Below are 115343 nucleotides of genomic sequence, written 5' to 3' on the forward strand. Positions count from 1 at the left end.
AAGTCGGGGACCGCCCTGGGCCGCTTCTTCTGCGCGAACAACAACGCCTTCGAGAACGGCGCGCGCCCGTGCCTGCAAGCGATGCATACCGACCAGCGCCTGGTCTACGTCATCTGCGCGCACCAGCACGACTACCCCGAAGCAGGTCCCAAGACCGACGCCGAGCTATTGGCCTGGTTCCGGACCAACTTCCAATAATCCTGTCTCGTTTACACCCCGAGCGCGCCGCTCGATATCTCCGACGATGGGGCCGACGGCAGCGAGGCGGACTGTGCGCGTGGTTCCAAAACCTTCACGCGGCCAGGTGGAAAGCAGGGATTCCGTGACCAGTCAGCCTCGATCCATCACCGTCGGCGCCCGATTCGGCCCGTATCGCCTGGACCGGTTGATCGGCCGCGGCGGCATGGGTGAGGTGTACCGCGCCTACGACACCGTCAAGGATCGCGTGGTCGCGCTCAAGGTGCTGCCCGAACGCCTGGCCCACGATCCGGTGTACCGGCAGCGCTTCCAGCGGGAATCGCATGCGGCGGCGCGACTTCGGGAAGCGCACGTGATCCCCATCCACGACTACGGGGAGATCGACGGCCACCTGTACATCGATATGCGGCTGGTCGAGGGCGAGGACTTGCGCGCGCTCCTCGAACGCGCCGGGCCCGCCGCCCCGGATCGCGCGGTCGGTCTGGTCGAGCAGCTGGCATCCGCCCTGGACGCCGCGCACGCCGAGGGCCTGTTGCACCGGGATGTGAAGCCGGACAATATCCTCATCGCCCGCGACGGTTTCGCCTACCTGGTGGATTTCGGTCTCGCGCAGTCGAGTACGGACGATCAGCTGACCAGCGACGGCACCGCGGTCGGATCCTTCCGCTATATGGCGCCCGAACGATTCAGCGCCCGCGACTTCAGCCCCGCCGCCGATGTGTACGCGCTGACCTGCGTGCTGTTCCAATGCCTCACCGGCGCACCGCCGTTCCACGGCGACAGCAATGTGCAGCTGATGCGCGCCCACCTGTTCGATCCGGTGCCGCGGCCCAGCGGTCTGCGCCCCGGCGTGCCCGAGGCGTTCGATGCCGTCGTCGCGCGCGGCCTGGCCAAGAATCCGCACGATCGGTATCAGAGCGCGGGAGAACTGGCGGCGGCCGCGCGAGCCGCGCTGGGCGGGCAATCGAATCCGGGTGTGCGGAACCACCATTCGGGTTCGTGGCCGACCGGCGCGACCGAACGGCTGGAACCGCCCGCGACCGCGCCGCCGGCTCCCCCGCGCCGGAGTCGCCGCCGGCTCGCCGCACTGCTCGGCGTGATCGTCCTGCTCGCGGCCTCGACCGGATTCGCGGGCTGGGCGTTCTGGCAGGGCACCGGATCCGGTAACGCGGTGGCCGATGCGACCGCGCTGCGCGGCGCGGATATCGAACTGCTGTCGATGATCAACAACATCGGTTACAAGCGCGCCAATTGCGCTCACCTCGACCCCGATTCGACCACCGTGGCGGGCTTCTCCTGTGCGCCGAACGGCGCGGTGGACACCCCGCTCGCCCAGTTCATCCGATTCAAATCCGCTACCGCGCTGCACAACTACTACGACCAGACGGTCGATTCCCTCAAGGGCACGAACTGCCCGGGCGAGGCGGCGGGCAAGGACGGGCCGTCACTGATCGGCGGCAAGGAGGTCGGCCGGCAGAGCTGCTATTCCGACACCACGGTGTATCCCGATGCGCCGCAACCCAGTCTGATCATCACCAATGAGGAGAAGCTGGTCATGGCGATGTACTTCTGGGCCGGGCCCGGCAATATCGCCGACCGTGACTTCTGGGCGAAGTACGGCATCGCGCAGATCGGCGGCAACAGCGCGGATCCGGACGCTTTCACCGCCACCGAGCGGGACATGATCACGCGATCCGGCGGCGGTTTCACCACCAGCGTCTGCCGCCACTTCGAACCCGGCATCGGATTCCAGGGCTCGGCGGTGCGGTGCAGCGGTCCGCGGGGCACGCCGACCGCATCGCTGTTCGGCTATTCGGACGCCGCCACGGCCACCAGCAACTATCAGGCCGATCTGAGCCGATCGGCCGGACGCGCCTGCAGCGGCAGCAGCTCCGACAGCGAGTGGAAGAAGGGCAGCAGCACCGTCGGCCGGTACTTCTGCTTCACCTACACCGACAACAGCAATGCCAAGGCGCCCGTCTCGATCTCCTGTCTGATGGCTGTGCGGACCGAGGCGCGGATGGAGATCCAGGTGTGCGGTTCCAGCGCCGACGATCCCACCAAGGCCCCGGTCGGCGACGCGCAGCTGCTGGCCTGGTTCCACAACAGGTTCGGATAGCGATAAGTGGAGCCGGGTTCCCTCCGCAGCTGGGAACCCGGCTCCGGTCGGCCACCGGTGTGGGCGGCGGCCGACGTCTATGGGCGCGAACGCCGAGTCTGTTTGTGACTCAGTAGTTTTCGCGCACGGTCTCCACGGCCTGGGTGAGTACGCCCAGGCCGTGCGTGATCTCGTCCTCGCGGATGGTCAGCGGCGGCATCAGTTTCACGACTTCGTCCCGGGTGCCGGCGGTTTCGACCAGCAGCCCGTTGTCGAAGGCCACCCGGCAGACCTTGGCGGCCTGCGAGGCGTCGGCGAAGACCAAGCCGTTCACCAGGCCGCGGCCGCGCACACTGAGACCGTCGAAGGTTTCGGTGAGGGCGGTCAGATGGGCGCGGATGCGTTCGCCCTTGACCAGGGTGGCGGCTTCCAGTTCGCCGTCGGACCAGTAGTGCCGCAGCGCCGCTTCGGCGGTCACGAAGGCGGCGTTGTTGCCGCGGAAGGTGCCGTTGTGCTCGCCCGGGGCCCACTGGTCCAGTTCCGGGCGCATGAGCACCAGGGCCATCGGAAGACCGTAGCCGCCGATGGATTTGGACAGCACCACGATATCGGGGGTGATGCCGGCGACCTCGAAGGAGAAGAACGGGCCGGTGCGCCCGCAACCCATCTGGACGTCGTCGACGATGAGCAGGATGCCACGGGTGGAGCACATTTCGGCGAGCTGCCGCAGCCATTCCGCCCGCGCCACATTGACCCCGCCCTCACCCTGCACGGTCTCCACGATGACCGCGGCGGGCTTGTCCACACCGGAGGACGAATCGTCCAGGGCCGCGCGCATCCAGGACAGATCGTCGCCCGCGGCGTGATAGCCGTCGTAGGGCATCGGGGTGGCGTGCACCAGCGGCACGCCCGCGCCGGCGCGCTTGGCGGCATTGCCGGTGACCGACAGCGCGCCGAGGCTCATACCGTGGAAGGCATTGGTGAAGTTCAGGATGGTGGTGCGCCCGGTCACCTTGCGCGCCAGTTTGAGTGCCGCCTCCACGGCATTGGCTCCGGTCGGTCCCGGGAACTGCACCTTGTAGTCGAACCCGCGCGGCGCCAGCAGCACCTCGCGGATGGTTTCCAGCAGTCGCGCTTTGGCGACGGTGGACATGTCGAGCCCGTGCGTGATGCCGTCGCTCGCGATGTAGTCGATGAGCGCGCGCTTGAGCACCGGATTGTTGTGGCCGTAGTTGAGCGCCCCCGCGCCCGCGAAGAAGTCGAGGTAGTCCTTGCCGTGCTCGTTGGTGAGCCACGCGCCGCGGGCGGTGTCGAAGATGGTGGGCCAGGAACGGCAGTAGCCACGCACATTGGATTCGAGCGTCTCGAAAACGGTCGTCTCTGCGATGGTCATCGGTGGTCCTAGCGGTCAGCAAGTGAAACGCTGACGTTTCTATCACTGGCAGACCGGAGCGCGGACCGTTTTCGGCGAATCCGAGCTTACCGATTGCCGCGAACGAGCCGCACCCGTAATGTCAATCTCTTGTGCGCAGTGCGGTGGGGGTCTACTGGCAGCTGGTCAAGGCGGGCTTCCGCCGGCAATCGACATATCGGCTGGCCATGTTCGCCGGGCTGGTCACCAACCTGGTCTTCGGCTGCGTGCGCGCCGCCGTGCTGACCGCGGCGGTACACACCGGCAACGGCTTCGGCGGCTACGACAGCGGCACCATCGGGGCCTACATCTGGCTCTCACAGGGACTGCTCGGCGCCATCGCCTTCTGGGTGGTGCCCGATATCGTGGAACGCATCCGCACCGGCGACGTCGCCATCGACTTCCTGCGGCCCATCGACATCCAGATGGCCGGGCTCGCGGACTATCTCGGCCGCGCGGGGGCCACCCTCATCCCGCGCGCACTGCCCAGCGTCGCGCTCGGCGCGCTCACCTTCGGCCTCGCCTTCCCCGCCACGCCCGGCCCCTATCTGCTGGGCGCGATCAGCATGGCGCTGGCCATGGCGCTGTCCTACCTGTCCATGTTCACCGTCTGCCTGGGCGGTTTCTGGCTGGTCGAGACGCGCGGCCTGCGCGCGCTGCACATGATCCTCGGCACCTTCCTGGCCGGGCTGTTCGCGCCGGTGCACCTGTTCCCGGACTGGTTGCGCACGCTGGCCAACGCCACTCCGTTCCCGTCCATGCTGCAATGGCCCATCGATGTGCTGTCCGGTCGCACGACCGGTCTTGCGGCCGTGGAACTGCTTGCCGTGCAGTGCTGCTGGATGGTCGTGCTGGTCGCCGCCGGTCAATTGCTGCTGCGCGCCGGCCGCCGCAAACTGGAGGTGCAGGGTGGCTGACGCCCGCCCCTCCGCGTTCGCGCCCTACCGCGCCGTCATCGGCTCCCGGCTGCGCGCCCAGCGCGCCTATCCGGTGTCCTTCGCCGCCGACGTCTTCAGCGCCTTTCTCATCGGGCTGGTGGAATTCGGCGAAATGTGGGTGATCTTCAATAACGTGCCCCAGCTCGGCGGCCTCGAATTGCCCGGCATGCTCCTGCTTTTCGGCCTCAGCAATACCAGTTTCGCGATCGCCGACATGCTCGTCGGGCACGCCGACACGCTGCCCGTCTATATTCGCGAAGGCCGTCTGGACGCCTTCTACCTGCGGCCGCAACCGCTGCTGCTGCAACTGATGACCAGCGATCTGGCGCTGCGCCGGATCGCGCGCATCGCGGTGGCCGCCACCGTGCTCGGATTCGGCGTGGCCCGCAACGACATCGATTGGACGCCCGCGCATCTGGCGCTCTTCGGACTCACCCTGCTGTCCGGAATCGCCATCTTCGCCGGGCTTTTCGTCACCGCCGCCGGAGTGCAGTTCTTCCTCATCGACGGATCGGAATTGACCAATTCCTTCACCTACGGCGGCTCCTACGCGTCCATGCAGCCCACCTCGGTCTTTCCCGGCCCGATGAAACTCGTGTTCGGCTTTCTCGTTCCGGTGGCCTTCACCTCCTACCTGCCGGCGATCGCCTTGCTCGGGCTGCCCGGACCGCCCGGACTGCCGGCCTGGCTGGCCTGGGCCGCGCCGCTCGCGGCGGTGTGGGTGTGGGCGGTCGCGCTGTGCATGTGGCGGCTGGGCACCAGGCACTATCAAGGAGGCGGCGGGTGAGCATACCGATCATCGAGATCGAAGAGCTGACAAGGACTTTCGTACTGCACCGCAGGAGCGGGCGCTGGCGGCGGCGACGCGAGGAGATCACCGCGGTGGACGCCATGAGCTTCCGGGTGGAGCGCGGGGCGGCGGTGGGGTACATCGGCGCGAACGGCGCCGGCAAGTCCACCACCATCAAGATGATCACCGGGATCCTGGTGCCGACCACCGGACGGCTGCGCACCTGCGGCTTGGACCCGGTGCGGCAGCGGCGCGAACTGGCCGGGCGGATCGGGGTGGTGTTCGGGCAGCGCTCGCAACTGTGGTGGGATCTGCCACTGCGCGAATCGTTTTCGATCCTGGCCGCCATCCACCGCCTCGAACCGGCCGCCGCCCGCACCCGCACCGGGGAGCTGGTGGAGCAGCTGGAAATGAGCGGCACCCTCGATACGCCCGTGCGGCAGTTGTCGCTGGGACAGCGCATGCGCGCGGAAGTGGCTGCGGCGCTGCTGCATTCGCCGGAACTGGTGATCCTGGACGAACCCACCATCGGGCTGGACGTGTTGTCCAAACAGCGATTACGCGAGTTCCTGCGTTACGAGCGCGCCGAACGCGGCACCACCCTGCTGCTCACCACGCACGATATGGGCGATATCGAGCGGCTGTGCGAACGGGTGCTGGTGGTCGATCACGGGCGCCTCGCCTACGACGGTTCGCTCGCCGGGCTGGCCGCCACCGTCGGCGCGCACCGGGTGCTGACCGTCGACCTGGCCGAGCCCACACCGGATCTCACCGATCTGCCCGGATCCAAATTGCTCGGCAGCGAGGGCGCGGGCATGCGACAGCGGCTGGCCTTCGACACCGAGATCACCACCGCCGCGCAATTGCTCGCCGCGGTGTCGGCCCGGGCGGAGGTGCGCGACCTGTCCATCGAGGAACCCGATATCGAGGATGTGGTGCGGCGGATCTACGAGGCGGCCGGGCCGGTATTCCACCGGGCGGAATGAACCGCGGTGAAATCGAACGAAGTTCGCGAATAAGTCACTTCACGGCCGCTCGCGCGAGCGGCGTGAGCCGTTGTTCACTCCATTGTTTCCCCCACGATGCGGAGACCACATCTGCTTCTCACATATTTGTGAGCAGATTTGTCATAGCGCATACGGCCCGGAGTTCCGCGCACCACAAGTGCCATCGCTCGAATTGCGGCGCCCGGCCGGCTGTGCGACGTTGCTGATGATTCTCCGCACGCCCGTGCAGCCGGGCACGCGGCGGCCGATTTTCAGGAGTGAGTGTGGGTCTGCGTCCGGCCAAATCGTTGCCGCGAGGTAACAGAAGGCTCACTCCGGCAACCGAATTCGTCCGGCCGCGCACCATTCGCTCCCGGCTGCGGCGAATTCTGATCGTGTCGGTGACATTGGTGCTGGCCCTGCTCGGGCTGATCATCGCCGGCGAGGTGCAGAAGTATCGCGATACCGGCGCCACCGCGCGCTCGGTCGACCTGGCGCTGGCGGCGCAGGATCTGGTGCACGAGGTGCAGCGCGAACGCGGTCTCACCAACGGCCTGCTCGGCGGCGACAATTCGCTGCGCGACAGCGTGACCGCGCAGCGCGCCGCCGTGGACGCCGCACTGCAGCAGCTCAATCGGGCGCTCGCCGAGGAAGCGCCCGGGTCCGATCAGGTGCGGACGGCGCTGTCGCGACTGTCCGGGGTGACCGCCAATCGCGCCGACGTGGACGCGCGGCGCAGCGACCGCAGCACCTCGTTCTCGTTCTACACCAATGCGATTCTGGCGCTGAACCAGGCGCGGCCGGGCGCGCAGCAGGCCGACGACGATTCGCTCTGGCGCGGTCTGCAGACGCTGTACGCGCTCGGTGAGGTGAAGGAGTTCACCGCGCAGGAACGCGGCTTCCTCAACGGCGTCTTCGCGGCGGGCGAGTTCGGCGGCGGCGAATACGTGCAGTTCCTGGACATCCGGGCCGGGAAGCAGGCGGCGATCAGCGCTTTCGAACGCGACGCCACACCGGGGCAGCGGTCCCAGCTGTATTCGGCCATGCGCAGCGATGATTCGGTGCGGGCGGCGGAATCGGAGGCGGTGGCCATCGGATCGGTGCGCGGGCCGCTGCTGGAACCGGTCGATCCGCGCGCTTGGTGGAAGCAGATGACCTCCGTCATCGATGCCGAACGCGGCGTGCAGCAGTCGGTGGGCAGCCAGATCCGCGACCGCGCCGCCGAGCTGCGCGGCGACGCGGCCATGGTGCTGACGCTGTACGTGCTGGCCGCGCTGTTCGCGGTGGCCGCGCAGGTGGGGCTGGTGGTGGCGACCGTGCGCGCCATCGTGCGGCCGCTGGCCGCGCTCGCCGAGGAGGCCGACGCGGTCGCCGAACAGCGGCTGCCGCAGCTCATCGCCGCCTGGCACGCCGATTCCGGAACCGAGCCGCCCGCACCGGAACCCGTGCGCGCGGCCGAGACCGCGGGCGAGGAGATCGTCTCGGTGGCGCACGCACTGGACCGCGTGCAGACCACCGCCTACGAACTGGCCTCGGCGCAGGCGCGCCTGCGCCGCAACACCACCGAGTCCATGGCCAACCTGGCGCGCCGCAATCAGAACCTGGTGCGCCGCCAGCTCGGCTTGATCAGCGACTTCGAACGCGAGGAACTCGACCCCAACGCGCTGTCCAACCTGTTCGAGCTCGACCACTTGGCCACCCGCATGCGGCGCAATGCCGAAAGCCTGCTGGTGCTGGTCGGCGAATCCGCCCCGCGCCGCTGGGCCAAACCGATCCCGCTCACCGATGTGATCCGGGCCGGCCTGTCCGAGGTCGACGACTACCGCCGGGTGGTGCTGCGCCGGGTGGACGAGATCTCCATCGCCGGGGCGTCGGTCAGCGAACTCGCCCATATGCTGGCCGAACTCATCGAGAACGGCCTGTCGTTCTCCCCGCCCGATCTCGAGGTCGAGATCTACGGCCGGCGCATCGGCCCCCGCTACATGCTCGCCGTCGTCGATCACGGCGTGGGCATGCCGGCGGACCAGCTCGCCACCGCCAATGCCCGCCTGCGCGGCGAAGCCGACTTCCTGGTCGCCCCCACCCGCTTCCTCGGCCACTTCGTGGTCGGCCGCCTCGCCCGCCGCCTGGGCATCGAAGTGGAACTCACCGTCTCCCCCACCAGCGGCGTGGTCGCCCGCATGACCCTCCCCGCCGACCTGCTGGCCGACCCCAACGCCCCCGCGCCTTCCTTCCCGGTGGACGCCAAACACGCTGCCGCCCCGCCGGTCCAGGACGCGCTCACCGCACCCGACCCCACCGGCCGCCACCGCTCGGCGCCCGTCGCTCCCGGCCCCGCCGACCCCTTCGCCCTGGCCGACCCCTTCGACACCGCCGTCTCCGCCGACCAGACTCCGGCCGGCATCACCAACGGCGCGCTCGTCGAACCCGCCACCGCCACCCGCTCCGACTACGTCACCGGCTCCTACCCGATCCCGGTGAGCGACAACCCGATCAAGCTGGTCGCCCTCCCCGAACCGATCGACACCGGCTCCACCGCCCGCCCGGGTCTCACGGACCACACCGCGGGCTCCACGAACGGCCGTGTCCGGCCACCCGGCGCGACAAGCAGCCCCCAGTCGATCGGATCCGCACCCGACGAACGCGCGCATTCGTCCGGTGCAGCGGGTGGCTCCCTGCCCACCACCGCAACCGGCTCGTCCGCCGCCTCCGCCGGCTTCCCGCCGTCCGGCGAAAATCGTTCGGCCCACACCGCTTTCGACAACGCCGAGGACCGGCCGCAGCCTCGGGTGATCCGGTCCGGTGGGGTGGACGCGGCCGGAGCATCCGGCGGCCCGAACGGCGCGGCCGGACGGTACGAGCGCGACGACTCGTCCACGCGCGGGGTGGGATCGGGCGGCAGCGGGGTGCGGACCGCCGGTGACGGTGAGATTTCGGTGGGCGCGAACGGGGTGTCGGCCGGTGTTGCGAAATCCGTTCCGGGCGTGCAACGCACGCGAAACGGTCTCGTCAAGCGGGAGCGCAAGACTCGCGAGAATTCGGGCGCCACTCCGGGTGGCGCCCAGCCCGAAACGGGCGCCCGGCCCGTCGCGCCGATCGCCGAACGCTCTCCGGAGGCGGTGCGCGGCATGCTGGCCGGGTTCCGGGCCGGGCATCAGCGCGGTGAGCGGGACGTGCCGCCAGTACCCGGATCGATTCCACAGGAGGACCGCAGGTGACCACCCACTACACCGACACCGACCCGCACACCTTCAACTGGCTGCTGGCCGACTTCGTGCGCACCACCTCCGGCGTGCGCGACACCGTCGCGGTGTCCTCCGACGGGCTGCTCATGGCCATGTCCGACGGGCTGGACCGGACGGGGGCCGACCGGCTCGCGGCCATCGTGTCGGGCCTGACCAGCCTGGGCCGAAGCGCTTCGCGCAGTTACGCTTTCGACGGCCTGCGCCTCATCATGATCGAAATGGGCCGCGGCTTCCTGCTGGTGTCGGCCATGGCCAACGGCAGCTGTATCGGCGTCATCGCAGACAGCGACGCCGATGTCGGACTGGTCGGCTACCAGATGGCGGTGCTGGCCGATCGCGCCGGAGCGCTGCTCACCCCGGCGTTGATCACCGAATTACGAGAGTCGCTGGCCCGATGAACGATTCGCACCGGTTACCGGATCCGCGCATGATCGCGCCGCACCACACCACCGGCTGGACCGGCGCTTTCCCGGTGGTGCGCGGCGACGCGGTGCGCGACGAGAAGCCCTCCGCCGCAGACGAAGTGGACGAGCAGGTGGTCCGCCCGTTCATGATGACCTCCGGCCGCACCACCCCCCTGGTGGACGGCCTGCGCCTGGAAACCCTGGTGCGCGCCACCCCGGCCGCCCTGTCCGCGCCCCTGCACTTCGAACTGGAGCGGGTGGTGCGCCTGTGCCAGCGCCCGCACTCCATCGCCGAAATCGGTGCCGCCCTGCGGGTTCCGGTCGGCGTGGCGCGGGTGCTGGTCAGCGACCTGGTCTCGGCGGGCCATGCCGCGGTGAACGAACCGAACCAGCTGTCGGTCGCCGCTCTGGAAAGGATTAGAGACCTTGTTCGGGCCCTCTGAAGATATCGCGCCGGCGCCGCTGGCCTCCTCGGTCAAGATCGTGATCAGTGGCGGCTTCGGCGTCGGCAAAACCACTCTCATCGGCGCCATCTCCGAAATCGAGCCGCTGGCCACCGAAGCCGCCATGACCACCGTCTCGATGGGCGTGGACGATCCCGGCCTGGCGACCGGCAAGACCACCACCACGGTGGCGCTGGACTTCGGCCGCATCACCCTCGATACCAGCCTGGTGCTCTACCTCTTCGGCACCCCCGGTCAGGAACGCTTCGAATTCCTCTGGGACGACCTGCTCGACGGCGCGCTGGGCGGGGTCATCATGGTCGACACCGAACGGGTCGAGGACTGCTATCCGGTGCTGGACTTCTTCGAGCAGCGGCGCACGCCGTTCGTGGTGGCGGTCAACCGGTTCGCCACCGCGCGCGACTTCGAACTGGACGAGGTGCGCGAGGCGCTGGACCTGGCGCCCACCGTGCACCTGATGAATTGCGATGCCCGCGACCGGGAATCGGTCAAGCTGGTGCTGGTGGCACTGCTGGAGCAGATCCTGCGCGCCCGCCGCGCCCCCGCGCTGGCCGGCTGAGCCCGGATCTCCGCAGCCGATCCGGGCACGACCGGTTCGGGTACGAAAAACCGCCCCGGATGGAATCCCACCCGGGGCGGTTCGCCCGAAAACCCTTCGCAAGAATGCGATTAACGACCGAACGAGCCGGTCCACAAGGTGTTGAGAATGCCGCTCAGCGCCGCCGAACCGGTGCTGAACAGGCCGTCGAGGGCAGCGCTACCAGTATTGATGATGACCGGAATCATTTTTCAACCTCTCTGTTGGTTTCGCCGCCCGCCGGGATCTCCGGTTGGCGACTGGACCCACCCTGCCGAGGGAGCCTTAAGGAGCCCTTGCCAGTAGCTGAGAGGTAACTAAGAGGCGGTGTGTGCTGCGACACACCGGCGGAAGCTAGTGCGCCGCAGGCCCGTCCGCCGAGTACAGACTCACCTCACCGTCTTCCCCCAGGAACGCGTTGACCAGCATCGTTCCGCTGGAACGCAATTCGTCAGGATCCGGCGCGGCGGTGGTGACGGCGATCTGCGGGAGCGCCGCCCAGTTCACGACGTAGCGTTCGGGCGGTCCGTTGTCGTCGGACAGATGCGCCAGACGGAACACCGACACCGTCCGGCGAACGATCAGATTGCGCACGACTTCGGCGATTCGCTCCGGGTCTTCCAGTGCGAACATGAAACCGAAACGCAGCTCGGGTGATGACGCATAGGCTGGCACGAATATCGAGGCTAACGGACTACGGCGCGTCACGCGTCCGGCACGCCGGACGGATAGCTATTCATAAGCCTCAGTAACTTACTGGCGCGTAGACCCGGCGGTCTCCATCCCGGCGCCGAGTCCCACCAGCCCCATCCACCCCGGTCAGAGGTGTCGATCCGCCACCAAACGCAGCACCCGTGTAACCGAGTCGTAATGCTGTATAACGATTTTCAGGCAGGTTCGCCGATCACGCGCCGGATGGTTGCGCCCGTTCGACTATCGCGCTTTCCTGAATATGTCCCGCATTATCGGACAGTCTTCCCCATCGCATCGTCGCGGATTTCCCGGTTTCTTCACCGTGTCGTTTGGTTGGTGGGCTGTGCGTTCCGGAATGCGGTACTGCGCCGGAGCCGAGGGGAGCCCCTCCCCGAAACCCCCTCGGCCCTGGCGCATCCACTTCAGCACAGCCAAAGGGTGGGAATACATGGCAACCGACTACACCGGAGCTGGTTTCGGGGCCGAACTTCCCTCGCCATCGACGCTGCTGCGCGCCTTCCGGGAACCCGTAACCGCCGACCGTCGCGACCGCGACGTGCTCGAAGCCGCCCACGAACTGGTGCAATGCCACGAACGCAGGGCCAATGCCCTGCAGGCCGCGCACGCCGCCGGCGCCACGCCCACCCGCGTGGCGACCTGCAGCCAACTCGTAGAGGACATCGACGAACGGCGAGGCGAGTTGGTGGCGCGCATCGACGATTGGGTGGCGGTGAACATCCCGCATCGCGCGGGGGCCTCATTGCATACCGAGACACTCGGGGCGGTCATCGATCGAATGGCCGCGAAATGGGTTGCGGCGCAACAGGCTTTGGGCGCCACGCCCGGGGCCGGGACGCGCCCGCCGAAAAACACCGGGGACGGGCGGTCACGACGACCCACCCGTCCCCATCGCGTCAGCGAGGACAAGCCGCACCGCAGCGTGGACAGTGAAGCCCACCTGCAGTGGTACCGGCTCGCCGAACTCGCCGACGGCTACAAGGATCTGATCACCGAGGTGGCTCAGCACCGCCGGCGCCTGCCGGTCTGGTAGTCAGAACTTGCGCGGGTCGACGACTTCGGCGTCGATGACCTCGCCCGGCTCCGCGGGACGCGCCCGCGGGGCCGAGAAGTCCTGTGCCACAGGGGCTTCCGACTCGTCATCGAGATCGTCGCCGGAGTCCGCGGCGCGCTGCGCCCGGGCGTCCTGCGCCGCGGCGGCCGCGGCCTCGCGCATCTCGATGGCGTCGGTGATCCAGTCGCCGATCTCGCGCGTCACCTCGGCGACGGTGCCGGTGATGATGTTCGCGATATTGCCGACGTGCTTCGCGCCCGACGACGTCAGTTCCTGGATCAGATCCTTGTTGCTTTCGAATTTTCCGATCATTTACACGCCCACTTCGGTAGCCATCCCCCGACGCATCACGATAACAGCTGGTGCGGGCGAATTCTTCACGAGTGCGGGCGGCAGCGCGAGCTTGAACAGCTTGCCCCAGACCGAGCCGATCTGCTTCGAGAAACGGCCGGTGTTGTAGGGCAGGCCGTGCTTCTTGCACAGCGCCTCGACCTCGGGCGCGATCTCCGGGTAGCGGTTGGCCGGCAGGTCGGGGAACAGGTGGTGCTCGATCTGGTGCGAGAGGTTCCCGGACATGATGTGGAACAGCTGGCTACCGGTGATATTGGCCGAGCCCAGCATCTGGCGCACGTACCACTCGCCCTGCGTCTCGTTCGCCGTCTCCTCTTGGGTGAACGTCTGTACGCCGGTCGGGAAGTGCCCGCAGAAGATGATGGAGAACGTCCAGATATTGCGGACGATATTGGCCGTGAAGTTGGCGGCCAGCGTGGACAGGAACAGCGGCCCGGTCAGCGCCGGGAACACCACGTAATCCTTGAGGACCTGCTTGGACGCCTTCTTCCACTGCCCGGTGACCAGCGCCTTGATATCGGACCAGCTGCGCTTGCCGCGCACGATGTTCTCGACCTCGAGGTCGTGGCCCATCACGCCCCACTCGAACGCCATCATGAGCATGAAGGCGTACGCCGGGTTGCCCAGCCGCAGGATGTTCCACTTCTGCGCCTCGTCCACCCGCAAGATGCCGTAACCGATGTCGCGGTCCATATCGAGGATATTGGTGTAGGTGTGGTGCATGTAGTTGTGCGAGTGCCGCCACTGGTCGCCCGGGCAGACCGTATCCCATTCGAACGCACGGGAATTCAGCGTCGGCTCGCGCATCCAGTCCCACTGGCCGTGCATGACGTTGTGGCCGATCTCCATATTGTCGAGGATCTTCGACACGCTCAGCGCGGCCACGCCGGCCAGCCAGAACGGCGGCAGGAACCCCAGGTAGAGCAGACCGCGCCCGGCGATCTCCAGCCCGCGCTGGGTCTTGATGATCTTGTAGATGTATTCGCGGTCGCGATCGCCCAGGTCGGCGGTGACGCGGGCGCGCAGGGCATCGAGTTCGCGGCCGATCTCCTCGACCTGCTCGACGCTGAGGACCAACGGCCCCTCTTTGGTTTCGGTGAGAATCGCCATGTCGAAGCTCCGTTCAGAGGGCGATGTCGACGTCCCCGACGGGGGCGCTGACACAGATTTGAATGGACGTGTCCGGGTCGCTGTCCAGCTCGCCGGTCTTGAGATTGCGGGTGCAGCCGCTGCGCTTGACCGCGGTGCAGGTGAAGCAGATACCCATGCGGCAGCCGTATTCCGGTGTGAGACCGGCGTTTTCGGCCTGCTCCAGCAGGGTCGAGCCGGTGTTCTCGGCGATCACGCCGCTACCGGAGAAGGTCACCTTGCCCTCGGCGTCGGCCGGATCGGACACGGCCGTGGTGAGGGTGAACTCCTCGCTGTGCAGCCGCTCGCCCAGCTGCTCGGCCTCGTAGACGGTACGCACGGCGGCCATCAGGCCGGGCGGGCCGCACAGGTAGGTCTGCGCGCTGGAGAACCAGGGCGCCAGGCTTTCCAGTTCGTCGTAGCCGAACGGGGCGTGCTGCTGGGTCTCCGGGTAGCGGAATTCCACCCGGATGTTGTTGTGCTGCATGGCGATCGCCTCGAGTTCCGCGCGGTGCGGGACCCATTCGGGAGAACGGTTGTAATGCAGGAACAGCACCCGGCCCCGATAGTTCTCGTTGGCGAGCGTGCGCAGCATGGACAGCACCGGGGTGATGCCGCTGCCGCCGCTGATCAGCACCAGCTGCTCGGGCCGGGGCTCGGGCAGGTGGAACACGCCCGCGGCCGGCTCGAGATCCACCACCATGCCCGGGATGGCGTGCTCGTGCAGGTAGTTGGAGACCAGGCCGTGCGGATGCGCCTTGATCGTCAGTTCGATGTGCCGGTCGCGGCGGCCCTGGGCATTGACCGGGGAATAGCAGCGGACGTGGCGGACACCGTCGATCACCACGCCGAGCTGCACGTATTGGCCGGCGGCGTGCCCCGTCCACTGCCGGGTGGGCTTGAGGGTCAAGGTGACCGACCCGACCGCGCTGCGCCGCACGTGGGTGATCTCCGCCCGCATGTCGCGCAGGGTCAGGGTGGGGCGCACCAGTTCCAGGTAGCGGTCCAGCGGATGCGGGGTGGTCAGTGTCTTCTGCACCAGGTCGATGAGTCCGACCATGCGAGCCTCCTGTCGCGTCGCCGGGCTGTGCGACGCCTCTTCGCTGTTCGATATGCCCCCGAAGTCGATTCCGAATCATTTCGGTGCACATCTGTACACTGAGATAGTCTGCCGGGTGAAGGCACTCCAGTTCAACCGGCAGTTCGTGTGACCCACACGACATATCGCGAATGGAACGAATGTGAACGCATGTATGCTCATCGACGTGAGCGAGCAGGCAGCTACCCGAGTCGAGCGCAAGGAACGCACCCGCGCGGCGCTGCTGGAAGGCACCCTCGCACTGGCCGCCGACCGGGGTTTCGCGGCGCTGTCGCTGCGGGAGATCGCCCGTTCCGCGGGCATCGTGCCGACCGCGTTCTACCGGCACTTCGCCTCGCTCGACGAACTCGGCACCAGCCTGGTCGAGGAGGGCGTGCGCCAATTGCGGCTGGCGCTGCGCGAGATGCGGCGCAATCCGAACGCGAAACTCGGCGATACGGTGCGGTTCGTCTTCGACCAGGTGGCCGGCAAACGCGACCTCTACGGGTTCCTGCTGCGCGAACGGCACGGCGGGTCGGGGGCGCTGCGCAGCGCCATCGCGGTCGAAATGCAGCTCATCGTGCGGGAATTGGTGGTCGACCTGTCCCGGGTGCGGGCGCTGGACGCCTGGTCACCCGATGATCTGGAGCTGGCGGCGGACCTGATCGTGTCCACCGTGGCGGACCGGATCGCCGACTACGTGATCGCCGAACCGCGCGAACGCGGGCGCATCGTGGAGCGCGCCGTACTGCAGGTGCGGTTGATCGCGCTCGGCATGGGGGCGTGGCGGCCCTGAGCCGTTATCGCGCCGAAACCATTGCGGCTCAGGCGATTCGATCCGGCGAACGCACCGGCAGCAGCGCCGCCAGCCCGATGGCCAGCACCAGCACGATACCGACGATGCCGACCCGATCGGATCCGGAAACCCAGACGAAGAACCCGAAAAGCGCTGGGGCCAGGAACGATACGGCGCGGCCGGTGGTCGTGTAGAGCCCGAACAGCTGCCCCTCGCGTCCCGGCGGAGCCAGCCGCGCCAGGAACGAGCGCGCCGAAGCCTGTGCGGGACCGACGAATACGGTCAGCAGCAGACCGAAGATCCAGAACATGAGCGCGCCCGACACCACCAGCAGCACCAGCCCGCAGGCGATCATCGCCGCCAGCGACACCACGATGACGATCTTCGGCCCGGCCCCGTCGTCGAACCGGCCGGCCAGCAATGCGCCCAGCGCCGCAACCACATTCGCGGCGATGCCGAACAGCAGCACATCGGAATCGGCGATGCCGTACACCCGCACCGCCAGCACCGCGCCGAAGGTGAACACGCCCGCCAGCCCGTCCCGGAAGACGGCGCTCGCCAGCAGGAAGCCCACGATGCGCCGGTCCTCGCGCCACAACTCCCGGATATCGCGCCACAGCACCCGATACGACTGTCCGAGGCCCGCGAGCCATCCGGCCGGACCCCGGCGCGCCGGCCGCACCGCCGCACCCGGATCGGCATCGGTGCGCGGCAGTTCCGGCACGAACAGCAGCACCGGGACCGCGAAGGCCGCGAACCACACCGCCGCCAGCACCGCGACCAGCCGGATGTTCAGACCCGCGTCGGTGGGCGCTCCCAGCAGTCCCCGGTAGTCCCCTTTGCCGCTGATGAAGCCGAAATAGCAGATGAGCAGCAGCAGGATGCCGCCGAAATAGCCCATCGCCCAGCCGAACCCGGAGATCCGGCCCACCGTGGCGGGCGTCGAGACCTGCCGCAGCATGGCGTTGTAGGGCACATTCGCCAATTCGAAGCACACCGACCCGATTGCGAGCAGCGCCAGGCCCAGCCACAGATAGTGGTGGTCGTCCTTGACGAAGAACATTCCCGCCGTAGCCAGCACGGTCAGCCCGGTGAGGATGCCGAGCGAAAGCTTGCGCCGCGCCGTGGCATCGAACCACTGCCCGCTCACCGGCGCCGTCAACGCCACCAGCAGACCGGCGATGCCCAGCGCCCAGCCCAGCCAGGCGCTGGCCGAGACGCCGCCGGGCAGGTCGTCGCCCACCTTGTCGGTGAGATACACCGAGAACACGAAGGTCAGGATCACGGCATTGAAAGCCGAAGAACCCCAATCCCAGAACCCCCACGCCAGCACCCGGCCGCGCCCGGCGGCCTGTCCGATCGTCGCCTGCCCCGGCACCTCGGTCATGTTGCGCAGGGTAGGCGATCAACGTGTCGGTTTTGTACAAGACGGCGGCTTTGCGCCCTCATAAGCTTTCGATCAACAGCACGGGCGGCCGGAACACCGGGTCACCGCCCACGATCTCAGGAGGAAAACCGTGGCACGCGAATTGGTCTACACCGGCTTCATGTCCCTCGACGGCGTCGTGGACTCGCCCGGCGGCGAGGTCGAAGGACACCGCAGCGGCGGCTGGGTCATGCAGACCGAGTTCGTCCCGGAGGCGTACTCGCTCAAGGGCGAAGAGCTCGCCGACCACACCGCACTGCTGTTCGGGCGGCGCAGCTACGAGGCGTTCGCGCCGTTCTGGAAGGACTCCGAGGACCACATCGCGTACAAGGACCTGCCCAAGTACGTGCTGTCCTCGAGCCTGAAAGAGGAAGAGCTGACCGAGGGCTGGGGCGAGACCACCATCCTGCGGTCCATCGACGACGTCGCCGCGCTCAAGGCGACCGACGGCGGGGCGATCTTCATTCACGGCAGCGCCGAACTGGCCCGCAATCTCTCCGACGCCGATCTCATCGACCGCTACAACCTGCTCGTCTTCCCGGTACTGCTGGGCGCGGGCAAGAGCCTGTTCAGCCGGGCCGACCGCGATAAGCAGCAGCTGCGCCTGCGCGAGTCCGAGAGCTACTCCAACGGCGTCACCAAGCTGATCTACGACGTGGTGCGCTGACCGAAATCCAGTGACAGCTCCCCGCCGTTCCCCGCCCGCAGCTGCCGTGCGGTACGCCCCACGTACCGCCGCAGCGCCCGGGCGAGATGCGGTTCGTCGTAGTACCCGAGCTTTTCGATGACATCGCCCGGCAGTTCCCCCGCCGTCAGCAGCAGGGCCGCGGTCCGGGCCCGCTCGATCTGCCGCACCGCGCCCTGGGTCAATCCCGTCGCGCTGCGGAACCGCCGCTCCACCGTGCGTTCGGCCGCGGCCGGCTGAGACCCGCGCAGCACCTGCGCCACCAGCGGATCCCGTTCCAGCACCCCGTCCCGCACCAACCGCTCCACCAGCGCTTCGGCGTCATCGGCGTGCGGCGTCTCCCACCGGCTCCCCGCCAGCCAGAACTTCCGCTCGGTCACATCCGGCAGCAGGATCCCGCTGTCCACCAGCGACGGCGCCGCCACCGCGCGCAGCGAGGTGCCCACCGCGAACTGCATCCCCACGAATTCCGCCCCCTCGGGCACCGGCGCGGTGCTGCACCGGCTTTCGGGCCCCGTGACCGCCGCGAACGCCTCCCCCTCCTGCACCCAGAACACCAACCCGACCGTCTCGGTCGCCACCGAGGTCATCTCCGCGACGCCGTCACTCCGGCAGGTCCACACCGAATCGATCCACGGTGATTGCGACCCGCGCGTTTCGAACTGCAATCCCACAGTTGCGATGGTAATCCGCGGCGCAATATCTATCAGATCCACAACGATCGTATTTGATATGATCACTTTATGCCGCCTGCCATCTCTCCGACGCCACCCGCGCCACGCAAGTGGTTGCGCCGCACCCTGATCGCCGCCGGCTGCGTGATCGCACTGGTCGTCGGCATCGGCGGCCGGATCGTGCACGCCAACGATTTCGCCATCCGCCAAGAGCGCGTGACCATCCCGACCGCGGCCCAGCCCCTACAGGCCACCCTCGCCCGCCCCGAAACCGGCGCGGCCCCCTTCGGCTTGGTCGTCTTCATCCACGGCGACGGCCCCGCCAACGCCACCCGAGACGGTTTCTACGAACCGATCTGGGAATCCTTCGCCGCGGCCGGTTACGCCTCCCTCTCCTGGAACAAACCGGGAGTCGATGGCGCACCGGGCAATTGGCTCGACCAATCCATGCACGACCGCGCCGCCGAAACCGAAGCGGCCATCGACTGGGCCCGCACCCGCACCGACATCGACCCGCATCGAATCGGCCTGTGGGGTATCAGCCAGGCCGGCTGGGTAGCACCGGAGGTCGCCGCCCACCGCTCCGACCTGCAATTCCTGATCCTCGTCGGCCCAGCCGTGAACTGGCTCCGCCAAGGCGAATACAACCTGATCGCCGAACTCCGCCACCGCCGCGCACCCGAATCCGAAATCAACGAAGCACTGCAGCGCCGTGCCACCAGACTGCGACCCTTGCTCGCCGACGCCTCCTACGACCGCTACCTCGCCACCGCCGCCGACCCCGACCCGATGTCACCCGACCGCTGGAACTTCGTCCGCAAGAACTACCGCGCCGACGCCACCGAATTCCTCCCCCGAATCAAGATCCCGATCCTGCTCGCCCTCGGCGACAACGACCTGAACGTCGACGTCGACGAAACCGACCGCGTCTACCGCAGCGCGATCCCGCCCCAGCAATTGACGATCCACCGCTACCCCGACGCATCCCACAACATCGTCAAAGCCGCCTTGGACAACGACCAGAACTGGCGCTCGATCATGGTGGCCCTCTTCGCACCCCGTTCCCTCTACGCCCCGGGCTATTTGGCAGACCTGCGCGAATATGCGGCCCAGCGGTCGCCGAGCGCCGGATAGGGTTCACGAACGGCGTGCCGCGAAGGCGTCGAAGGTGCGGATCAGGGCGGTTTCGGTGTGGGTGCGCCAGATCAGCGTCCAGGCGCAGCGGGGGCCGTCGGGCATCGGGATGTAGGTGATGCCGGGGCGGGCGTAGTAGTGGACGCAGTGTTCCTGAACCAGGGCTACGGCGCGGTCGGCGGCTATTGCGGCGAGCATTTCCTGGAAGGTGTGGACGCGGGGGCCGCGCGGGATGAGGCGGCCGGAGGGGGTGAGTGGAGGAATCAGCTCGTCGGACCAGTAGCGGGGGGCGACAGTGCCTATGTCGCAGAGGGTTTGGTCAGCCAGGTCTTCCAGCGTGACCGCGTCGCGGGTGGACAGAAGGCTGGCAGTCGATACCGCCAGGCGCATCGGTTCCACCAGAAGTGTTGAGCCTATGGTGAATTCGGGCTCGCGAATCGGGAGCCAGAGCAGCTGGACGTCGGCGTCGCCGGTGCGCAACAGGGCGAACGGGTCGGAGAAGTGGGCTTCGCGGAGCACCAGATTCACTCGGGGGAAGGCATCGGTGAACGCGGTCAGGGTCGGCTCGACGACGTGTCCGAGGGCGCCCATGATGCCCAGCGTGAGCGTGTGTTCCAGGCCCTGCGCCGCGGATTGCGCACGCGTCAGGGCTGATTCGATGAGGCGGCTGCCGGCTCGGAGTTCGGTGGCCAGTTGTTCGCCGAGCGGGGTGAGCCGCACCGTGCGACTGGATCGGAGGAACAGGGGTGCGCCGATGCGGCGCTCCTGGGTTCGGATCGCGTGACTGACGCGGGATTGACTGATGTGCAGCCGCTGGGCGGTGCGGCCGAAATGCAGTTCCTGGGCAAGCGTCAGGAAGATCTCGATGTCCCGCATCTCCACGGGGGCCTCCACATTGATGATCTGAGAGTCATGGTCGGTTCCGGAAACTGGCGTTGATCAGCGTGGATGCCCGCGGCCAAGCTGAATGTGGTTTATCGGCAACAGCTTCGGGAGAATCCTTTGACGTTCGTGTTCCTCGCCGCCGCGCTCGCGGTGGGCGGCCTGCTGGCGGTGCAGGCTTCGGTGAATCTGCAATTGGGCAGGGCGGTGGGCACGCCGTACGGTGCGGCCACCGTGCAGCTCGCGGTCTCGGCCGGGTTGCTGGCGCTCGTGGTCAGCGCGGCGGGCAGCTGGGCCGCGCTGGGCGGCATCGACGAGGTCGCCTGGTGGCAGCTGTTGGGCGGCATCGCTTCTCCGGTCTACATCACCAGCGCCATCGTGCTGTTTCCGCGGATGGGCGCGCTGGCCTCGGTCGGCCTGTTCGTGACCGGGCAGATGTTCGCTTCCATCGCACTCGATGTGGGCGGGCTGCTGGGCGTCGAACAGCGCCCGCTCGGCCCGGGCATGCTGCTCGGCGGCGCGGCGGTGCTGGCGGGTATCGCGGTGGTGATCCGCAGCCAGCTCACCGGAGCGCAGGCGCACGCCACCGTGGCGGCCCGAATCGGCTGGGTCGCACTGGGACTGGTCGCGGGGGCGGTGCTTCCGGTGCAGGGCGCGACCAATGCCGAGCTACGCCGCGCACTCGGCGATCCGTTCGCCACCGGACTCTGGTCGTTCCTCGTGGCCACCGCGACCATCGCGATCGCGCTGCTCGTCCTGGTGACCGCCCGCCGGACCCCGCCGCCCCGGTTCGGCGCGCTGACCACCGTCCCCTGGTGGGGCTGGCTGGGCGGGGCCGCGGCGGCAACCTATGTGACGGTGACCTTTTCGGTGATCCCGCAGATCGGCGCCGCCACCACCATCGCGCTCACGGTGACCGGTCAGCAGATCGCCTCGGCGGCCATCGATCACAAGGGATGGTTCCAGCTCCCGGCCAAACCGGTGACGGCCGAGCGACTGGGCGGCCTCGCGGCGCTGAGCATCGGCTGCGCCCTGGTCCAGCTGGCCTGACATCACTCCCCCTGTCCTCGAATCCAGTTACGAGACGATTGGTATCGAAACTGATGGTTTCGTATCATGCCACCATGACCAAGGCGAAACAAGCGGGCGGCCGCCCCCGGCAGTCCCGGGTCGACACCTCGATCGCCACGGCCGTGCGCGTGCTCATCGCGGAGCGCGGCTATGCGAGCCTGACCGTCGACGCGGTCGCATTGCAGGCGGGAGTGAGCAAGGCGGCCATCTACCGCCGCTACGCCACCAAACAAGAAATGATCTTCTCGGTGCTGCTGCACGACCTGCGGGAGCAACCACCCGCCGACACCGGCACCCTGCGCGGCGATCTCGGCGCCCTGACCGAGCAGATCGCCGCGCAGGTGACGGCGAGCGCGGCCACCCTGACCGGACTGCTCGCCGACATCCGCGCCGACCCCGCGCTGACCGCCCGCTTCGCCGGCGCTTTCCTGCCCGTCGAGCGCGCCATCATCGCGACGGTGCTCGACCGCGCGATCGCCCGTGGCGAACTCTCTCACCGCCCGGAACCGGCACTGGTGCAGGCGCTACTCCTGGGCCCGTTGTACGCCTGGTTGGTCGTGCTGGACGAAAACCCGGCCCGCACAAGGGAACTGGCCGATCTGGTGGCCGCCATGACGGCGACCGCGCTCGTCAGCGATCAGCTCCCCGATGTATCGGGTGCGGCGGAAAGCAGCACCCGGTAGGCGATTCCGTACTCCCACTGGTCCATTGCTCAGTGGTGGGTTCCGTGGTCGGCACGGATGTCGGCTCGGCGGCGCGAATCTAGGTTTATGAGCGAGGGATTCGACACGAACCGCACTACCGAACTCATAGGGAGTAAGTCATGAAGGCGCACGTCAGCTCTATTCTTCTCGGCGTCCGGGATATGGATCGGGCCAAGGAGTTCTACACCGAGGGGCTCGGTTGGACGATCGCGAGTGATTACGGGATCTCGGTGTTCTTCGAGTCCGACGGGGCTTCGCCGGTGGGGTTCTACGGGCGTGAGGGGCTGGCCGGGCAGGTGGGAACGGATCCGGAAGGTAGCGGGTTCAGTGGGCTGGTGCTGACCTACGTGGTGCGTAGCGAGGCGCGGGTGGACGCGATCCTCGCGGAGGCCGAGAAGGCCGGGGCCACCGTGCTGAAGCCGGCGGGCGCCCTGCCGTGGGGCGGGTACGGCGGCACGTTCGCCGACCCGGACGGCTACGTGTGGAGTGTCGGTTACAGCGCGCAGGGTGAGGATCAGCCGTACGCCGAATGATCGCCGTCAGCCGGCGACGTACCCGTGGTCGCGTTCCAGGTGTTCGCGCCACGGGATTTCGCGTTCCTCGGGGGTCATGGCCAGCAGGCCGTGCAGACAGGTCCAGCCGGCCGCGTCGACGGGTTGCCAGATCTGGACCCACGCACCGGCGATGGAGGGGAGGGACATGCTGGTCATGATCATTTCGAGGTCGCCGATGGCGAGATTGCGGATGGTGCGCGAGCGGCCGATGGGAAGGGCCACGTCATTGCGGGCCCACATGGTGGCGAAAAGCGTGCTCTGCGCGCACAGATCGTCCACGAAGGTGGTCCAGGCGGGGTCCTGCAGGTGCCGGACGTAGGCCGCTCGCAGGTAGGCGACCATCCGGGCCTGGTGCTCGGGTCCGGTGGACGGGTAGGGGTTGCAGCATTCCGGGCTCAGGAAGACCTTGCGCAGGACGTTCCTGTCACCGCGCGTGAAAGCGGGGCACAGCGCCTCGTACGCGGAGTTGTGAGCGAGCACGTCGTACCGGGCGCTGAGGAGAGCCGCGGGGAGCGGATTCAGGTGGTCGAGGATCACCTGGATCTCCTCGGAGATGGGATCCTCGTGCTGTGGTGTGGGAACCGTGGGGACATCCGCCAGGCGATACAGGTGCGCCTTTTCGACGCCGTCCAGGCAGAGCGTGCGGGAAATGGCATCCAGGACCTGAATACTCGCGTTGATATCGCGCCCCTGCTCGAGCCAGGTGTACCAGGTCACGCCGACACCGGCCAGCTGCGCGACCTCCTCCCGGCGCAGACCGGGCGTGCGGCGACGCGAACCCACCGGCAGGCCCACATCCTGCGGGGTGATCCGCGCACGCCTCGACTTGAGGAACGCCGAAAGTTCCTCGCGGCGGGCCTTACCCGCCGAACGAGTCCGGGAGCCGGCCGCATTTCCGTTCGCTACGTCCACGTTTCCCATAGTCGCCGCAAGCACCGACAGTATCCAGGTGCTGCCGGTACCCGTATAAGCGGACTCCTGTTACCAGGATGGACGGGACCGCAGGCTCATGGACATGACTTCGAGCCTTACCCGAACGCCTCCGGTAGCGGCGCCGGCCGCCGGCCCGGCCGGCACGCGCAAGCCGCTGGCCGTTCTCGCGGTGATCCTGCTGGGCCAGTTCGTGGCCGTGCTGGACGCCTCCATCGTCAATGTCGCCATTCCCTCGATTCGTACCTCGTTGCACGCCAGCGGTTCCGCGCTGCAACTCATCGTGTCCGGCTATGTCATCGCCTACGCGGTGCTGCTGGTCACCGGTGCACGGCTGGGTGACCGGTTCGGTCAGCGGAATATGTTCCTCACCGGACTGGCCGTGTTCACGGCGGCGTCGCTGGCCTGCGGGATGGCGTGGAATACCGACTCGCTCATCGTATTCCGGTTCCTCCAGGGCGTCGGATCGGCGGCGATGGTGCCGCAGGTCATGACGCTGATCCAGCGCACGTTCACGGGAACCACTCGGGCCCGGGCACTTTCGGCGTACGCGGCGGTCATCTCCGGCGGCATGGTCGCGGGGCAGATCGCGGGCGGGCTCATCGTCAATGCCGATATCGCCGGAAGTACCTGGCGCGGAGTGTTTCTGGTGAACGTGCCGATCGGGCTGGCGCTGCTCGCCATCGCACCCGGAATCCTGCCCGCCCTGACGGCGCGCACCGATCGCAAACTCGATCTGGCGGGACTGGCCGTACTCACTCCGGCCGTACTGCTGCTGGTAGTGCCGCTCGTTCTCGGCCACGAACAGGATTGGCCGGTGTGGAGCTGGGTCGCGCTGGGTTGCGCCGCACTGGGATTCGCCGGTTTCGCACTGGTGGAACGTCACGTGCACCGGCGCGGTGGCGAACCGCTGTTCGCCGACCGGGTACTGCGGACTCCCGGCCTGGTGCTCACCGCCCTCACCCTGCTGATCGTCATGTGCACTTTCGGCGGCTGGCTGTTCGTCATGGCCATCCACCTGCAGGGCACGCTCGGTTACAGCGCCCTGCACGCGGGACTGCTGTTCCTTCCCAATGGCGCGACTTTCGCTGTCGCCAGCCTGAATTGGTCGCGCATCCCGGCCCGCTTCCACGCCGTCATGATTCCGCTCGGCCTGGTGCTGGCCGCCTCGACCATGGTCGTCATGGGCCTGCTGCTGCGTGACGGCGGCGGGATGGGCGTGCTGGAGCTGACCGTGTTCGGCCTCATGGGCATCGGTTTCGGGTTGTCGTTCAGCCCGCTCATGGCCCGCACCACCGGTCGCATTCCGCCGCAGCTGGCCGCCGATGCCAGCGGCATCCTGGTGACCAGCGTGCAGTTGGGCATCGTGGTCGGCATCGCGACCTTCGGGTCGGTGTTCCTGAGCCTGGCCGGTGCGACGGCGCTGTCGGCGGCGCACGCGGTGAGCGTCACCGCGATCGCCGAAGGGGTGACGGTGCTGGTCGCAGCGGGACTCGCAGCCAAGGCGGCGCGGTAGGATCCGTCTATGCACCCAGTTGCATAGTACGCGGCGTCTCACGTACCCTCACGTCATGGCCCTCGAACATGCGCTGCTGGTATCGCTGACCGAACGCGCCAGCTCGGGCTACGACCTGGCCCGCCGGTTCGACAAATCCATCGGCTTCTTCTGGAACGCCACCCACCAGCAGATCTATCGTGTGCTCAAGCGCATGGACGAGCAGGGCTGGGTGATCGCCGAGGCCATCGCCCAGGAGGGCCGCCCGGACAAGAAGGTCTACACCGTCTCCGACGCCGGCCGTGACGAACTCGTCCGCTGGATCGCCGAACCCGCCGATATCGAACCCATGCGCAATGAGCTCGGCGTCAAACTGCGCGCCGCCTCGCTGGGCGATATGGCCGCCATGGAAGCCGAAGTGCGCCGTCACCGCGACGAGCACGCCGTGCGCCTGGACCTCTACCGCGCCTTCGAGAAGAAGGACTACCCCGCGCCGGATCAGCTCACCGGCAAGAAGCTGCACCAGTACCTCGTGCTGCGCGGAGGCATCCGCGTACAGGAGGGTGTCGTGGACTGGTGTGAGGAAGTACTCGACGCCCTGGCACGCGACTCAGCCCGGTCGCAGGCGTCCGACCCGAAAGGCACTCAGCGATGAGCGCGTACCCGCATCTGTTCGAACCCCTGGATCTGGGATTCACCACCCTGCGCAATCGCGTGGTCATGGGTTCCATGCACACCGGCCTGGAAGACCGCGCCTGGCATATCAACCGGCTGGCCGCCTATTTCGCCGAGCGCGCCAAAGGCGGTGTGGGCCTGATCATCACCGGTGGTTACGCCCCCAACCGCACCGGCTGGCTGCTGCCGTTCGGCGCCAAGCTGACCAACAAGACCGAGGCGTACCGGCATCGCGCCATCACCAAGGCGGTGCACGCCGAGGGCGGCAAGATCGCGCTGCAGATCCTGCACGCGGGCCGTTATTCCTATATGCCGACCAGTGTTTCGGCCTCGGCCATCAAGGCGCCGATCAACCCGTTCAAGCCGCGCGCGCTGTCGAGCAAGGGCGTCGAGGCCACCATCGACGACTACGCGCGCTGCGCCTACCTGGCCAAGTTCGCCGGGTACGACGGTGTCGAGATCATGGGCGGTGAAGGCTATTTCATCAACCAGTTCCTCGCGCCGCGCACCAATAAGCGCAAGGACAAGTGGGGCGGCTCATCCGAGAACCGCCGCCGCATCGCCGGGGAGATCGTGCGCCGGGTGCGCAAGGCGGTCGGCCCGGACTTCATCATCGTATTCCGTTTGTCCATGGCCGATTTCGTGGAGAACGGCCAGACCTGGGACGAGATCGAAGCCGTCGCCAAGGATGTGGAGGCCGCCGGGGCCACCATCATCAATACCGATATCGGCTGGCACGAGGCGCGCGTCCCGACCATCGTGACCTCGGTGCCGCGCGCGGCGTTCGTGGAATGGACCGCGAAGGTCAGGGACGTGGTGAGCATTCCGGTGTGCGCCTCCAACCGCATCAATATGCCGGAGACCGCCGAGGAGATCCTCACCCGCGGCGACGCCGAACTGATCTCCCTGGCCCGTCCGCTGCTGGCCGATCCGGAATGGGCGCGCAAGGCCCAGGAGGCGCGCAATGACGAGATCAATACCTGCATCGCCTGCAACCAGGCCTGCCTCGATCACGCCTTCCAGGCCAAAACCGTTTCCTGCCTGCTGAATCCGCGTGCGGGCCACGAGACCGAGCTCAAGCTGCTGCCGACCCGCCGCACCCGCAAGTTCGCGGTGGTCGGCGCGGGCCCGGCCGGGCTGTCGGCGGCGGTGTCGCTGGCCGAGCGCGGGCATTCGGTGGACCTGTTCGAGGCCGACGACAAGATCGGCGGGCAGTTCGACATCGCCCGCCGCATCCCGGGCAAGGAAGAGTTCAGCGAGACCGTCCGCTACTTCACCCGCAAGCTCGAGATCACCGGCGTGCGCGTGCATCTCAATACCCGGGCGACGGCCGAGCAGCTCATCGCGGGCGGCTACGACGAGGTCATCCTGGCCACCGGCGTGAAGCCGCGCATCCCGAACATCCCCGGCGTCGATCACCCTAAGGTGCTCACCTACGCCGAACTGGTGCGCGACGGCAAGCCGGTCGGCAAGAAGGTCGCGGTCATCGGCGCGGGCGGCATCGGCTTCGACGTCAGCGAATTCCTCACCGTCGAAGGGCATCCCAGCCTCAAGCTCGACGAGTGGAAGGAAGAGTGGGGCGTCTCGGACGATCCGAACGCGCGCGGCTTCCTGACCAAGCCCAAGCCCTCCCCCGCCGCCCGCGAAGTCGTACTGCTGCAGCGCAAGTCGTCCTCGTTCGGCAAGGACCTGGGCAAGACCTCCGGCTGGGTGCACCGGGCCGCGGTGAAGGCCAAGGGCGTCGAACAGATCGGTGGCGTCAACTACGAGCGCATCGACGATCGCGGCCTGCACATCAGCTTCGGCGAGAAGCGCCAGCGGCCCACCGTCATCGAATGCGACAATGTGATCCTGTGCGCCGGACAGGAATCCGTGCGCGATCTGGAAGCGCCGCTGACCGCGGCGGGCGTCAAGTTCCATCTGATCGGCGGCGCGGACCTGGCCGCCGAACTGGACGCCAAGCGCGCCATCAACCAGGGCACCCGGCTGGCGGCGGGCCTGTAATGCCGAACCTCACCCGCCTGGGCCTGCCCGGAGACGAGCAGGCTTGGGCGGCACTGGGTTTCACTGTCACCGGCGGTCACGTGCGGATCGGGCAGGTGGACTGCACGGTGGGCGCGGCCGGCTGGGGCTTCGACGAAACCCATACCGCCACCGGGGAACTCGGCGTGCCGTATCTCGACGGCGGCGCGGCCGGTTCGCCGGTAGCGCATCCCAATGGCGTCACCATCGTCGATCACGTCGTCTACTGGGTGCCGGAATTGGATTCCGCGGTCGCCGAACTGAACGCCGTGCTCGGAATTCCACCGCGCCGCCGTTTCTTCCCGCGCGGGCCCGAAGGCCCGGAAATGGCTTTCTACCGCGTCGGCGAACCATTCATCGAAGTGGTGAGTTCCGGCCGTTCGGCGGCACTCGTGGGCGCGGCATTCCTCACCCCGGATCTGGACGCGACAGTGGCCGCTGTGCGCGCGGCGGGCGGACCCATCGGGGATCCGAAACCGGCGGTGCAGGGCGGTCGTATCGCCAGTGTCTGGCGGGGCCACGTGAATTGGGGGATTGCATTCATGGAGCCGAAGCCCCACTAGGGGAAATCCGCCGGATCTTGTGAAGATTTTGTGCGCGAATCTCGTTCGGCGGCTCTCGGTTTGCTTATTTGTCGGACCTCCCTGTAAAGATCTTGAAGTCTTTACTTCTTCATCTTCCTCGGGGGAGGACCCCTCTTGAATCTGTCACTCAATCGGTCACGCGCCCTGGGCGTCATCGCCGCCACCGCCACCGCACTCGTGCTCGGCGCCACCGGCACCTCGCAGGCCGCCGACGCCGACGGCAACGAATGGGGCTCGCTGGCCTACGAATACGTCGGCAACCAGCTGCACACCATCGTCGCGGTCAACTACGACTCCCAGGAGTCGGCCGAGGCCGCCGCGTTGAGCGGCTGCGAAACCGGCGACTGCATCGTCCACACCACCTGGGCGAACGGCTGCGTGGCCGTGGCGTCGCGCACCACCGGCGGCCGCAACGCGGGCTTCTGGGCGCAATCCGGCCCCACCCGCGCCGAAGCCTCCCGCAAGACCCTCGCCGCCACCGGCACCGACCCGAACCCGCTGATGGTCAGCCTCGGCAGCTCGCAGGCCAGCTCGGCTCGCGTCGTCAGCTCCGAGTGCACCCGCAACGCGGGCTGACGCCGGTCATGTCCCGGCGCGGGAAAACCGTGCTCGGCGTGCTGGCGGCAGCCGGCACGCTCGTGCTCCCGGCCACGGCGCACGCGGACGGCGACGTCTACGGCGCCATGGCCGTCTCCTTCCACCGGGGCGATCCGGTGATCGGAATCGTCACGGACGCAAGCGATCAGGCCAGCGCCGACCAGGCCGCGATCCAGCGGTGCGGGCACTTCAGCTGCCTGATCAAGGTGCAATTCGTGAACGGCTGCGCCGCCATCGCCAGTCGCGGCAGCAGCTATGCCTCGGCGGTGGGCCCCACCCGCGCCGAAGCCGAACGCAAAGCGCTGGCCGCCACCGGACCGGACCCCAACCCGGTGCTGGGCAACCTCGGTGTCGGGCCGAAGAGCGAGACCGCGGTCGTCGCCTCGGAGTGCACCGTCAACGCGGGCTGACGCACGTCGCGCCGGAACTCTCCGGGGGAAACCCGGCGGGTTCCGGCGATTCGATTAGGCTCGGCACTCGTGAGCTTGCCTGCACCTACCGCCGACAACCGGGCCGTCGTCACCGGATCCTCCTCCGGCATCGGAACCGCCCTCGCCGAAGAACTCGCCTCGCGCGGCTATTCGCTGATCCTGGTGGCCCGCCGCGAAGATCTGCTGAACCAGCTCGCCGAGAAGCTGAGCGCGAAATACGGCATCACCGCCGAAGTCCGCGCGGTCGATCTGTCGAATCGGGAACAGCGCGCCCCGCTGGCCAAGGAACTCGCCGACCGCGATATCGCGATTCTGTGCAATAACGCCGGTGTCGCCACCTTCGGGCCGCTCGCCAAGCTGGATCTCGATTACGAGCGCGACATCATGGAACTCAATGCCGTGGCCGTCCACGATCTGTCCCTGGCGGTACTGCCGGGCATGCTGAAGCGGCGGGCGGGCGGCATTCTCATCACCGGTTCGGCGGCGGGCAATATGCCGATTCCGAACAACGCCACCTACGCGGCTTCCAAGGCGTTCACCAATTCCTTCTCCGAATCGCTGCGCGGTGAGGTGAAGAACAGCGGCATCAATGTGACGCTGCTCGCTCCCGGCCCGGTGCGCACCGACAATCCGGATCAGGAAGAAGTCGGCAACAAGATCCCGGAATTCATCTGGGTCACCGCCGCGCACACCGCCAAGATCACCATCGATGCGCTGGCCCGCAACAAGATGCGCGTGGTGCCGGGCCTGATCTCCAAGGGCATGAGCCTGGTCGGGCAGTTCGGGCCGCGCTCGCTCACCTCGCCGGTGGCCGGGGCCATGTACAAGAAGCTCGGCGAGAGCTAGGTCAAGAAGCCGTCAAGATTGCCCGGCCGCGCGTCAAGGGCGTGTAGCGGGTGCACCTGCGGTAATGAAATCGGCGTAGTCCTGAAGGCGGCCCCGCATACGGAATAGCGGGGACGCCAACAGGAGACCTAGTGACGCTGCTCGACATTTTCCCGTCGTTGCGTTCGGGGGGCATGGTTCCCCGTCTCGATCCGGCCGTCTGGCCGCGCGAAACCCATTACGACGGCGACGGGCGCATTACCGTCGGCGGGGTCGCGCTGGCCGATATCGCCGATCAGTACGGCACGCCCACCTATGTGCTCGACGAGGACGAGGTGCGGTCGCGGTGCCGGGCCTACCGCAAGCGGTTCCCGGAAGCCGAGATCATCTACGCGGGCAAGGCGCTGCTCACCCGCGCGGTCGCGGAATGGGTCACCGAGGAAGGGCTCTCGCTCGACGTCTGCTCGGCGGGGGAACTGGCCGTGGCGCTGTCGGCGTGGACCGATCCGAAGCGAATCGTCCTGCACGGCAACGGGAAACCGTTCGCGGAGCTGGAGACGGCCATCGACTGCGGGGTGGGGCGGATCGTGGTCGATTCACTGACCGAGATCACGCTGCTGTCGGCGCTGGCCACCAAACCGCAGCAGGTGCTGTTGCGGATGACGCCCGATATCGATGTGCACGGGCATCCGGCGGTGCGGACCGGGGTGGCGGATCAGAAGTTCGGCTTCCCGCTGGAGAGCGGCGCAGCCGACGAAGCCATCGAACGTATTGCGCGGCAATCGAATCTGGAGTTCACCGGACTGCACTGCCATATCGGCTCGCAGATCTACGACACCTTCCCCTACGGGGAGGCGGTCCGGCGCATGATCGGCGAAATGGCCCGCATCCGTGACGAATTCGGCATCACGCTCACCCATCTGGACCTGGGCGGCGGCCACGCGGTCGCCTACCGCCCCGGCGACGCCGAAATGAACCTGTACGAACTGGCCGACATTGTCGAGGACGCCCTCGACGCCGCCTGCGCCCGCTTCCGTTTCCCTCGGCCCGCCATCTCCCTGGAGCCCGGCCGCGCCATCGTGGCCCGCGCCGGCATCACCCTCTACCGCGTCCTGTCGGTCAAACACGTCCCCGACGGCCACACCTACGTCACCGTGGACGGCGGCATGAGCGACAACCCCCGCGTCGCCCTCTACGGCGCCCGCTACGACGCCGTCGTCGCCAACCGCCACCCCGAGGGCCCGCACATGACCGCCACCATCGCCGGAAGACACTGCGAGGCAGGCGATATCCTCGCCACCGACGTCCGCCTCCCGGTAGACCTCCGCCCCGGCGAAGTCCTCGCCGTCCCCTGCACCGGCGCCTACCACCACAGCCTCGCCTCCACCTACAACGGCATCGGCCGCCCACCCATCGTCGCGGTCCGCAGCGGCCACACCCGAGAACTGGTCCGCCGCGAAACCATCGACGATCTGCTGCGGCGCGATATCGGCCGCTGACCGGTCAGAAGCCCAGGAGCGCCCGCACCGATCCGGTGACGATGCCCGAGGCGAGTGCTTCGAGCGCCTCGGGCTCGAGCACGGTCGCGGGCACGGTCCGGATATCGCAACCGCTTCGCGTCCGCGCGCCCTCCGCCTGTTGTTGCAGCCACGCCAGCGCCCCCGGCGCCCCCAGGAACCATTCGAGGGCATGTCCGGACAACGGCAGCGGAGCCGACTCCCGGCGATAGACGACCGGCGTGCCGCGCTCGCAGTAGCCGGCGACCAGGGCATCGACCGAACCGATGGCGCTGTCCTCGTCGTTCATCGCGTTGTAGACGTACAAGGGTGCGTCGGGTGCGACGCCGCCGACGGTGCGCTCGTCGATGGCGGCGCCGATCACGGGATCCGAAAGCACTTCGTCCAGCGGGGCGTTGAAGAACCGGCTCATATCGAAGTCGGCGCTCGACGCCATGTTCTGCGGGGGACAGTTGCCGATGGACGCCGCGATCCGCTGCTGACCGTAGGGCGTCAGGTACCGGTTCAATGCCGTGGCGACCTCGGCGGAATCCTGCATCATGCCCGCCAGCACGATCGGCACGAACGCGCCGCCGAGCGCTTCGAAGGTCGCGCGCACATCACCGACCGGAGCGCCCAGGGCCGCACCGGTGATGTTCAGTTCGGGCGCGTACCGCGAATGTTCCTGCGCCGCCCAGGCACTGGCGATCGCGCCGCCCGAGTATCCCCACAACAGGGCCCGGGTATCGGATCCCGAAAGGCCCGCCGATTCGAAGTGCTCGGTGGCCCGGATGCCGTCCAGCACCGCGTATCCCAGTTGACGGGTGGTGAAGACATTGTTGTCGACGCCACCGAAATCGGGCACCGACACGGCCCAGCCGCGAGCCAGGGCAGCGGCGACCATCGGAGTGTCGTTGGCCATGGTGGTGAGCTTGATCGGTCCTGTTGCCGAGGGATCGAACCACGGCACCAGACCCTGCTGCAGGGCCTGCGAGGGCTGGCAGTGCGGCGCCAGCGCGTCGATCATGTTCTGGAAGGACAGGATCGCCGACGGCCGTTCCATGGCAGCTGATTTCAGTACGGTCGTGACGGCCGCGTAGGGCCGGCCGTCACCGCCCGTGGTGCGGTAGAGCAGTTGCCAGGCATCGACGTTCATCGGGATCAACTGGGTGAAACTGGCCTGGATGGACCTGATCCGCAGGATCGTGCCCGGCTCGCTCGCTTCGTAGTCCGCCGGCGGGGTGTAGAACGAATCTGCGGTATTCGGGGTCGCCGACGCGGGCGCCGCCATCATATGTGTCGCGGCCACTAGCGCTGCGACCGCGAAGAATACGCGGGCGAGTCGTATGAAAAATGTTGCGCGATGGACGTATTCGTAATTCCCCAGCATCGGAACCTCCCCTTCCGGACCGGAACTGTAACAGGTTCCACTCCGGAAGGGGGGCGGCTTACCGTTTCCGGGTGCCGAAGATGCTGCGGCCGATCTCGCGGCCGGCGACGGTGGCGGCCGAGCGGAGGAAGTTCTTGAACGCGGCGTTGTTGACGACCTTTTCGGCCAGGGATTCCGGTTCGGGGGCGGGCCTGGAGGAGCGGGAGGAGCGGGTGGGGGCGGGGGCTTCCTCGGCTTCGCGGGCGGCTTTCTCGATTTTCTCGGCCATGATTTCGTAGGCCGAGTCGCGGTCGATGGTTTGACCGTATTTGGCGTAGAGGGTGGATTGCTGTGCACGCGAACGGATGCCGGCGTCGCCGATGGTGTCCATGAGGGAGCGCGGGGGTTGCATGCGGGCCCAGGCGACGGGGGTGGGGGCGCCCTTTTCCGAGAGGACCGTCACGATGGCTTCGCCGATACCCAGGGAGGTCAGGGCCTTTTCGAGGTCGTAGGTGGCGGTCTTGGGGTAGGTGCGGACCGTTTTGGACAGGGCCGCTTGATCTTCGGGGGTGAAGGCGCGGAGGGCGTGCTGGACTCGTGCGCCCAGCTGGGAGAGCACGGCATTGGGGATGTCGGTGGGGAGCTGGGTGCAGAAGAAGACGCCGACGCCCTTGGAGCGGATGAGTTTGACGGTTTGCTCGACCTGTTGCAGGAAGGCCTTCGACGCGCCGGTGAACAGCAGGTGGGCTTCGTCGAAGATGAAGACCAGCTTGGGTTTCTCCATATCGCCGATTTCGGGGAGGGTCTGGAACAGGTCCGCGAGCACCCACATCAGGAAGGTGGAGAACATCTGGGGCCGGGACGCCTGGGCGCCGAGTTCGAACAGGGTGATGACGCCCTGGCCGCCGATGGTGCGCATCAGGTCGGCGGGGTCGAGTTCCGGTTCGCCGAAGAAGGTGTCGCCGCCGTCGGCTTCCAGATTGACCAGGGCGCGCAGGATGACGCCGGCGGTCTGCGCGGAGACGCCGCCGATGCCCTTCAGGTCCTCCTTGCCCTCGGGGCTGGTGAGGAATTGGATGACCGCGCGCAGGTCCTTGAGGTCGAGCAGCGGGAACCCGTTCTGATCCGACCAGTGGAAGATCAGGCCGAGAGTGGATTCCTGGGTTTCGTTGAGGCCCAGCACCTTCGACAGCAGGATCGGGCCGAACGAGGTGATGGTGGCGCGGATCGGCACCCCGATGCCCTCGGTGCCGAGGGAGACGAACTCGCACGGGTAGCCCTGCGGCTTCCAGTCGGCGTCGCCGGTCTCCTGTGCGCGCGTGAGGATCTTGTCATTGGACTGGCCGGGTTGCGACAGGCCGGACAGGTCGCCCTTGATATCGGCCACCACCACCGGCACGCCCGCCGCCGACAGCTGTTCGCAGATGCCCTGCACGGTCTTGGTCTTGCCGGTGCCGGTGGCGCCCGCGACCAGGCCGTGCCGGTTCATGGTCTTCATCGGAATCCGCACGCGCGCATCGGAATACACCTGACCGTCGACGATCACGGTGCCGAGCTCCAGCGCCAGGCCCTCCATGGCGTAGCCGGCGGCGATCTCCTGCGCGGCGGTCGCGGCCTTGTCACCGCTCGAATCCGCTTTCTTGCCACCGCTCTTCGCCGCTCCCGCATCGGCCGGCGTGGCCGCGGCGGCTTTCTCCGCGGCTTCCTGATCGGCCGCTTCCTTCTCCGCCGCTTCGGCTGCCGCCGCCGCTTCCGCCGCGATCCGCGCCGCGTCCTCCGCTGCCTTACGTGCCGCCGCTGCCTTCTCCTGCGGGGTGGTCATCGCGCGTCCTCCGTCTGCTCTGCTCAATGCGAACTGCTCTTCGGAACTGCCCGGCCAACATGCCGACCGCTTGGTAATGCACGGTTGCTCGCAGGATACTGCCCGGTCGGCACGTATTCCGGCCTCGACGCGGCCGGGCACCCCGGACGACCAGCGCGAGGGGACTAACCTTTCATCGGTGAGCGACAAATACGTGGTGTGGATGGATTGCGAAATGACCGGCCTACGGTTGGACAGCGACAAGCTGATCGAAGTGGCCGCGCTCGTGACCGACAGTGACCTCAATATCCTCGGCGAGGGCGTGGACATCGTCATTCACGCCGACGACGCCGCCCTGGCCGCCATGCCGCCGGTGGTCACCGAAATGCACGCCCGCTCCGGGCTCACCGAAGAGGTGCGCCGATCCACCGTCACCATGGCCGAGGCCGAACAGCAGATCCTGGACTACATCAAGCAGTACGTGCCCACCCCGCGCACCGTGCCGCTGGCCGGCAATTCCATTGCCACCGATCGCGGTTTCATCGCCCGCGACATGCCCGCCCTCGATGCCCACCTGCACTACCGCATGATCGACGTCAGCTCCATCAAGGAACTGGCCCGCCGCTGGTACCCGCGCATCTACTTCGGCCAGCCCGAGAAGGGCCTCGCCCACCGCGCCCTGGCCGACATCCAGGAGTCGATCCGCGAACTCCAGTACTACCGCCGCACCGCGTTCGTCGCACCCCCCGGCCCCTCCACCGCCGAAATCGCCGCCGTCGCCGCGGACCTGTCCAGCACCCGCCCCGCACCCACCGAATAGATCTCCGAAACCCCATCTGAACAGCCGATTAGGAACTGATGGCCGGTACACGATAAGCTTCTCCGCGCCGGAAGTTACCGGCAATGGTGGCTGTAGTTCAGCTGGTAGAGCACCAGGTTGTGATCCTGGGTGTCGCGGGTTCGAGTCCCGTCAGCCACCCCTAAAGGCCCAGGCCGGAGAGTTTTCTCCCGCCTGGGCCTTCTTGCTTTTCCAACCCCTCACCAACTTCTGAGCGCATTTCTTTCAAGTCGCTGACCTCCCCCGCCGATCCGGCGAACCACAATGGCGGGTATGTGGATGACTCGAAGTATCGCGACCTCTGCTCTGCTCGCTGCTGCCGCGACGGCGGTCACGGTCGGGAGCGGTTCGGCGGCGGCCCAGCCGCGAGACTGCGTCATCGATCGCTGGCCGACCGGGGCGAGCGCGCATTGCGCCGGTGAGGGGACCTTCTATCTGGAAGTCACCTGCGTCGGGGTGTCGTTCCAGGGCTTCCAGTACCTCAAATCCAAGATGGGCCGTGTCGACGACCCCTACCCACCGACCGCCAATCCCCGGCTCGAATGTCTAATTCCCCTGACACAAGGGCAGATCGGGATCGCCACCGATGTCCGCATCACCGACACGCCGACCCCGGGAGCTATCCCGTTGGGCGCGTGGGATTGACGGTGCGGCGCTAGTCGCTGTGCGGCCAGGTCCACGCGGTGCGCAGGATGAGGGCGAGCAGGGTCAATTCCAGGACGATGCCGAGACCGTAGAAGTACAGCCAGGACGCACCCGCGATATTGAATACCGTGACCGGTACGTAGAGCGAAGCCACGATGAGGTTCGCCGTGCGGTTCACTGTGGCCGGCAACGTCATCGACAGCACGATCATGAATATCGGAACGGCCATGAGGGCCAGGGCTGTGGTCGAAAAGGTCTGGGAGAGAGCGAATTCGAAGACCTTGCCGGCGAGGATGTCCTGGACGACGCCGGGGGTGAAGAAGTTGAGAATGTCCACGTAGGCGTAGAGGAACATGAAGCTCGTCCAGGCTGCGGCGAGCTTGGCGCGCAGAGGGATCGGCTGGTCATGCAAAGTGCTGGGTCGCGGTGTGCTCATCATGGGCTCCGGTCTGGTGTGGATGGATGGGTCCACGATCGCCGAGCCCGGCGGCGGGCACACCGGCCCGGAGGCCGGGTTCGCCCGGCCGATGGCACGATCCCGCTCTAGTACTTTCGGCGGGTACGCCGCGGCCCGCCGATCCCTAGGCTGGAGCCGTGATCACCGTCGGACGCTCCCTCTGGCATGAGCCACGGCCCGCTGACGCCCCACCCATCGGGCGTCTGGACTGGCTGCTGGTCGGCGTGTTCGCGGCCGCGGCCCTCATCGAGAGCATCGCCAGGCCGGGTTTGGCCTGGCGGCCCATAGTGGCGGTGCTCGCCCTGGCGCTGATTCCCGCCCTGCTCTGGCGGCGGCGCCGGCCCCTGGCGGCCGCCCTGGCCGGGTGGGGTGTCGCCGGGCTGCTCTCGATCCTCCAGTTGACCACGCACACCGGGGATCTCGACCTCTACGCCATGATGGCCGTCCTGGTCCTGCTCTACTCGCTGGTGCGGTGGGGCTCGGGACGGGAGATCGTCACGGGCGCAACGTTCGTGGCGGTCGTCGGCGCGCTGGGAATGTACGCCTCCGCCGCGGGCCGGGCCGACGTGTTCGGCGGCACCGTCCTGTTGCTGTTGATCGTCGCCCTCGCGGCGGTGTTCCGCTATCGCGCGGACCTGTGGCAGCGCCAACGGCGCGAGATCCGCAATCAGGAGCGGGTGGCGCTGGCGCGCGAACTGCACGACACCGTGGCCCACCACGTCTCGGCCATCGCGGTGCAGGCGCAGGCCGGTCGCGTGGTCGCCGGCAGCCGGCCGGAGCAGGCCGCCGAGGTCCTCGCCGCCATCGAGGCCGAAGCATCGCGAACCCTGGCCGAGATGAGAGCCATGGTGCGGGTGCTGCGGGCGGACGAAGCCGTCGCCTACGCACCGCAGCCGGGCGTCGCGGACCTGCCCGGGCTGGCGCGCGCCGGCGCGAAGCTCATTGTCGAAGTCTCACTGGACGATTCGCTGACGCGGCTGACGCCCTCGGTCGACGCCGCGCTCTACCGGCTCGCGCAGGAGTCGCTGACCAACGCCGTACGGCACGCCCGGAACGCGACCCGCGTCGGGATCGACGTGCACCGCGAGGGTGACGCCGTGCGGCTGCGCGTCAGCGACGACGGCCGGACCGAGCCGGGACCGGTCCCCGCGCCCGGGTTCGGGCTGCTGGGCATGGCCGAACGCGCCCAGCTCCTCGGCGGATCGCTCTGTGCGGGACCGGGACCGGAGGGCGGCTGGGTGGTCGAGGCGGTCCTGCCGGCGGCGGTGCCGGCATGAGCATCCGTGTCGTCGTGGCCGATGATCAGGACCTGGTCCGGACCGGACTGGTGATGATCCTCGGCGCGCAACCCGGCCTCGAGGTCGTGGGCGAGGCCGCGGACGGGCTCGCCGCACTCGATCTGGCGACCCGGCTGCGTCCCGATGTCCTGCTCGCCGACATCCGGATGCCCGGCCTCGACGGCATCGAGGTGACGCGCCGCCTGGCCGGGCCGGACGTGCCGGACCCGATCGCGGTCGTCGTGATCACCACCTTCGACCTCGACGAATACGTCCTCGGCGCGCTCCGCGCCGGCGCCCGCGGCTTCCTGCTCAAGGACGCCGGACCGGAACTCCTCGTCCAGGCCATTCACGCGGCGGCCGACGGCGACGCGCTGATCGCCCCCAACGTCACCCGCCGCCTGCTGGCCACCTTCGCCGGTCAAAAGCCGGTGGTACCGATCCAGCCCATCGACCCGCTCACCGAACGCGAGGAGCAGGTGCTCGCACTGGTGGCCCGCGGCCGGACCAACGCCGAGATCGCCGCCGAACTCTTCGTCGGCCTGAGCACGGTCAAATCCCACGTCGCCGCGTTGATGACCAAGCTCGGCGCCCGCAATCGCGTCGAGATCGCCATGTGGGCGTACGACACCCGACGCGTGCGAGCCGACTGAACGTCCCCGGCGAACGGAACTCAGCGGTAGGAACCGCTGGTCAGATCCGACACCACGTCGAGCCCCTCGGGCTCCCAGCCCAGCTGTTCGATCCCGGCGCGGCCGGTCACGGTCTGGCTGAGCGCCAGCGCATCGGCGAACAGCGCACCCAGTTCGGCACGGGCCTCATCCAGCGGCCAGACCTTCGTCTCACCCGAGACACCGGCCGCCACGCCCGCCGCCACGGCCAGATCGCTGACCGGCACCGCAGGCTGGCTGATGGCATGCCAGACCGAACCGGCCGCACCCGCGTCGATGACCTTCGCGTACAGGTCCGCGAGATCGTCGATATGCACCATCGGCCACACCACCGACGGATCGGCGACGACCACCGGCGCCTCGTGCTTGCGCGCCAGATCGACCAGCAGCGCCGGGATTCCGCCACCGCGGCCGTGCACGATGCCCGGCCGGACGACAGCCGCGCGCACCTCGCTCTCGGCGAGCGCGAGCACCTGACGTTCGATGTCGGGGCGGTAGCCGACGATGGGAATCGGGTTGGCGGGCGAGGATTCGTCGGCCCCGTCGGTCGCGCCGAGCACCCAGACGCCGCTGGTGTAGACGAACGGCTTGCCGGTGCCGCGCAGCGGATCGGTGAGCGCCACCACCGCGGCGGCGTCGACCGCCGGATCACCACTGGGCGTAGCCAGATTGACGACCGCGTCGATATCGGCGGTGACCGCGGCCGTCAGCGAGGCCGGATCGGTCAGGTCGCCGGTACGAGTCTCGTACGCACTCACCCCGGCGCCGGGACGCTCGAGCGCCACGATCTCGTGCCCGAGGGCCGAGAGGTGCTGGGCGACAGCGGAACCCACATACCCGCCCGCACCGATGAGTAGCACACGCATTACCATCTCCTCCTGATCGCAACAGCCGCTCAGGCACCACATCTTCGCCTGAACGATACCCCCGTACGGTATATCTACCGGCGGGATTCCGCCAGTCCTCGCGCGCACCCGGCTCTTTCGGCGCTCAGGGACGGGATTCGACCGCATACTGACCGAGTGGAACTGTGGTGCCCCTTGCCGAGTTCGGTGCATCCGATGCGGAAAGCCCTGGCGGCGGACAGCAGGTGCTGGCTCGACCGGTTCGAGGTCCTGCCCGCGGCGCGACAGACGCAGTTCTGGGCGGGCGCTCCCGCCGAGCTGGGTTCCTACACCTATCCGCGTGGATCACGCGAAGGAGCACAGCTGGCAACGGATTTCATCACCTGGCTGTTCGCCTTCGACGATCTGTACTGCGACGCCAACCGGATCGGCAGCGATCCGGTCGAATTCAGCGCCGTCATAGGCGATCTGATCCACGTGCTGGAAGCGCCGAGCGCGGCGTGCGACCGGGAACTGCCGGTGTCGCGCGCGCTGCGCGATCTGGACCGCCGGGTCGAGGCGATGGGATCCCCGGTGCAGCGGCGGCGCTGGGCCGATGACACCGAGCGTTATCTGCTCGCCAAGCTCTGGGAAGCGGGCCGCCGCCGGGCGCGCATGCTGCCGCCGCTGGACTGCTACGTGCACCTGCGCCGGCTCGGCGGGGCCAATGTCGCCTGCCTCATGCTGACCGATATCAGCCTGGGCTGCGAGGTGCCGCCGGCGGTGCTGTGCGGGCAGCCCATGGCCGAACTGGTCAAGGCCGCCGCCGACCTCGCCGATCTGGACAACGATCTGCTGTCCTACGCCCGGGAAAGCGGGCCGGACGAGGAATTTCCCATCAATGGCGTCACCGCGGCGAGCTTGCACGGTGCGCGTGACACCGCCGGCGCCATCGACGAGGTGCTCGCATTCCGGAATGCGCGCATGCGCACGCTGGTGGAGTTGTCGGCCGGGTTCGCGGACTCGCACGACGGTCCGGCCGCCGAGTTCAGCCGCGGAGTTTGCGACTGGGTCAGCGGGCATATCGGCTGGATCATGAAGTCCGGTCGCTATTCTCCGCTGCCCGCGGATGGTCCGGAGTCCGTTCCCGTGCGGTGACCCGCATGCGCAAGCGCCGGGGTTGCAGCGTCGCGGATCGGGCGGGCCGGGTGTCGTTGCCGGGCGCCGGGCGAAATTCCCAGCGCGCCATGATGGTCGCCAGCGCGAGTGTCATCTCCGTCATGGCGAAGTTCTCACCGATGCATTTGCGCGCCCCGTCGGCGAAGGCCAGAAAACTCCCCCGCCCGGGCGGCCCGGCCGAGAGCCACCGGTCCGGGTCGAACCGCCCGGGTTCGGCATACAGCTCGGCCCGGTGCTGAATGGTGAACGCGCTGTACAGGATCGTCGTACCGGCCGCCAGCGGATGCCCGCCGAGTTCGGTGTCCGCGCGGACCGTACGGGTGACGAACCAGACCGGGGGCCGCAGTCGCAGCGTCTCGGTGACGACCCGGCCGGTCAGGCTCAATCGCGGCAGATCCGCATAGCGGGCCGCCCGGCCGACCAGCGTCGCATCGACTTCGGCACGCACCCGCGCCGCGACGGCGGGATGCCGGTCGAGCAGTTCGAGCGCCCAGGTCAGTGCGGTGCCGGTGGTTTCGGTCCCCGCTACGAAGAAGGTGATGACCTGATCGCTGATCTCGGCATCGGTGAACCCGGCGCCTTCCTCCTGCGCGGCGATCAAGGCCGACAACAGATCTCCGTGGTCGACGCCTGCGGCCCGGCGCGCCGCGATGATCTCCGCCAGCACGCCGCGCAATTCCGTGATCGCCCGTTCGTATGCCCGATTGCCCGGCGTCGGCAAGCGCAGCAGCGCGGGCGGCAGCACCGTCCGCAGCATCATGGCCCGCACCACCTGATCGACGTTCCGCAGCATGCTCAGCGAAACAGCTTCCGGCACAGTCTGACTGAACAGCGTCGCCGCGGTCACCCCGGAGGTGAGCGCGTGCATGCACTCCTTGACGTCCATGACCCGGCCGTCGTCCCAGGCCCGGGTGAACTCGTCGATCCACTCGCTCATCACTGCCGCGTACCCGGCGGTGCGCGCCGGATGGAAGGCCGGCTGGATCAAGCGCCGATGCCGCCGATGCATCGCGTGCGGGCAGGTGACCAGCCCGTCGCCGAGCATCTCCCGCACCCGATCGAGCAGCGGCCCACCCTTGTCGAAAACCCGGTCCCGCCGCAGCAACTCCACGGTCAGTCGCGGATCGCAGACCGCCACCGCGGTGACCGGCCCGAGCCCGACCCGCACCAGATCACCGTGTGCGGCCAGCCCGGCCAGGAACCGCAACGGGTCCCGCAGCAGCGAAACCAAATGCCCGAGCATCGGCAACCGCCACGGCACCGTGGCGATCGACGACGAACCCCCGACCGACATGCCGCCTCCTGCAACGAGAGCGCAAGCCCGGCCGTCCGATCCAGACCACGGCCGCATGACCTCCTCCAGTATGCGCTGGAAGCCCCGGCATTCGGCGTGACTCGGGGCGGGACAGGCAACGCCGTGGCGGCGAGCTGCGGGCCGCTGATCCCCGACTACGTCTGGGCGGCCGCGCGCTGACCGGCGTCCCGTTCGAGGGTTTCGATGCCGGTCAGGATCACCCGCAACGCGTATTCGAATTCCACATCGGGGTCGGCGGCCGCCATATCGGTGACCAGCCGGGCGGTGCGGGGGTAGCGGCCGGCGTCGACGAGCTGGCCGAGAGCGCCTTCGTCGTAAGGACTTTCGCCGTATTCGATGCCGGTGCGGGCTTGTTCCTCGATGACGAAACCGGTGGTGTAGTGCAGCAGGATGGGGAACACGCGCTCGGCCGCGGTGGGTTCGAAGCCCGCGTCCTCGAGTGTGCGGAGCGTCAATTCGATGGTGCGCCACAGGGTCTCGTCGCCGACGAAGGTGCCGGCGAAAACCTTCGCGCCGTCGCGATAGCGGAGCATGGCTTGCCGCAGCCGCTGCGCCAGGCCGATCAGCCAGTCCTGCCAGGATTCGCCGCGGCGCGGGGCCTCGATGCCTTCGACGGCGGCGAGGAATACCTGTTCGGCCATCGCGTCGAGTAGTTCACGTTTGTTCTTGACGTGCCAGTAGAGCGCGGGCGCCTGCACGTTCAGCGCGCCCGCCACCTTGCGCATGGTGAGGCCGTCCAGTCCGGCTTCGTCGAGCAGGTCCAGCGCGGTCTGCGCAATGGCTTTGACGTCGAGTTTCACGTTCGGCTCCCTTCGTGCCTTCTTCGCACCCTTGACACCTTAACAACGTTCTGGTCTCCTTAACACTGTTAAGGAATTTAACAGCGTTAAGGAGATGGGTCATGGAGACGACGGATGTTGTGATCGCGGGCGCCGGACCGACCGGACTGATGCTGGCCTGCGAACTGCGGCTGGCCGGGGTGCGGGTGACGCTGGTCGACGGACTCCCGGCGCGCACCGGCGAATCCCGCGCCGGTGGCATCCACGCCCGCAGCATGGAAATCCTCGACGGCCGCGGCCTGCTGGACCGGCTGCTGCCGCAGGGCCGGCTCATGCAGGCCGGGCACTTCGGCGGACTGTCCCTGGATTTCAGCGATTTCGAGACCCGGCAGCCACATATGCTCGCCATCCTGCAATCGATCATCGAACGTGAACTCGACGGGCGCGCAGGCGAATTGGGCGCCGTGGTGCAGTGGTCGTCGCCGGTCACCGGGTTCGGGCAGGACGCCACCGGCATCGAGGTCGAGATCGGCGGGGCCGAGCCGCGCCGCATCCGGGCCGCCTACCTCATCGGCTGCGATGGCGGCCGCAGCTCGGTGCGCAAGCTCGCGGGCTTCGGTTTCAGCGGCACCGACGCCACCGTCACCGGCATGCTCGCCGATGTCGAACTCACCGATCCGCCCGCCCAGCCGTTCTTCGCGCACCGCAGCGGCGCGGGCGATTTCTCGGTCGTGCAGTTCCAGCCCGGCTGGTACCGCCTGGTCGTGCAGCGCCACGACGTGGTGCTCCCGCGCGGCGCCGAACTCACCTTCGACGAATTCCGCGCCCATTTCACCGAACTCGCGGGCACCGACTTCGGTATGCACAGCCCGCGCTGGGTGAGCCACTACGGCGACGCGGCCCGCCAGGCCGATCACTACCGCGCCGGCCGCGTGTTCCTGGCCGGCGACGCCGCGCACATCCACTACCCCGCGGGCGGTCAGGGACAGAACCTCGGCATTCAGGACGCGGTCAATCTCGGCTGGAAGCTGGCCGCCGTCGTGCGGGGTGAGGCCGCCGAAAGCCTGCTGGACACTTACGAATCCGAGCGCCACCCGATCGCCGCGCGCGTGCTGCACAACACCCGCGCCCAGACCGCCCTCATGCGTCCCGGCGCGCACACCGACGCCCTGCGCGACGTCATGAGCGATCTCATCGATATGGACGCGGTCCGCAGGCGGCTCGGTCTGATGATCACCGCATTGGACATCCGCTACGACACGAAATGCGATCACCCCCTGGCGGGCCGCCGCATCCCCGACGCCGACCTCACCACCGCGACCGGAGCCACCCGGGTCGCCGAACTCCAGCGCACCGCGCGCCCGATCCTGCTGGCGCTCAATGGAACCGAGGTGCCCGACCTCGGCGCGTGGCAGGGCTTGGTCGACGTCGTCACCGCCGCAACCGCCCGCCGCTGGACAACCCCGGAATCAGGTGAAATCCCCTCCCCCGCAGCTGTTCTCGTCCGCCCCGACGGCTACGTCGCCTGGGCAACTGACGGATCGGACACCACCGGCCTCACCGCGGCGCTCACCGAATGGGTCGGTGCGGCCCGCTGATCCCGGCTGGCGGGCGCTGCCGAGGCGCTGGTCAATTATGCGGCGGGAACTGGCCCTTCGCCTGCACGGTGGTCCCGTTCAGGGTGTAGACGACGGTGCTCGGCCCGCCCTGCGGGCAGCACATCGGGTCGTTGTCCTGAGTCCACCGGTAGGTCACCGACACGGTATTGCGCGTCTTCCCGGCCATTACCGTGAACATGTACGGCTCGGCGGTCGCGGTGCCCAGGTATTCGCCGCCGGTGAAGAACAGCACGTGCGTGTACGGATGGTTGGTGTCGGTGTTCACCGTCATCCACGACAGCACCCCGTCGCATCCCGCGGAGATGGGATCGTCACTGGCCAGCCCGATCGACCAGGTGCCGATCGGGGCCGCGGTCAGCCGCTTCACGCTCTCGTTCGCCAGGCCCGAATTCAGGTCGAAGCACAGTCCGTGGCCGCTCCCCGCCGGCGCGCCCTTGTTCTGCTGCGCGGCTGGCGCCGTCTGCTCCGACGTTGCCGCCTGCGGTGTCCCCGAGGAGCCGCTACACCCGCTGACGGCGACCATCACGCCCGCCACCAGCGAAACCATTGCCGCCGACCTGATTTTCATCGATTCCCCTCCGAGTGCGCGCTTCGTGCTGGTCATCGGGCCAGCGGGTGCCCGCGTTATCCGCGGCTACATCCGGTCCGGCGCCCCGATCCCGAGCATGCCCAGCCCGGCGCTCAGCGTACGGCCGGTCAGGTCGGTCAGCACCAGCCGGGATGCCCGCACCTCCGGATAGGGCGGTTCGAGGATCAGGCACCGCTCGTAGAAGGTCGCGAAAGTGGAAGCGACAGCGAACAGATAGGCCGCCAGCCGATGGAACTCCGTCCCGCACTGGCTCACCCCGTAAATTCAGTCCACCGATCAGCCTGAGGGGCCTCGGGATCTCCAGGTACCGAGCCATGACAACGCACCCGCTACAGCTCCCACAAAGCGCTGATCGGCATGGCGCGAAGCTTGGGCCCGAAAGGAAGCGTGTGACCACCCGTATACAAGACGATGCCCGCCACGAACTCGTCGCCGAGTTTCGATTCCAGAATCCTCAATCCGCGGAAATCCTCCGTCTTCACCGTGGAGGCCGCCTTGACTTCGATGCCCACCACGGCCCCGCTGCGGTCTTCGAGCACCATGTCGACCTCGACCTTGTTCTGATCGCGATAGTGATAGAGCTCGACCGGTGTCTCGCACCACGTCAACTGCCGGGCCACTTCCGAAATCACGAAACCTTCCAGCAGTGGACCCAACTGACCACCGGGTCGGCGTAGCGTGTGGGCGTCCGCGGCAAGCATTCGCGCGGCGACGCCCGAATCGACGAATACGAGCTTGGCTGCAGAGGTCAGTCGCGTTCCGACGTTTCGCGACCAACCAGGGATCCGCTTGATAAGGAAGATCTCCTCGAGCAGTTGCAGGTATCGCTGGATGGTCCCCCGAGCCAGCTCCAGCTCACCTGCGAGTGACCCCGCGCTGACGAGAGTGGCAGAACGGGCCGCCATCAAACGGACCATCGTCGCTAACTGCGGTGCTCGCTCGATATCCGACAATTGCCGAACGTCACGTTCGATGAGGTTCTGTACATAGTTGTCCAGAAATCGGCCTCTACGACGGGGATCGGCACGCGCGACGGCCTCGGGAAAGCCTCCTCGCACTACACGCTCGGTGTACTCCAGCCGTGAAACTTCCGAATCGAGACCCACCGCGGGGCCGTTGCGGAAAACCGCATCGACGAATCCGTCAGTGGACCCGTCTATTTCGCCCTGCGAGAAGGGCCACAACTCGATCGTCTCCATCCGCCCTGGAAGAGTGTCGGGCAGGTCCCGCAGACCAAGCAGCCTCGAGGATCCGGTGAGCAGGTAGCGGCCGGGCCGGGGATCGGCATCGACTGCGACTTTGATCGGAAGCAACAGATCTGGTACCCGCTGAATTTCATCGATGACCATGAGCCCGTCGTCCTCGACGAAGCCGACGGGGTCGGCAATCGCAGCCTGACGATCGTCGGGCCTGTCCAAGTCACGCCAGGTCGCGTCGCGAGTTCCCGACACCGAGCGCACCAGTGTGCTCTTGCCGGCTTGCCGAGCACCGTTGACCAGCACGACGCGTGTGTCGGCCAGCGCATCGCTTACGGCGTCCGCTGCGTGCCTGGACTTCAGATTTGCGGGCGACATAGCACGAACACTAGTCCCTGTTGACGATTTGCGACGGATGAATTGACGTTTTGCGACAACTCCTGTTGCCGATCCGCGAGAGATCTGTTGTCGATTTGCGGCGACAGAACAGGGCTGGCCACCGTGGTTCGACGCGTCGACACGATCGGATCGGTCACCGAACCAAAGAGTCGGCGACTATAGAGGGATGAGTATCAAGATCGATGCGCTGGATTCGGCATTGCTGGCGGAGTTGGCGCGGGATCCGCGGGCGCCGATTCTGGAGTTGGCGCAGCGGTTGGGGGTGGCGCGGAATACGGTGCAGGCGCGGATGAAGCGGCTGGAGGGGTCGGGGGCGGTGCGGGGGTATGCGCCGGATGTGGATCTGGCGGCGGTGGGGTTCGGGGTGCACGCGTTTCTGGGGGTGGAGCTGGATCAGAACAAGATGGACGACATCGTGGAGGCGCTGCGGGAGTTCCCGAATGTGCTGGAGGTGCACGCGACCACCGGGCGGGCCGATCTGCTGGTGCGGATCGCGGCGCGGTCGCAGCAGGATCTGCTGGGGATCATTCAGCGGGTGCATTCGGTGCCGGGGGTCAAGCACACCGAGACGATGCTGGCGCTGGCGACGCCGATCGAGTACCGGTCGCTGCCGCTGGTGGAGCAGCTGACCAAACATCCGGGCGACGGCGTGGTGTGACGTGGGTCTCCCGTGGACCGAGCAGAATGATGTGTACGCCGTAGTGCGATAGATCACTTTTGAGCAGATTGATCAACTTTTCCGGCGGTTGTTGACACCGGTCACACGGGACGGCAGATTTCGCTGCACCGATTGCTTCGTCCTTCGTTCGCGGGCTCACGACCTGGGCCGCGGAAAGTGTGGTGACTGTTCATGACCGACGTTGCCTGGGTGCCCGCACTGCCGCAGTTGGCGGCGGCCACGCCCTACGATCTCGCCGATCGCTACCGCTCCGGAGCGGGCCCGGTCCTGCTGACCGGGGTGCAGGCCATCGCGAGACTGCTGGTGGAACAGCATGTGCGGGATATCCGGGCGGGCCGGCGGGTCGCCACCTTCGTCTCCGGCTATCAGGGCAGCCCGCTGGGCGGCGTGGACAAGATGCTGGCCGGCATGCCGAATGTGCTGGCCGAGCACGACATCACCTTCGTGCCGGGCTTCAACGAGGAACTGGCGGCGACCGCGGTATGGGGCAGCCAGGCCGATCTGCCCGCCGGGCGCGCGACCCACGATGGGGTCGTGGGGGTTTGGTACGGCAAGGGGCCGGGCGTCGACCGCGCCACCGATGCCATCCGGCACGCGAACATGTACGGGGTCAATGCCCGCGGCGGGGTGCTGCTGCTGGTCGGCGACGATCCGGCGTCGAAATCCTCGACGGTGCCCGCGGTGAGCGAACGCTCCCTGGCCGCGATGGGCGTGCCGGTGCTGTTCCCGCGCAATGCCGAGGAGATCGTGACGATGGGGCTGCACGGCGTGGCGCTGTCGCGAGCCTCGGGCTGCGTGGTGGCCATGAAGATCGTGGCCGATGTCGCCGACGGGGCCTGGACGGTGGACGGGTCGGTCGCCGACCTGGCCATCACCGTGCCCGAAGTGCAGTGGGAGGGAAAGACTTTCACCTACCGGCAGCGGCCGATGGCGGCGCCGACCGACAGCGTGCTGGCCGAGGCGGACCTGTACGGGCCGCGCTGGGAGACGGTGCGGGCCTACGGCGCGCTCAACGCTCTCGATGTGATCGAGGTGAATCCGAGCGGGGCGAAGCTCGGTATCGCCGCCACCGGCACCACCTTCGACGCGGTCCGGCAGGCGCTGGTGGATCTCGGCGTCGACGATGCCGCCCTGCATCGCGCCGGAATTCGCCTGCTGCGCATCGGAATGCCCTATCCGGTGGGCGCGCAGCGGGTCACCGAGTTCGCGCAGGGCCTGCGCGAGCTGATCGTGGTCGAGGACAAGACCGCGTTCATCGAGACCCAGATCCGCGAAATCCTGTACGGCACAGTCGATGCCCCGCGCATCCTCGGCAAGCTGGACGGTCGCGGCGCGCCGCTCATGCCGTTCGACGGCGAGCTGACCGCGGGCCGCCTGCTCGCCCCGCTGCGGCGAGTGCTGCGTGATCACGTGGAGCTGAAAAAGGCTCCGCCGCCCGCGCTTTCGCTGGAAGTACTGTCCGCCAAGCGCACCCCGTACTTCTGCAGCGGCTGCCCGCACAATCGCTCCACCGCCATTCCGGAGGGTTCGATCGGCGGCGGCGGCATCGGCTGCCACACCCTGGTCACCATGTCGGGGCGCAGCGACAGCGCCGTCACCGGGCTCACCCAAATGGGCGGCGAGGGCAGTCAGTGGATCGGGCAGGCGCCGTTCACCGATGTGCCGCACCTGTTCCAGAACATCGGCGACGGGACCTTCTTCCATTCCGGGCAGCTGGCCATTCAGGCGTGCGTCGCGGCCGGGGTGAACATCACCTACAAGCTGCTGTGGAACGAAGTGGTCGCCATGACCGGCGCGCAGGACGTGGAAGGCGGGCTCGGGGTCGCGCAGCTGACGCACAAGCTGACCGTGGAGGGCGTCAAGCGGATCATCATCTGCGCCGACGAACCCAAGCGGCACAATCGCAAAGCCCTCGCGAAGGGCACGCTGCTGTGGCATCGGGATCGGCTCGACGAGGCGCAGCGGATGCTGCGTGAGATCGAGGGCGTGACCGTGCTGATCTACGACCAGCATTGCGCGGCCGATGCGCGGCGGCAGCGCAAGCGCGGGACCTTGCCGGTGCGCAATACCCGCGTGGTGATCAACGAGGCGGTGTGCGAGGGCTGCGGCGACTGCGGCACCAAGTCCAATTGCCTGTCCGTGCAACCGGTCGAGACCGAGTTCGGGCGTAAGACGCGGATCGATCAGACCTCCTGCAATACCGATTACAGCTGCCTGGACGGCGATTGCCCGTCGTTCGTGACGGTCGAGGTGAAGCCGGATGCGAAGGGGCGCAAGGGTTCCCGCAAGGCCACCGAGAAGGCGGAGCCGCCGGCGGTGGCGGATCCGGGGCTCGGCGCACCGGCCGGCACCCAGAACGTGCTGATCGCCGGGATCGGCGGCACCGGCATCGTCACCGTCAACCAGGTGCTGGCCACCGCCGCGCTGCGCGCCGGGTACGCGGTGGAGAGCCTGGACCAGATCGGCCTGAGCCAGAAGGCCGGACCGGTGCTGTCCCACCTGCGGTTCTCCGCAACGGAATTGGAGCCGTCGAACCGGCTGACCCCGGGCAGTGCGACCTGCATCGTCGCCATCGACCTGCTGACCGCGACCGATCCGAAGAATCTGGCCTACGGCGATCCGGCGCGCACCATCGCCGTCGCCTCGACCAGCCGCACCCCCACCGGCGATATGGTCTACGACAAGTCGGTGCCGTACCCGGACACCGCGCCGCTGCTGGATCGTCTTGCCACGGTGTCGAATTCGCAGCGTTCGTTCGATGCGCTGGCCGCCGCGGAACGGCTTTTCGGCAATACCGCCGCCGCCAACTTCCTGATGGTCGGCGCGGCCTTCCAGACCGGCGGGCTGCGTCTGCCCGCCGCCGCGATCGAGGAGGCCATCGGCATCAACGGTGTCGCGGTGGCGGCCAATATCGCCGCCTTCCGCTGGGGCCGGGTGGCGATCGCCGACCCCGCCGCCTTCGCCGAGGCGACCGAAACGGCTGTGCCGCAGCGCATCCGACCGGAGCTCCCGGCCGAGCTGCTGGCGGGCACCACCTTCGACGGTGAGACCAAGCGGCTGGTCGAGCTGCGCGCGACCGAACTGATCGGCTACCAGAACGCGAAGGTGGCGCGGCGGTACATCGACACCGTGCAGGCCGCCTGGGCCGCCGAGCGGGCGATCACCGAGCGCACCGAGTTCAGCCAGGCCGTGGCGCGCGGCCTGCACAAGTTCACCGCCTACAAGGACGAGTACGAGGTGGCGCGCCTGCTGGTCGACCCCGCCTTCCTCGCCGAGGTGCAGGCCCAGGTCCCCGGCGGCGAGAACCTCACCTACAAACTGCACCCGCCGGTGCTGCGGGCCATGGGCCGTAAGAAGAAGATCGGCCTCGCCCCGAAATCCCATGTGGCGCTGAAACTCCTCGCCAAGGGCAAGGCCCTGCGCGGCACCAAACTCGACCCGTTCGGCTACGCCCACGTCCGCAAGGTGGAGCGCGAGTTGCTCGCCGAGTACACCGACCTGGTACGCCGCCTCGCCTCCGCACTCACCCCCGCGAACTACGACACCGCCACGGAGGCCGCCGCCCTGCCCGACCTGGTCCGCGGCTACGAGGACATCAAACTCGCCAACGTCGAGCTGTACCGAACCCGCCTGCGCGAACTCGGCTTCGGCAGCTGACCCTCCGGGCAAGCACCCGCCCCACACTCCACATCTCCATATTCACCCGCCCGGCGCGCTTTCGGCCGGGATCCGCACCGGCCATCGCACCGGCGCGGTGGATTCCGGCCGAAAACCCGGCCGGGATGACGAAACATGCCCGGACGCCCACGAGGCGGGGCAATCAGGAAAGGATCGACAGTGTCCGTAATGCACACCGACGCAGGGGTTTTCGGCCGGTCGGAGGAGTTGAGCGCCCGGCGGCACGAGCAGGTGGTGTTCTGCGAGGACGACAAGACCGGGCTGAAGGCGATCATCGCGATTCACTCGACCACGCTGGGTCCGGCGCTGGGCGGTACTCGCTTCTACCCGTATGCGGACGAGTTCGCGGCGCTTCAGGATGTGCTGCGGCTGTCGTGGGGCATGACTTACAAGGCCGCTGCCGCCGGAGTGAACCTGGGCGGCGGGAAGGCCGTCATCATCGGCGATCCGGCCGTGCACAAGACGCCGGAGTTGCTCGCCGCCTATGCGCGGTTCGTGGAAACCCTTGGCGGGCGGTACATCACAGCGGGTGATGTCGGCACCAATACCGATGACCTGGACATCATCGGGCAGCACACCCGGTACGTGACCGGTCGCAGCGTGGCCGCGGGCGGCTCGGGTGACAGCGCCCGGCTGACGGCGCTGGGCGTCTTCCATTCCATGCGCGCCGGAGCCGAATCCGTCTGGGGCACACCGTCGCTGGCGAATCGCACAGTGGGCGTCGAGGGCGTCGGCAAGGTCGGGCGCGAACTCATCGAGCTGCTACTGGCCGACGGCGCGGAGGTGTGCGTCACCGACGTGAACGAGGCCGCACTGCAGCGTGTTTCGGCCGATCACCCGTCGGTGCGCCTGCTGAGCACCGTGGCCACCGCCCCCGTCGACGTCTACGCCCCGTGTGCCCTGGGCGGCACGCTCACCGCCTCGAGCGCCGAGGCCATCGAAGCCAAGCTGGTCTGCGGCGCGGCCAACAACCAGCTCGCCACCCCCGAGGTCGAGTTCGCGCTGAACGAGCGCGGCATCACCTGGGTGCCCGATTTCGTCGCCAATGCCGGCGGGCTCATCCAGGTGGAAGGCGAACTGCGCCAAGCCACTCCGGAGGCGGTCGAAGATGACGTGAGGGGCATCTTCGACCGCTGCCGGGACATCATCGCGGCCGCCCGCGCCGAGGGCATCGGCACCGGCGCGGCCGCCAATCGTTTCGCCGAGCGCCGGCTCGACGCCATTCCGCGGTCGATCTGATCGCAGCGGTACCAGAGAGGAAATGAACAGTGTCGTTCGCCAGCGGAATGTTCCGCACCAAATCGGTTGAACAGTCCATCCGGGACACCGACGAACCGGATTCCAAGCTACGCAAGGACCTCACGGCCCGGGATCTCACCATCTTCGGCGTCGCGGTGGTCATCGGCGCGGGCATCTTCACCCTGACCGCCCGCACCGCCGGTTCTGTTGCGGGACCGGCGGTTTCGCTGGCGTTCGTGTTCGCGGCCATCGCCTGCGGGCTGACCGCGCTGTGCTACGCCGAGTTCGCCTCGACGGTGCCGGTGGCGGGCAGCGCCTACACCTTCGCGTACGCCACCTTCGGCGAGGTGATCGCCTGGATCATCGGCTGGGACCTGATCCTGGAATTCGCCCTGGCCGTCTCGGTGGTGGCCAAGGGGTGGTCGCAGTACCTCGGCGAGGTACTCGGTTCCCGCCCGCCGATTCTGGAACTCGGCTCGATCCACTTCGACTGGGGCGCGGTGCTCATCATCGCCGTGGTCGGGACCCTGCTGGCGACCGGCACCAAACTCTCCTCTCGCGTGTCCGCCATCGCCGTCGCCATCAAACTGGCGGTCATCGCCCTCGTATTGGTGGTCGGCGCAACGTATTTCAAGGCTTCGAACCTGACCCCGTACATTCCGCCGGCCCAGCCGTCGGAGAAGGCCGAGGGCGTGCGCCAGTCGCTGTTCGCCTTCCTCACCGGCTCCGGCGGCACCAGCTACGGCTGGTACGGCCTGCTCGCCGCCGCCAGCCTGGTGTTCTTCGCCTTCATCGGCTTCGACGTCGTCGCCACCACCGCGGAGGAGACCCGCAACCCGCAGCGCGATGTGCCGCGCGGCATCCTGGGCTCCCTCGCCATCGTCACCGTGCTCTACGTGGCGGTCTCGCTGATCCTCACCGGCATGGTGCCCTACACCGAACTGGCGGGCGGAAACGCCACCCTGGCAACGGCTTTCGCCATCCACGGCGATATGTGGGTGAAGAACATCATCTCGATCGGCGCGCTCGCGGGCCTGTCCACCGTGGTCATGGTCATGTACCTGGGCCAGACCCGGGTGCTGTTCGCCATGTCCCGCGACGGCCTGCTGCCCCGCGGCCTGGCGCACACCGGCGCCAAGGGCACCCCGGTCCGGCTGACCGTGATCGTCGGCGTGGTGTGCGCGCTGCTGGCCGGCTTCGTCGACTTCGGCACGCTCGAGGAGATGGTCAATATCGGCACCCTGGTCGCGTTCGTACTGGTGTCGATCGGCGTGATCATCCTGCGCCGCACCCGCCCGGACCTGAAGCGCGGCTTCCGCGTCCCGCTGGTGCCGCTCATCCCCATCCTGGCCGCGCTGTCCTGCCTGTGGCTGATGCTGAACCTGTCCATCGAGACCTGGCTGCGCTTCGTGATCTGGATGGCCATCGGCACCGTCATCTACTTCGCCTACAGCCGCCGGCATTCGGTGCTGGGCAAGGCGGCCGCGCCGAGTGACCCGGATCTCATGTCACACTCGCGGACCTGACGTCGTCATTCAGGCGAACCACCGACCACGGTGGAACCGCTTGGAAGGACAGTGATTTCAATGAACACCGCGTACCACATCGTCGCCGTCGCCGCCGCCCTGTGGATCGGCTTCTCGGGCTTCTCGCTCGCCACCCGGAAGGACTTCGTGGTGCAGCCGCTGGTCCAGTACGGGGTGCCGCAGACCTGGTGGACGCCCCTGGCGGCGGCCAAGGCGGCGGGCGCGCTGGGCCTGGTGGCCGGGTTCTTCATCCCGGCCATCGGGGTGGCGGCCGCGATCGGGCTGATCCTGTACTTCGCCGGTGCGGTGGCCACCACCATCCGCGCCAAGTCGTACGGGACGGCCATCTTCCCGGTGCTGTATCTGGTTCCCGCCGCGGCCGCGCTGGCCCTGCAGCTGGCACGATGAGCGCATGCGCCTGATCGACCTGTCGGTTCCGCTGCGCACCGGAATGCCGGTCTATCCCGGCGATCCGGAAGTGCGCATCACGCCCGCGCTCACCGTCGCCGCCGACGGGGTGAACGTGCTGCATCTGGATCTGGGTTCGCAGACCGGGACGCACGTGGACGCCCCCGCGCATATCGACGATGCGCTGCCCACCCTGGAAATGCTCCCGCTGGAACGGTTCACGGGCCGGGCGGTGGTGGTGGACGCGCGCGGGCTGGAACCGCGCGGAGCGATCGGGCGCGAATATTTCGAGGGGCGGGTGTCCGCCGGCCTCATCGTTTTGATCGCGACCGGTTGGTCGGCGCATTGGGGCACCATCGACTACCTGGCCCACCCGTATCTCACCCCGGAGGCCGCGGGCTATCTGATCGACTCCGGCGTCCGCACCGTCGGCATCGACGCGCTCAGCGTGGACCCCACCCCGGCGCACGAGATCCCGGTGCATCGCATCCTCTGCGGCGCGCACGCGGTGATCGCCGAGAATCTCACCAATCTGCCCGAACTGCTGGCGGCCCAGCACGCCGGGCACGACCTCGACGTTTCCCTTTTCCCGCTGCATCTGCCGGGCGCGGACGGCGCTCCGGTGCGGGCGGTGGCACACATCGGCATGTGACTGAAACGTCACTGTATCTGATTCTGTGGCGCGGCCCACTCGATCTTCGTAGACTTCTTCCGACACGGGGGTGTCGGGGCCCCCGAATTCGCGCTCGAAGAAGAAAGCCGCTCATTGTGAACCGTTCCGCCCTAACCACTTTGCTGGCCACCGCAGCCATTCTCACCGCGACGGCGGGCACCGCATCCGCGGAAATCGTGCTCACCGATGCCGCCGCCACCGACTCCAAGGACAAGGCCGACGAGGATGTGATGACCGCGGTGACCGGGAGCGCGGGCGGCGGCTCGGTGCAGAGCGCCGGCAGTTCGGGCGGGCTGGCCTCCACCGGTTCGACCGGCACCGGCTCCTTCGGGCTGCCCAATCTGGACAAGCTGATCTTCGGCGATTTCAAGAACCTGTGCATGGCGCTGGGCAGTGCCGTGCCGATCTCCGGTGAGGCTTCGTTCGGCTGCAACTCCATGAACGTCAAGCCCGGCGACGCCATCCCCGGCACGGGCACCAAGAAGTAGTCTCCCGGCGCTGCCCGGGGACCGACTGGTTCGAGCATGAAAAAGGGCACCGGCGCTATGCCGGTGCCCTTCCGTGTTTCAGGATCAGCGATTGTCGTCGGCGTTGCCGGCCTTCCACTGCTCCCACGGAATGTTCCAGTCGCCCAGCCCGTCCACGCCGGACAGCGTGCCGCCGACGGTGTTCTTGACGATGGCGATATCGCCGCGCTTGGCGTTCTCGAAGACCCAGCGGGCGTCGCTGGGGCTCAGGTTGAGGCAGCCGTGGCTGGTGTTGTAGGACCCCTGCGCGCCCACCGACCACGGGGCCGAGTGGAAGAAGATGCCCGAGTAGGACATTCGGGTCGCGTAGTCCACCGGCGTCTTGTAGCCGTCGGGCGCGTTGATCGCCACGCCGTAGGTGGAGGAATCCATGATGATCTTCTCGTGCCGGTCGGCGATGATGTAGACGCCGTTGTCGGTGGGCGTGGAGTTCTTGCCCATCGAGGTCGGCATGGTCTTGATCACCTGGCCGTTCTTCTCCACGGTCACCATGTGGGTGTTGTCGTCGGCGGTGAAGACCATGGAATCGCCGACGGTGAAGGTCGAGGTGATGTCCGAGTCGCCGACCAGGCCGTTGCCCAGATCCTTGCCGTAAACGCCCACGGCCACATCGACCTTGGTGCCGGGGGCCCAGAAATGCTCGGGCCGCCAGCGCACTTCGCGGTTGTTCACCCAGTAGAAGGCGCCCTGCACGGCGGGCGTGGTGGTGATTTTGATCGCGGCCTGGGCGGCCTTGCGGTCCGGGATGTTCTCGTCGAACTGGATGGCCACCGGCTGACCGATGCCGACCGTCTCGTTCTCACCCGGCAGCAGGTAGGGGTGCGTGCGATTGTTCGGCGAAATGGTGCTGAAGCTCATAGTGGTGTTCGCCGCACCGCCCAGCCCGATGGCGTCCACCGCCAGCTTGTAGGTGCGCGCAAAACCCAACTGCTCGGTCAACTTCCAGGACAGCCCGTCCGGCGCGAGCTCGCCGGCCACCGGCTTGCCCTCGGGGTTGGTCAGCGTCACATTGGTGAGCTTGCCGTCCTCGACCTTCAACACCAGCGGATCGCCGGGCGAAACGCCCTTCTGACCGTCCTTGACCGGCGCCAGCAGCTTCGGCTTCACCAGCTCGCTGAGCGGATTGGAATCGATTGCGACAGTGGAGGAGTCCTTCGACGAACCCCCCGAACAGCCGGCTACCGCCAGCGCTAGTACGGACAACACCGCCACGGATCCGAGCAACTTCCTCGACCGGCGCCGGCCCTGACCTGCGATCATTTGCAACCCCACTTCACGTCTCGGTGCGCAGTCGGCCTCCGGGACCCGGCCCCGACCACGCCTGCTCGACCAGCCACGCCTGCGGAATCGGTCGAGACCACGCTCGGAACATTCTGCCAGGTCCAAGCCCCGACCAACGACCAAGCCGTCCGCCCCCGCAGGGCTCACCCCTACATCCCCGCCGGGGCCTCGCGCGTTAACACCGTGAACGAATCTTTGCCATCCCGACAAAACCCCCTCCAACCAGCCGATTTCACTTTCCCGCGGCATCCCTGTTAATCTTCTTTCCGCACCGCAGAGCCGCCGGATCACCTCCGGCAGCGAAGTACGCGCCATTAGCTCAATTGGCAGAGCAGCTGACTCTTAATCAGCGGGTTCGGGGTTCGAGTCCCTGATGGCGCACCACGAAGGCCCCGGCAACACTGTTGCCGGGGCTTTCGAATGCCAGGCGCCATTAGCTCAATTGGCAGAGCAGCTGACTCTTAATCAGCGGGTTCGGGGTTCGAGTCCCTGATGGCGCACAGCGGAGGGCCCGGGTACCGGGCACGCATCGGCGGCGAAGTCGACCACCTGGGCCTCCACGGCCGTTCCGGTGGGCCGCACTCCTTGTTCCCACATCTCGCCGGTCAATTCCGGCGACTCCGCCAGCGCCTCCTGTTCGTGCAGGTCGAAAACTCGTGCGCGGCTGAGGAATCGCAGGCCTTCCGGGGCTTCCAGGCTGAAGCCGGAGCCGCGGCCGGGGACCACGTCGAGGATGAGCTGGGTGTGCCGCCAGGCGGCGAACTGGGGGCCGGAGATCCAGACCGCCGCGGTGTCGCCGGAATCCGGTGGTGTGGCGGGGATCTCGTCCGGGCCCAGGCGCAGGTCCAGCAGGCCGAGCAGGACGTCGCGGTCGCCGACGATGAATTCGCCTGCGGGGTAACACATCGGGGCCGAGCCGTCGCAGCAGCCGCCGGACTGGTGCAGCATGAGCGGGCCGTGTGCCGCGCGGAGGCGACGGAGCAGGCCCATCGCCGCCGCGGTGGCACGTACCCGGCGGGGTGCGGGCATCAGAAGAAGCCCTGGGCCTTCGAGGCGTAGCTGACCAGGAGGTTCTTGGTCTGCTGGTAGTGGTCGAGCATGGCGCGATGGTTCTCGCGGCCGATGCCGGACTGCTTGTAGCCGCCGAAGGCCGCGTGCGCGGGGTACTGATGATAGGTGTTGGTCCACACCCGGCCGGCCTGGATATCACGGCCCGCGCGGTAGGCGGTGGAGCCGTCCCGCGACCAGACGCCCGCGCCGAGCCCGTAGAGCGTGTCGTTGGCGATGGCGATGGCCTGCTCGTAGTCCTCGAACGAGGTCACCGACACCACCGGGCCGAAGATCTCCTCCTGGAAGATGCGCATGGCGTTGTCGCCGGTGAAGATGGTCGGCTGCACGTAGTAGCCGCCGGACAGGTCGCCGCCCAGATCGGCGCGCTCGCCGCCGGTGAGCAGTTTCGCGCCCTCGCCCTTGCCGATCTCGATATAGGACAGGATCTTCTCCAGTTGATCGTTGCTGGCCTGCGCGCCGATCATGGTGTCGGTGTCCAGGGGATCGCCCTGGCGGACCAGTTCGGTGCGCGCCACCGCCCGCGCCAGGAACTCGTCGTAGATATCGGCCTGGATGAGCGCGCGCGACGGGCAGGTGCACACCTCGCCCTGGTTGAGCGCGAACATGGTGAAGCCTTCCAGGGCCTTGTCCTGGAAGTCGGCGTCGCCGGAGAGCACATCGGAGAAGAAGATGTTCGGGCTCTTGCCGCCCAGTTCCAGGGTGACCGGGATCAGGTTCTGCGAGGCGTACTGCATGATCAGCCGGCCGGTGGTGGTCTCGCCGGTGAAGGCGATCTTGCGAATGCGCGGGCTGGAGGCCAGGGGCTTGCCCGCCTCCACGCCGAAGCCGTTGACGATATTGACGACGCCGGGCGGCAGCAGATCGCCGATGAGTTCGATCAGGAACATGATGGAGGCGGGCGTCTGCTCGGCGGGCTTGAGCACCACGGCATTGCCGGCGGCCAGTGCGGGCGCGAGCTTCCAGGTGGCCATCAGGATGGGAAAGTTCCAGGGGATGATCTGCCCGACCACGCCGAGCGGTTCGTGGAAGTGGTAGGCGACGGTGTCGGCGTCGATCTCCGAGAGCGAACCCTCCTGTGCCCGAATGGCTCCCGCGAAGTACCGGAAGTGGTCGATCGCGAGGGGGATGTCGGCATTGAGAGTTTCCCGGATGGGCTTGCCGTTGTCCCAGCTCTCGGCGAGCGCGATGGCCTCCAGGTTCTCCGCGATCCGGTCTGCGATCTTGTTCAGGATGACCGCGCGCTCGGCCGCCGAGGTCTTGCCCCAGGCCGGTGCGGCGGCGTGCGCGGCATCGAGCGCGAGTTCGATGTCCTCGGCGGTGCCGCGGGCGATTTCGCAGAAGGTCTCGCCGGTCACCGGGGTCGGGTTCGCGAAGTACTGTCCCTTGACGGGCGCCACCCACTGCCCGCCGATCCAGTTGTCGTACCGGGGCCGGTAAGCCATTGCGGCATCGGGGGTTCCGGGACGGGCGAAGACGGTCATGCGAAGCTCCTCGGTCAGCTGACGGTCGGTGTGACCTGTGACACTAGAAGCGGTGCTGTTGCGCCGACGTTGCAACAAACTGGTCAGACGCCCAATTGCCGATCCAACAGTCCCACCCGCGATTTCACCTGCGCGTACAGCGAGGACGACGGGTCCAGCGCCTCCAGGTAGACGGTCCAGGCCGCGAGATCCTCACGCCCGTCCGGTGATTCGGTCCAGCGCGCCAGCAGCCGCCGATCCCGTGAACGCAGCAGCGCCGCGCGCAGCCGTCCGCGCAGTTCGGCCCGCAGCTGCGCGATGCCGGGCGCGAGCGAACGCGGCAGCAGCGGACCGGGATACGCGCGCCCGGCCGCCGCCACATCACCACGGGCCAGCGCGCGGCGCACCTCGCCGAGATCGGTGTCCAGATCCAGCAGCAGCCGATAGGGCCGCGAGCCGAGGGCCATGCCGCCCAGCAGTTTCCGCAATCGCGACAGCTCGGCTCGCACCGTCACCGGATCGAGTTCGGTCTCGTCCAGCAGCAGCGCCAACTGGTCCGCGCTCATGCCCTCCGGATACTCCGACAGCAGCACGAGTATCTCGGCATGCCGCTGCGACAACCGGATTCGCGCTCCGTCCTCCCGCAGCAGCATCGGCCCCGCCGCACCGAGCACGCGCAGCCGTGCCCGTTCCCCGAGCACGCGCGGCGGATCCAGCAGCCGCAGCCGCAATTCCGCCTCGGCGGCGACCACGGTGGCCCGGATCAGCGAAAGCGCTTCGGGCGCGGCCACTCTCGGGCCGCCGGTGATATCGACCGCCCCGATGACCTGCCCGCTGACCGGATCGTGCACCGGCGCGGCCGAACAGCTCCACTCGTGCACGGCCCGGCTGAAATGCTCGGCGCCGAAGATCTGAATGTGATGGTCGAGCGCCAGCGCGGTCCCGGGCGCATTGGTGCCCACCCGGTCCTCGCTCCAATCCGCACCCTCCACGAATCCCATGGCATCCGCGCGCCGCCGCAGCCCGGCCTCGCCGTCGACCCACAGCAGCCGCCCCTGCGCATCGCTGATGGCCACCAGCAATCCGGCCTCGGACGCGTCCTCCACCAGCAGTTTCCGCACCACCGGCCGGATATGCGCGATGGGATGCTCGGACCGGTACCGCCGCAGTTCCACGTCCCCGAGATCCACCGCCGCCGCGAACCGATCCGGATCCACCCCGCTGCCCCGGCTGCGCTCCCACGAATCCAGCACCACCGGCCGGATCTGCCTGCCCGGCAAGGTCCGGTCCGCACCGTCGAGGAACACGCGGTGCGCCCGCGACACCTGTCGCGTCAGCTGCGCGATATCGTCCCCCGGACGCACAGCCGCCCAGGGATTGCGTGATGGTGCGGTGTTCATCGATGTCCTCAGCGGTCGCCTGCCGTCACTGTAACTCCGGCCGGACCGCGGCGGACGCGGACCAAATCAGTTGGTGGTGATTTTCAGCGGCAAGGTCTGGTGGCGGCGGACGAACAGGCTCGGAACCCACATGGGGGCGGCGTCCTCGATCAGGGAGAACGAAGCGCTGCGCTCCAAGAGGGCGGAGACGGCGGCGTGGGCTTCGAGTTTGGCCAGGGGTGAGCCGACGCAGAAGTGGATGCCCTTGCCGAAGGCCAGCTGGTGACGAGAGGTGGTGCGGTCGAGGTCGAGGGTGTCGGGGTGGGGGAAGACGGCGGGATCGCGGTTAGCGGCGCCCCAGAGCAGCAGCAGATGGCTGCCGGCGGGGAGGGAGACACCTCCGAGTTCGGTATCGGTGACGACGTGGCGGTGGTGGCCGCGGAACGGTGATTCCAGGCGGAGCGCTTCGTCCAGGAAGGCCGGAATGCGGTGCGGCTGTTCGCGAAGCAGGTCTTGCAGGCCGGGGTCGGTGGCGAGAATCCGCGCGGCACTGGCGATCAGGCCGGCGGTGGATTCGCCGCCCGCGCCGACCAGCTGGACCAGATTCAAAACCGCCACCTCGTGCGGGAGTTCGCCCGCTTCGACCGCGCGAGCCAGCACACCCAGCAGGTCCTGTCCCGAATCCCGCCGGGCCGCATCGGTTCTCGCGGCGGTCAGCTGATGGTACAGGTAGCCGGTGAGTTCGGCGGCGGACATGATCAGCGGGCCCATCCGCTCGGCGGGCACCACGCCGCCGAGCATCTCGGTGCTGTCATAGGCCCAATCCAGCAGGCGCGGAACGTCTTCCGGCGGGAGGCCGATGATGGCGGCCACCAGGGCCAGGGGCAGCCGGTCGGCCATGCCGGTGGCCCAGTCGATGCGGCCGTCGCGCAGTTCGGACGCCCACAGGCTGTCGACCAGCTCCTCCACGGTGGGGCCCAGGGCGCGAATTCGCTTGGACAGCACGGTCGATACCAGTTTGCGGTGCTGCCGGTGATCGGGATCGTCGGCGGTGGCCAGCACGTGCACGGCCTGACCGCCGTGGTCCATGTCGAAGGCGGCGGCGGTGCCGTCGGGCTGCCGGATCAGGGTCGCGGTCAGGTTGGAGGAGAAGACTTCGGTGCGTGCGCACACCTGCGACACCAGTTCCCACGAGGAGATCAGATAGAAGTCGGTGCCGGGTACCCGGTAGACCGGCGCGTGCTCGCACAACGTCCGGTACATCGGGTACGGGTCCTCGAGATGGGCCGGATCGAAGATGTCGATCTCGGCCACGGACGCCATTGTCATGCTGTCTCCTGCCTGCGGGCTGATGCCGCGTCACGGTCGCAAGCGCTGAAACGAGTGTCAACGGTCATCTCGTCGTGAGATTCGAGAAGTACCCGCACGCACGGCGTATTCGCGCGTAAGACATGGAAATAGCCCGTTGAAATGGAGTTATGGCCACAACCTCGGTGAGACATATTGCGTATTCAATCTCAGTCTGAGATGCTGCGGCCGACCGAGCGATCCCGAGGAGTGCACATGCCGAACCAGCGCGACGACTGGCTCGCCGGCGGAAACCGGCGCACGGTCGCACGCGAGCGCATCCTCGCCGCCGCCACCGCCCTGTTCCTCGAACGCGGCATCGCGGCCGTCGGCATCGACGAGATCGCCGCCCGCGCCGGATGCTCCCGCGCCACCCTCTACCGCCACGCCGGCGGCAAATCCGACCTGGTGCGCGCCGTCATCGCCACCTCCGCGGTGAAGGTGGCCGACCGCGTCGCCGCCGAGGTCGCCGGACTGCACGGCCAGGACCGCATCGTCGAGGGCATAGTCGCCTCGATCCGCGCCATCCGCAAGGACCCCACCCTGGCCCAGTGGCTGGCCAATGTGCGAGCGGGCGGCGCCGACGAATACCTCTCCACCGCACCGGAACTCGGCCGCATCGCGATCGCCCTGACCGGCGCCGCCCCGGACCCGGAAGCCGCGCAATGGATCGTGCGCGTGGTGCTGGCCCTGCTGGCCTGGCCGCTGCCCGATCCGGCCGCCGAACGCCGCCTGGTCGAACGCTTCGTCGCACCCGCCCTCAGGTCCCTGACCTAGCGTTGTTTCGGAGCGCGGCTATCGGTTACCCGGAGGACGGCCGGTGCGTCGCACCGGTGTCACCGACAGCGGAAGAGGACAGATTCATGCTGATGCTCACTCCTACCGCCGCCGAAGCGGTCCGCGGTATCACCTCCGGCGATGGCGTCCCCGACGAGTGCGGCCTGCGCATTTCGACGTCGGACAGCGCCCAGACCTTCGAACTCGCGGTCACCGCCGCACCCGCCGAACAGGACGATGTGTTCACCGCCGAGGGCGCCCGCATCTTCCTGGACCCGGAATCGTCCGCCTATTTCGACGACAAGATCATCGACACCGGCCTGGACGACAAGGGCAACGCCACCTTCATCGTCGGACCGCAGGGTCCCGTCGCGCCCTGACGTCCGCGGCGTTTCACGAAATCGTTTTCACCGCCTGAAAACTCAGATAGCCGGGATGGTCCGGGTCGATCACCACGGCCTGGCCGGTGATCTCGCGCTGCTTCCAGCGCGGGATGAGATGGCGCGGGAAGCTGGTGCGGCTCACCGCGATTCGCAGGCGATGCCCGGCGCGCAACAGCGCCTCGGTGGGGTTGATCTCGATATCGAGGTCGAAGGGTTCGCCGGGAACCACCGGGGCGGCGGTGTCGGCGGTGAGGGGATGGATCGGGAAGAGCAGCTCGTCGCCGACCCGGTAGCTGGCGGCCTCGTCGGTGTGGCGATGGGATGACAGCAGCGCACCGCGGGTCAGCGGCACCGACGTGCCGTCGGGGTGCACATCGCAGACCGTGACCGACCAGAACGCGTCGGTCCCGTCGGCCACGGCGTGCAGGTGCAGGTTCATCGGGCCGGTCAGGATCAGATCGGCGGCCAGCGCGTCGGAGGTGAAGGTGACCGCGGTCGCCTCGCTGCGCCGGTCGTCGTTGCCGTGCGCGTGGCCCAGCAGCAGGGTCACCCCCATGGTCATGACCGCGCTGTTGTTCGACACGGCGCTGACCCGGCTGCCGGGAACGGGCAGGCGCGTCTCCACCTCGTCGGGCTTGGCGGACAGGCCCGCATCGAGGGCGGCGTGCGGGGCGGTGCCGGTGCGGTCGCCGGTCAGGTACAGCCGGCGCACCTCGGCGGCGGGATCGGGGTACTCGGCGCGCTGGATCCAATGCCCGTCGCCCTGGCGGCGCAACGTGATCGGGCCGTAGCGGTCGATGCCGTTGTCGATGCCCTTGACCCAGCGGTCGAAGAACGCGGTCTGCAATTCGTCGATGGCCTGCGGATTGCCCGGATCGCCGAACCCGGACCCGGGAGTCAGGTGGTAGGAGTCGTCGACCAGCACCTGCTTCGCGCCGCCCGGCACCGGAATGCGGTCGTACATGCGGAAATTGGAGCGGTTGTAGACGTCGTGCCAGCCGCCGTGGATCCAGGTGGGCGTCTCGATCCGCTCCAATTCGGGCAGCTTCTCCGCCCACATCGGATTCAGATAGCCGTCGGGATGATCACCGAACGCCAGGCGCGCGGCGCGGCGCACCCAGCCCGATCGCCGGGTCAGCCGCTCGCGCAGGAACTCTCCGGCCAGACCCTCGCGCATCAGGCCCGGCCAGGCCGGCAGCCATTTGCCGCCGCCGACGCCGAGAATCCACAGCATCATGCCCGGGGTGAGCACGCCGCCGGTCAGGCCGAGTTCGCGCGGCGGGTCCTCCCCCGCCTCGATCGCGTACACGGCCCGCAGGCCCTCGGGTCGTTGCGCCGCGCTGTGCAGCGCCGAGATCGCCCCGTAGGAGATGCCGGTGACCGCCAGATCCCCGTTGCACCAGGGCTGTTCACGCACCCAGCGCAACACCTCGACATAGTCCTGCTGTTCGCGCGGGCTGAAGAAATCCCAAGCGCCCGTGGAGCTTCCGGTGCCGCGCACGTCGACCATCAGCCCGACGTAGCCGCGCCGCACCGCCGTCCGGTTGATCGCGAAGGACTCCAGCACCCCGCCCGCGGGCGTGCGCAGGACGTCCCGCGCCCGCATCCGGCTGCGGTCGGAGGCGCGCACCCGCCCCGCCGCCTTCCGCGCCACCGTATTCATCCGCATGCCATGGCGATTGAGCATCTTGTTGTACGGGGTGAAGTTCACGATGGCGGGCAACGGCCCCCCGGCCGGGCCGTTCGCATCGCCCGGCCGCAGGATATCGGCGGACAGCAGCACCCCGTCCGACATCCGGATCGGAACCGTATTGCGCGCGAACAGTTTCGGATACCGGACCGGGCCGATATCGAACCGGGTGTCCGGATGCACCGCGGGCGTGGACGATTCGGCAGTGGACAAGAGTTCGCTCATCACGAGTCCTCACGGGGTCGGCGTCGAACCCTCAGCGTAAATCGTCTGAGACAGATTCGCCGGGGTTCTTCGCCGACCGCGTCAGTTCACCCACGGCGGGTTCACCACGGTGCCGTCGAGCAGTTCGCCGGTGAAGCCGACCGGGGCGGTGACGAGCACGGTGGCCGGGGTCGCGGCCGAATTGTTCAGCTGGATGGTGGATCCGGCGAGTGCGACGGCGGCGTCACCGAATTTCAGGTCGGCGGCTTCACCGTCGATGACCATGGTGAGCTCGCCGTCCAGGACCACGAAGGTCTCCTCCCGCAGGACGCGGTGGGCCACACCGGTGGTGGCGGGCGCGATCTCGATCCGCCACACGCACAGTTCGGCGCTGCCGGCGGCGGGCCGGATCAGGGAGGTGAAGGTGGTGCCGTGCATTTCGAAGACCTGGGCATCAGCGGCGCGGATGATCGGCATGTCATCTCCTTTAGTCAAGCTGCTTGTCCAATATAGTCAAGGTAGTTGACTACTCTGTCAAGTGCCAAGATTCGAGGTATGCCCGTGCCCGCTCAGGACCTGCCCCTACTGCTGCTCGCCGCGGCCGCCGAGGTGACCGATGCCGTCAATGCCGGTGTGGTGGCCGCCGGATTCGACGATGTGCGGCCGACCCACGGTTTCGCATTCGCCCGGATGGCGCCGGACGGGGCGACCGTCGGTGAGCTGGCCGAGCATCTCGGGGTGACCAAGCAGGCGGCCAGCCAGCTGGTGGAGGAGCTGGTGAAAAAGGGCTACGCGGAACGCAATCCGCATCCGGGCGATGCGCGGGCCAAGCTGGTCACGCTGACGGCGCGGGGCTGGGCGTGCACTCGGGCGGCCGATGCCGCGCTGGCCGCATACACGACGCACTGGGTGCGGACGCTCGGCCCGGATGCGGCGGCCGGGGTGCGGAACGCGCTGGCCCGGATGGTGACGCCGGGGCGAGTCCGGCCCTCCGCCTGGTGAATTCGTCCGGATCGTGATCGAGCCGTGCGGCGCGCCGACGCGGCGGTGCACCGAGCCATAGCCAGTAGATTGCTAGCGTCGCGGCGTGACTGCGAATCCGATGCCGGTGACGAAGGCGGCGATCTCGCCGCGCGCGGCGCGTTGGGTCGTCGTGGCGTGCGTGCTGCTGCTGCTGATCGGGCTGGGCGGCGTCGGGTGCCTGATATTCCGGTCGGTGCGGCCGAGCGCGGACGAAGCCGCGCGGGTCGAGAGCGCTGCGGCCGGTATCAGCTTCGTGCCGCCCGACGGGTGGGAGCCGAACCCGCGCGGCAACGACAATCCGATGTTCGGTCAGGTGGTGCTACGACAGCACGGCGGCGGCATGATCCTGCTCGGCAAGCTCGACCGCACGCTGTTCGCGGCGGACGAACCCGATGACGGGGCGGCGGCCTGCGGGCTCGCCGGCGGGATGGGCGCGTTCTTCTTCCCCAGTTCGGGCGAGCAGGTGGATACCAGCTGCGAAGAGGTGAAAGGTCGTGCGGTGCAGGGCAGGTCGTGCTTCCACCGCATCGTGTTCAACGGCTCGAGCAATCCGCCGGCCGAGGTGTACGGGGCAGTAGTGCGCCGGGGCTGGCAGCGGTGGTGGGTCAGCTGGCTCGGCGACGCCACCACGCCGGTGGATCGGGAAGCAGCGGGACGACTGGCGAGATCCATTCGGCCGCTGTAACTCCGGCCGATCTACTGGTCAAAGTCCCTGCGGTCCCGGCGAATTCGAATCCGGCGGATGCTGTGCGGACGAGTCCGGTGTGGACGGGTTCGGCACGGGAGGGTACTGGGCGGGAGCGTAGGAGGTCCCAGGCGGATGCTGCGCGGGCGGATACTGGCCGGACGGATACAGCGCCGCCGGGTACTGGCCAGGCGGATACTGCGCCGCCGGGAATTGGGCGGACGGGTACGACGTGGGCGGGTACGGGAGCTGCGGTTGCGCGGGGCGGAAGTACGTGCGTGCCGGGCCGGCCCAGATCAGCACCGTGACCGCCACCGCCAGCAGCCACACCAGGACGCTGATCGCCAGCGCGGCCGCGGCACTGCTCTTCAGGTTCACCAGGCTGAACAGCATCGATGCGGAGTACAGCCCGAACAGCACGGTGCCGGTGATTCGCGCCCAGTTCTTGCCGGCGCGAATGGCGAACGCCAGCCAGATCCAGAGCCCGACCGAGATCACCTCGATGAGCACCGAGACGCCGACGGTGATGTTCACGATGAGGTCGATCTGCTGATCGCTCAGCACCCCGTCCGAAGCCTGCCGCGCCTCCTCCCGCGCGGTCGGCAACTGCGCGAGACCCACGAACAGGCCGACCACGTTCGCGGCCGCGGCGGCCAGCATCAGATAGAACGCGGTGAGCACCGTCTGCGGCGGTTTACCCGGTTCGGTGCCCGGATAGGCCTGTGCACCGCCGGGGAACGGCTGGTAGCCGATGGCCCCCTGATAGGGCGGATAGGCGGCCGGGGCCGGCGCGGCCGTGACGGCCGACGGATCCTCGACCGGCGGCCAATGCGGCTGCGGTTGCTCCTCGGTCACTGTTTCCCTCCCTGACGGTTTCCGCCGGAGCATAGCGGCCGGAAATGACCGGGACGTGCACGGACGAGGAATCAGCCGAGTTCGAGGGTGGTGACGCCGTACACCCGTTCGGGGTGCAGGTCGCGCACCGGGCCGGTGTACATGCGCGCCGTCTCGAAACTCGGTGCGAGACCGGCCTGTTCGGCCAGTGCGACCGCGGATTCGTTGCGCAGCGGCACATCCACCGCCAGCTCCACTCCCCCGGTGCGTTCGGTGAGGGCGGCGAGCAGGGCGCGGGCGGTGCCGGGGTCATCGGCGAACAGGGGGCCGACGCGCAGAGAGTCGCGGGCCGGGCGGACGGCGGCGTAACCGGTGAGCACGCCGTCGACGACGCGCACCAGGGTTAGGTTGGCCGGGTCGGCCAGCCAGGCGGTCAGGAACGGCGTGCGATCGGCTGGGAGACAAGCCGAATCGTAGGCGTGGACGGCGGCCAGGTCGGCGGGTTCCAGGGCGCGCACGCTGTCGTCCGCGGCATCGAGCCGCGGCACCCCGGTGAATCGCGCACTGCGATAGGCGAGTTCGAAGCCGCTGCGGCGATAGTTGTTCTGCTGGTCCGGAACTCCGTCCAGGCCGATCACCCGGCTGCCCGCGTGCGCGAGTCCGGCCTTCCAGGTGGCCATGCCCAGGCCCCGGCCGCGCAGGTCGGGGCGCACGAGATAGAAACCCAGGAAGGCGTATTCGGGGCTGTAGTTGACCACCGAGACCGCCGAGACCGGTTCCCCGTCCAGGCGGCCGAGCAGGAAGCCCTCCGGGTCCTGGGCGAAGAACGCCTCGCGATCCCGCTCCCCCGGATTCCAGCCTTCGGCGGCCGCCCATTCGGTGACGACCGACCAGTCCTGTCGGCTGGCAGGGGTGACGACGAGAGAATCGGGAACGCCCGCGGCCTCCGGCATGCGTCCAAGGTACCTGTCGGCGGGCTGCGGTAGGGTCGCCTCGACAGAGTTACCTACCTGCGGGAATGCGAGATGGCCGACTACGCGCACTCCGATCACGCCAGCCGCAGCCGGGAGGACAAGGCCCGGCGGCTGGCCGCCTACGTCTGGCAGCGCGGGATCACCGGCGGCGAACTCCTGGACCTCCCTATGGCGCAGCGGCGCAAACTGGCGCGGGCCGCGGACGCCAACCCACCGAGCACCGATGAGACCTGGCAAGTTGTCGCCCGCATGCTGGAGGAGAAGGACGCCTGGGCCGCGCGCAATCCGGCCCATCCGGGCGCGCGACGCGAGTTCGCGGACGAGAAGATCCTCTGGGTGAAACCACCGGTCAGACCCTGGGAATGAGGGCGGCGGACCCGGGCGCGGCTCTTGACAGCAAGAAATGAACCGAGGTTCACTGCTTGCGTGTCACCCGACTTCGAGAACCACGCCGGCACCCGACCGGCCGCCTGGCGCGACGACCTGACCGGTGGGGACGACTCCCTGTTCGAGGGGCGCCCGCAGCCCGAGAGCGGATTCACCGGGCGCACACTGACTTACGAGGTGACGGGGCGGATCGCGCGCATCACCTTCAACCGCCCGGAGCAAGGGAACGCCATCACCTCGGATACGCCGGTCGAGCTGGCGGCGGCCGTCGAACGCGCCGATCTGGATCCGCGCGTGCACGCCATCGTGGTGAGCGGGCGGGGCAAGGGGTTCTGCGGCGGCTACGACCTGTCGATCTTCGCCGAGAACAGCTTCGCGCCGGGCGCGGGGGCGCAGCCGGCCGAGGGCACGGTGCTGGATCCGGTGGTGCAGGCGCGTAATCACAATCCCTGGGGCACTTGGGATCCCATGGTGGACTACGCCATGATGTCGCGGTTCAACCGGGGATTCGCCAGCCTGCTGCACGCCAACAAGCCGACGGTGGCCAAGGTGCACGGGTTCGCCATCGCGGGCGGGACCGATATCGCGCTGTTCGCCGATCAGATCATCTGCGCCGAGGATGCCCGGTTCGGGTATCCGCCCACCCGCACCTGGGGGATTCCGGCGGCGGGAATGTGGGCGCATCGGGTCGGGGATCAGCGCGCCAAGCGACTGCTGTTCACCGGGGACAGCCTGAGCGGCAAGCAGGCGGCCGAGTGGGGGCTGGCCATCGACGCGCCGCCGGCCGATGAGCTGGACGCGCGCACCGAGGATCTGCTGCAACGGATTTCGCAGGTGCCGATCAATCAGCTGGTGATGGCGAAGCTGGCGCTCAACAGCGCGCTGCTGAATCAGGGCGTGCTGAATTCCGGGATGATCAGCACCGTGTTCGATGGGATCTCGCGGCACACGCGGGAGGGGTACGCCTTCCAATTGCGCGCCGCCACCGCCGGTTTCCGCGATGCGGTGCGGGAGCGGGACGAACCGTTCGGGGATTGGCGCGGGCAGTTCGGCAAGCCGGCGGACCAGCCGGGCGCGGACGACGCCGGGAATTAGCTAGCGGGCCTCGGGCAGATCCGTGCGCTCCGCCTCGGCGACCACCTTGGCCGAGAGCGAGCGCATGGCCGCCGCTTCTCCGGGGTCCAGTTCGTCGATGAACAGCCGCCGCACCAGTTCCACGTGATTGGGCGCCGCGGCCTCCAGGGCGGCGCGGCCGGCGTCGGTGAGCATGATCTCGCGGCCGCGGGCATCGTCCACGGCCTGGCAGCGGCCGACCAGTCCGCGGGCGGCCATGCGGGAGAGGTGTTTGGACAGGCGGGACTTGTCCCAGCAGATCTCCGCGCCCAGTTCCTTGGCGCGCAGGTTGCCGCCGGCGGCCGCGAGGGCGACCAGCACCTCGTAATCGGAGTAGGACAGGCCGTCGCGGGTGAGCCCGGCGGCGATGGCGGCGTCGAGGCGCTGCCGCAGCCGGATATAGGACTGCCAGGTCGCCTGTTCCTCGTCGCTCAGCCAGCGGGTCATGGGTTCCATCCTAGCGACGTGTAGTTGACACGGACACCAACGGTGGGGCAGTCCAGCCGATTCCCCGGAATTCATCCGGCACAAATTTTTGAGCTTTGCGAAACACAATGCCCGCGAGGGCGATACATAAACGGCGCAACAGGACGAATGGGACGCGTTCTGCCGGAACGGGTCCCGGCCGCGAAGGCTGCGAAGAGGTTCTACCTCGATGGATAGCCCATCCGGTTGACAATGCAACGTTGCGCCAGAACAGTAGACGCCGGACCGGACCGGCCACCGTGCCACAACCCGCAGCGGTGGCGTAACCGCGCCGAACCGGGCCGCTACCAACCTATTGCGCCGACATTGAGGAATACATGAACGTTCGCCGGCTACTCGTCACCGCCAGCGTCGCGAGCCTGACGACTCTCGCCCCGCTTGCCGCCGCCTCCGCCGACGTCCCCACCGGGTCGTCCGGCACCGGCTCCTCCACCATCGACACCGGCTCCGGCGCGACCGGTTCGGCGAATCTCACCCAGACCGGCTCGGCCGGCGGGTCCTACAAGAACTGCGACGAAGCCCGCGCCGCAGGCCACGCCCCCCTCTTCCGCGGTGAACCCGGCTACGGCCCCCACCTCGATCCCGACGGCGACGGATTCGCCTGCCCGACCGTCTGATTCGGGCAGTCGAGCGCAGCGCCCGCTCCACCGACAGCTTCGGGCCCCGGATCCGTCAGGATCCGGGGCCCGTTTGCTTACCAGGCGTTTCCCGCGTCAGCGGCGGAAGATCCGCACCAGCACCAGGGTGGCGACCAGCGCGCCGGCCCCGATCAGGCTGTATTTGATCTTCGGCTCGTTCACCTTGGCCACGAACGACTGCTTGGCATTGTCGGCCAGCCGCTGCGGGTCGGCCCGCACCGCGAGTTCGTCGAGGGTGCTCGCGAGCCGGTTACGCGCGGCCTCGATCTCCCGCTCGATCGCCTCGGTGTCTCTCGCCACGTCACACTCCTGTCTGAAAGCCGCCACCCCGGGCGGCGCTGTTGACCTGCCCTGGAGTGTATCGCTCACACCCGGTCCGGCCCGTCTACTACCGTGCAGGCATGACCGAGAACCACCGACTCAGTCCCGGCGATACCGCGCCCGCCTTCACCCTGCCCGATGCCGACGGCAAAGAGGTCTCGCTGTCGGACTATCGCGGACGCAAGGTGATCGTGTATTTCTACCCGGCCGCGAGCACCCCGGGCTGCACCAAGCAGGCCTGCGATTTCCGCGACAGCCTGGGCGAATTGAACGAGGCCGGGCTGGATGTCATCGGCATCTCCCCCGACAAGCCGGCCAAGCTGGCCAAGTTCCGCGACAACGAAGGACTCACCTTCCCGCTGCTGTCCGACCCGGACAAGGAAGTACTGCAGGCCTACGGCGCGTTCGGCGAGAAGACCATGTACGGCAAGACCGTCACCGGCGTCATCCGCTCCACCTTCCTGGTGGACGAGCACGGCAAGATCGAGGTCGCGCAGTACAACGTCCGCGCCACCGGGCACGTGGCGAAGCTGCGGCGGGACCTGTCGGTCTAGCGGTCGAAAGATTGGACGGCCCCCGATCCTGAACGGATCGGGGGCCGGATGCGTTATGGGGTTGGCATCGAAAAGCCCCGGCCCGCACCGTGGGACGCCACGCGCTCGCGTCGCCATGGTTCGGGCCGGGACTCGGGCCTCGACATCGCCCCTGCTCCCGTCGAGATCGGCGCCCACGGGTGGGCACCGCCCGTCTTTTCGGCGTCTGCCGGCGGATCGGGTGGGTCGATTCGTCTCAGACGCGTGGCAGCAGCTGTGCCGCCCACTGAACCATCATGTGCCAGTGGTTGTCCCACCATTTGGAAAATTCGGGGGTGCCTAACGGCGGCGGGGCCAGTTCGCCGGGGAACAGGCCGCCTTCGGTCGGGGAGCCGACGGTGTGGGTGGGGGCCGGGATGATGGAGTCCGTGGCGCTGGACCGCTCGCCCTCGGGCTGGGCCTTGATCAGCGGTTTCGAGGGGCGTTCGGTGCGGTCCGGACCCCAGTTGAGGGTGGCCGGGTCGAGCGTCACGATCTCGGGTTCGGGCAGCAACTGCGGCGTGGTCTGCTCGGTGAGCGGCGCGCCCGCCTCGGTGGGCGTGGGCCCGGGCAGGCCGTCGACGATGTCTCCCGCGGAGCCCGTGTCGAGCCCGGTCTCGCCGATCGGCTGCGGCGGCGGGCTGTGCGGCGCGTCCGCCGACACCCGGGCATCGATGAGCCGGGGCTCGGGCACGGTCTTGGAATTGCTGCTCGCGGTGTACACGCCACCGACCACCAGCCCGCCGGCCAGCACGCTGGCGGCCGCGAACAGTGCGGCGGTACCCCGCGCCCGCCGAATCCGTTCCGCGGCTTCCCCGGCGAGCTCCGTCTCCGGCAGCGCCGCCAGCGCGGCGCCCAGAGCGGGCGCGTTCGCGGCCACCGCGCACGGGATCACCGGCGCGCCGAAGCCGGACTCCAGCGCCGCCACCACGGCGGGTTCGGTTGCGGCCGAACCGATCAGCACCACGGCGTCCGGTTTCACCCCGGCCGCGTCGAACTGATCCCAGGCGGCGGTGACGGCCGCGCGCATGGCCTCCTCGGTGGTGGCCCCGCCATTGAGCGTCACGGCCGCCAGCACCCGGGTGCGGTCCGGGTCGATGAGCGAGAAGGCCTGGAACCCCGGCACCACTTCGCAGATGGCCAGGTCCTCGAATTCGTCCACCCAGCTCATGGCCCGCGCCACGGCCAGATGCGCGGCCTTGGCCGACACCAGCGACGCCTCGTGCCACGGGCCGGACGCCAGCCGCGTCACGATGGCCCGGCGTTCGGCCGCATCCCGGTAAGCGACGGCCGCGCCGACCACTTCGCGATCCGGTGAAAGTTTGTCGGCCAGTTCCTCCAGCACCGTCTCCACCGCGGCGGCGAGATCGGCTTTGGTATCGCCGACAACCTTTTCCACGCGCTCGTCCACCACGCGCTCGGTCAATTTGTCACCGTCGGCGAGTGCCACCGCGCGCACGATGCCGCGCTCGGTAGCGACGCCGATGGTCACCGCGGAACGAACAACAGCAGAAGCAACCACAGATCAGCCTTCCAACGTTGTGTCGATGCAACGAAACTCTCGTGGCTCCCGGGGGCAAGCCCCCGGACCCCCGAGAGCCGGAAACGAAACTCTCGCGGCCCATTGGACCCGGGCTCACGCCCGAGAACCGGAACCAACTCCCGCGGCCCCCTCGACCCGGGCTCCTGCGGGGCGAGCCCGGAGGTCTCGAGCGGGGCCACTCGTCAAGCGCTGAGGAGCTGCTGGGAAGCAGCTGCGATGAGTGTTCGGAGCCACTCCCGGGTGTGGATGGGTGCGAACCTACGACGAGATAGGGACACACGAAGTACCGCAGCGTGTCATCAGCGTGTCGCTACCTCTAGGCTGTTGAACGTGGAAGCGCGCACGGGAACCAGGTCGACACGACGACCGGACCCTGCGTTGGAGTTGCAGGACGACCCGCAGGAACTGATGCCGCGTCGCCGCCCGACGCAGGAACGGTCCAAACGCAAGTTCGACGCCCTGCTCCAGTCCTCCCGGGAGCTGCTGGTCGAGGTCGGTTTCGAATCGTTCACCTGTGAGGAAGTGGCGGCCCGCGCCGAGGTGCCGATCGGCACGCTCTACCAGTTCTTCGCCAACAAGTACGTGATCGTCTGCGAGCTGAATCGCCAAGACCTGGTGGCGGTTTCCCAGGAACTGTCCGAATTTCATGGCGAGATCCCGTCGATGGACTGGCTCCGCCACATGAACGCCCTGGTGGATCATCTCGCCGATCTGTGGATGACCGACCCGTCGCGCCGCGAGGTCTGGCTGGCCATGCAGTCCACGCCCTCGACCCGTGCGACGGGCGCCATCCACGAGAAGGAATTCGCCGAAGCGGTGGCCCAGATGCTCCGCCCGCTCATGCCGCGCACGCCCCGCGGCCGCCGTTCCATGATGGCCCAGGTGCTGGTGCACGTCGTCTACTCGATGCTGAATTTCTCCGTCCAGGACGGCCTCAGCCACGAGGACGCGGTGGCCGAATTGAAGCGACTCATGGTCGCCTACTTGCTGATTGCCGAGAAGGAGTCCCGGACCGGCGGCCAGCGCACGCCGGTCGAGCCCGACATGAACTAGCCGTTGATCAAGTCCGCTAGCTCACCCGGATCTTCCAGCACCACCATGGCGGCCGCCGTATCCCCGTCGTGCGTCAGCGACAGATGTACCCGCACCCGCGGCAGGAACTCCGCCGCCAGCCCGTGCAATTTGATACTCGGCCGCCCCCAGGCGTCATTGACCACCTCGATCAACGGATAGGGGTTGTCCCCGATCTGCGGACTCCGAGCGAACCGAGAAGAGGCCCAAGCCTTGATGACCGCCTCCTTGGCGGCCCACCGGGTGGCATAACTACGAGCGGGATCAGTGCCCTTGCTTTGGCAATAGCGGCGCTCTCCCGCGGTGAAACTCTCCCGGATCATGGTGGTGCCGGTGCGTTCCAGTTGTTCGGCGAACTCGGAAATGGTGACCAAGTCCAGTCCGATACCAAGGATCGTCACGGTATGAGACTCCTCGATTCCTCTTGAGTGCTGTTGTCTGGGCGCAACATACCAGCGGAGCCTACGGTTCCGTAGGCTCCGCTGGCGTAGGTTCCCTAGCGAGCAGCTGTTTCCAGCGGTTGCGCCAGATCGATCTGGCGGGCCGCGTTGGAGATCGCGGTGATCACGCACATGCCGACCGGGCCTTCCCGGTCGTAGAGCACAGCGGACCCGGTGGCCACACCGTCGGCGCTGAGATGGTTGTCGGTTTCGATGCCGAGATCCGTTCCCCGGGGCAGCCTCGCCAAGGTCAGGGTCAGGTCGGCATTGATGAATCCGACTCCCGCACTGCCCCAGTTGGTGACGAGGCTGGCGGCCTCGCCCACGATGGCAGCGTGGACGAACGGTGACGGTTCCTCGCCGTCGACCAACGAGATGACCCGCGACCACATCCGCTTTCGGCTCACGCCCTGGTGCTGTGCCATGTCCATCGACCAGCCCGTGGGGTGGGTGTCGCTGCCGAACAAGGGAACACCGTGCTGTTCGAGCTGGTCGGCCAGCTCTTCCGGTGGCGTCGGCGGCTGCGCTGCGCGCTGCCAGATCTCCCCTGCGGGCTGCTGCGACACCTTGAGGAAGACGGCACTCGCGCGAGCGAACTCGATTCCCCCGGAGGACAACACCGCGTCGGCGACCCTGATCCGATTTCCGGCTCGCACTTCGGTTGTCGATACCCGCAGCGGTGCGGCCGGCGCGGGTTTGAACATGTCGATGGTCAATCGTGCGGGCCGGAACCCTTCCCAGCCGTGGTTGCTTTCCAGCTCACGGGCCAGCAAGCCGCACACAGCGGGCCCACTGATCGTTCGATTGCTCCACGGGCTGGTGGCGAGCGGCGTCGGTACGAATTCGCCCTCGCCGGTCCGGTCGAAGAAGGTCGGTCTGTTCATCAGGTGGTCTCCGTTCTCGTTGTGTTCCGGCGCGATCAGAAGGTGAGGCCGTCGTCAACGCCCAGACGTCGCCGCCCCCACGCGGATACGCTGCGCTCGAACTCGAACATGGCGTGCTGGGCGACGGCGTGCACATCCCGCCAGTGCCGTTGCAGCACATCGGTTTCCGTAAGTCCCGAGGCGCCGGAGGCCAGGAAGACCGATTCCACGGCCTCCACGCACAACCGCACCGCGAGTGCGAAGTCACGCCGGTTGCGCGAGCGGACCTCGGCGATACCTGCCCGAGCTTCGGTCGCCTCCAACACGGAAGTCATTGCCCGGCGCAGTATTTGCTCCGCGGCATCGACGCGCGCTTCCGCTTCGCCCAGCTTGATCTGTTTTTGGAGTTCGGCCGCAGCCGCCGCACCGGTGTAGGCGTGGCTCCGGGTGCGCGTGCGATCCACCCACGCATCGATGGCGCCGCGCGCGATGCCCACCGCGGGCGCGGCGAGATACGCGGGCCAGGTCGCATCCAATGGCGTCCGGTAGATCGGATCCACGCGATGCCATCCACCCGGCGTCGTCCCGTCCTGCTGTTCAGAGAATCGGAGCAGGCGATGGGAGGGAACGAAAACATCCTCGATATCGACGCTGCAGGTGCCGGTCCCGGACAACCCGATGGTCTTCCAGTCCTCGACGATGCGGTACTGCCCCTTGGGAATCAGCATCGAGTACAGCTCGGGTTGTCCCGCCGGATCATGCTCCGCGGCAAGCGGCGATTTCACGACGATCCAGTCGGCGTGGTGCACACCGGACAAGAACCGCCACCGACCGGAGCGTATGAACGCACCCTCCGGAACACGCTCCGCGCTGGGACCGCCCACGGCGGACGTGCACGCGACCGCCTCGGGATTAGGACCCCAGACATCGTCCTGCGCAAGCGGATCGAACAAGGCGAGATTCCAGTTGTGGCTGATGTAGACGCCCATGGTCCAGGCCGCGGAACCGCAGGCCCGGCCGATTTCGCTGACGACATCGAGCTGAGTGGCGAGGGGTAGCTGCGCTCCGCCCCAGGTGCGCGGCTGGGATACGCGCGGCAATCCGGATTCCAGGAACATCGCGAATACGTCGTCGGGTAGCCGACGCAGCTTCGCGATATCGGCGGCCCGGCCGTACAGCTGATCGCGTAGCAGCCCGGCTCGTTCCAGAGCCTCGGCCTCGGTGATGTCCACGGTGGTGAATGTCTTCACGGCAAGTCTCTTTCGATGATCACGCGGCGAGGCGGGCGTTGCGCGCGGCAACACGCTGGATATAGCGGTACGCACCGATGGGATCCAGAATCCAGTCGAGGGCATCGGCCGGATCGTCCATGCAGTGCCCGAATCTGTCCGCGATCTCGCCGTATTTGGACGCCGCGATATGCAGCTCCGAAGTGTGCGGTAAGGCCGGTCCGAGGAGTTGATTGGTGAACGCCGTAGCAGGTCCGCCGATCTTCCAGAACTCCTCGAATGCTCCGGTCATGAATCGCCGGTCGAATGGGCCGTCATGCCGGATGATGGCCTGCAAGTAGGCATCCGCGCACTTGTTGGCATTGTTGGCGCCCTGCGCCGACAGCGGATCGTTGACGACGATCGCGTCGGCCATGCCGAGGACCTCGGCACCCGAGGGCAAGGTCGCGATCGGATTCCGCACCCGCGGCGTGATGCTCCCCGCCAGCACGGCATTTTCATCGATCAGTGCGATATCCGAAGCACGCTGCGCTTCTTCGGGCAGATGCTGCGACAGGAACGCGATCGCACTGGCAAGTTTCCGATCCGGCCGCTCCGCCGACCGCGACCAGAGGTCCATCGGCCGGCCCGGGACCGCTTCGAACAGCATGATGTCGCATTCGCCCTGCGCGGTCAGCGCCGGATAGGTGAGGTATTCGCCATAGCCGGGAATCAGGCTGAATTCGATCGCGCTGCTTGCGGACGGTCGCCGCAGCCCGCTCACATAGAACATCGCGAGCGAACGTTGCGGTTCACGATACGGCGACAGTTCGGCGTTCGTTTCGAAAAGCTGTGTGATCGAACCTTTCCCGGCGGCGACTATCACCAGATCGCTGGACCTCGCGTACCGCTCGAGGGATTCGACGGTGGCCGTCTCGATCCGCAGATCTCCCCCGAGCCGCTCGAATTCCGTCATCCAGCGCGGCATCTTCAGTCGCTGGTCGATCGACCGTGCGGGTCGTTCGAAGGTCGCCGACCAGGCGTTGACGGGCGTGTCCGGCAAGCCTTCCAGAAAGACGGAGAACCGCATTCCGTCGATTGTCGGGCATTGCCGGTCCCAGAAATTGATCCCGAGTGCGCGTTCGAATCCCTGTGCGGTGTCGAACATGCACTGACTGGACATGACGTGCCCGTCGCGAATCTCGTCCGGAGTGCGATCGGAAACGATGGTGACATCGAATCCGAACCGGCGCAGTCCGATCCCCAGCGATAGACCTGCTTGACCGGCCCCCACGATCGTGATGCTGCCGCGTGTACTGACTGCTCTTTTCATCCATTTCCCCGATCTGGATCAATACGTCGTCGCGCCGGACGGCTGACGACAGAGCTGCGGTGAGGTCCCCCAACCAAGATCCCCGGTCCGCCCCCATTGGTCCGTGCCGCTTTCGGCACGGAAGTTCTCGAATACGCAGGCCGCGAGCTAGGCGATCGGCCGGATGATTCCCGGCGCGGTGTCCATGGCGGTTTGCGTATAGCGGTGTCCCCAGTAGCTGGGTTTGTTGTACGTGCGAGCCACCCAGCTCAAGTCGTCGACGACGAGACCGCCGTGGCCCAGTTCGATCTGCAGGCCGGAAGGGCTGCCGATGTACACGGAGGTCATCAGGTCGTTGGTGTGCCGGCCCAGCGTCTGCATGATCTGGGTGTTGTTGCGCGACAACAGGTCGATGGCGCGGCCCAGGTCGTCCATACTCTGGTATTCGAGCATCAGGTGGTTGAAACCGACGTGCCCGGGCAACTCGGCCAGCGCGAGCGAGTGGTGCCGGCCGTTGATGTGATAGAAGCGAACATTGAAGTAGTCGTTGATGATTCGGTCCGACAGCCGGAATCCGAGGACATCGGCGTAGAAGCGGTTCGCCTCGACGAGGCTCGGCACCTGGAACACCACGTGACCCAAGCCTTGATCGCCGGTGACGAATCCGCCCCGCATCACCCGGCCGGGCTGAAACGAGTTCGGCGTCGCCGTCTTTCCCCAGCTCAGTTCATGGCGCAGCCCCCACGGGTCGGAGAACCAGGCGAGTTCCGCTACCTCGCGTTCCTTGGCGAGTGCCTCCTCGGCCCAGTGCACCTCGACGCCGCGCTCGGTCAACTGCTCCGCGTAGCCATGGAGATCGGTTTCGTTGGCCACGCCCCAACCCGCGTACCGGAACTCGTCCGCCGCGGCCGGATGAATCGCGATCCGGAAGTTGACATCGTCGATCGCCAGCCGTACCGCTCCATCCGGACCGTCTCCGAAGAGCTTGGCGCCCAACAGGTTCGGACCGTAGCTTCGCCAGTCCTCGAATCGTGGCGACGCGAAGCCGACATACGAAAGTTCTTGAATCATTTGACATCTCCCCGGGACCCGGACTCGCACCGCCGCATCGCGGTGCCGCCTTTTCACATTAAGCAGACTTGCCAATCACTGGCAAGCCAAACTATTGGTAAGCCCAAGGAAGCTATGATGTGGCGCATGATCCACAGGCCCGCGGATACCACCCGGACACTTGACACCCGACTCGGATACCTACTGGTCAGAACCGGCATCCGGGTACGTCAGCGCTATGTCAATGCGCTCTCAGCGATCGGACTGCTACCGAATCAGCATGTGATACTCAGCACGCTGAACGAGCGGGGGCCGAGCCACCAGAAGGAGATCGCCGATCAGATCCGGCTCGATTCCGGCGATATCGTGGCTTACCTCGACGGGCTCGAGAAGAGCGGGTTCATCGAGCGCAACCGGGATCCGGCCGATCGCCGACGACAGATCGTCTCGCTGACCGCGACCGGCGTCGATGTTCTCGTAGTCGCCGATACCACCCTGGACACCGTGGAGGCGGAGACGTTCGCAAGCCTCGGCCGGACCGAGCGAAAAGCCCTGAGCGCCACGCTGAACACGCTGTATCAGAACCTGTGAGAACCCGCCCCGCACGCGAGATAGGCCGACGAACGAACAGTCGCCCCACACCGCAAGGGCGTGGGGCGACTGTGTTCGGATCACCGGACCGGTATTACCGGCAGGCCGGGCCCTTCGGGACGGCGACGTAGGTCGCGTCCGCTCCCAGGCGGGCGGTCTGGGAGAGCAGGGTTTCGGCCTCGAGCTGGCGGGACTGCTTGGCCGGGGTGCCGTCGCCGCCGAGGCGGCGGTCGGCGGGGCGTTCGTAGAGCGGGGCGCCGCCGCACATGGCCTCGGTGAGGCGCTGGCGGCCGGCGAGCTGGCGCTCTTCGGCCCGGCGCTGGTAGGTCTCGCGCTTGTCGGCGTCGGTGATGGCTTCCACGAAGGCCTGGGGGTGCACGATGGCGACCAGGCCGGAGACGTGGCCGAAGCCGAGGGAGGTGACCAGGCCCGCTTTGAGCGGGAAGCGGTCGCCTACCTGGAGGGACTCGCGGAGCCAGACCAGGTGGGGGTATGACTTCATCTTCTCGTCGACGCAGTCGAGGCTGCGGTTCGGCGGGATGACGCCCTGTTCGAGGACCTGGCACAGGCCGATCATCTGGAAGGCCGCCGCGCCGCCCTTCGCGTGACCGGTGAGGGTCTTCTGCGAGATGACGAACAGCGGGTTGCCTTCCGAACGGCCGATGGCGGTGGCCAGGCGTTCGTGCAGCTCGGACTCGTTGGGATCGTTTGCCGCGGTGGAGGTGTCGTGCTTGGAGACCACCGCGATCTCGTCGGGCGAGACGCCGAGCTTGCCGAGTTCCTTGGCCAGTCGCGACTCCGGGCCGCCGCGGCCCGCGCCCAGCGCACCCAGGCCGGGGGCCGGGATGGAGGTGTGCACGCCGTCGGCGAAGGACTGGGCGTAGGCGACCACGCCGAGGACCGGCAGGCCCATTTCCAGGGCCACCGAGCCGCGGGCGAGGAGAACCGTTCCGCCGCCCTGCGATTCGACGAAGCCGCCGCGGCGGCGATCGTTGGCACGGGAGAAGTAGCGGTCGCTGATGCCCTTGCCCGCCATGACGGCGGAGTCGGCGGTGGCGGACATGTCGCCGAAGCCCACGATGCCCTCGATGCCGAGGTCGTCGTAGCCGCCGGCCACCACCAGGTCGGCCTTGCCCAGCTTGATCTTGTCCACGCCCTCCTCGACGGAGACCGCCGCGGTCGCGCAGGCCGCGACCGGGTGGATCATGCCGCCGTAGGAGCCGACGTAGCTCTGCACCACATGGGCGAGAGCGACGTTGGGCAGCGCCTCCTGCAGGATGTCGTTGGCGCGCGGCTCACCGAGCAGGTTGTCGATGTAGAGCGAGCGCATCGAGGACATGCCGCCCATGCCGGTGCCCTGGGTGTTGGCGACCATCGCCGGATGCACCCAGCTCATGAGTTCCGCGGGGCTGAAGCCGGAGGACAGGAACGCGTCCACGGTGCAGACGATGTTCCACAGCGCCACCCGGTCCACCGAGGAGGCCATATCGGCGGAGATGCCCCACTTGGTGGGATCCCAGCCGGTCGGGATCTGACCGCCCACGAACCGCGACAGCTTGGTCTTGCGCGGCACCCGGATCTCGGTGCCCGCCTTGCGGATCACGTTCCAGTCGCCCGAACCCTCGACCGGCGTGATGACGGTCTGCTCCGGGTTGGCGGCGAAGAACGCGCGCGCCTCGGCCTCGCTGTTGACGACGAAGGACAGGTCCTTGTCGAGGAACACCGAAGTCAGCAGCGGGATGGCATTGTCGATCATCGCGCCGTCGTCGCCGTAGCGCCGCACGCCGCAGCGTTCGACCACGGTGTCGTGGTAGCGCTCGGCCAGCTCCGATTCGTCCACGTACTCACCGGATTCGGTGTCGTACCAGCCCGGCTTGGGATCGTTCTCCCAGGTGACCAGGCCCGTGGTCCAGGCCAGCTCCAGCACGCCCGCGGCGGAGAGCTGATCGGAGACCTCGACCTCGAAGCGGGTGCGCGCCGAGCCGTAGGGCCCGAGCTCGCCCGCGCCGACGATGACGACCATATCGTCGAGATCGGCGGTGACCGAACCCCATTCGGGGGTGGGCAGCTTGGAGGACAGGGTCGGCGGGGCCGGCAGCGCCGCGATGGTCGCGACGTCGCTTGCCGCGGCGGCCGCTTCGGCTTCCTCGGCCTCACCGTGCGCACCCTTGGCGAGCGCGGCGAGATCCAGCTTGGCATTGGCCAATCCACCGGTCAGGTCGATCTGCTGCGGTCCGGCGGCGGTCACCACGCGAGCGCGCGAGGTGCACCACTTGAGCAGCTCGTCCGCCATCTGCTGGGTGGACCAGGTCTGCACCCCGGCCGCCTCGACGGCCTCGACCAGCGGATCGTTATGGCCCATCAGCCCGGTGCCGCGCACCCAGCCGATCAGCGCGTGCACCAGGGTGACCCGCTGCGCCCACGACTTCTCCGCGCGCCACTTGGCGACCACGGCGTCGAGCGCGGCCTTGGATTCGCCGTACGCGCCGTCGCCGCCGAAGAGGCCGCGGTTGGGCGAACCCGGCAGCACCACATGCAGTTTGGCGTCCACGTCGTGGTCCGCGCCCAGGGTGGACAGGCCACCGATGAGCCGCTCCACCGACCACAGCAGCACCCGCATCTCCATCTCGGCGCGGGCACCGGCGTCGGAGAGGTCACCGGCCACGCGGGGCGCGGCGAACGGCATCAGCAGGGTGGGGGTCATCGCCTCCTTGACCAGGATCTTCGCGCCGCCGGCATTGTCGACCTGCTCGTTGCCGACCCAGTCGATCAAAGCGTCGATATCGCTGTAGGAGGCCATGTTCGCGGGCACCACCCACAGGGTCGCGCCATTGCGGGCGTTCTCGCGATACAGCTTCTTGTAGAAGCTCAAGCGGGCGTCGTCGAGCTTGGAGGTGGTGACGATGACGGTCGCGCCGCCGCCGAGCAGTCGCCCGGTGGCCGCCGCCGCGATGGAACCCTTACTGGCGCCGGTGATCACGGCGATATCGGAGGACCAGGCGCCCGGCTCCGCGGCGCTCACCGCGGCCTCGGCAATACTGCCGTAGACCCCGGCCAGCACGGAACGCGCTTCCCGCTTGGCCCGATCGCGCCACCAGTTCGCCTGCGCGGCAACGGCTTCCCCGGCCCCGGTGAACCCGTCGACCGCGAAGTCGGCGAGCGCGGCGTCCTCGCCCAGCCACAGCCGGGCCAGATCCTCACGGGCCGAGGCCCACCGGTCGTCGATGAGCACGGCCTTCTTGGCGTCGAAGGCGGGCGCGACGAGACGCGGCCAGTCCGAACCCAATTCGGCCGAGACCAGATCGATGAGCGAGTTGTCGGAGGCTTCCGGCGCGGACAGCTGCTCGACGTGACCGAGGGATTCCAGGATCACGCGGGCGGCCTGCGCCAGCACGCCGTCGCGGCCGGTGATCTGCTCGGTGAACTCGCCCAGCGCGGCCGCGTCGACGGTCGCGCCGCCCCCGCCGCCGGCGGACGGCATGGAGACCGCGACGCCCCGGCGAGCGGCGACCGCCTGCACGGCCGCGTCGATCGCATTGTCCACGGCCGCACCGTCGTTCAGGCCGCCGGAGACCAGGCCGCCGAGATCGCCGCCGCGCACGGAAGCGCCCTCGCGGGTGCCGAGCGAGACCTCGGCGGTGACGTGGCTGGCCCAGCCGTCGCCCAGGCCCCAGACCTTCTTCACCCGATCGGCGATGGCGCCGGGGCGCTTGCCGGACGGGCCGAAGACCTTGCGCAGGTGATCGCCGATGGCGTCGGACAGCACCGACCCGAACGGCTTGTAGGTGCGGGCCAGGCGGTCGACGGTGTTGGACAGCGCGCCCATATCGGCGTCGGCCGCACCGTCGATGGCGCCGAGCGAGAGCTCCGCGCCGAGGTCGACGAGCAGCTGGTTACGCCGCGAGGAGACGCCGTCGCACAGGCCCTCGATGGTGTCCACCGGGCCGATCTGGTCCATGCGCAGCTTGGTCCACAGCGCGATGAGCACGCGGGTGGCGTCGGCGGCATTGAACGCGATGTCGTCCGGGGTCGGCCCGCCGGTCGCCACGGCCACGGGGGCCGGGGCGGCGGCAGCGGGAGCCGCTGCGGCCGAAGCGGTTTCGGCGGCCGGAGTCTCCTCCGGCTCCTCCACCGGCGCGGGATCGGTATCGGTGGCGTACACGATGCCGGACTCGCGCTCGATGTTCAGTACCTCGACCACCGTGTTCGAGAACTGCGGCAGCTTGAGCGTGTTGGAGGCCAGGTTCGCGACGGTAGGCGTTGCGGCCAAACCGATCTCGACGAACCGCTCCACACCGAGCCCGCCGTGCTCGACGTCGGTGAACAGCAGATCCTGGGTCTCGATCCAGCGCACCGGCGAGGCGAACTGCCAGGCCAGCAGCTCGACCAGCACCACGCGGCACAGTTCGATGGGCTTGGCGGCCCATTCGTCGAAGTTCGCCAGCACCTCGGCCAGCGGTTCGGACGGCACCAGGTCGGCGATCTCCTGGATGAAGTCGCGCTCCAGGTTGAACAGGCGCGGCACCAGGTTCGGAATGTAGCGTCCGACAAGCACTTCCGGATGCAGGTCTTCCGGCAGCAGCCCGCGCAGCTTCTCGCGGAAGTCCGGCACGCCGGCCCGCAGCACGGTGGAGTGGAACGGCACGTCGATGCCCGGGATGACCACGAAGGCCCGCTTGCCGCCGGTCTGCGCCCGCAGCCGCTCGATCTCGACCTCGAGGGCTTCCAGGCCCTTCACGGTGCCCGCGATTGCGTACTGCGCACCGCGCAGGTTGAGGTTGACGACCTCCAGGAATTCCCCGGCCGCGTCGCCGATGCCCTTGACCCAGCCGATCACCTCGTCGTCGGCGATGCCGATCTGCGAGGGCCGGATGGCGGCCATGCGGTAGTCGCTGCGGCCCTGGGCATCCCGGGGCACCAGCTCGTGCATGGCGGAGCCGCGCTGGAACACCACCTCGAGCACCGCGTGCAGCGGCAGCACGCCAGCGACTGCGGACAGCGCGTTGTACTCGCCGACGGAGTGGCCCGCCAGCATGGCGCCCTCGATGAACGCGCCGGCTTCACGCAGTTCGGCGACCTGAGCCACACCGAGGGTGGCCATCGCCACCTGGGTGAACTGGGTCAGGTGCAGCACGCCCTGTGGGTGCCGGTATTCGACGCCGCGCGCCTTCAGGTAGGTCGGGTTGTCGCGCACGACAGCGAGAATCGAGAAGCCCAGCGCCTCGCGGGTGTGCTTGTCGGCCTCGTCCCAGACCTGCTTGGCGGCCTTGGAGCGGGTGCGCGCGTCCAGGCCCATCCCCTTGGCCTGAATGCCCTGACCCGGGAAGGCGTACACGGTCTTCGGCGCGGCGATGCGACCGGTCGCGGTCATCACCAGATCGCCGTCGATGCGGCAGGACACCTCGATGATCTCGGTGCCCGCGTCCACCGCGACCCGTTCCACGCGCACGTCGATCTGCGCGCCCAGGCGCACCATGCCGAGGAAGCGAGTGGTCCAGGCGGTGATGGTGCGCGGCGGCACCTTGTCGCTCAGATCGATGGCCGAGACCGCGTGCTGCGCGGCGGCCGACAGCCACATGCCGTGCACGATCGGATCGCCCAGCCCGGCCAGCTTGGCCGCATTGCCGGAGGTGTGGATGGGGTTGAAGTCACCCGACACCTGCGCGAAGGCGGACATGGCGCGCGGAGCCTGGATGGTGACGTCGCGCCGGCGGCGGCGCGGGGTGTCGGCGGCCTGCTCGGACAGCGAACCGGCGGCGCGCGGCGGATCGGTGAGCTCGCCCGCGCCGGTGCGGCCGCGGATGGCGAACCGCTCGGTGAGGGTGGCGATGGTCGGCATGGACATGCCGGTCTCGACCTTGTCGAGCATGCCGGTGATGCGCACCCGCACCTCGACGACGCGGCCCAGATCGGTGTCGAGGGTCTCGCCCGCCTCCACCTTGACCGCGAGCACGCTGGCGCCGGTGGGCAATTCACCGACCAGATCGATCTGATGGTCGAGGTGGACCAGGTCCAGCATGCCCTCGATGACGCTGGCGCCGGTGGCGGTGCGGGTGGCGCCGAGCACCGCGAAGACCGCGGGCCAGCAGGCTCCGACGAGCACGTCCGGCGCAGTGCGGCCGATGGTCGAAAGGTGTTCGGGCAGACCGGAACCGGTGACGCCGGCGTGATCGGCGATCAGGTCCGGGCTCCAGGCCACGTTCAGGTGCGCGACCGGGGTGCCGTTGACGACCTTCACCTCGGGCAGCGACTGCCCGGCGGCGACGGCCAGCAGCGCGGTCATGGCGGCGTCGGCATCGGCTTCGGTGATGACCGGCGCGCCGCCGTTGTACACCGAGACCGGGACGGTGATGCGGATGCGCACGGCATCCTTGCCCAGCAGCGGCACCGCCAATTCCACATAGGCGTGGTCGGATTCGGGGCCCTCGGTGGCGGACAGGGTGGCACCGGTGGGCGGGTGGATCGCGCCCTTGCCGTTCATGGTCCACTCGCCGAGATCGCCCAGGCGGTGGATGGGGTTGACGGTGGTGCGCCCGGCCCAGTTCACATCCGGAGCGGCCAGCACGATGTCCAGCAGCCCGTTCGCGACGGCGGCGCGGCGGCGGCCGTCGACGGCGGCCGGGACGACGCCCGCGCGCACCAGGGAGTAGGCGGTGTCCTGTTCGAAGCGGTCGAGGAGTTCACCGACCGGTTCGTCCACGCGGGTGATGCCCGCGACGGCGACGGTGCCCGGGATGATGCACACCTGATCGGCGGTGTAGCGCGGATCGTGGGCCTGCCACAGCGAATCCGAACGCCACCAGCGGCGCACGTCCTGATCCACCACCGGCACGAAGTTCACCGGCTTGCCGGGAATCTTGCACAGCGACACGAAGAACGGCACGTCGGCCGGGTGCAGCACGGCCGAGGCGATGGCCGGGTACTGCTCCTTCAGCGTGCAGATGGCCTTGACCGGGGTCTCGAACGCGGCGTCGTCGGCGAACAGGGTCGGGATCTCGCCGCGGTCGGCCGGGTTGAGGCGGGATTCGGTGCGGCGCACCATTTCCGCGAACCGGTCGCGCCAGGTGATGTCCAGCCATACCGACTTGGTGGCCTCGGCGATGGCGTCGGCGAAGTCGCCGCCGCAGTCGAAGTCCTTGCGGCGGTCCAGGCCCACGGCCAGCTCGACGTAGCGCTCCAGCCATTCCAGGTAGGTCATGGTGGCGACGTCGCCGAAGTACGGCTTGGCGGTGCCGTTCAGCGCCTCGATGATCTCCGCGCGCCGCTCGGCCACGGCGTCGGCGTCACCGGCGACCTCGTCCAGCAGGCGGCCGGTGCGGGAGGCGGCATTGTCGATCTCGTGGATGTCGGCGCCCAGTTGCGAACGGCCGGAGGCCATTCCGCCGGACGCGGTGCCCGCGCCGACCCAGTCCGGGGTGCCGGGGGTGTCGACCAGCAGCTGCTTGACCTCGGGCGCGGTGGTGGCCTCCAGGGTGGCCATGGCGGCGGTGCCGACCAGCACGCCGTCCAGCGGCATGGCCGGGTAGCCGTGGGCCTGCGACCAAGCGCCGGTGAGGTATTCGGTGGCGCGCTCGGGGGTGCCGATGCCGCCGCCGACGCAGACGATCACATTGTCGCGGACACGCAGTTCGGCGTAGGTGTCCAGCAGCAGGTCGTCCAGGTCTTCCCAGGAGTGGTGCCCGCCGGCCTTGCCGCCTTCGATGTGCATGATGACCGGGTAGCCGGGCACCGAGTCGGCGATGCGCAGCACGGCCCGGATCTGGGCGACGGTGCCGGGCTTGAACGCCACGTGGGTGATGCCGGCCTCGGTCAGCTCCTCGATCAGCGCGACGGCTTCCTCGAGCTCCGGGATGCCGGCGGTGACGATGACGCCGTCGAAAGGCGCACCGGCGGAACGGGACTTCTGCACCAGGCGCTTGCCGCCCAGCTGCAGCTTCCACAGGTAGGGGTCGAGGAACAGCGAGTTGAACTGCACGGCGCGACCCGGGTGCAGCAGCGTCTTCAGCTCTTCCACGCGATCGGCGAAGATCTGCTCGGTGACCTGGCCGCCGCCGGCGAGTTCGGCCCAGTGGCCCGCATTGGCCGCCGCCGCCACGATTTTCGCGTCCACGGTGGTGGGGGTCATGCCCGCGAGCAGGATCGGGGAGCGGCCGGTCAGCTTGGTGAACGCGGTCTCGACCACGACCCGGCCGTTGGGCAGGCGCACCGGCTTGGGCGCGAATTCGGCCCAGGCGGGCGCGATTTCGGGGGCCGCGCCGGGGGTGAAGAGGCTGCGCTGGCCGGAGCGGGTGGCGGCGGCGAGCACGCCGACGCCGGTGCCCTTGAGCGAGCCGGAGGTGAGGCGGGAGAGCAGGTCGCCGGGACCCAGGTCCAGGATCCACTGCGCGCCCTGGGCGACGGTGTCGTCGACGATGCCGACCCAGTCGATGGGATCGACGAGCACTTCCTGGGCGAGGCTCGCGGCCAGTTCGGCGTCCAGGCCGCACTGCTGCGCCCAGCCCTTGACCAGGTCGACGGTCTCGGCCAGCGCCGGGTGGTGGAAGGCGACCTCGACCGGGATGTCCTCGAACACCGGCGCGAATACCGCACCGCCGCGCTTCTTGGCGTCGCGTTCCTTGGCCTGTTCGGCATTGATCTCGGCGCAGCGCTGGCGGACGCGATCGAGCTGGGCGACCGGGCCGCTCAGCACGGCGCGGCGGCGGCCGTTGCGGATGGACAGCACCGCGGCCTTCTCCGGCGCGATGCCGGTCATGAGCGCGTCGACAACTTCCCGCAACTGCTCGGGATCGACATTGGAGACCGCCACCATGGGCGACTTCTCCCCCACCGGCATGAGGCCGCGGCGGCGGGCGACCAGTCCGGCGGCGGCGCCGATCAACTGGGCGATGGCCAGCAGTTCGGCATCGCGCTGCCCGTGCGCCTCGGCGGCGGTGGCGGCGATCCGGCCCTGCGAGTGGCCGATGACGGCGGTGGGCGCGTGCGCCGCGGTGTCCAGGCCCTGCAGGCGCAGCGCGCGCAAGGCGGCGGCCTGGGTCAGGAACACGCCGGGCATGGAGACGGCCGCGGAGCGCAACACCTGCGCTGACGGCGCTCCCGACACCTCCCCCTGCTCCGGGTCGGCGATCTCTTCCTCGAGCATCCACGCGATCGGGTCGAACCCGACGGGACGCACCACGAGTAGTTGTGCCGCAACGGGTTCCAGCTGCCGGGCCGCGTCATTGACCAGTGCGGTCAGCTCCGGCTCCAGTGCGGAATCCCGCCCGATCTCCTCCAGCTCGGTCAGCCACTGCGCCCCCTGTCCACCGAAAGCGAGGGCGTACGGCGCACCCCCCAGCAACCGGTCCAGCAGCGACGACCTGACTCCACTCTCCCGGCTCTTCCCCGCCACCTTGGCCTTCGGTCCGGTTCCAGTGCTCTCGTTGATCGTCAAGACGTTCGACTTCCTTCTCCTGGCGGCCCGCCCCCTCAGGACTGGGCCGCGCTCACGGTGCGCAGGTGTTCCTCCGGCCATCTGGCCCTGGTAGATGGCGAGGATTCCACAAAATCATGAGGATCTCCTCATGTTTGGTCCGCACCCCGTGACCTACCCCCGAGTATTTCTGTACGGTCGTCCCAGAACCGTCCGAAACATGACCCTCCCTCATGTTTGAACACGCTGGTGAGCGTGGTTACACCCGTGAAGGAAATGTGAGGCTTCCTCACATTGCCGTTTATCAAATCGTTATAATCCCTGGTAGGGTTACCGACCAGTACGCCACACCCGCCCGGTGCTTCGCGATCCCCGTTAGACCCGGTAAAGTTTGGACGGTCGTACCATCAGCGCGAGTGGCGAAATTGGCAGACGCGCCAGATTTAGGTTCTGGTGTCCACGGACGTGGGGGTTCAAGTCCCCCCTCGCGCACAAAGAAAATCCCGGCAATCCCCCCATGCGGGCGGAGCCGGGATTTTCCGTTTCAGAGTTTGCGCACTCCGCCCCGCGCTGCCCGGTAACCATCGAGCAAACAGCGGGGCGGAACGCGATCAGCCCGCCGAACCGGTCAGCAGCTTGATGAGATCGGTTGCGCCGGAGGGGATTCCGGTGTTGGATTCGGCGCGGCCGGGGACGCCGACCTCGAGCTGGGCGGTCTTGCCGGCCTGGGTCACGGTGACGGTGTACTTGGCCTTGGCCGGGGGCGTCCATTCGATGGTGGGGGTGCTGTTCGCGGGGGTGAGGGCGTCGACGATGGTGACGCCGTCGACCTTCACGGTGATCGGGGAGGTGGCGTCGGAGCCGGAGAGGGTGACGCTGATGCGGCAGGTGGCGGCGACGGCGCAGTCGGAACCCGCGGTCGATCCTTCGACCTTGATGCCGGTGACGCTTGCCGAGGCGGGGGCGGCCAGGAGGACCGGGGCGGCGAGGGCCGCGAAACCGGCTGCGGCACAGGCGCCGATCGAACGCTTTGACATGGAGACCTTCACTTCCTTTCGGCGAGCCGGATCGCCCACCGAGAGGAAGAGTAGTGAAACGCTAGCGCTTCAATGCGGTTTTCACCCGGAGCCGGTCCCCCGGATCCGTTCAGGACCAGGTTGGGGCTCGGTAGAGGGGGTTCTCGAAAAGCGATCCGGTGCCGGAGGTGTCGAGTAGCGCACTCACGGCGAACAGATCTTCGAAGCTGTGGATCCCGAGATCTTCCACGTCTATCTGCAGGCTTCGCAACCAATCGGATAATCCATTAGGCATGAGCGGCACAACCTTCGGTAGGTGGCAACACGTGAGCGATCATCACATGCGCCACCTGCGCGAAGGTGAAGCGACACTCGCGATTCAGCGGCGGGTGACGCGGACCGGCTTGTCGGCGGGGGCGTTCTCGATATCGTCGAGCTGGGCGACGATGGTGGCGCGCAGTTCGTCGTAGCTGTCGAACCGGTAGTCCTGGAACAGGGTGTAGCCGGTCCACATCAGGTTGGCGCACACCCGCGCCGGCACCTTCCCGGTCTGCGCGCCCATGCCGACCAGCGCCACGGACTTGATGCTGCCGGGGGCCGCGGCGTTCTGCCGATGCACGGCCTGGAACCCGGCCGCGCAGGCCAGCGCGACATTCAGAGTCTCGCTCACGTCCTGCACCGAACTTTCCATGGTGGGCGTGGAGATCAGATAGGTCGGGGTGATGGCGCCCGAACGCACGCACACCGCGCTGCCGACCGGGAGCCGGCCCGCGAATTCGTCACGGATGGCGCGCTGTACGCGCAACTGGATGCCTGCGCCGAGATGACGTTTGATGACCGCGTCCAGCCCGCCGTCCATGGCGCCGCGCGAATTGGTCGGGCTGACCCAGGCATCCACCTGCTCGTCGAGAATCGACCCCTTGCGGATCTCGATCTCCGGATACTCGGCGAAGGCGACCCGCTGGATCTGTCCGAATTGTTCGCCGGCGGCGGCGAACCGTGGCTACCGCTGCTGCGCCCCGTCATCGAGGCGCAGCCCGCCGCGGCCACCTTCATCGGCCCCGGGCGCGGACCGCAGGTGGTGCCGGTGCGGGAGCTGACCTTCCAGGCGCTGAAACCGCATCCGCCGCACAAGTGGAAGGTGGTCGCCTTCGGCCAGAACCCGTATCCGCGGCCGGAGAGCGCCACCGGTATCGCCATGTTCGACAACACCTTCCACGATTGGAAGGACAGTCAGTTCGGCCGGGTCATCAGCATTCGCTGCCTGATCAAGGCGGCGGCCATGTGGAAGTACGGCATCCCCAAGAAGACCCCGATCGCCGAGATCCGCGCGCTGCTGAAGGAGAAGGACACCGTCGGGCCGCCGGAATGGTTCCAGGCCATGCTCACCCAGGGCGTGCTGCTGCTGAACGCGGCGCTCACCGCCAGCAGCGACGGCTCGCTGACCACCGAACAGCACACCGCGTTCTGGCGGCCGGTGGCCGAGCAGATCATCGAGGAGATCCTGCGGGCCAAGCAGCAGGCCGGCGCGGCCGATCGCGGTGTGGTGTTCGCCTGGTGGGGCGCGCACGCTCGCGGCCTGAAATCGGTTGTGCTGCAATTACAGAAGAAGTACCCCGGCGTCGAGGTCCGGCACGTGGACCATGCCAATCCGGCGGCGCAGGGCGATATCTTCTGCGACGGCGACCATTTCGGGACGGTGAACAAGGCGCTGACCATGCTGGGCGCCGACGAGATCGACTGGCTGCCCAGCGCCGGCTGGAACCAGGTCGTCACGAAAACCGATGGGGCCGAGGACGATACGGCCGAGCGCATGGGCGCGTTCATCGCCTCCACCATGGAGCTGCACCAGCTGTATCTGGAACGCCTGGCGAGCGTCAAGGACGAAGGTCTCGTCCTGCCCGCCATCACCGGCCTGTTCGACACCCCGCTGCTGGATTTCCGCGATGCCGTCGCCCCGGTCGCGAAACTGCTGTCCGGCCTGGACCGCTACGCCGCCATGTCGCACGCCTTCGGCAAGCAGCGCGCGGATCACGAACCCGGCGGCCTGTCCGCCGCGGCCATCGCGGCCCTGCACCTCTACACCTGCGAGTCCGCGTTCTACCGCGAGATCAATGCCGTGCTGCGCTCCCCCGACCGCACCCGCCTCACCCCCTACCTCCCCTACCTGCGCCTGCTCTTCGCCGCCGTCTCCGAACTGCCCGCCCGCAGCGAACCGCTGTGGCGCGGCGTCTCATTGGACCTGCGCGCGCAGTACCCACTGGGCCGGACGGTGACCTGGTGGGGCGTCTCGTCCTGCACCTCCGAACCACAGGTGGCCCGGGCCTTCCTCGGCAGCCGCGGCAAACGCACCCTTTTCGAAGTGCACCCGGCCCGCGCGGTGAGCATCCGCGACTTCTCGGCCTTCACCGGCGAGGAGGAGTTCATCCTGCTGCCGGGCACCCAGCTCGAGGTGACCGACGTCCAGGTCCAGCGCGGCGGATTGTGCACCGTGCGGCTCACCGAATCGGCCGAGCAGCCGCTGGTCTCCTGACCGCCGCGTCACGCCGTAGCGCGGAATTCCGTTGCGCCGCCGAGCAATCGGGAGATGCCGAGTCCGGCGGCGCGCAGCGCGGGGATGGCCGAGCGGGCCGAGGCGTTGTTGGGCAGCACCAGCGACAGCGCCGCCACGGTGCGCCCGCCGGCCGCGCGCACCGGCACCGCGATGCCGGTCGCGCATTCGTCGACATGCCCTGGGCAATAGGCGATTCCGGTGCGGCGGATCTCGCTCAGCGAGGCGCGCAGCCGATCCGGATCGACGAGCGTGTGCGGCGTGAGCGCGCGCAGCGAGCCGGCGAGCACGGCCTCCTGTAGTTCGGAGGGGGCGTGCGCGAGCAGCACCAGCCCGGTGGACGAGGCGTGCAATGGCAGCCGCCCGGCCAGGTGCGTCCGATTGCGGATGGTGCGGGAGGCGGAGAGCCGCTCGATGTAGAGCACCTCGCGCTCGTGCAATACCCCCAGCTGCACGTGATGCCCGATGGCGGCGTGCAGGTCGGACATGATCGGAATAGCCGCTTCCTGCAACCCGAAGGTGGGCGCGGCCCGGGAAGCCAGCTCCCACATGCGAACCCCGATGCAGACCCGCCGTTGCGCGTCCCGCCGCAGCCACCCGTACTCGATGAGCTCGTTCACCAGCCGCGAGGCGGTGGCCAGCGGCAGATCACTGCGCCGGGCCAGTTCGGACAGGGTGACCGCGCGATGGTCCGGCCCGAAGGCCTCGTAGATGCGGACCACCCGGGACATGAGGGATTCGCCGCTCATCGATCGGGCCATGGCGCTTCCTCCGGGTCTCTCAATTATCAGGATTACTGATATACATGCCTTATGTACCACCCTGCGACGACGCCCGTCAACAGCCGCACCGGCCCGGACCTGGACCGGATCACCGCGATCGACGTGCACACCCACATCCACGCCGACGACCACGGGCGCCTGGCCCTGGACGACCAGCTGCTGCACGCCGCGGAGGCATATTTCAAAGGGCCGCAAGCGCCCCGGCCCACCGTCGACGAGCTGGCCGCGCACTATCGCTCCGCCGGTATGGCCGCGGTGGTGTTCAGCGTGGACGCCGAGGCCATGACCGGACATCCGGCGCTGAGCAACGAGGAGATCGCGGCGGCCGCGGCCCGGCATCCGGATGTGCTGATCCCCTTCGCCTCGATCGATCCGGCGCGCGGCGCGGCCGGGGTGCGGGCGGCACGGCGGCTGGTCACCGAATACGGCGTGCGGGGGTTCAAGTTCCACCCCAGCCTGCAAGCCTTCGAGCCGAACGACCGGCGGGTGTACCCGCTCTACGAGGAGATCCAGTCCCTCGGCGTCCCAGCGCTTTTCCACACCGGGCAGACCGGCATCGGCGCGGGCCTGCCGGGCGGGCGGGGCATCAAACTGCGCTACTCCGACCCCATGCTGCTCGACGATGTGGCCGCCGACTTCCCGGACCTGACCGTGATCATGGCGCACCCGTCGGTGCCGTGGCAGGACGAGGCCATCTCCATCGCCACCCACAAGGCCAACGCCTATATCGATCTGTCCGGCTGGTCGCCGAAATACTTTCCGCCGCAACTGGTCCGGGCGATCAACGGCCCGCTGGCGGACAAGGTGCTGTTCGGCTCGGACTATCCGATGCTCACCCCCGAGCGCTGGATGCGCGACTTCGAACAGCTCGAGATAAAACCGCGGATCCGCCCGAAGATCATGAAGGAGAACGCGATCCGCGCACTGTCGCTGCGCCCGGCATAGCCGTTCGCTCTGACTGTGACCCAGTTCTCTCATTGAACGGAAAGGTACCTTGAGCAGGGGTCCCCGTATGGCCTTTCCTGTTCCGCGATTCAGTCATTGATCGAACAGGAGCGGGTTGATGCCCAGCCAGCCCATTGACGGCGCCACGCCGGTGAATCCCGAGACGGCCGCCCGCAAGGCCGCCACCGCGAGCTTCATCGGCACCGCCATCGAGTGGTACGACTTCTTCCTCTACGGCGCCGCGGCGGCCCTGATCTTCGCGCCGCAGTACTTTCCGTCCTCGAATCCCGCGGTGAGCCAGCTGGGTTCGTTCGCGAGCTTCGCGGTCGGCTTCCTCAGCCGGCCGCTCGGCGGCGTGGTGGCCGGGCACTTCGGCGACCGCATCGGCCGCAAGCGGGTGCTCATCATCTCGCTGCTGATCATGGGCGGGTCCACCGTGCTGGTCGGCCTGCTGCCCAACTATCAGCAGATCGGCATCGCCGCACCGATCCTGCTGGTGGTGCTGCGCCTGATCCAGGGCCTCGCGGTGGGCGCGGAATGGGGCGGCGCGGCGCTCATGGCCATCGAGCACGCGCCGCCCAAGCGCCGGGTGTTCTACGGCGCGGCCACCCAGCTCGGCGTGCCCGGCGGCGCGATCCTGGCCTACAGCGCCATGCTGGCGCTCTCGGCATGCACCGGCGCCGCCTTCACCACCTGGGGCTGGCGGGTGGCCTTCGTGGCCAGCATCGTGCTGGTGCTCTACGGCTTCTACGCGCGGCGGCAGCTGAACGAGAGCCCGCTGTTCGAACAGCAGGCGGCCGAACGGGATACGGCCCGGCTGCCGATTCTGGAGGTGCTGCGCAAGTACCCGAAGAGCGTGCTGGTGGCCATTTTCGCGGCGGCGGCCAGCCCGGCCTTCGGCTATATCGTGCTGACCTACATCCTGTCCTACGGCACCAAGGAGATCGGCTACTCGCGCAACAGCCTGCTGGTGGTGGTGATCCTGGTGAGCGCGGTGCAGTTCGCGGCCACGCTGGTGCTGGCGAACCTGGCCGACCGGTGGGGGCGGCGCAAGCTGATGTTGATCGGCTCGGTGTTCCAGGCCGTCACGGCGCTGCTGTTCTTCCCGATCTTCGATACCGGAGTGCTGGTGCTGGCGATGATCGGCGGTTCGCTGGCGCTGATCGCCAACACCACGCAGTACGCACCGCTGCCGGCGGTGATCAGCGAGCTGTTCCCGACCCGGGTGCGCTACAGCGGTTCGTCCATCGGCTATCAGTTCGGCGCGATTCTGGGCGGTTCGCTGTCCCCGATCATCGCCACGGCCATTTTCGCGGGCACCCATAATTCACTGCTCATCGGCGTGTATCTGGCCGGTATGACGGTGCTTTCGGCGATCGCCATCCTGATCGCGCACAGTCCCGCGCTCGCCCCGAAGGAGCGGCGCGCCGAGGCCGAGCTCCCCGTGAGCTGATTTACCCGGACAGCAAGAAGGCCGGTTCCCTTGCGGGAACCGGCCTTTCGCGTATCGATCGAGCGGTGCGCGATCGATCAGATGCGCCCGTACAGCGCCTTCACATCGGTCTTGCGGATCTTGCCCGAACCGGTGGTGGGCAGCTCGTCGACGAATTCCAGGTACTTGGGCACCTTGAAACCCGCCAGCCGCTCGCGCAGGAACCCCAGCAGCACAGCGGCTTCCGGGTGATCGGCGGTGGCCGGCACCACGACCGCCTTGCCGACCTCGCCCCAGCGCTCGTCCGGCACGCCGATGACGGCGCACATGGCGACCGCCGGGTGATGGCACAGCTCGTTCTCGACTTCGGCGGGATACACGTTCTCCCCGCCGGAGATGATCATGTCCTTGAGCCGGTCCACCACGTAGACATAGCCGTCCGCGTCCACGGTGGCGATATCGCCGGAATGGAACCAGCCGTCGCGCAGGGCGGCGGCCGTGTCCTCGGGTCGATTCCAGTAGCCGCGCATGACATTCGGGCCGCTGACGATGACCTCGCCCCGCTCCCCCGCGCCCACCTGCTCGCCGTCCCCGTCGATCACCCGCACCTCGGTGAAAAACGAAGGCACACCGGCGGATCCGAGCTTGGACTCCGCGTGCTCGCGATCGAGCACCAGCACCCCCGGCGACGCCTCGGTCATGCCGTAGCCCTGTACGAAGCTCAGCCCGCGATCCAGATAGCGCCGAATCGTGCTGTGCGGCACCGGAGATCCCCCGCACAGCAGAATGCGCAGGCTGGAGACGTCGGTCTCGGGCCAGCGCGGGTGCGCGGCGAGGGCATCGAACATGGTCGGCACGCCGAACATCCAGGTGACGCGCTCGGATTCGACGATATCCAGGACCGTGCCCGGATCGAATTTACCGAGCAGCACCACCCGCCCGCCCTTGAGCAGGGTCGGCAGGCACACCATCCCCAGCGCCGCCGCGTGGAACAGCGGCGCGGCCACCAGGGTCACCTCATCGGAGGCGACATCGGTTTCGATGATGACGTTGAAGCTGTTCCAGGTCAGGTTGCCGTGGGTGAGCACCGCGCCCTTGGGCCGTCCGGTACTGCCGGAGGTGTACATGATCAGGCAGTCGTCGCCCTCGCCGACCGGTTCGTCGATCGGCTCGCACGGCGCGGCGGCCAGCAGATCCGCATAGCCGCCGGGCCCGCCGACGCGCACGATGCCCGGGGTGACGGTGCCGGGCAGGGCCGCCACCAGGGCATCGTGCTCGCCGGTGTGCACGAGCACCGCCGTCCCGCTATCGGACAGCGCGTACTCGAGCTCCGCCGCCGTCGACCTGCCGTTGAGCGGTACGAAGACCGCGCCGAGCAGACCGGCGGCGAAGAACACCTCCAGATAGACCGGATGATTGGGACCCAGGTAGGCGACCCGGTCACCCGCGCGCACCCCGAGCCCGCGCAGTGCCCACGCGGCTCGGGTGGCGCGCTCGTGCAGCAGCGCGTAGGTGACGGATTCGCCGGCGCAGGTGACGGCGACGGCGTCGGGTGTCATCCGGGCCCGGCGTGCGGGCCAGGAGCCCATCCCTCGATTGCGCACGTTCACCTCTCTCCTCAGGTCGCGCCGCAGCCTATTTGGACCGGTCGAAGGCGGCGAGGCCGGGCCGGTAGCTCTTGTCGTCGAGGAATTGGCTCAGGCCCTGTTCCCGGCCGCGCTCGGGATCGAGGATGCGGGACTGGTCGAGCTTGGCGTACAGGTAGTCCTCGGACTGCGCCCAGGTCATCTCGGCGGCGTACTTGTAGCCGACCTTGGCGGTGTGCAGCACCACCGGGTTGAGCGCGGCCAGCTTGAGCGCGAGCTCGCGGGTGCGGGCGCGCAGCCGGTCGGCGGGCACGGCCTCGTTGATCAGGCGCATCTCGGCGGCACGCGCGCCGTCGAAGGGCTCGCCGGTCATGATGTAGTACAGCGCGTCCCGCTGATTGACCGTGGCCGCCATGGCCTTGGTGACCAGGCTGCCCGGCGGGATGCCCCAGTTCACCTCGGAAAGACCGAACTGCGCTTTCTCGTCCGCGATGGCCAAATCACAGGACACCAGCGGGGTGAACGCGCCGCCGAAGCACCAGCCGTTGACCATGGCGATGGTCGGCTTGGAGAAGAAAGCCAGTCGCCGCCAATGCCATTCGACGCCGGTGCGGCGGGCGCGCAGCTGGGCCGCGACGCTGCCGGTGGCCTCGACCTCGCGGAAGTACTCCTTGAGATCCATGCCCGCGGAGAAGGCCTCGCCCGCGCCGGTGAGTACCAGGGCGCGGCAGCGGTCGTCGTCCTCGAGATAGTCGAGGGTCGCCACCATCTCGTTGTTGAGGGTGGGGTTCATGGCATTGCGCTTCTCCGGGCGGTTGAGCGAGACCCAGGCGATGCCCTCGTCGAATTCGACCGTGACGGTATTGCCCCAGGGTTCGGTGCGGCTGTCCATCACCACTCCTTTATCAGTATTGCTGATGATTGATGGGATAGAGCTACCGCAGCCGTGCCGGGACCGTCAATCGGCCCTTTCGTTGAATGGAAAGGCGTTCAGTCGCCGGGCAATTCGGCGATCTGCCGCTGCGCCAGCTCATCGGCCAGCGCGCCGATGCCGTGCCGCAGCGCGCCGCGGAACGCCTCGCCGCGCTGAGCGCTCATCCCGTCGAGGAGCCGCCCTTCGATGCCGGCGACGCGAGGTGCGGCCTCGCGCAAGGCCTCTCGCCCCTTGCCGGTGAGGGTCGCGACCAGCACCCGGCGATTGTTCGGATCGCGATCGCGCTGGATCAGCCCGCGCTCCTCCAGGGTCTGCACCATGACGTTCATGGTCTGCGGGCGCAGGAACGAGCGCCGCGCCAGCTGCGCCGAGGACAGCCCGCTGCGCCGTTCGAGCACGGTCAGCGCGGTGTATTGCAGCGTGGTCAGGCCCAGTGGGCGCAGCGCGTCGTCCATCAGCGCGCGCACCGCCAGCTCCAGACGCTTGATCAGGTACAGCGTCGAGGGCCGCGCTTCTTCGTCATCGTCCAGCGTGCCGGTCACCCGGCCATCTTCGCACTGCGCGGCGGCGACTCCGGGTCGCGGCGGGCCGCGCTTCCATTCAATGAAAGCGAGGTAGTGGCGCGGGCCACAGCCGAACCATCCTCGGACGATTCATCCGATCGCTGGAACCGAGGAAATCCCATGGCAATCGCACGCGCGCTGCTCATCGGCGGCGCCGAGACCCCCGCCCGCTCCGGCCGGACCACCGATGTGGTCAATCCCTACACGGGCGCGGTCTACGCCACCGTGGCTGCCGCGTCCGCCGCGGATGCGACCGCGGCCGTGGACGCGGCGCAGGCGGCGTTCCCGGGCTGGGCCGCGTTCGCGCCGTTCGAACGCCGCGCGGTCTTCACCCGCGCCGCCGATCTGCTGGAGGAACGGGCCGCACAGGGCATCGCGCACATGGCGGGCGAGGTGGGCGGGGCCGCGCCGTGGGCCGGATTCAATGTCGCCCTGGCCGCCAATGTCTTTCGCGAGGCCGCGGCCGCCTGCACCGCCCCGCGCGGCGATGTGCTCGCCTCCGGGCAGCCCGGCGTGCTCGGCATGGCGGTCCGCGAACCGCTCGGCGTGGTGGCGGCTTTCGCCCCCTGGAACGCCCCGATCATCCTGTCCGCGCGCGCCGTGGCGGCGCCCCTGGCGGCCGGAAACACGGTGGTGCTCAAGGCGAGTGAGGCCGCGCCCATCTCCAGCGGCCTGTTGATCGCCGATGTGCTGCGCGCGGCCGGATTGCCCGACGGCGCGCTGAACGTGATCACCAACGATCCCGCCGACGCGCCCGAGCTCGCCCGCACGCTGATCGCCGACTCTCGCGTGCGCGCCGTCAATTTCACCGGGTCCACCACGGTCGGGCGCATCATCGGCACCCTGGCCGCCGAGCATCTCAAGCCCGCGGTGCTGGAATTGGGCGGTAAGAACTCGCTCATCGTCCTCGAAGACGCCGATATCGACTATGCGGTCCGCGCAACGGTTTTCGGCGCTTTCGCCAATTCCGGCCAGATCTGCATGTCGGCCGACCGGGTCCTGGTGCACGAGTCGCTGGCGGCGGAATTCCTGGACAAGCTGACCGCCGTGGTCGAAGCGCTGCCCACCGGCGATCCCGCCGACCCGCACACCGTCATCGGCCCGATGGTGAACCAGGCCGCCGCCCAGCGGGTTTCGGGCCTGGTCTCCGATGCCGTGGCCAAGGGCGCGACCGTCCGGGCGGGCGGCGGCGCGCCGCGGGGCGCGGTGCACCCGGCCACCGTCCTCACCGAGGTGCCGGCCGCCGCCGATATCCACTACGCCGAAATCTTCGGCCCGGCGTGCGTCGTCGACACCTTCGCCACCGACGACGAGGCGATCGCCAAGGCGAACGACACCGAACACGCCCTCACCGCCGGGATTCTCACCGAGAACGCCACCCACGGCCTGCGGGTCGCCCAGCGTTTGCGCACCGGCATCGTGCACGTCAACGATCAGTCGGTCGGCGACGAACCGCAGGCCCCCTTCGGCGGCGCGCTGAACTCCGGTTACGGCCGCTTCGGCGGGCGCTGGGGCATCGACGCGTTCTCCAACCTGCGCTGGCTGACCGTGGCCACCGAGCAGTTGCCGTTCCCGGGCTGAATCGCATGAGGGGAAGCCCGGCGGCCGTGGCCGCCGGGCTTTCGGCGCTGCCCACCTCGCCCATGATCTGACATGCGTTCATTTCGGAATCGTGTCCACTGGACGGCTGACCATGATCTAATCGCGCCAACTCGGGTGCATCAGCGCCTCGATGACGATGTCGAGGGGCACCCGCAGTACGTGGGAGAAACGATGGCGGACAGAAGAATGCAGCGTATGGCCGGGACGGTGGCCGCGTTCGCGGTGGCGGCCGGTTTCGCGGTGGCGGCGTTCCCCGGTACGGCCGCGGCCGCGCCCGGAACGATCACCTGGAGCGACGGGAACAGCAAGTTCACCCGGACCGTATCGAACGTGAATCCCGTGGTCGGCGACACCATCACCGTCACGACGACGTTCGAGCGCACCGGCATTCCGGTCGAGTACATCTACTCGGTCAAGGATCTGCACCCCGCCTGCCTGACCCCGGTCGCGGGCTCCGCCAAGATGGGCGGCGATCAGGTGCAGCTCGACACCTCGTCCTCGGACTGGGTGCGCGCGGAGTTCGGCATCACCAAATACCCGGTGTACCCGAACATCAACCCCAAGTCCCAGACCTTCGAGGTGCAGTACAAGGTGGGCGTGAACTGCGCCCGCGACACCCCGCTGCCGACCTCCATGCACTACGGCGGGTCGCTCGGTGACGGCACCTACCAGAACAAGGGCCCGAACATCACGGTGTCCAGCGATGCCGTGTCCAGCACCGTGATCACCGATGTGACCGGGGCGAAGGTCGGGCAGTCCATCACCCTGGAGGCGACCGTGACGCCGGCCGGGGCGGGCGGCACCATCCAGTTCAAGGCCGGTGACAATGTGCTCGGCGACATCCCCGTCAACGCCAACGGCAAGGCCACCTTCGTGTGGACGCCGGGCGCGGCGGGCGCGTACACCATCGGCGCCATCTTCTCCGGGCGCAGCGGCGTGGCCGGGTCCTCGACCACCAAGGTCGTGAACGTGGCCGAGAAGCCCACCGATCCGACGCCGGACCCGAAGCCCAGCACCGGTTCCTTCGGTTCCTGATTCGCGGAATGCCCGGCCCCGGGTAGGGGCCGGGCATTGCCATGCCGATCGCCGGTCCCGGGTTCGTGCCCGGGAGCGGGATCACTCGGCGCCGGCGGAGATTTCCGCGAGCACCCGTTCCGCCACCGCGAAAGCGGTGTTGGCCTTGGGGATTCCCGAATACGGGGCGGTGTGCAGCAGCACCTCGCTGATCTCGGCCTCGGTCAGGCCGTTGCGGACGGCGGCGCGCACGTGCATGGCCAGTTCCTCGTCGCAGCCGAGCGCCGTGAGCAGCGCCAAGGTGACGGCGCTGCGCATGCGGCGATCCAGACCGGGCCGGGTCCAGACCTCACCCCAGGCCGCCCGGGTGAGATATTCCTGGAAGGGCCTGGTGAATTCGCTGGTGCGGGCCTGCGCGCGGTCCACGTGGGCATCGCCCAGGACGGCGCGGCGCACCGCCATGCCGGCCTCGGTATTCGGGGATTCGTCGGTCATGGGATCCGCCTCAGTTGGTCGATGATCAGGGGAAGAAAACGTTCGGGCTGCTCGACGGTGCCCAAATGAGCCGCGCCGTCGATCGATTCGAACCGCGCGCCGGGAATGCGAGCCGCGATGTCCCGGCCGTGCTCCGGCGGGAAGGCCGGATCCTGCTCCGTGGACAGGACCAGCGTCGGCGCGCCGATCCGAGCCAGCTCGGCGCTGAGGTCCAGCCCCGCCAGCGCCTCACAACAGGCCGCGTAGCCTTCCGGCGGCGTATCCATAGTCAATTCCCGCATCCGCGTGGTGATTTCGGGATGAGCGGCGCGCCACTGCGGCGTGAACCAGCGCGCCACACTGGCTTCCGCGATCTCACCCATACCTTCGGCCCGCGCCTTGGCCGCGCGTTCGATCCATCCGGCGGCATTGCCCGGCCGGGCCGAGGTGCAGCACGCGACCAGCCCGCGCACCCGATGCGGGCGGTGCGCGGCCAGCCACATGGCGGTCATGCCGCCGAGCGAAACCCCCACCAGATGCGCGGATTCGACTCCCAGCCAATCCAACAGCGCTTCCACATCCGCCCCCAGATCCGCGAGCCGATACGGTCCCGCCGGTACCGGCGAATCCCCATGTCCGCGAGCATCGAACCGAATCACCCGAAACCCGTTGTCCACCAGCGGCTGCACATACGAATCCCAAATCCGCATATCACTGCCGAGCGCATTCAGCAGAACGACGGGCGTTCCCCCGGCCTCACCGCGAACATCGGCACGCACCTCGACAGCGCGCGCCCGCACTCCGGCATCCCCACCACCGGAATCGCCCCCGTGCGAACGACCGGAACGGGCGGTGGAGTCGATGCCGCGCCGCCGGTGTGCGGCCAGGGCGCGTTCGGCGAAGACGCGAGCGCTGCCGAGATAGGACGACGGTTCGAGGAGTGCCCCGACCCGGGTGCGATCCAGGTGCGGAGCGAGCAGCGGGTGAGTCAGCAGCAGATCGGCGAACGCACCGCAGCCGTCCGCGGCACGGAGGGCGCACGCCGTCACCGCGTCGTGGGCGGCGAGCCTGCCCACCACGGGCGCCAGTGCGGCGGTGACCTGCTCGGACATGAGCAGACCACCGGTTCGGGCCAGGTTCCGGCGCATGGTGCGGGGATGAACCCGCAAGCGGGACAGGCTGACTCGCAGCCAATGCAGGGCGGATCCGGTGCAGCGCAGCAGCTCGGTGAGCGGGCGCCACTCGGCGTGCCAGCTCCCGGCCGCGCGTTGCTGCTCGTGCGCCGAAGCGGCGAGCAGTGTCGCCACCAGCCCCGGGGCCTGCGCGGCGGCGGCAACGGCACTCACCGCCGCGATCGGGTTGCGCTTGTGCGGCATGGTGCTGGATCCGCCCGCACCCTCCGCGATTTCGGAGACTTCGCCGATCTCGGTCTGGGCGAGCAAGGTGAGGTCGCGGGCCACCTTCGCCACGACTGCCGCGAGCGCGCCCAGGGCCGCGGCCAGTTCGGCGATGCGGACCCGGTCGGTGTGCCAGGGCAGGCCGGGATCCGTGAGGTCGAGACGGCGGGCATAGGCCGTCAGGACGTCGGGACCGGCCGGGCCGAGGGCGGCGAGAGTCCCTACCGCTCCGCCCAATTGGACGGCCAGGCGCTCGCGCTGCACCCGTCCGAGCTGGTCGGCGGCGGATTCCAGGGACGAGAGCCAGCCGCCCGCAGTGAGACCGAAGGTGACGGGCAGGGCCTGCTGGAGCAGACTGCGCCCGACCTGTGGCGTGCACATGTGCTGTTCGGTCAACCCGGCCAGCATGGTGCGGCAGGCGGTCACATCATCCCAGCAGGCGTCGATGACACGATCCGCCACCAGCATGGCGGCGGTGTCCATGATGTCCTGGCTGGTCGCGCCCAAGTGGACCGCGCCGGCTGCTTCCCGGTCCGCGACGCGAGCGGTCAGAGCCCGTACCAGCGGCGCCGCGGGGTTGCCGATACCCGTTGCCGCATGGCCGATTTCGGCGGCATGGTAGAGGTCGGCCCGGCAGACCGAGGCGATCGCGGCGGCATGCTCCAGGGGGATCAGCCCGGTATCGGCCTGCGCCCAGGCCAGTCCCGCCTCCGCGTCCAGCAACGCCTGCAGCCATGCGGCGTCCCCGGTGGCCCGCGCCGCGGGACCGGCCGTCTGCAACGGGCCGAACAGGTCAGACATCGAAGAACACCGTTTCGTCCGGGCCTTGCAGGCGGATGTCGAAGCGGTAGTCGTCGCCGTCCGGGCGGGCGAGGAGGGTGGCGCGACGTTGTGCCGGAACGGAATTCAGCACCGGATCGAGGTCGTTCGCGGACGCGAAGTCGGGGAAGTAGACGCGGGAGACCACGCGTTGCAGCAGGCCGCGGGCGAAGATCGACATGTCCAGGTGTGGTGCTTGAGCGGCTTCTCCCGGGCCTGGGAGCGCGCCGGGATGCACCGTGTAGATGGCGAATTCGCCGGGGCGCGTGTCGCTGCGGCCGAAACCGCGCCAGCCGGTGGCGTTTTCGCGGGGATCGTCGGGGTGGGTGAAGCGGCCGGCAGGATCGGCCTGCCAGGTTTCGACCAGTGCGTCCGGCAGGACCTGGCCCGCGCCGTCCAGAATCCGCCCACGCAGCCAGAAGCCGCCCGGCGTCCCCTCCGGCACTACGAAAGCGCCGTCCGGCCAGGTCAATCCGATGTGCAGGTAGGGTCCGACGGTCTGCCACGGGGTCGACGGGAAAAAGTCAGTCATCGTGCGGCTCCTCGAAGGGGGTGGCGACGCGGCCGCGCAGCACGATGTCGAATTCGAAGGCGAGGGCCCATTCCGGGCGGGTGCGTTCCAGGTTGAAACGCGAAACCAGCCGGGGGCGGGCGGCTTCCGGCACCGAGTTGTAGATGGGGTCCTGCGCGAACAGCGGGTCGTCTTCGAAGTACATCTGGGTGACCAGGCGCTGGGTGAACGCCCGCCCGAACACCGAGAAGTGGATGTGCGCGGGCCGCCAGGCGTTGTCGTGATTCCGCCACGGATACGCGCCGGGTTTGATGGTGGTGAACTCGTAGCGGCCCTGGGCGTCGGTGAGGGTGCGGCCGACACCGGAGAAGTTGGGGTCCAGCGCCGACGGCCAGCGGTCGCCGGTGTGGCGGTAGCGTCCGCCCGCGTTCGCCTGCCAGATCTCCAGCAGGGCGTCGGGCACCGGGCGGCCGTCACCGTCGAGCAGGCGGCCGAACAGCAGGATGCGCTGGCCGATCGGCTCGCCCGCGTGCTGGGCGGTCAGATCGTTGTCGGTGGCGGCGATGCGCCCGGGTCCGAGCAGCGGGCCGGTCACTTCGGTCAGCAGTTGCGGGAGCAGCACCAGCGGCTGGGACGGATGCCGCAGTTCGGTGGCGCGATAGTCCGGAAAGTGCAGGGGCGGATGGGTTTCCGCCGGATCCGGCCGATAGCCGGGCGGGATCCGCAAGGGTGTCGTCATTGCTCTCTTCCGATCGTCATGCTTCCAGGACCAGGGCCAGGCCCTGTCCCACGCCGATGCACAGGGCCGCCAGCCCGTAACCGCCGCCGCGTTCGCGCAACCGCCGCGCCAGGGTGGTGACGATGCGCGCCCCCGACGCCCCGAGCGGATGGCCGATGGCGATCGCGCCGCCGTCCACATTGACCAGCTCCGGATCCAGCTCCGGCCAGTCCGCCAGGCAGGCCAGCGATTGCGCGGCGAACGCCTCGTTCAGTTCCACCGCGACCAGGTCCGCCCAGCCGATACCCGCACGGCGCAAGGCGATTTCGGCCGCCCGGGTGGGCCCGATGCCGAACACGTCCGGGTCCACGCCCGCCGCGCCGCGACCGGCGATGCGCGCCAGGGGTTTCCGCCCGAGCCGGTCGGCGGCGGCCGCGTCGCCCAGCAGCAGCGCCGCCGCGCCGTCACTCAGTGGTGAAGCATTGCCGGCGGTCACGGTACCGTCGGTCCGGAACGAAGCCCGCAGCGCCGCAAGCTTTTCCGTCGTCGTATCGGCCCGGATCGATTCGTCCCGAGTCAGCTCGACACCCGGCGGCACGCTCACCTCACCGGCGAACCGCCCCTCGGTCCAGGCGCGCGCGGCATTGCGGTGACTGCGCGCCGCGAACTCGTCCTGCGCCGCGCGATCGATCCCGTACCGTTCCGCGAGCAGTTCGGTCGATTCGCCGAGCGAGATCGTCCACTGTCCCGGCATGCGCGGATTCACCAGCCGCCAGCCCAGCGTGGTCGAGTGCAGGGTCTCGTTGCCGGCCGGAAAACCCTTGCCGGGCTTGGTCATCACCCATGGGGCGCGGCTCATGGATTCCACGCCGCCCGCCACCACCAGCCCGGCGTCACCGACCGCGATGGTGCGCGAGGCCTGGAACACCGCGTCCAGGCTGGACCCGCACAGCCGGTTCACCGTCGTGCCCGGCACCGTGGTCGGCCAGTCCGCCAGCAGCGCCGCCATCCGCGCCACATTGCGATTGTCCTCACCGGCCTGATTGGCCGCGCCGAACACCACATCGCCGACCTCGGCCGGATCCAGCCCGGTGCGCCGGCCCAGCTCGCCCAGCACATGCGCCGCCAGATCGTCCGGCCGCAGCGCCGACAACGCACCGCCGTAGCGCCCGAAAGGCGTTCGCACACCGTCGATCACAAACACGTCGTTCATCGCGCCGCCTCCAGCGCACGCAGCGCCGCCAGCTCCGCGGCGGTCGGCGGCGGCGTCACGCCGAGGTCGGCGGCGACCCGCAGCGGCCAGCCGGTCGCGGCGATCACCTGCGCGACGGTGACGCCGGGATGGACGGCGGTCAGGGTGAGTTCCCGGGTCTCCGGATCCGGCCGCATCACACCGAGATCGGTGATGACGGTCGTCGGCCCGGCCCCGCGCAGCCCCAGCGCCGCCCGGTCCCCCGGCCCGCGCCCGTGCCCGACCGAGGTCACGAAGTCGACCCGGTCCACGAAGCTGCGGCGGCTCTGCCGGGTCACCACGAAGATCTCCCCGCAGGAGGCCGCGATCTCGGGCGCACCGCCCGCACCGGGCAACCGCACCTTCGGATCGCCGTACTCGCCGATCACGGTGGTGTTGATATTGCCGTACCGATCCAGTTGCGCCGCACCGAGAAACCCGATGTCGATGCGCCCGGCCTGCAGCCAGTAGTTGAACATCTCGGGCACGCTCACCACCGCGTCCGCGGTCTCGGCCAGGATGCCGTCGCCGATGGAAGCCGGCAGCCGTCCCGGCTTCGCGCCGATCGCCCCGGACTCGTAGATCAGCACCAGGTCCGGCGCGTGCGTACGCCGCGCCAGATTGGCCGCGGTGGAGGGCAATCCGATGCCCACGAACACCCGCCGGTCACCGCCCAGGGCCCGCGCCGCCGCGATGGACATCATCTCGTCGGCGGTGTACTCCGCCTGCTGTGCCGCCGTGGTCATGACGAAACCTCCTGCGCCCGGATCTCGTTCACCCAGTCCTGGAACCGGCCCGGGTCGCGGCCGATCGGGTCCCAGCGCGTGTAGGCGTCGTTGTCGCGCTCGTAGTAGTCCTGGGCGTAGGACGGCCGCGCACCGCCGGGCACCACCGCGACGGCGCTGATCACCCACTGCGGCAGCACGATCGCGCCCGGAACGGGCGTCAGCTCGTCCACCACTTCCTCCACCGTGACCAGGCTGCGCCGGGCCGCCAGCACGGCTTCCTTCTGCACCCCGAGCAGCCCCCACAGCTGGACATTGCCGTGCCGGTCCGCGCGCTGAGCGTGGATCACCGTCACGTCCGGGTTCAGCGCGGGCACCGCCGCCAGCCGCTCCCCGGTGAACGGGCAGGTGATGAATTCGATGCTCGGCGTGACCTTCGCCAGATCCGTTCCGGCGTAACCGCGCAGCACCGCGAACGGCAGTCCGGAAGCGCCCGCGACATAGCGATTGGCCATGCCCGCGTGGCTGTGCTCCTCGATCTGCAGCGGATGCGGCCGCCCGTGCTGCACCGCTTCCCGGAACCGGTGCAGCGAGCCGACGCCCGGATTGCCGCCCCAGGAGAAGATCAGCTTGCGCGCGCAGCCCGCCCCGATCAGCTGGTCGTACACCAGATCCGGGGTCATGCGCACCAGGGTCAGATCCCGTTTGCCCTGCCGGACGATCTCGTGCCCGGCGGCCATCGGAATCAGATGCGTGAAGCCCTCCAGCGCGACGGTCGACCCGTCGGTCACCAGTTCCGCGACGGCCGCGCGCAAGGTCCGGAACTCAGCCATCGAGCCCTCCCGGAATCGGCAATCCCGCATAGTTTTCCGCGAGTTCGCGCGCCGCCGCCGGGGAGTTCGCCACCCGCCGCAATTGCGCGAGCTGCAATTGCGCGTCGAAGTCGTCCCCGTGCCGGTGCAGCATGCTGGTCATCCACCAGGAGAAGTGCGTGCACCGCCACACCCGCTGTAATGCGGTGTCGGAGTATGCATCCGCGAGTTCGGCCGACCCGTCCCGCAGCAGTGCGGTCAGCGCCCGCGCCAGCACCGCCACATCCGCGACCGCCAGATTGAGGCCCTTGGCCCCGGTCGGCGGGACGATGTGGGCGGCGTCGCCGGCCAGGAACAGGCGGCCGTAGCGCATGGGCGCGGTGACGAAGCTGCGCATGGGCAGCACGCTCTTCTCGGTGATCCGCCCGGTCGACAGCGTCCAGCCGTCCAGCCCCAGGCGGGTGGCCAGCGCCTCCCAGATCCGGTCGTCGCTCCAGTCCTCGATCCGCTCGGCCGGATCGACCTGCAGATACAACCGGCTCACCTGTTCCGAACGCAGGCTGTGCAGCGCGAATCCGTCCGGATGCCAGGCATAGACGAGTTCGTCGGTCGACGGCGCGACATCGGCCAGCACACCCAGCCAGGCGTAGGGGTAGGTGCGCTCCCAGGTCTGCCGCAGCTGCGCGGGAATGGCCTGCTTGCTGGGTCCGTGGTAGCCGTCGCAGCCGACCACGGCGTCCGCGTCGATCCGCCGGGCGGCCCCGTCGGCATCGCGGAAGGTCACATACGGGCGCTCGGTGGCGACATCGTGCAGCGCCACCTCGGATGCTTCGTAAAACGCTGCCTGCCCGGCTTTTTCGCGGGCGGCGAGCAGATCCTTGGTGACCTCGGTCTGCCCGTAGACGTAGACCGCGCGGCCCGCCAGTTCGGTGAAGTCCAGGTGCCGGCGCTCGCCGGGCCATTGCAGATAGATGCCGCGATGTTCGATGGCTTCGCGGTCCAGCCGCTCCCCCACCCCGGCCCGGCGCAGCAGCTCGACGGTGCCCGCCTCCAGAATCCCGGCTCTGATCCGGGATTGCACGTGTGCGGCGGACTGGCGTTCGACGAGCACCGAATCGATGCCCGCGCGATCGAGCAGCTGCGCCAGCAGCAGCCCCGCGGGACCGGATCCGATGATCGCGACTCGGGTTCGCATTGTTCCGAACTCCTCATCTGTGCGGGTGGTGTGCGCTCAGAATCGGCTCCGGACCACGCCCGGCACTACGGCCCTCTCATTGAATGAAAGGGCGGCCCACGACGCTCCGGCGCGCTGCTTCACTCGGGCGTGTCCCCGATAGATATGGAGCAGAACGACATGCCGGGTCCCGGAACGAGACGTACGACGGTGATCGGCGCGGCCGCGCTGGCCGCCGCGCTGACGCTGACCAGCTGCGGTAAGGATGACGCAGCGCCCCAACCGGTTTCGCTGAGCGCGCCCGCCGGACCGGCCGGCACCTCCTTCTGGGCGGTCGAGGAGCAGCCGCCCGCCGATGCGAAGGCGGGCGATATCTTCCGGGTGCAGCCGCGTTCGGACGCCCCGGCCGGTGCGCAGGGCTGGAATGTCGTCTACGTCTCCGAGATCCAGCCGGGCGTGAAGAGGTACGTGTCCGGCGAGATCTACGCACCCCTCGGCCGCGGCTCCGAGCCCCGGGACATGGTGCTGTGGAATCACGAAACCACCGGTCTCGCCGACAATTGCGCGCCCTCGCGGCGCAGCATGTACGACGGCGACCGCCCGCGCGTCCCGGCCATCGAGGCCATGCTGGAGGCGGGGCACGTGGTCGCCATGAGCGACTATCCGGGCCAGGGCCTGCCGGGGCCCGCCTATTACATGGTCGGCGAGGTGAATGCCCGGGCCGCACTCGACATGCTGCGCGCGGTTCAGCGGCTGCCGGAATTGAACGCCACCAAGCGTTTCGTCGAGTACGGCTGGTCCCAGGGCGGTCAGACCACCATGCGCGTGGAATCCATCGCCCGCTCCTACGCGCCCGAATTCGAAGGCGTCGGCGCGGCTCTCATCGCCCCCGCCGTCCGGATCCGCGATCTCACCGCCAATTCCATGCGCGGTCCCGCCAACGCCGGCTACGTCATCTCCACCCTGCCGGGCATCAAGGCCGCCCATCCGGACCTGCGCTACCAGGACTTCCTCACCCCGACCGCCATGGAGATGCTGCCCGCCCTGGCCGAAGGCTGCTTCGACATCTGGGATGCCGCGGCCCCGCTGCGCGACTCCTACCAGCCCACCGCCCTGACCCCGGGCAGCACCTGGTGGAACGCCCTTACCGCCGTGGACGATTGGCGTCCGGCCGGCGCCATGCCCTTCGCCGTCTATCAGGGCGCCGACGACATCACCACCCCGGCCGAACTCACCGGCCGCGAACGCACCGCCCTGTGCAAGGCCGGGGTCCCGGTCGAGTACAACGAATTCCCCGGCCAGGATCACGAGACCGTGGTTCCCACCGCGGCGGATCGCTTCCCGGCTTGGGCCGCGGACCGCTTCGCGGGCCGCCCCGCGCCTTCCAACTGCCCGCGGTAGTACCTTCTCGCCTCCCGCGCGCCGATCCCGCCTCGAGCGGGCGAAACGGCAGCGGGGCGGGGCGGATCGGGCTACCATGCTCAGCGTCCGCCGCTGACCAGGAATTTGCTCCGGTTCCGGGCGCGTCTCGCGCCCGCCGGCAGGCCCGGCCGGCCGACGCTCAACTCTGCGAGCACAGTGCCGTGCTTCCACCGCCGAGCTCCGCCCCTGCCGCCGGCGACGTCACCGCACCCGTGATATCGCCGACGGCGAAACAGAGAGACGAACTCGCATGTCGGACGTGTCGCAAAGCCTGCTTCCCATCGACCTGCTCCCGGATGCCGGAGTGATCGCCGTGCGAACCGCCCTGCTCGCCGAACTGGTCGATCACCTACGCCGGAACCGGACCGAGCTGCGGGAGAAGTGGGCGCTGCGCATCACGGACGCGAAGTTGCTGACGGCCATGACCGACGACGAGATCTTCTCCGAGGCGACGTCGGTGTACGACAACTACGTCGAGGTGCTCGAGACCGGGTCGGTGGAGGCGCTGCAGAACTACGCGCGGAATCTGTCCGAGCGGATCATTCCGCGCGGGGTGGAGACCGACGAGGTGCTGGGGATCGTGCTGCTGTTGCGAGATGTGCTGGCGCGCAGTCTGTTCGAGAAGTATCAGACGGATTTCGAGTTGCTGAACCAGATGCTGGACGTGTACGAGCCGGCGGCCAACCGGATCGCCAATACCGTGGGCGTGTCGTTCGTGGAGGAGCGCGAGCGCATCATTCGCCAGCAGCAGGACGCTATTCGCGAACTGTCGACGCCGGTGTTGCAGGTGCGCGAGCAGTTGCTCATTCTGCCGATCATCGGGGTGCTGGACGGGCAACGGGCGCGCCAGCTCACCGAGCAGCTGTTGTCCGCGATTCGCGGCAACCGGGCCAAGGTCGTGGTCATCGATATCACCGGCGTGCCCGCCATCGATTCGACGGTCGCGAACCATCTGGTGCAGACCGTGGAGGCGTCCCGGCTGATGGGCGCGAACGTCATCATCACCGGGCTGTCGTCGGAGATCGCCCTGACGCTGGTCACCATCGGCCTGGATCTGTCGAAGATGAACGCGGTCGGCGATCTGCAGGGCGGTATCGAGGAAGCCGAACGGCTGCTCGGCTACGAGGTCACGCGAACCACCGACACGAAGTAGTCCCCCGGGTCTGAGCCGCCTACCCGTGAGTGAGTGAGAGATTTTCAGTCGGGTCTTGTCATGCCTTTGATTCTGGTGGAGACTATTGCCAGATATCTGGTGATGAGTATCACCAGAGTGGCAAAGGAGCTGCTCGATGACGCGCACCCGATCCATTCCGACGCGCCACCCCCGGGAACAGGCCCGCGTGCCCGTGCTCGGCCCGACGGTCAAACTGCTCGGCATCAAGCCGCCGACCGAGACCGAATGGGAGGCCATCGGGACCGCACTCACCGTCGGCGACGCCCCGATGGACGCGCTGGTCGACTGGATGTACACCGCCGGTATGGGCCAGGTGCGGCCGCTCTTCGATCAGGCGCTCGAACACGGCATCGACAGCGTCCCGGACGCCCCGGAACCCCTGCGCGAGTTCTTCACCCGGGTGGAAACCACCCCGGACTGGGTCGACTGGGATCGAATCAAGCTGGGCGAGATCACCTTTCAGTCCGCCGGCCTCGACGGCATCTATCTCGCGCGGGACGTGCCGTTCCTGGGCGGATTCGTGGCCTCCGGCATCAATCGCACGCTGATGCTCACCAATACCGGCAAGAGCGGGGCGACCGGCGGCGGGCAGCGCTTCGCCGAAACCCTGCGCTGGGCCCTGGATGTGATCTCGGAAGACGGAATGCGCCCGGGCGGCAAGGGTTTTCGCTCCACCCTGCACGTGCGCCTGATTCACACCTTCGTCCGGCGGCATGTCGCGCAGCGGCCGGAGTGGCGGGCCGAGGACTGGGGCGTCCCGGTCAATCAGACCGATATGGCGGTCACCATGCTGGGCGCGCTCTTCGCACCCGCCCTCACCGGCATGATGATGGGAAACCTGTTCACGCCCAAGGAACTCGACGCCATCGCCCACCTCACCCGGTACGTCGGCTGGGTCATGGGCATCGAGGAACGCTATCTGCCCAACGGTTTCGTCGACGCCACCCGCCAGCTGTACCACTACCTGGCCGCGCTCACCGCCCCGGACGAGACCAGCGCGCAGCTGGCCCGCCCGATGACCGACGATCCGCTCACCTGGCATTACGAGCACCTGACCGGGTTGCGCCGGAGAATCGCCTGGGCGCAGCACCTTTCGATCAGCACGGCGTTCCTGGGCCGGGGCCGCATGCGCCAGCTGGGCCTGCCGGACTACATGCCGCCCTGGTATCCGGTGGCCAAGTTCCCGGTGAACCTGGCGCGTTCCGGCGCGGGCATACTGCTGCCCGGCTGGCGGGTCCGGCAGGCGCGTGCGGGCCTGCGCGCCCAGCACGCCTTCATCGACACCTTGATCGGCCCGAAACAGGATGGGGCCATCGGCGGTTCGGTGAACTACATCGGGCACGCCGCCTGATCGACCCGCACGTCTCAGCCGAGGCTGCGCAGGAACAGGGCGAGCTGCCAGCCGCTGGGGTCGGGCTGCCCGTCGTTCTGGGTGGCCGCCGCGCCGATGGTGTCGATGTGGTTGTAGCCGGGCAGCGTGACCACCCGGGCCAGCGCCGGCGTCGGGAAGAAGGTGCCGGTGGCGGGCGGGACGGGGCTGTCGCCCGCCCAGGCCACGAAGTTCGGCTTCAGGCGGCTCATACCGTGATAGCGCAGGGCCGCGAGGTCACCGGTGCGGGTGCCGCCGTAGCCCGCGCCGATATCGATCACCAGACGGAGCGGGAAGTAGGTCTCCCAGTAGGCGCTCGGGTAGCCGGTGCCCAATTGCCTTGCCACATCCCGGATATCGGCGACCTCGTGGTTCGGCGAGGTGTAGGGCACGCCGATGACGTCGTCGTAGTTGCGCCAGGTGTAGAGCGCGGTGCGATCGGTGGGGGCCACCCGCCGCTGCGGCCCGGCGGTGATGCGCAGGAAGTTGCCCAATAACGGAAGCTGGGTCAGCTCACCGGGATTGGGGAAGGACTTGTCCTGCACCGGTCCGCCGTCCAGTGCGCCCAGCCCCTGCTGGAACAGCGAGAAGTTCGACGAGTTGTTGTCGATGAGGACGCCGAGCAGCGCGGTATTGGTGAACCGGAAGTCGCGGATGGTCCCGGAACCGTCCGCGCCATTGGTCACCCAGGCCGCCCAGGTCGGCGCGAAGAAGGTGTTCAGGGTGCCGTCGATATCGGCATCGTGCGGAAGATGCGCCAGCAGCCGGCTTTCCCCGTCGGGATCCAGGTGGGCGGCGAGCCCGGCCAGGCGCAGCAGCACGAAGGCGCGGGTGCCGAGCCCGGGCGCGGACCCGAAGGTGCGGGGCAGCACATCGGC

106 protein-coding genes and 4 tRNA genes (2 of these 110 only partly in view) are annotated in these 115343 nt (G+C 68.3%); 59 read left to right on the plus strand and 51 right to left on the minus strand.

Annotated elements, in window-relative coordinates; all coding sequences use genetic code 11:
• Both NY1_RS45305 and NY1_RS45310 read left to right on the plus strand, forming a co-directional pair.
• Window positions 1–198: the end of a serine/threonine-protein kinase gene (locus NY1_RS45305; RefSeq protein ID WP_067714722.1), read on the plus strand. 1752 nt of this gene lie to the left of the window's left edge; 198 of the gene's 1950 nt are visible here — the last part of the coding sequence; its start codon lies beyond the left edge, outside the window; its stop codon occupies window positions 196–198.
• Window positions 199–322: 124 nt separating this feature from the next.
• On the plus strand, window positions 323–2317 hold the full coding sequence (locus NY1_RS45310; RefSeq protein WP_067714725.1) for a serine/threonine-protein kinase: 1995 nt from the start codon (window positions 323–325) through the stop codon (window positions 2315–2317).
• 109 nt (window positions 2318–2426) lie between these two features.
• Here NY1_RS45310 and ectB read toward each other — a convergent pair whose 3' ends face one another.
• Window positions 2427–3689: a diaminobutyrate--2-oxoglutarate transaminase gene (gene ectB, locus NY1_RS18695; RefSeq protein ID WP_067714729.1), complete on the minus strand. Its 1263-nt coding sequence runs from the start codon at window positions 3687–3689 to the stop codon at window positions 2427–2429.
• A 131-nt stretch (window positions 3690–3820) separates the two neighbouring features.
• On the opposite strand from ectB, the gene NY1_RS18700 reads away from it, so the two are divergent.
• The 7 genes from NY1_RS18700 to NY1_RS18730 all read left to right on the plus strand — a co-directional run bounded on the left by NY1_RS18700 (window position 3821) and on the right by NY1_RS18730 (window position 11093).
• Window positions 3821–4624: an ABC transporter permease gene (locus NY1_RS18700; protein WP_067714732.1), complete on the plus strand. Its 804-nt coding sequence runs from the start codon at window positions 3821–3823 to the stop codon at window positions 4622–4624.
• Window positions 4617–5432 (plus strand): ABC transporter permease, encoded by an 816-nt coding sequence (locus tag NY1_RS18705; protein ID WP_067714735.1) that lies wholly within the window; start codon window positions 4617–4619, stop codon window positions 5430–5432. The genes NY1_RS18700 and NY1_RS18705 overlap by 8 nt, the downstream gene beginning before the upstream one ends.
• A complete protein-coding gene (locus tag NY1_RS18710) occupies window positions 5429–6421 on the plus strand; it encodes an ABC transporter ATP-binding protein (protein ID WP_084535100.1) in 993 nt (330 codons plus the stop codon). Before NY1_RS18705 ends, NY1_RS18710 begins: the two co-directional genes overlap by 4 nt.
• 395 nt (window positions 6422–6816) lie before the next feature.
• Window positions 6817–9639 (plus strand): sensor histidine kinase, encoded by a 2823-nt coding sequence (locus NY1_RS45120; protein WP_067714738.1) that lies wholly within the window; start codon window positions 6817–6819, stop codon window positions 9637–9639.
• Window positions 9636–10064, plus strand: coding sequence for a roadblock/LC7 domain-containing protein (locus NY1_RS18720; RefSeq protein ID WP_067714740.1), 429 nt, complete (start codon window positions 9636–9638; stop codon window positions 10062–10064). Before NY1_RS45120 ends, NY1_RS18720 begins: the two co-directional genes overlap by 4 nt.
• Complete coding sequence (locus tag NY1_RS18725) at window positions 10061–10513, plus strand: DUF742 domain-containing protein (RefSeq protein ID WP_067714743.1); 453 nt, start codon at window positions 10061–10063, stop codon at window positions 10511–10513. The genes NY1_RS18720 and NY1_RS18725 overlap by 4 nt, the downstream gene beginning before the upstream one ends.
• A gap of 19 nt (window positions 10514–10532) precedes the next feature.
• Window positions 10533–11093 (plus strand): GTP-binding protein, encoded by a 561-nt coding sequence (locus tag NY1_RS18730; RefSeq protein WP_157762382.1) that lies wholly within the window; start codon window positions 10533–10535, stop codon window positions 11091–11093.
• Window positions 11094–11465: 372 nt separating this feature from the next.
• On the opposite strand, the gene NY1_RS18735 is transcribed toward NY1_RS18730, so the two are convergent.
• Entirely contained in the window at window positions 11466–11786 is a 321-nt protein-coding gene (locus tag NY1_RS18735; RefSeq protein ID WP_067714749.1) for a hypothetical protein, read from the minus strand.
• A gap of 466 nt (window positions 11787–12252) precedes the next feature.
• On the opposite strand from NY1_RS18735, the gene NY1_RS18740 reads away from it, so the two are divergent.
• Window positions 12253–12855: a DUF4254 domain-containing protein gene (locus tag NY1_RS18740; RefSeq protein ID WP_067714752.1), complete on the plus strand. Its 603-nt coding sequence runs from the start codon at window positions 12253–12255 to the stop codon at window positions 12853–12855.
• On the opposite strand, the gene NY1_RS18745 is transcribed toward NY1_RS18740, so the two are convergent.
• Genes NY1_RS18745 through NY1_RS18755 form a run of 3 tightly spaced genes read right to left on the minus strand, consistent with a single transcriptional unit; the run spans window position 12856 to window position 15415 of the window.
• Entirely contained in the window at window positions 12856–13188 is a 333-nt protein-coding gene (locus NY1_RS18745; protein ID WP_067714755.1) for a hypothetical protein, read from the minus strand.
• Window positions 13189–14337, minus strand: a complete 1149-nt coding sequence (locus tag NY1_RS18750) for a fatty acid desaturase family protein (RefSeq protein ID WP_067714758.1) — start codon at window positions 14335–14337, stop codon at window positions 13189–13191.
• 13 nt (window positions 14338–14350) lie between these two features.
• Window positions 14351–15415 (minus strand): ferredoxin reductase, encoded by a 1065-nt coding sequence (locus NY1_RS18755; protein ID WP_067714761.1) that lies wholly within the window; start codon window positions 15413–15415, stop codon window positions 14351–14353.
• A gap of 193 nt (window positions 15416–15608) precedes the next feature.
• On the opposite strand from NY1_RS18755, the gene NY1_RS18760 reads away from it, so the two are divergent.
• A complete protein-coding gene (locus tag NY1_RS18760) occupies window positions 15609–16229 on the plus strand; it encodes a TetR family transcriptional regulator (RefSeq protein WP_067714764.1) in 621 nt (206 codons plus the stop codon).
• 28 nt (window positions 16230–16257) lie between these two features.
• Here NY1_RS18760 and NY1_RS18765 read toward each other — a convergent pair whose 3' ends face one another.
• Complete coding sequence (locus NY1_RS18765; protein WP_067714766.1) at window positions 16258–17616, minus strand: MFS transporter; 1359 nt, start codon at window positions 17614–17616, stop codon at window positions 16258–16260.
• A 130-nt stretch (window positions 17617–17746) separates the two neighbouring features.
• On the opposite strand from NY1_RS18765, the gene NY1_RS18770 reads away from it, so the two are divergent.
• A complete protein-coding gene (locus NY1_RS18770; protein ID WP_067714769.1) occupies window positions 17747–18322 on the plus strand; it encodes a dihydrofolate reductase family protein in 576 nt (191 codons plus the stop codon).
• Here the strand turns inward: NY1_RS18770 and NY1_RS18775 are convergent.
• Window positions 18304–19014, minus strand: a complete 711-nt coding sequence (locus NY1_RS18775; RefSeq protein ID WP_067714772.1) for a helix-turn-helix domain-containing protein — start codon at window positions 19012–19014, stop codon at window positions 18304–18306. The two genes, NY1_RS18770 and NY1_RS18775, sit on opposite strands and share 19 nt — an antisense overlap.
• A 69-nt stretch (window positions 19015–19083) precedes the next feature.
• Here NY1_RS18775 and NY1_RS18780 point away from each other — a divergent pair, with 69 nt between their 5' ends.
• Complete coding sequence (locus NY1_RS18780) at window positions 19084–20148, plus strand: alpha/beta hydrolase family protein (RefSeq protein WP_067714775.1); 1065 nt, start codon at window positions 19084–19086, stop codon at window positions 20146–20148.
• Between the two features lie 3 nt (window positions 20149–20151).
• On the opposite strand, the gene NY1_RS18785 is transcribed toward NY1_RS18780, so the two are convergent.
• Entirely contained in the window at window positions 20152–21024 is an 873-nt protein-coding gene (locus NY1_RS18785; protein ID WP_233434400.1) for a LysR family transcriptional regulator, read from the minus strand.
• A gap of 135 nt (window positions 21025–21159) precedes the next feature.
• Here NY1_RS18785 and NY1_RS18790 point away from each other — a divergent pair, with 135 nt between their 5' ends.
• From NY1_RS18790 to NY1_RS18800, 3 genes are all read left to right on the plus strand, one after another.
• Entirely contained in the window at window positions 21160–22080 is a 921-nt protein-coding gene (locus NY1_RS18790; RefSeq protein ID WP_233434401.1) for a DMT family transporter, read from the plus strand.
• A 74-nt stretch (window positions 22081–22154) separates the two neighbouring features.
• On the plus strand, window positions 22155–22784 hold the full coding sequence (locus NY1_RS18795; RefSeq protein ID WP_067715563.1) for a TetR/AcrR family transcriptional regulator: 630 nt from the start codon (window positions 22155–22157) through the stop codon (window positions 22782–22784).
• Between the two features lie 140 nt (window positions 22785–22924).
• Window positions 22925–23338 (plus strand): VOC family protein, encoded by a 414-nt coding sequence (locus NY1_RS18800; protein ID WP_067714778.1) that lies wholly within the window; start codon window positions 22925–22927, stop codon window positions 23336–23338.
• A 6-nt stretch (window positions 23339–23344) separates the two neighbouring features.
• On the opposite strand, the gene NY1_RS18805 is transcribed toward NY1_RS18800, so the two are convergent.
• Complete coding sequence (locus tag NY1_RS18805) at window positions 23345–24271, minus strand: helix-turn-helix transcriptional regulator (RefSeq protein ID WP_233434383.1); 927 nt, start codon at window positions 24269–24271, stop codon at window positions 23345–23347.
• Window positions 24272–24374: 103 nt separating this feature from the next.
• Here NY1_RS18805 and NY1_RS18810 point away from each other — a divergent pair, with 103 nt between their 5' ends.
• The 8 genes from NY1_RS18810 to lysA all read left to right on the plus strand — a co-directional run bounded on the left by NY1_RS18810 (window position 24375) and on the right by lysA (window position 32417).
• The gene (locus NY1_RS18810) at window positions 24375–25805 is read left to right on the plus strand and encodes an MFS transporter (RefSeq protein WP_084535141.1); all 1431 of its coding nucleotides are present in this window, start codon (window positions 24375–24377) and stop codon (window positions 25803–25805) included.
• A 55-nt stretch (window positions 25806–25860) separates the two neighbouring features.
• Window positions 25861–26439 (plus strand): PadR family transcriptional regulator, encoded by a 579-nt coding sequence (locus tag NY1_RS18815; protein ID WP_067714787.1) that lies wholly within the window; start codon window positions 25861–25863, stop codon window positions 26437–26439.
• Window positions 26436–28463 (plus strand): NADPH-dependent 2,4-dienoyl-CoA reductase, encoded by a 2028-nt coding sequence (locus NY1_RS18820; RefSeq protein WP_067714790.1) that lies wholly within the window; start codon window positions 26436–26438, stop codon window positions 28461–28463. The genes NY1_RS18815 and NY1_RS18820 overlap by 4 nt, the downstream gene beginning before the upstream one ends.
• Window positions 28463–29044 (plus strand): VOC family protein, encoded by a 582-nt coding sequence (locus tag NY1_RS18825; RefSeq protein ID WP_067714793.1) that lies wholly within the window; start codon window positions 28463–28465, stop codon window positions 29042–29044. The genes NY1_RS18820 and NY1_RS18825 overlap by 1 nt, the downstream gene beginning before the upstream one ends.
• Before the next feature lie 135 nt (window positions 29045–29179).
• On the plus strand, window positions 29180–29641 hold the full coding sequence (locus NY1_RS18830) for a DUF4189 domain-containing protein (protein WP_067714795.1): 462 nt from the start codon (window positions 29180–29182) through the stop codon (window positions 29639–29641).
• 8 nt (window positions 29642–29649) lie between these two features.
• Window positions 29650–30072, plus strand: coding sequence for a DUF4189 domain-containing protein (locus NY1_RS18835; RefSeq protein ID WP_067715566.1), 423 nt, complete (start codon window positions 29650–29652; stop codon window positions 30070–30072).
• A 69-nt stretch (window positions 30073–30141) separates the two neighbouring features.
• The gene (gene cmrA, locus NY1_RS18840; RefSeq protein ID WP_067714798.1) at window positions 30142–30939 is read left to right on the plus strand and encodes a mycolate reductase; all 798 of its coding nucleotides are present in this window, start codon (window positions 30142–30144) and stop codon (window positions 30937–30939) included.
• A gap of 131 nt (window positions 30940–31070) precedes the next feature.
• Window positions 31071–32417 carry a diaminopimelate decarboxylase gene (gene lysA, locus NY1_RS18845; protein WP_067714801.1) on the plus strand — a complete coding sequence of 449 codons (1347 nt, stop codon included), beginning with the start codon at window positions 31071–31073 and terminating at the stop codon, window positions 32415–32417.
• Window positions 32418–32421: 4 nt separating this feature from the next.
• Here lysA and NY1_RS18850 read toward each other — a convergent pair whose 3' ends face one another.
• Window positions 32422–33723 carry a lipase family protein gene (locus NY1_RS18850; protein ID WP_233434384.1) on the minus strand — a complete coding sequence of 434 codons (1302 nt, stop codon included), beginning with the start codon at window positions 33721–33723 and terminating at the stop codon, window positions 32422–32424.
• Between the two features lie 139 nt (window positions 33724–33862).
• Window positions 33863–35605 carry a helicase HerA-like domain-containing protein gene (locus NY1_RS18855; protein WP_067714804.1) on the minus strand — a complete coding sequence of 581 codons (1743 nt, stop codon included), beginning with the start codon at window positions 35603–35605 and terminating at the stop codon, window positions 33863–33865.
• 178 nt (window positions 35606–35783) lie between these two features.
• Here NY1_RS18855 and orn point away from each other — a divergent pair, with 178 nt between their 5' ends.
• From orn to NY1_RS18870, 3 genes are all read left to right on the plus strand, one after another.
• Complete coding sequence (orn, locus tag NY1_RS18860) at window positions 35784–36404, plus strand: oligoribonuclease (protein WP_067714806.1); 621 nt, start codon at window positions 35784–35786, stop codon at window positions 36402–36404.
• A gap of 86 nt (window positions 36405–36490) precedes the next feature.
• Window positions 36491–36563, plus strand: a tRNA-His gene (locus NY1_RS18865).
• Window positions 36564–36701: 138 nt separating this feature from the next.
• Window positions 36702–37067 carry a hypothetical protein gene (locus NY1_RS18870; protein ID WP_157762329.1) on the plus strand — a complete coding sequence of 122 codons (366 nt, stop codon included), beginning with the start codon at window positions 36702–36704 and terminating at the stop codon, window positions 37065–37067.
• Between the two features lie 10 nt (window positions 37068–37077).
• Here NY1_RS18870 and NY1_RS18875 read toward each other — a convergent pair whose 3' ends face one another.
• On the minus strand, window positions 37078–37503 hold the full coding sequence (locus NY1_RS18875) for a DUF6326 family protein (RefSeq protein WP_067715571.1): 426 nt from the start codon (window positions 37501–37503) through the stop codon (window positions 37078–37080).
• Between the two features lie 158 nt (window positions 37504–37661).
• Here NY1_RS18875 and NY1_RS18880 point away from each other — a divergent pair, with 158 nt between their 5' ends.
• Together NY1_RS18880 and NY1_RS18885 are read left to right on the plus strand one after the other, a co-directional pair.
• A complete protein-coding gene (locus NY1_RS18880; protein WP_067714812.1) occupies window positions 37662–38801 on the plus strand; it encodes a sensor histidine kinase in 1140 nt (379 codons plus the stop codon).
• On the plus strand, window positions 38798–39454 hold the full coding sequence (locus NY1_RS18885) for a response regulator (RefSeq protein ID WP_067714815.1): 657 nt from the start codon (window positions 38798–38800) through the stop codon (window positions 39452–39454). The genes NY1_RS18880 and NY1_RS18885 overlap by 4 nt, the downstream gene beginning before the upstream one ends.
• 20 nt (window positions 39455–39474) lie before the next feature.
• On the opposite strand, the gene NY1_RS18890 is transcribed toward NY1_RS18885, so the two are convergent.
• The gene (locus tag NY1_RS18890; RefSeq protein WP_067714817.1) at window positions 39475–40338 is read right to left on the minus strand and encodes an NAD-dependent epimerase/dehydratase family protein; all 864 of its coding nucleotides are present in this window, start codon (window positions 40336–40338) and stop codon (window positions 39475–39477) included.
• Between the two features lie 195 nt (window positions 40339–40533).
• Between NY1_RS18890 and NY1_RS18895 the strand changes: the two genes are divergently transcribed.
• Window positions 40534–41454 (plus strand): terpene synthase family protein, encoded by a 921-nt coding sequence (locus NY1_RS18895; RefSeq protein ID WP_067714820.1) that lies wholly within the window; start codon window positions 40534–40536, stop codon window positions 41452–41454.
• On the opposite strand, the gene NY1_RS18900 is transcribed toward NY1_RS18895, so the two are convergent.
• The gene (locus NY1_RS18900) at window positions 41390–42769 is read right to left on the minus strand and encodes a cytochrome P450 (protein ID WP_067714823.1); all 1380 of its coding nucleotides are present in this window, start codon (window positions 42767–42769) and stop codon (window positions 41390–41392) included. The genes NY1_RS18895 and NY1_RS18900 overlap by 65 nt on opposite strands.
• A gap of 155 nt (window positions 42770–42924) precedes the next feature.
• Window positions 42925–43590, minus strand: a complete 666-nt coding sequence (locus NY1_RS18905) for a TetR/AcrR family transcriptional regulator C-terminal domain-containing protein (RefSeq protein ID WP_067714826.1) — start codon at window positions 43588–43590, stop codon at window positions 42925–42927.
• A gap of 101 nt (window positions 43591–43691) precedes the next feature.
• Between NY1_RS18905 and NY1_RS18910 the strand changes: the two genes are divergently transcribed.
• Complete coding sequence (locus NY1_RS18910) at window positions 43692–45167, plus strand: FAD-dependent monooxygenase (RefSeq protein ID WP_067714829.1); 1476 nt, start codon at window positions 43692–43694, stop codon at window positions 45165–45167.
• A gap of 31 nt (window positions 45168–45198) precedes the next feature.
• On the opposite strand, the gene NY1_RS18915 is transcribed toward NY1_RS18910, so the two are convergent.
• The 3 genes from NY1_RS18915 to NY1_RS18925 all read right to left on the minus strand — a co-directional run bounded on the left by NY1_RS18915 (window position 45199) and on the right by NY1_RS18925 (window position 47351).
• Window positions 45199–45756, minus strand: coding sequence for an LppP/LprE family lipoprotein (locus tag NY1_RS18915; protein WP_067715573.1), 558 nt, complete (start codon window positions 45754–45756; stop codon window positions 45199–45201).
• 66 nt (window positions 45757–45822) lie between these two features.
• Window positions 45823–46032, minus strand: coding sequence for a DALR anticodon-binding domain-containing protein (locus NY1_RS18920; RefSeq protein ID WP_067714832.1), 210 nt, complete (start codon window positions 46030–46032; stop codon window positions 45823–45825).
• A 74-nt stretch (window positions 46033–46106) separates the two neighbouring features.
• A complete protein-coding gene (locus tag NY1_RS18925; RefSeq protein WP_067714834.1) occupies window positions 46107–47351 on the minus strand; it encodes an ATP-binding protein in 1245 nt (414 codons plus the stop codon).
• A gap of 187 nt (window positions 47352–47538) precedes the next feature.
• Here NY1_RS18925 and NY1_RS18930 point away from each other — a divergent pair, with 187 nt between their 5' ends.
• The 7 genes from NY1_RS18930 (at window position 47539) to NY1_RS18960 (ending at window position 56063) form a co-directional block, all read left to right on the plus strand.
• Window positions 47539–48030 (plus strand): Lrp/AsnC family transcriptional regulator, encoded by a 492-nt coding sequence (locus tag NY1_RS18930; RefSeq protein WP_067714837.1) that lies wholly within the window; start codon window positions 47539–47541, stop codon window positions 48028–48030.
• Between the two features lie 192 nt (window positions 48031–48222).
• Window positions 48223–51708: an indolepyruvate ferredoxin oxidoreductase family protein gene (locus NY1_RS18935; RefSeq protein ID WP_067714840.1), complete on the plus strand. Its 3486-nt coding sequence runs from the start codon at window positions 48223–48225 to the stop codon at window positions 51706–51708.
• A 189-nt stretch (window positions 51709–51897) separates the two neighbouring features.
• On the plus strand, window positions 51898–52968 hold the full coding sequence (locus NY1_RS18940) for a Glu/Leu/Phe/Val family dehydrogenase (protein ID WP_084535107.1): 1071 nt from the start codon (window positions 51898–51900) through the stop codon (window positions 52966–52968).
• Between the two features lie 47 nt (window positions 52969–53015).
• Window positions 53016–54494 carry an amino acid permease gene (locus NY1_RS18945; RefSeq protein ID WP_067714845.1) on the plus strand — a complete coding sequence of 493 codons (1479 nt, stop codon included), beginning with the start codon at window positions 53016–53018 and terminating at the stop codon, window positions 54492–54494.
• A gap of 60 nt (window positions 54495–54554) precedes the next feature.
• Window positions 54555–54902, plus strand: a complete 348-nt coding sequence (locus tag NY1_RS18950; protein ID WP_067714848.1) for a DoxX family protein — start codon at window positions 54555–54557, stop codon at window positions 54900–54902.
• Window positions 54903–54906: 4 nt separating this feature from the next.
• Window positions 54907–55554 (plus strand): cyclase family protein, encoded by a 648-nt coding sequence (locus tag NY1_RS18955; protein WP_067714852.1) that lies wholly within the window; start codon window positions 54907–54909, stop codon window positions 55552–55554.
• A gap of 140 nt (window positions 55555–55694) precedes the next feature.
• Window positions 55695–56063, plus strand: a complete 369-nt coding sequence (locus NY1_RS18960) for a hypothetical protein (protein WP_169815372.1) — start codon at window positions 55695–55697, stop codon at window positions 56061–56063.
• 84 nt (window positions 56064–56147) lie between these two features.
• Here the strand turns inward: NY1_RS18960 and NY1_RS18965 are convergent, their stop codons facing one another.
• On the minus strand, window positions 56148–57362 hold the full coding sequence (locus NY1_RS18965) for a L,D-transpeptidase (RefSeq protein WP_067714858.1): 1215 nt from the start codon (window positions 57360–57362) through the stop codon (window positions 56148–56150).
• A 329-nt stretch (window positions 57363–57691) separates the two neighbouring features.
• Between NY1_RS18965 and NY1_RS18970 the strand changes: the two genes are divergently transcribed.
• Together NY1_RS18970 and NY1_RS18975 are read left to right on the plus strand one after the other, a co-directional pair.
• Window positions 57692–57767: transfer RNA gene (locus NY1_RS18970), tRNA-Lys, on the plus strand.
• A 43-nt stretch (window positions 57768–57810) separates the two neighbouring features.
• Window positions 57811–57883, plus strand: a tRNA-Lys gene (locus NY1_RS18975).
• Here the strand turns inward: NY1_RS18975 and NY1_RS18980 are convergent.
• The 4 genes from NY1_RS18980 to NY1_RS18995 all read right to left on the minus strand — a co-directional run bounded on the left by NY1_RS18980 (window position 57849) and on the right by NY1_RS18995 (window position 62622).
• The gene (locus NY1_RS18980) at window positions 57849–58412 is read right to left on the minus strand and encodes a DUF779 domain-containing protein (RefSeq protein ID WP_084535108.1); all 564 of its coding nucleotides are present in this window, start codon (window positions 58410–58412) and stop codon (window positions 57849–57851) included. The genes NY1_RS18975 and NY1_RS18980 overlap by 35 nt on opposite strands.
• Entirely contained in the window at window positions 58412–59935 is a 1524-nt protein-coding gene (gene adh, locus NY1_RS18985) for an aldehyde dehydrogenase (RefSeq protein ID WP_067714861.1), read from the minus strand. Before adh ends, NY1_RS18980 begins: the two co-directional genes overlap by 1 nt.
• A gap of 83 nt (window positions 59936–60018) precedes the next feature.
• A complete protein-coding gene (locus tag NY1_RS18990) occupies window positions 60019–61314 on the minus strand; it encodes a sigma-54-dependent transcriptional regulator family protein (protein WP_067714864.1) in 1296 nt (431 codons plus the stop codon).
• Window positions 61315–61380: 66 nt separating this feature from the next.
• Complete coding sequence (locus tag NY1_RS18995) at window positions 61381–62622, minus strand: cytochrome P450 (RefSeq protein WP_067714867.1); 1242 nt, start codon at window positions 62620–62622, stop codon at window positions 61381–61383.
• 234 nt (window positions 62623–62856) lie between these two features.
• Here NY1_RS18995 and NY1_RS19000 point away from each other — a divergent pair, with 234 nt between their 5' ends.
• The gene (locus tag NY1_RS19000; RefSeq protein ID WP_067714869.1) at window positions 62857–63417 is read left to right on the plus strand and encodes a TetR/AcrR family transcriptional regulator; all 561 of its coding nucleotides are present in this window, start codon (window positions 62857–62859) and stop codon (window positions 63415–63417) included.
• 86 nt (window positions 63418–63503) lie between these two features.
• On the plus strand, window positions 63504–63797 hold the full coding sequence (locus NY1_RS19005) for a hypothetical protein (protein WP_067714872.1): 294 nt from the start codon (window positions 63504–63506) through the stop codon (window positions 63795–63797).
• A gap of 13 nt (window positions 63798–63810) precedes the next feature.
• On the opposite strand, the gene NY1_RS19010 is transcribed toward NY1_RS19005, so the two are convergent.
• Window positions 63811–65715 (minus strand): CocE/NonD family hydrolase, encoded by a 1905-nt coding sequence (locus NY1_RS19010; RefSeq protein WP_084535109.1) that lies wholly within the window; start codon window positions 65713–65715, stop codon window positions 63811–63813.
• An 81-nt stretch (window positions 65716–65796) separates the two neighbouring features.
• Window positions 65797–66171 carry a cupin domain-containing protein gene (locus NY1_RS19015; RefSeq protein WP_067714875.1) on the minus strand — a complete coding sequence of 125 codons (375 nt, stop codon included), beginning with the start codon at window positions 66169–66171 and terminating at the stop codon, window positions 65797–65799.
• A gap of 78 nt (window positions 66172–66249) precedes the next feature.
• Between NY1_RS19015 and NY1_RS19020 the strand changes: the two genes are divergently transcribed.
• Together NY1_RS19020 and NY1_RS19025 are read left to right on the plus strand one after the other, a co-directional pair.
• Window positions 66250–66696 (plus strand): MarR family winged helix-turn-helix transcriptional regulator, encoded by a 447-nt coding sequence (locus tag NY1_RS19020; protein WP_067714878.1) that lies wholly within the window; start codon window positions 66250–66252, stop codon window positions 66694–66696.
• Window positions 66697–66781: 85 nt separating this feature from the next.
• Entirely contained in the window at window positions 66782–67402 is a 621-nt protein-coding gene (locus NY1_RS19025; protein WP_157762333.1) for an APA family fibronectin-binding glycoprotein, read from the plus strand.
• Between the two features lie 18 nt (window positions 67403–67420).
• On the opposite strand, the gene NY1_RS19030 is transcribed toward NY1_RS19025, so the two are convergent.
• Window positions 67421–68257, minus strand: a complete 837-nt coding sequence (locus NY1_RS19030) for a hypothetical protein (protein ID WP_067714884.1) — start codon at window positions 68255–68257, stop codon at window positions 67421–67423.
• Window positions 68258–68328: 71 nt separating this feature from the next.
• A complete protein-coding gene (locus NY1_RS19035; RefSeq protein ID WP_067714886.1) occupies window positions 68329–69189 on the minus strand; it encodes a GNAT family N-acetyltransferase in 861 nt (286 codons plus the stop codon).
• A 72-nt stretch (window positions 69190–69261) separates the two neighbouring features.
• Between NY1_RS19035 and NY1_RS19040 the strand changes: the two genes are divergently transcribed.
• Together NY1_RS19040 and NY1_RS19045 are read left to right on the plus strand one after the other, a co-directional pair.
• Complete coding sequence (locus tag NY1_RS19040) at window positions 69262–69576, plus strand: hypothetical protein (protein WP_067714889.1); 315 nt, start codon at window positions 69262–69264, stop codon at window positions 69574–69576.
• A 60-nt stretch (window positions 69577–69636) separates the two neighbouring features.
• Complete coding sequence (locus NY1_RS19045) at window positions 69637–70692, plus strand: crotonase/enoyl-CoA hydratase family protein (RefSeq protein ID WP_067714892.1); 1056 nt, start codon at window positions 69637–69639, stop codon at window positions 70690–70692.
• Here NY1_RS19045 and NY1_RS19050 read toward each other — a convergent pair whose 3' ends face one another.
• Window positions 70693–71157 carry a MarR family winged helix-turn-helix transcriptional regulator gene (locus NY1_RS19050; protein WP_067714894.1) on the minus strand — a complete coding sequence of 155 codons (465 nt, stop codon included), beginning with the start codon at window positions 71155–71157 and terminating at the stop codon, window positions 70693–70695. It abuts the gene before it with no gap.
• 356 nt (window positions 71158–71513) lie between these two features.
• On the opposite strand from NY1_RS19050, the gene NY1_RS19055 reads away from it, so the two are divergent.
• On the plus strand, window positions 71514–71813 hold the full coding sequence (locus NY1_RS19055) for an excalibur calcium-binding domain-containing protein (RefSeq protein WP_067714897.1): 300 nt from the start codon (window positions 71514–71516) through the stop codon (window positions 71811–71813).
• A gap of 96 nt (window positions 71814–71909) precedes the next feature.
• On the opposite strand, the gene NY1_RS19060 is transcribed toward NY1_RS19055, so the two are convergent.
• Entirely contained in the window at window positions 71910–72134 is a 225-nt protein-coding gene (locus tag NY1_RS19060; RefSeq protein ID WP_067714900.1) for a DUF3618 domain-containing protein, read from the minus strand.
• Window positions 72135–72235: 101 nt separating this feature from the next.
• Between NY1_RS19060 and bcp the strand changes: the two genes are divergently transcribed.
• A complete protein-coding gene (gene bcp / locus NY1_RS19065) occupies window positions 72236–72709 on the plus strand; it encodes a thioredoxin-dependent thiol peroxidase (RefSeq protein WP_067714903.1) in 474 nt (157 codons plus the stop codon).
• Between the two features lie 235 nt (window positions 72710–72944).
• Here bcp and NY1_RS19070 read toward each other — a convergent pair whose 3' ends face one another.
• Window positions 72945–74219, minus strand: a complete 1275-nt coding sequence (locus NY1_RS19070) for a DUF7159 family protein (protein ID WP_067714905.1) — start codon at window positions 74217–74219, stop codon at window positions 72945–72947.
• Between the two features lie 459 nt (window positions 74220–74678).
• Here NY1_RS19070 and NY1_RS19075 point away from each other — a divergent pair, with 459 nt between their 5' ends.
• Window positions 74679–75323, plus strand: coding sequence for a TetR/AcrR family transcriptional regulator (locus NY1_RS19075; protein WP_245663525.1), 645 nt, complete (start codon window positions 74679–74681; stop codon window positions 75321–75323).
• On the opposite strand, the gene acpS is transcribed toward NY1_RS19075, so the two are convergent.
• From acpS to NY1_RS19100, 5 genes are all read right to left on the minus strand, one after another.
• Complete coding sequence (acpS, locus tag NY1_RS19080; RefSeq protein ID WP_067714911.1) at window positions 75320–75742, minus strand: holo-ACP synthase AcpS; 423 nt, start codon at window positions 75740–75742, stop codon at window positions 75320–75322. The two genes, NY1_RS19075 and acpS, sit on opposite strands and share 4 nt — an antisense overlap.
• Before the next feature lie 95 nt (window positions 75743–75837).
• Entirely contained in the window at window positions 75838–76665 is an 828-nt protein-coding gene (locus NY1_RS19085; protein ID WP_067714915.1) for an acyl-CoA thioesterase domain-containing protein, read from the minus strand.
• A 35-nt stretch (window positions 76666–76700) separates the two neighbouring features.
• A complete protein-coding gene (locus NY1_RS19090; RefSeq protein WP_067714918.1) occupies window positions 76701–77894 on the minus strand; it encodes an acyl-CoA dehydrogenase family protein in 1194 nt (397 codons plus the stop codon).
• A 19-nt stretch (window positions 77895–77913) separates the two neighbouring features.
• A complete protein-coding gene (locus NY1_RS19095) occupies window positions 77914–79146 on the minus strand; it encodes a styrene monooxygenase/indole monooxygenase family protein (protein ID WP_218028388.1) in 1233 nt (410 codons plus the stop codon).
• Window positions 79147–79332: 186 nt separating this feature from the next.
• Window positions 79333–80235 carry a VOC family protein gene (locus NY1_RS19100; protein ID WP_067714924.1) on the minus strand — a complete coding sequence of 301 codons (903 nt, stop codon included), beginning with the start codon at window positions 80233–80235 and terminating at the stop codon, window positions 79333–79335.
• A 126-nt stretch (window positions 80236–80361) separates the two neighbouring features.
• Between NY1_RS19100 and NY1_RS19105 the strand changes: the two genes are divergently transcribed.
• The gene (locus tag NY1_RS19105; RefSeq protein WP_169815373.1) at window positions 80362–80805 is read left to right on the plus strand and encodes a MarR family winged helix-turn-helix transcriptional regulator; all 444 of its coding nucleotides are present in this window, start codon (window positions 80362–80364) and stop codon (window positions 80803–80805) included.
• A gap of 94 nt (window positions 80806–80899) precedes the next feature.
• Here the strand turns inward: NY1_RS19105 and NY1_RS19110 are convergent, their stop codons facing one another.
• Complete coding sequence (locus tag NY1_RS19110) at window positions 80900–90235, minus strand: type I polyketide synthase (RefSeq protein ID WP_067714929.1); 9336 nt, start codon at window positions 90233–90235, stop codon at window positions 80900–80902.
• Between the two features lie 389 nt (window positions 90236–90624).
• On the opposite strand from NY1_RS19110, the gene NY1_RS19115 reads away from it, so the two are divergent.
• Window positions 90625–90706: transfer RNA gene (locus NY1_RS19115), tRNA-Leu, on the plus strand.
• Between the two features lie 119 nt (window positions 90707–90825).
• On the opposite strand, the gene NY1_RS19120 is transcribed toward NY1_RS19115, so the two are convergent.
• Window positions 90826–91251: a hypothetical protein gene (locus NY1_RS19120; protein WP_157762339.1), complete on the minus strand. Its 426-nt coding sequence runs from the start codon at window positions 91249–91251 to the stop codon at window positions 90826–90828.
• Between the two features lie 358 nt (window positions 91252–91609).
• Window positions 91610–92128, minus strand: a complete 519-nt coding sequence (locus NY1_RS19125; protein WP_218028389.1) for a macro domain-containing protein — start codon at window positions 92126–92128, stop codon at window positions 91610–91612.
• 78 nt (window positions 92129–92206) lie between these two features.
• On the opposite strand from NY1_RS19125, the gene NY1_RS19130 reads away from it, so the two are divergent.
• Window positions 92207–93763: an ADP-ribosyltransferase domain-containing protein gene (locus NY1_RS19130; RefSeq protein ID WP_218028390.1), complete on the plus strand. Its 1557-nt coding sequence runs from the start codon at window positions 92207–92209 to the stop codon at window positions 93761–93763.
• Between the two features lie 8 nt (window positions 93764–93771).
• Here NY1_RS19130 and NY1_RS19135 read toward each other — a convergent pair whose 3' ends face one another.
• Window positions 93772–94542, minus strand: a complete 771-nt coding sequence (locus NY1_RS19135) for an IclR family transcriptional regulator (RefSeq protein ID WP_067714935.1) — start codon at window positions 94540–94542, stop codon at window positions 93772–93774.
• Between the two features lie 51 nt (window positions 94543–94593).
• On the opposite strand from NY1_RS19135, the gene NY1_RS19140 reads away from it, so the two are divergent.
• Window positions 94594–95508, plus strand: a complete 915-nt coding sequence (locus NY1_RS19140; RefSeq protein ID WP_067714944.1) for an amidohydrolase family protein — start codon at window positions 94594–94596, stop codon at window positions 95506–95508.
• A 118-nt stretch (window positions 95509–95626) separates the two neighbouring features.
• On the plus strand, window positions 95627–96961 hold the full coding sequence (locus NY1_RS19145; protein ID WP_067714947.1) for an MFS transporter: 1335 nt from the start codon (window positions 95627–95629) through the stop codon (window positions 96959–96961).
• 77 nt (window positions 96962–97038) lie between these two features.
• Here NY1_RS19145 and NY1_RS19150 read toward each other — a convergent pair whose 3' ends face one another.
• The 3 genes from NY1_RS19150 to NY1_RS19160 form a co-directional block, all read right to left on the minus strand.
• Window positions 97039–98544, minus strand: coding sequence for an acyl-CoA synthetase (locus tag NY1_RS19150; protein WP_067715582.1), 1506 nt, complete (start codon window positions 98542–98544; stop codon window positions 97039–97041).
• A gap of 31 nt (window positions 98545–98575) precedes the next feature.
• Window positions 98576–99418 (minus strand): p-hydroxycinnamoyl CoA hydratase/lyase, encoded by an 843-nt coding sequence (locus NY1_RS19155; RefSeq protein WP_067714950.1) that lies wholly within the window; start codon window positions 99416–99418, stop codon window positions 98576–98578.
• A gap of 98 nt (window positions 99419–99516) precedes the next feature.
• Window positions 99517–100002: a MarR family winged helix-turn-helix transcriptional regulator gene (locus tag NY1_RS19160; RefSeq protein ID WP_233434385.1), complete on the minus strand. Its 486-nt coding sequence runs from the start codon at window positions 100000–100002 to the stop codon at window positions 99517–99519.
• Between the two features lie 141 nt (window positions 100003–100143).
• Between NY1_RS19160 and NY1_RS19165 the strand changes: the two genes are divergently transcribed.
• Window positions 100144–101604 (plus strand): aldehyde dehydrogenase family protein, encoded by a 1461-nt coding sequence (locus NY1_RS19165; RefSeq protein WP_067714953.1) that lies wholly within the window; start codon window positions 100144–100146, stop codon window positions 101602–101604.
• Between the two features lie 192 nt (window positions 101605–101796).
• Complete coding sequence (locus tag NY1_RS19170) at window positions 101797–102660, plus strand: Ig-like domain-containing protein (protein ID WP_084535144.1); 864 nt, start codon at window positions 101797–101799, stop codon at window positions 102658–102660.
• A gap of 81 nt (window positions 102661–102741) precedes the next feature.
• Here the strand turns inward: NY1_RS19170 and pcaC are convergent, their stop codons facing one another.
• The 8 genes from pcaC to NY1_RS19210 are packed head-to-tail and all read right to left on the minus strand — an operon-like array spanning window position 102742 to window position 110521.
• The gene (pcaC, locus tag NY1_RS19175; protein WP_067714958.1) at window positions 102742–103134 is read right to left on the minus strand and encodes a 4-carboxymuconolactone decarboxylase; all 393 of its coding nucleotides are present in this window, start codon (window positions 103132–103134) and stop codon (window positions 102742–102744) included.
• The gene (gene pcaD, locus NY1_RS44630; RefSeq protein ID WP_067714961.1) at window positions 103131–105311 is read right to left on the minus strand and encodes a 3-oxoadipate enol-lactonase; all 2181 of its coding nucleotides are present in this window, start codon (window positions 105309–105311) and stop codon (window positions 103131–103133) included. Before pcaD ends, pcaC begins: the two co-directional genes overlap by 4 nt.
• Window positions 105304–105861 (minus strand): protocatechuate 3,4-dioxygenase subunit alpha, encoded by a 558-nt coding sequence (pcaG, locus tag NY1_RS19185; protein ID WP_067714963.1) that lies wholly within the window; start codon window positions 105859–105861, stop codon window positions 105304–105306. Before pcaG ends, pcaD begins: the two co-directional genes overlap by 8 nt.
• The gene (pcaH, locus tag NY1_RS19190) at window positions 105854–106579 is read right to left on the minus strand and encodes a protocatechuate 3,4-dioxygenase subunit beta (RefSeq protein ID WP_067714966.1); all 726 of its coding nucleotides are present in this window, start codon (window positions 106577–106579) and stop codon (window positions 105854–105856) included. Before pcaH ends, pcaG begins: the two co-directional genes overlap by 8 nt.
• 16 nt (window positions 106580–106595) lie before the next feature.
• Complete coding sequence (locus NY1_RS19195) at window positions 106596–107771, minus strand: thiolase family protein (protein ID WP_067714969.1); 1176 nt, start codon at window positions 107769–107771, stop codon at window positions 106596–106598.
• Window positions 107768–108535, minus strand: a complete 768-nt coding sequence (locus NY1_RS19200; RefSeq protein WP_067714971.1) for a CoA-transferase subunit beta — start codon at window positions 108533–108535, stop codon at window positions 107768–107770. Before NY1_RS19200 ends, NY1_RS19195 begins: the two co-directional genes overlap by 4 nt.
• A complete protein-coding gene (locus NY1_RS19205; protein WP_067714974.1) occupies window positions 108532–109347 on the minus strand; it encodes a CoA transferase subunit A in 816 nt (271 codons plus the stop codon). Before NY1_RS19205 ends, NY1_RS19200 begins: the two co-directional genes overlap by 4 nt.
• The gene (locus tag NY1_RS19210) at window positions 109340–110521 is read right to left on the minus strand and encodes a 4-hydroxybenzoate 3-monooxygenase (protein WP_067714977.1); all 1182 of its coding nucleotides are present in this window, start codon (window positions 110519–110521) and stop codon (window positions 109340–109342) included. The genes NY1_RS19205 and NY1_RS19210 overlap by 8 nt, the downstream gene beginning before the upstream one ends.
• Before the next feature lie 159 nt (window positions 110522–110680).
• On the opposite strand from NY1_RS19210, the gene NY1_RS19215 reads away from it, so the two are divergent.
• The 3 genes from NY1_RS19215 to NY1_RS19225 all read left to right on the plus strand — a co-directional run bounded on the left by NY1_RS19215 (window position 110681) and on the right by NY1_RS19225 (window position 114447).
• Window positions 110681–111901, plus strand: a complete 1221-nt coding sequence (locus NY1_RS19215) for a lipase family protein (protein WP_169815375.1) — start codon at window positions 110681–110683, stop codon at window positions 111899–111901.
• Window positions 111902–112172: 271 nt separating this feature from the next.
• Window positions 112173–113075: an STAS domain-containing protein gene (locus NY1_RS19220; protein ID WP_067714981.1), complete on the plus strand. Its 903-nt coding sequence runs from the start codon at window positions 112173–112175 to the stop codon at window positions 113073–113075.
• A gap of 136 nt (window positions 113076–113211) precedes the next feature.
• Window positions 113212–114447, plus strand: coding sequence for an oxygenase MpaB family protein (locus tag NY1_RS19225; RefSeq protein WP_067714984.1), 1236 nt, complete (start codon window positions 113212–113214; stop codon window positions 114445–114447).
• A 14-nt stretch (window positions 114448–114461) separates the two neighbouring features.
• On the opposite strand, the gene NY1_RS19230 is transcribed toward NY1_RS19225, so the two are convergent.
• A protein-coding gene (locus NY1_RS19230; protein WP_233434386.1) for a hypothetical protein crosses the window boundary here: on the minus strand, window positions 114462–115343 show its final stretch. It continues 915 nt past the right edge of the window; 882 of the gene's 1797 nt are visible here — the last part of the coding sequence; its start codon lies beyond the right edge, outside the window — the gene reads right to left on this strand; its stop codon occupies window positions 114462–114464.

This window comes from Nocardia yamanashiensis NBRC 100130 (assembly GCF_001613325.1).
In the GTDB taxonomy this organism is placed as follows: Bacteria; Actinomycetota; Actinomycetes; order Mycobacteriales; family Mycobacteriaceae; genus Nocardia; species Nocardia yamanashiensis.

Coding starts and splice junctions, on each gene's coding strand:
- NY1_RS19200 (WP_067714971.1), bottom strand. CDS start 108,535: ATGACCACGGCGGCACAGCAGGCGGAGTACACCGCCGACGAGATGATG.
- NY1_RS18935 (WP_067714840.1), top strand. CDS start 48,223: ATGACCGACGTTGCCTGGGTGCCCGCACTGCCGCAGTTGGCGGCGGCC.
- NY1_RS18855 (WP_067714804.1), bottom strand. CDS start 35,605: ATGACCACCCCGCAGGAGAAGGCAGCGGCGGCACGTAAGGCAGCGGAG.
- NY1_RS19220 (WP_067714981.1), top strand. CDS start 112,173: ATGTCGGACGTGTCGCAAAGCCTGCTTCCCATCGACCTGCTCCCGGAT.
- NY1_RS19210 (WP_067714977.1), bottom strand. CDS start 110,521: ATGCGAACCCGAGTCGCGATCATCGGATCCGGTCCCGCGGGGCTGCTG.
- NY1_RS18925 (WP_067714834.1), bottom strand. CDS start 47,351: ATGTCGCCCGCAAATCTGAAGTCCAGGCACGCAGCGGACGCCGTAAGC.
- NY1_RS19100 (WP_067714924.1), bottom strand. CDS start 80,235: ATGATTCAAGAACTTTCGTATGTCGGCTTCGCGTCGCCACGATTCGAG.
- NY1_RS19145 (WP_067714947.1), top strand. CDS start 95,627: ATGCCCAGCCAGCCCATTGACGGCGCCACGCCGGTGAATCCCGAGACG.
- ectB (WP_067714729.1), bottom strand. CDS start 3,689: ATGACCATCGCAGAGACGACCGTTTTCGAGACGCTCGAATCCAATGTG.
- NY1_RS18755 (WP_067714761.1), bottom strand. CDS start 15,415: ATGGTCGGACTCATCGACCTGGTGCAGAAGACACTGACCACCCCGCAT.
- NY1_RS19170 (WP_084535144.1), top strand. CDS start 101,797: ATGGCGGACAGAAGAATGCAGCGTATGGCCGGGACGGTGGCCGCGTTC.
- NY1_RS19055 (WP_067714897.1), top strand. CDS start 71,514: ATGAACGTTCGCCGGCTACTCGTCACCGCCAGCGTCGCGAGCCTGACG.
- NY1_RS19040 (WP_067714889.1), top strand. CDS start 69,262: ATGGCCGACTACGCGCACTCCGATCACGCCAGCCGCAGCCGGGAGGAC.
- NY1_RS18740 (WP_067714752.1), top strand. CDS start 12,253: ATGGCAACCGACTACACCGGAGCTGGTTTCGGGGCCGAACTTCCCTCG.
- NY1_RS18980 (WP_084535108.1), bottom strand. CDS start 58,412: ATGCCCGCACCCCGCCGGGTACGTGCCACCGCGGCGGCGATGGGCCTG.
- NY1_RS19015 (WP_067714875.1), bottom strand. CDS start 66,171: ATGCCGATCATCCGCGCCGCTGATGCCCAGGTCTTCGAAATGCACGGC.
- NY1_RS18725 (WP_067714743.1), top strand. CDS start 10,061: ATGAACGATTCGCACCGGTTACCGGATCCGCGCATGATCGCGCCGCAC.
- NY1_RS18890 (WP_067714817.1), bottom strand. CDS start 40,338: ATGCGTGTGCTACTCATCGGTGCGGGCGGGTATGTGGGTTCCGCTGTC.
- bcp (WP_067714903.1), top strand. CDS start 72,236: ATGACCGAGAACCACCGACTCAGTCCCGGCGATACCGCGCCCGCCTTC.
- NY1_RS18825 (WP_067714793.1), top strand. CDS start 28,463: ATGCCGAACCTCACCCGCCTGGGCCTGCCCGGAGACGAGCAGGCTTGG.
- NY1_RS18870 (WP_157762329.1), top strand. CDS start 36,702: ATGACTCGAAGTATCGCGACCTCTGCTCTGCTCGCTGCTGCCGCGACG.
- NY1_RS19020 (WP_067714878.1), top strand. CDS start 66,250: ATGCCCGTGCCCGCTCAGGACCTGCCCCTACTGCTGCTCGCCGCGGCC.
- NY1_RS18765 (WP_067714766.1), bottom strand. CDS start 17,616: ATGACCGAGGTGCCGGGGCAGGCGACGATCGGACAGGCCGCCGGGCGC.
- NY1_RS19050 (WP_067714894.1), bottom strand. CDS start 71,157: ATGACCCGCTGGCTGAGCGACGAGGAACAGGCGACCTGGCAGTCCTAT.
- NY1_RS19195 (WP_067714969.1), bottom strand. CDS start 107,771: ATGAACGACGTGTTTGTGATCGACGGTGTGCGAACGCCTTTCGGGCGC.
- NY1_RS18835 (WP_067715566.1), top strand. CDS start 29,650: ATGTCCCGGCGCGGGAAAACCGTGCTCGGCGTGCTGGCGGCAGCCGGC.
- NY1_RS18875 (WP_067715571.1), bottom strand. CDS start 37,503: ATGAGCACACCGCGACCCAGCACTTTGCATGACCAGCCGATCCCTCTG.
- NY1_RS19120 (WP_157762339.1), bottom strand. CDS start 91,251: ATGTCAAAGCGTTCGATCGGCGCCTGTGCCGCAGCCGGTTTCGCGGCC.
- NY1_RS19140 (WP_067714944.1), top strand. CDS start 94,594: ATGTACCACCCTGCGACGACGCCCGTCAACAGCCGCACCGGCCCGGAC.
- NY1_RS18930 (WP_067714837.1), top strand. CDS start 47,539: ATGAGTATCAAGATCGATGCGCTGGATTCGGCATTGCTGGCGGAGTTG.
- NY1_RS18820 (WP_067714790.1), top strand. CDS start 26,436: ATGAGCGCGTACCCGCATCTGTTCGAACCCCTGGATCTGGGATTCACC.
- NY1_RS18750 (WP_067714758.1), bottom strand. CDS start 14,337: ATGGCGATTCTCACCGAAACCAAAGAGGGGCCGTTGGTCCTCAGCGTC.
- NY1_RS18800 (WP_067714778.1), top strand. CDS start 22,925: ATGAAGGCGCACGTCAGCTCTATTCTTCTCGGCGTCCGGGATATGGAT.
- NY1_RS18815 (WP_067714787.1), top strand. CDS start 25,861: ATGGCCCTCGAACATGCGCTGCTGGTATCGCTGACCGAACGCGCCAGC.
- NY1_RS19215 (WP_169815375.1), top strand. CDS start 110,681: ATGCCGGGTCCCGGAACGAGACGTACGACGGTGATCGGCGCGGCCGCG.
- NY1_RS19010 (WP_084535109.1), bottom strand. CDS start 65,715: ATGAGCGAACTCTTGTCCACTGCCGAATCGTCCACGCCCGCGGTGCAT.
- NY1_RS19005 (WP_067714872.1), top strand. CDS start 63,504: ATGCTGATGCTCACTCCTACCGCCGCCGAAGCGGTCCGCGGTATCACC.
- NY1_RS18940 (WP_084535107.1), top strand. CDS start 51,898: ATGCACACCGACGCAGGGGTTTTCGGCCGGTCGGAGGAGTTGAGCGCC.
- NY1_RS18895 (WP_067714820.1), top strand. CDS start 40,534: ATGCGGAAAGCCCTGGCGGCGGACAGCAGGTGCTGGCTCGACCGGTTC.
- NY1_RS18910 (WP_067714829.1), top strand. CDS start 43,692: ATGGAGACGACGGATGTTGTGATCGCGGGCGCCGGACCGACCGGACTG.
- NY1_RS19105 (WP_169815373.1), top strand. CDS start 80,362: ATGATCCACAGGCCCGCGGATACCACCCGGACACTTGACACCCGACTC.
- NY1_RS19085 (WP_067714915.1), bottom strand. CDS start 76,665: ATGAACAGACCGACCTTCTTCGACCGGACCGGCGAGGGCGAATTCGTA.
- NY1_RS19205 (WP_067714974.1), bottom strand. CDS start 109,347: ATGGCTGAGTTCCGGACCTTGCGCGCGGCCGTCGCGGAACTGGTGACC.
- NY1_RS19155 (WP_067714950.1), bottom strand. CDS start 99,418: ATGGACAGCCGCACCGAACCCTGGGGCAATACCGTCACGGTCGAATTC.
- NY1_RS18795 (WP_067715563.1), top strand. CDS start 22,155: ATGACCAAGGCGAAACAAGCGGGCGGCCGCCCCCGGCAGTCCCGGGTC.
- adh (WP_067714861.1), bottom strand. CDS start 59,935: ATGACCGTCTTCGCCCGTCCCGGAACCCCCGATGCCGCAATGGCTTAC.
- pcaG (WP_067714963.1), bottom strand. CDS start 105,861: ATGACTGACTTTTTCCCGTCGACCCCGTGGCAGACCGTCGGACCCTAC.
- NY1_RS19075 (WP_245663525.1), top strand. CDS start 74,679: ATGCCGCGTCGCCGCCCGACGCAGGAACGGTCCAAACGCAAGTTCGAC.
- NY1_RS19135 (WP_067714935.1), bottom strand. CDS start 94,542: ATGGCCCGATCGATGAGCGGCGAATCCCTCATGTCCCGGGTGGTCCGC.
- NY1_RS19225 (WP_067714984.1), top strand. CDS start 113,212: ATGACGCGCACCCGATCCATTCCGACGCGCCACCCCCGGGAACAGGCC.
- NY1_RS18955 (WP_067714852.1), top strand. CDS start 54,907: ATGCGCCTGATCGACCTGTCGGTTCCGCTGCGCACCGGAATGCCGGTC.
- NY1_RS19000 (WP_067714869.1), top strand. CDS start 62,857: ATGCCGAACCAGCGCGACGACTGGCTCGCCGGCGGAAACCGGCGCACG.
- NY1_RS19035 (WP_067714886.1), bottom strand. CDS start 69,189: ATGCCGGAGGCCGCGGGCGTTCCCGATTCTCTCGTCGTCACCCCTGCC.
- NY1_RS18990 (WP_067714864.1), bottom strand. CDS start 61,314: ATGAACACCGCACCATCACGCAATCCCTGGGCGGCTGTGCGTCCGGGG.
- pcaC (WP_067714958.1), bottom strand. CDS start 103,134: ATGACCGACGAATCCCCGAATACCGAGGCCGGCATGGCGGTGCGCCGC.
- NY1_RS18965 (WP_067714858.1), bottom strand. CDS start 57,362: ATGATCGCAGGTCAGGGCCGGCGCCGGTCGAGGAAGTTGCTCGGATCC.
- NY1_RS18810 (WP_084535141.1), top strand. CDS start 24,375: ATGACTTCGAGCCTTACCCGAACGCCTCCGGTAGCGGCGCCGGCCGCC.
- NY1_RS18945 (WP_067714845.1), top strand. CDS start 53,016: ATGTTCCGCACCAAATCGGTTGAACAGTCCATCCGGGACACCGACGAA.
- NY1_RS18915 (WP_067715573.1), bottom strand. CDS start 45,756: ATGAAAATCAGGTCGGCGGCAATGGTTTCGCTGGTGGCGGGCGTGATG.
- NY1_RS18995 (WP_067714867.1), bottom strand. CDS start 62,622: ATGACAATGGCGTCCGTGGCCGAGATCGACATCTTCGATCCGGCCCAT.
- NY1_RS19165 (WP_067714953.1), top strand. CDS start 100,144: ATGGCAATCGCACGCGCGCTGCTCATCGGCGGCGCCGAGACCCCCGCC.
- pcaD (WP_067714961.1), bottom strand. CDS start 105,311: ATGTCTGACCTGTTCGGCCCGTTGCAGACGGCCGGTCCCGCGGCGCGG.
- NY1_RS18760 (WP_067714764.1), top strand. CDS start 15,609: ATGCTCATCGACGTGAGCGAGCAGGCAGCTACCCGAGTCGAGCGCAAG.
- NY1_RS18785 (WP_233434400.1), bottom strand. CDS start 21,024: ATGCGGGACATCGAGATCTTCCTGACGCTTGCCCAGGAACTGCATTTC.
- NY1_RS18780 (WP_067714775.1), top strand. CDS start 19,084: ATGCCGCCTGCCATCTCTCCGACGCCACCCGCGCCACGCAAGTGGTTG.
- NY1_RS18900 (WP_067714823.1), bottom strand. CDS start 42,769: ATGTCGGTCGGGGGTTCGTCGTCGATCGCCACGGTGCCGTGGCGGTTG.
- NY1_RS18745 (WP_067714755.1), bottom strand. CDS start 13,188: ATGATCGGAAAATTCGAAAGCAACAAGGATCTGATCCAGGAACTGACG.
- pcaH (WP_067714966.1), bottom strand. CDS start 106,579: ATGACGACACCCTTGCGGATCCCGCCCGGCTATCGGCCGGATCCGGCG.
- NY1_RS18950 (WP_067714848.1), top strand. CDS start 54,555: ATGAACACCGCGTACCACATCGTCGCCGTCGCCGCCGCCCTGTGGATC.
- NY1_RS18885 (WP_067714815.1), top strand. CDS start 38,798: ATGAGCATCCGTGTCGTCGTGGCCGATGATCAGGACCTGGTCCGGACC.